104 protein-coding genes, 1 pseudogene and 1 riboswitch (2 of these 106 cut by a window edge) are annotated in these 115,343 nt (G+C 48.5%); of the genes and pseudogenes, 22 read left to right on the forward strand and 83 right to left on the reverse strand.

The annotated features are described in order from the left end of the window. Positions 1-2,816, reverse strand: the start of a protein-coding gene (locus NST83_RS13705) for an amino acid adenylation domain-containing protein (protein WP_342417955.1). 14,257 nt of this gene lie to the left of the window's left edge; 2,816 of the gene's 17,073 nt are visible here — the first part of the coding sequence; its start codon is at positions 2,814-2,816; its stop codon lies beyond the left edge, outside the window. An 856-nt stretch (positions 2,817-3,672) separates the two neighbouring features. On the opposite strand from NST83_RS13705, the gene NST83_RS13710 reads away from it, so the two are divergent. Continuing rightward, complete coding sequence (locus NST83_RS13710; RefSeq protein ID WP_342414609.1) at positions 3,673-4,536, forward strand: class I SAM-dependent methyltransferase; 864 nt, start codon at positions 3,673-3,675, stop codon at positions 4,534-4,536. Positions 4,537-4,544: 8 nt separating this feature from the next. Continuing rightward, positions 4,545-5,291 carry an RluA family pseudouridine synthase gene (locus tag NST83_RS13715; protein ID WP_342414610.1) on the forward strand — a complete coding sequence of 249 codons (747 nt, stop codon included), beginning with the start codon at positions 4,545-4,547 and terminating at the stop codon, positions 5,289-5,291. A 94-nt stretch (positions 5,292-5,385) separates the two neighbouring features. Here NST83_RS13715 and NST83_RS13720 read toward each other — a convergent pair whose 3' ends face one another. The 23 genes from NST83_RS13720 to leuC all read right to left on the reverse strand — a co-directional run bounded on the left by NST83_RS13720 (position 5,386) and on the right by leuC (position 36,036). After that, a complete protein-coding gene (locus tag NST83_RS13720) occupies positions 5,386-6,888 on the reverse strand; it encodes a DHA2 family efflux MFS transporter permease subunit (protein WP_342414611.1) in 1,503 nt (500 codons plus the stop codon). Continuing rightward, the gene (locus NST83_RS13725) at positions 6,872-7,357 is read right to left on the reverse strand and encodes a MarR family transcriptional regulator (protein ID WP_137063370.1); all 486 of its coding nucleotides are present in this window, start codon (positions 7,355-7,357) and stop codon (positions 6,872-6,874) included. The genes NST83_RS13720 and NST83_RS13725 overlap by 17 nt, the downstream gene beginning before the upstream one ends. Positions 7,358-7,663: 306 nt before the next feature. After that, the gene (locus tag NST83_RS13730) at positions 7,664-8,134 is read right to left on the reverse strand and encodes a MarR family transcriptional regulator (RefSeq protein WP_137063371.1); all 471 of its coding nucleotides are present in this window, start codon (positions 8,132-8,134) and stop codon (positions 7,664-7,666) included. Positions 8,135-8,409: 275 nt separating this feature from the next. After that, a complete protein-coding gene (gene gyrA, locus NST83_RS13735; RefSeq protein ID WP_342414612.1) occupies positions 8,410-10,872 on the reverse strand; it encodes a DNA gyrase subunit A in 2,463 nt (820 codons plus the stop codon). Between the two features lie 22 nt (positions 10,873-10,894). Continuing rightward, the gene (parE, locus tag NST83_RS13740; RefSeq protein WP_342414613.1) at positions 10,895-12,874 is read right to left on the reverse strand and encodes a DNA topoisomerase IV subunit B; all 1,980 of its coding nucleotides are present in this window, start codon (positions 12,872-12,874) and stop codon (positions 10,895-10,897) included. A gap of 98 nt (positions 12,875-12,972) precedes the next feature. Beyond that, on the reverse strand, positions 12,973-13,962 hold the full coding sequence (locus NST83_RS13745; protein WP_342414614.1) for an ABC transporter permease: 990 nt from the start codon (positions 13,960-13,962) through the stop codon (positions 12,973-12,975). Beyond that, a complete protein-coding gene (locus tag NST83_RS13750) occupies positions 13,955-15,031 on the reverse strand; it encodes an ABC transporter ATP-binding protein (RefSeq protein ID WP_342414615.1) in 1,077 nt (358 codons plus the stop codon). Before NST83_RS13750 ends, NST83_RS13745 begins: the two co-directional genes overlap by 8 nt. Then, positions 15,031-15,978, reverse strand: coding sequence for a GDSL-type esterase/lipase family protein (locus NST83_RS13755; protein WP_342414616.1), 948 nt, complete (start codon positions 15,976-15,978; stop codon positions 15,031-15,033). Before NST83_RS13755 ends, NST83_RS13750 begins: the two co-directional genes overlap by 1 nt. 266 nt (positions 15,979-16,244) lie before the next feature. Continuing rightward, positions 16,245-16,925 (reverse strand): TIGR00266 family protein, encoded by a 681-nt coding sequence (locus tag NST83_RS13760; RefSeq protein ID WP_342414617.1) that lies wholly within the window; start codon positions 16,923-16,925, stop codon positions 16,245-16,247. Between the two features lie 243 nt (positions 16,926-17,168). Then, positions 17,169-17,906 carry a CAP domain-containing protein gene (locus NST83_RS13765; RefSeq protein ID WP_342414618.1) on the reverse strand — a complete coding sequence of 246 codons (738 nt, stop codon included), beginning with the start codon at positions 17,904-17,906 and terminating at the stop codon, positions 17,169-17,171. Between the two features lie 221 nt (positions 17,907-18,127). Beyond that, complete coding sequence (locus tag NST83_RS13770) at positions 18,128-18,589, reverse strand: GNAT family N-acetyltransferase (RefSeq protein WP_342414619.1); 462 nt, start codon at positions 18,587-18,589, stop codon at positions 18,128-18,130. Then, on the reverse strand, positions 18,582-19,766 hold the full coding sequence (purT, locus tag NST83_RS13775; protein WP_342414620.1) for a formate-dependent phosphoribosylglycinamide formyltransferase: 1,185 nt from the start codon (positions 19,764-19,766) through the stop codon (positions 18,582-18,584). Before purT ends, NST83_RS13770 begins: the two co-directional genes overlap by 8 nt. A 129-nt stretch (positions 19,767-19,895) precedes the next feature. Continuing rightward, positions 19,896-21,734 carry an ABC transporter ATP-binding protein gene (locus NST83_RS13780; RefSeq protein ID WP_342414621.1) on the reverse strand — a complete coding sequence of 613 codons (1,839 nt, stop codon included), beginning with the start codon at positions 21,732-21,734 and terminating at the stop codon, positions 19,896-19,898. Continuing rightward, a complete protein-coding gene (locus NST83_RS13785) occupies positions 21,731-23,506 on the reverse strand; it encodes an ABC transporter ATP-binding protein (protein ID WP_342414622.1) in 1,776 nt (591 codons plus the stop codon). The genes NST83_RS13780 and NST83_RS13785 overlap by 4 nt, the downstream gene beginning before the upstream one ends. Positions 23,507-23,850: 344 nt before the next feature. Beyond that, positions 23,851-27,516 carry a dynamin family protein gene (locus NST83_RS13790; RefSeq protein WP_342417956.1) on the reverse strand — a complete coding sequence of 1,222 codons (3,666 nt, stop codon included), beginning with the start codon at positions 27,514-27,516 and terminating at the stop codon, positions 23,851-23,853. Between the two features lie 314 nt (positions 27,517-27,830). Continuing rightward, complete coding sequence (locus tag NST83_RS13795) at positions 27,831-28,376, reverse strand: glutathione peroxidase (protein ID WP_342414623.1); 546 nt, start codon at positions 28,374-28,376, stop codon at positions 27,831-27,833. 103 nt (positions 28,377-28,479) lie between these two features. Then, positions 28,480-28,752: an NAD/NADP transhydrogenase alpha subunit gene (locus NST83_RS13800; protein WP_137063382.1), complete on the reverse strand. Its 273-nt coding sequence runs from the start codon at positions 28,750-28,752 to the stop codon at positions 28,480-28,482. A 57-nt stretch (positions 28,753-28,809) separates the two neighbouring features. After that, positions 28,810-29,484, reverse strand: coding sequence for an endonuclease III (gene nth / locus NST83_RS13805; RefSeq protein WP_342414624.1), 675 nt, complete (start codon positions 29,482-29,484; stop codon positions 28,810-28,812). A gap of 211 nt (positions 29,485-29,695) precedes the next feature. Then, positions 29,696-30,346, reverse strand: a complete 651-nt coding sequence (locus tag NST83_RS13810; protein ID WP_137063384.1) for a GerMN domain-containing protein — start codon at positions 30,344-30,346, stop codon at positions 29,696-29,698. Positions 30,347-30,391: 45 nt separating this feature from the next. Beyond that, positions 30,392-31,891: an N-acetylmuramoyl-L-alanine amidase family protein gene (locus tag NST83_RS13815; RefSeq protein WP_342414625.1), complete on the reverse strand. Its 1,500-nt coding sequence runs from the start codon at positions 31,889-31,891 to the stop codon at positions 30,392-30,394. Positions 31,892-32,185: 294 nt separating this feature from the next. Beyond that, complete coding sequence (locus NST83_RS13820) at positions 32,186-33,763, reverse strand: N-acetylmuramoyl-L-alanine amidase family protein (RefSeq protein WP_342414626.1); 1,578 nt, start codon at positions 33,761-33,763, stop codon at positions 32,186-32,188. A 224-nt stretch (positions 33,764-33,987) separates the two neighbouring features. Beyond that, on the reverse strand, positions 33,988-34,590 hold the full coding sequence (gene leuD, locus NST83_RS13825; RefSeq protein WP_342414627.1) for a 3-isopropylmalate dehydratase small subunit: 603 nt from the start codon (positions 34,588-34,590) through the stop codon (positions 33,988-33,990). A gap of 21 nt (positions 34,591-34,611) precedes the next feature. After that, the gene (gene leuC, locus NST83_RS13830; RefSeq protein ID WP_342414628.1) at positions 34,612-36,036 is read right to left on the reverse strand and encodes a 3-isopropylmalate dehydratase large subunit; all 1,425 of its coding nucleotides are present in this window, start codon (positions 36,034-36,036) and stop codon (positions 34,612-34,614) included. 401 nt (positions 36,037-36,437) lie between these two features. On the opposite strand from leuC, the gene NST83_RS13835 reads away from it, so the two are divergent. Continuing rightward, the gene (locus NST83_RS13835) at positions 36,438-37,394 is read left to right on the forward strand and encodes a copper amine oxidase N-terminal domain-containing protein (RefSeq protein ID WP_342414629.1); all 957 of its coding nucleotides are present in this window, start codon (positions 36,438-36,440) and stop codon (positions 37,392-37,394) included. 326 nt (positions 37,395-37,720) lie between these two features. Here the strand turns inward: NST83_RS13835 and NST83_RS13840 are convergent, their stop codons facing one another. Beyond that, positions 37,721-38,092 (reverse strand): hypothetical protein, encoded by a 372-nt coding sequence (locus tag NST83_RS13840; protein WP_342414630.1) that lies wholly within the window; start codon positions 38,090-38,092, stop codon positions 37,721-37,723. Positions 38,093-38,482: 390 nt separating this feature from the next. Here NST83_RS13840 and NST83_RS13845 point away from each other — a divergent pair, with 390 nt between their 5' ends. The 10 genes from NST83_RS13845 (at position 38,483) to hydF (ending at position 49,126) form a co-directional block, all read left to right on the forward strand. Then, positions 38,483-39,463, forward strand: coding sequence for an aldo/keto reductase (locus tag NST83_RS13845; protein ID WP_342414631.1), 981 nt, complete (start codon positions 38,483-38,485; stop codon positions 39,461-39,463). A gap of 98 nt (positions 39,464-39,561) precedes the next feature. Then, on the forward strand, positions 39,562-39,948 hold the full coding sequence (locus NST83_RS13850; RefSeq protein ID WP_342414632.1) for a MerR family transcriptional regulator: 387 nt from the start codon (positions 39,562-39,564) through the stop codon (positions 39,946-39,948). A 151-nt stretch (positions 39,949-40,099) separates the two neighbouring features. Beyond that, positions 40,100-40,489, forward strand: a complete 390-nt coding sequence (locus NST83_RS13855; RefSeq protein ID WP_137063393.1) for a VOC family protein — start codon at positions 40,100-40,102, stop codon at positions 40,487-40,489. 224 nt (positions 40,490-40,713) lie between these two features. Beyond that, complete coding sequence (locus NST83_RS13860) at positions 40,714-41,205, forward strand: DUF2294 domain-containing protein (RefSeq protein ID WP_252361810.1); 492 nt, start codon at positions 40,714-40,716, stop codon at positions 41,203-41,205. A 129-nt stretch (positions 41,206-41,334) separates the two neighbouring features. Continuing rightward, complete coding sequence (fdhF, locus tag NST83_RS13865) at positions 41,335-43,497, forward strand: formate dehydrogenase subunit alpha (protein ID WP_342414633.1); 2,163 nt, start codon at positions 41,335-41,337, stop codon at positions 43,495-43,497. After that, positions 43,494-44,123, forward strand: a complete 630-nt coding sequence (locus tag NST83_RS13870; protein ID WP_342414634.1) for a 4Fe-4S dicluster domain-containing protein — start codon at positions 43,494-43,496, stop codon at positions 44,121-44,123. The genes fdhF and NST83_RS13870 overlap by 4 nt, the downstream gene beginning before the upstream one ends. Positions 44,124-44,156: 33 nt before the next feature. Further along, complete coding sequence (locus NST83_RS13875) at positions 44,157-45,662, forward strand: [FeFe] hydrogenase, group A (protein ID WP_342414635.1); 1,506 nt, start codon at positions 44,157-44,159, stop codon at positions 45,660-45,662. 183 nt (positions 45,663-45,845) lie between these two features. Beyond that, a complete protein-coding gene (locus NST83_RS13880; RefSeq protein ID WP_137063397.1) occupies positions 45,846-46,436 on the forward strand; it encodes a 4Fe-4S dicluster domain-containing protein in 591 nt (196 codons plus the stop codon). Position 46,437: 1 nt separating this feature from the next. After that, positions 46,438-47,886, forward strand: a complete 1,449-nt coding sequence (locus NST83_RS13885; protein WP_342414636.1) for an aspartate ammonia-lyase — start codon at positions 46,438-46,440, stop codon at positions 47,884-47,886. After that, on the forward strand, positions 47,873-49,126 hold the full coding sequence (gene hydF, locus NST83_RS13890) for a [FeFe] hydrogenase H-cluster maturation GTPase HydF (RefSeq protein ID WP_342417957.1): 1,254 nt from the start codon (positions 47,873-47,875) through the stop codon (positions 49,124-49,126). Before NST83_RS13885 ends, hydF begins: the two co-directional genes overlap by 14 nt. Before the next feature lie 112 nt (positions 49,127-49,238). Here the strand turns inward: hydF and hydG are convergent, their stop codons facing one another. The 10 genes and pseudogenes from hydG to NST83_RS13940 form a co-directional block, all read right to left on the reverse strand. After that, positions 49,239-50,651, reverse strand: coding sequence for a [FeFe] hydrogenase H-cluster radical SAM maturase HydG (gene hydG / locus NST83_RS13895; RefSeq protein ID WP_342414637.1), 1,413 nt, complete (start codon positions 50,649-50,651; stop codon positions 49,239-49,241). 65 nt (positions 50,652-50,716) lie between these two features. Then, entirely contained in the window at positions 50,717-51,760 is a 1,044-nt protein-coding gene (gene hydE, locus NST83_RS13900) for a [FeFe] hydrogenase H-cluster radical SAM maturase HydE (RefSeq protein ID WP_342417958.1), read from the reverse strand. Between the two features lie 246 nt (positions 51,761-52,006). Then, positions 52,007-52,229, reverse strand: a pseudogene (locus NST83_RS13905) (alkaline phosphatase); the annotation flags it as partial. Between the two features lie 40 nt (positions 52,230-52,269). Then, positions 52,270-53,409 carry an amidohydrolase family protein gene (locus NST83_RS13910; RefSeq protein WP_342414638.1) on the reverse strand — a complete coding sequence of 380 codons (1,140 nt, stop codon included), beginning with the start codon at positions 53,407-53,409 and terminating at the stop codon, positions 52,270-52,272. Continuing rightward, positions 53,399-54,469 (reverse strand): aminotransferase class V-fold PLP-dependent enzyme, encoded by a 1,071-nt coding sequence (locus tag NST83_RS13915; RefSeq protein WP_342414639.1) that lies wholly within the window; start codon positions 54,467-54,469, stop codon positions 53,399-53,401. Before NST83_RS13915 ends, NST83_RS13910 begins: the two co-directional genes overlap by 11 nt. Continuing rightward, positions 54,456-55,238, reverse strand: coding sequence for an ATP-binding cassette domain-containing protein (locus NST83_RS13920; protein ID WP_342414640.1), 783 nt, complete (start codon positions 55,236-55,238; stop codon positions 54,456-54,458). The genes NST83_RS13915 and NST83_RS13920 overlap by 14 nt, the downstream gene beginning before the upstream one ends. Beyond that, positions 55,238-56,008 carry an ABC transporter ATP-binding protein gene (locus NST83_RS13925; RefSeq protein WP_342414641.1) on the reverse strand — a complete coding sequence of 257 codons (771 nt, stop codon included), beginning with the start codon at positions 56,006-56,008 and terminating at the stop codon, positions 55,238-55,240. The genes NST83_RS13920 and NST83_RS13925 overlap by 1 nt, the downstream gene beginning before the upstream one ends. Next, positions 55,993-56,859, reverse strand: a complete 867-nt coding sequence (locus NST83_RS13930) for an ABC transporter permease (protein WP_342414642.1) — start codon at positions 56,857-56,859, stop codon at positions 55,993-55,995. Before NST83_RS13930 ends, NST83_RS13925 begins: the two co-directional genes overlap by 16 nt. Further along, positions 56,856-57,851, reverse strand: coding sequence for an ABC transporter permease (locus NST83_RS13935; protein ID WP_342414643.1), 996 nt, complete (start codon positions 57,849-57,851; stop codon positions 56,856-56,858). Before NST83_RS13935 ends, NST83_RS13930 begins: the two co-directional genes overlap by 4 nt. A gap of 4 nt (positions 57,852-57,855) precedes the next feature. After that, entirely contained in the window at positions 57,856-59,460 is a 1,605-nt protein-coding gene (locus tag NST83_RS13940; RefSeq protein ID WP_342414644.1) for an ABC transporter substrate-binding protein, read from the reverse strand. A 271-nt stretch (positions 59,461-59,731) separates the two neighbouring features. Between NST83_RS13940 and NST83_RS13945 the strand changes: the two genes are divergently transcribed. After that, entirely contained in the window at positions 59,732-60,649 is a 918-nt protein-coding gene (locus NST83_RS13945) for a LysR family transcriptional regulator (RefSeq protein WP_342414645.1), read from the forward strand. Positions 60,650-60,728: 79 nt separating this feature from the next. On the opposite strand, the gene NST83_RS13950 is transcribed toward NST83_RS13945, so the two are convergent. Beyond that, entirely contained in the window at positions 60,729-61,547 is an 819-nt protein-coding gene (locus NST83_RS13950; RefSeq protein ID WP_342414646.1) for a carbon-nitrogen family hydrolase, read from the reverse strand. 176 nt (positions 61,548-61,723) lie between these two features. Here NST83_RS13950 and NST83_RS13955 point away from each other — a divergent pair, with 176 nt between their 5' ends. The 7 genes from NST83_RS13955 (at position 61,724) to NST83_RS13985 (ending at position 69,098) form a co-directional block, all read left to right on the forward strand. Next, positions 61,724-62,905, forward strand: a complete 1,182-nt coding sequence (locus tag NST83_RS13955; RefSeq protein WP_342417959.1) for a pyridoxal phosphate-dependent aminotransferase — start codon at positions 61,724-61,726, stop codon at positions 62,903-62,905. Between the two features lie 240 nt (positions 62,906-63,145). Next, on the forward strand, positions 63,146-64,348 hold the full coding sequence (proB, locus tag NST83_RS13960) for a glutamate 5-kinase (protein ID WP_342414647.1): 1,203 nt from the start codon (positions 63,146-63,148) through the stop codon (positions 64,346-64,348). 18 nt (positions 64,349-64,366) lie between these two features. Then, a complete protein-coding gene (locus NST83_RS13965) occupies positions 64,367-65,659 on the forward strand; it encodes a glutamate-5-semialdehyde dehydrogenase (protein ID WP_342414648.1) in 1,293 nt (430 codons plus the stop codon). A 39-nt stretch (positions 65,660-65,698) separates the two neighbouring features. After that, the gene (gene proC / locus NST83_RS13970; RefSeq protein ID WP_342414649.1) at positions 65,699-66,565 is read left to right on the forward strand and encodes a pyrroline-5-carboxylate reductase; all 867 of its coding nucleotides are present in this window, start codon (positions 65,699-65,701) and stop codon (positions 66,563-66,565) included. Continuing rightward, positions 66,562-67,773, forward strand: a complete 1,212-nt coding sequence (locus NST83_RS13975; RefSeq protein ID WP_342414650.1) for a 2,3-diketo-5-methylthiopentyl-1-phosphate enolase — start codon at positions 66,562-66,564, stop codon at positions 67,771-67,773. The genes proC and NST83_RS13975 overlap by 4 nt, the downstream gene beginning before the upstream one ends. Then, entirely contained in the window at positions 67,770-68,447 is a 678-nt protein-coding gene (locus tag NST83_RS13980; RefSeq protein ID WP_342414651.1) for a 2-hydroxy-3-keto-5-methylthiopentenyl-1-phosphate phosphatase, read from the forward strand. The genes NST83_RS13975 and NST83_RS13980 overlap by 4 nt, the downstream gene beginning before the upstream one ends. Next, positions 68,448-69,098 (forward strand): methylthioribulose 1-phosphate dehydratase, encoded by a 651-nt coding sequence (locus tag NST83_RS13985; protein WP_342414652.1) that lies wholly within the window; start codon positions 68,448-68,450, stop codon positions 69,096-69,098. Positions 69,099-69,276: 178 nt separating this feature from the next. On the opposite strand, the gene thiE is transcribed toward NST83_RS13985, so the two are convergent. The 29 genes from thiE to NST83_RS14130 all read right to left on the reverse strand — a co-directional run bounded on the left by thiE (position 69,277) and on the right by NST83_RS14130 (position 97,580). Beyond that, positions 69,277-69,927: a thiamine phosphate synthase gene (gene thiE, locus NST83_RS13990; RefSeq protein ID WP_342414653.1), complete on the reverse strand. Its 651-nt coding sequence runs from the start codon at positions 69,925-69,927 to the stop codon at positions 69,277-69,279. Next, on the reverse strand, positions 69,914-70,783 hold the full coding sequence (gene thiD / locus NST83_RS13995; protein WP_342414654.1) for a bifunctional hydroxymethylpyrimidine kinase/phosphomethylpyrimidine kinase: 870 nt from the start codon (positions 70,781-70,783) through the stop codon (positions 69,914-69,916). Before thiD ends, thiE begins: the two co-directional genes overlap by 14 nt. A 212-nt stretch (positions 70,784-70,995) precedes the next feature. Then, positions 70,996-71,106: riboswitch (TPP riboswitch) on the reverse strand. Positions 71,107-71,145: 39 nt separating this feature from the next. Continuing rightward, a complete protein-coding gene (locus tag NST83_RS14000; protein ID WP_342414655.1) occupies positions 71,146-71,757 on the reverse strand; it encodes a flavin reductase family protein in 612 nt (203 codons plus the stop codon). Between the two features lie 12 nt (positions 71,758-71,769). Beyond that, positions 71,770-72,552, reverse strand: a complete 783-nt coding sequence (locus NST83_RS14005) for a hypothetical protein (RefSeq protein WP_342414656.1) — start codon at positions 72,550-72,552, stop codon at positions 71,770-71,772. 1 nt (position 72,553) lies between these two features. After that, positions 72,554-73,819: a multi-tm2 domain protein gene (locus NST83_RS14010; RefSeq protein ID WP_342414657.1), complete on the reverse strand. Its 1,266-nt coding sequence runs from the start codon at positions 73,817-73,819 to the stop codon at positions 72,554-72,556. A gap of 90 nt (positions 73,820-73,909) precedes the next feature. Next, entirely contained in the window at positions 73,910-74,380 is a 471-nt protein-coding gene (locus NST83_RS14015; protein WP_342414658.1) for a hypothetical protein, read from the reverse strand. Next, a complete protein-coding gene (locus NST83_RS14020; protein ID WP_137063423.1) occupies positions 74,377-75,012 on the reverse strand; it encodes an RNA polymerase sigma factor in 636 nt (211 codons plus the stop codon). The genes NST83_RS14015 and NST83_RS14020 overlap by 4 nt, the downstream gene beginning before the upstream one ends. 97 nt (positions 75,013-75,109) lie before the next feature. Next, the gene (locus NST83_RS14025) at positions 75,110-75,835 is read right to left on the reverse strand and encodes a DnaD domain-containing protein (protein ID WP_137063424.1); all 726 of its coding nucleotides are present in this window, start codon (positions 75,833-75,835) and stop codon (positions 75,110-75,112) included. A gap of 3 nt (positions 75,836-75,838) precedes the next feature. Further along, a complete protein-coding gene (gene asnS / locus NST83_RS14030) occupies positions 75,839-77,134 on the reverse strand; it encodes an asparagine--tRNA ligase (protein WP_137063425.1) in 1,296 nt (431 codons plus the stop codon). Between the two features lie 138 nt (positions 77,135-77,272). Beyond that, a complete protein-coding gene (locus NST83_RS14035) occupies positions 77,273-78,469 on the reverse strand; it encodes an acetate kinase (protein ID WP_137063426.1) in 1,197 nt (398 codons plus the stop codon). Continuing rightward, a complete protein-coding gene (locus tag NST83_RS14040; RefSeq protein WP_342414659.1) occupies positions 78,466-79,338 on the reverse strand; it encodes a 3-hydroxyacyl-CoA dehydrogenase NAD-binding domain-containing protein in 873 nt (290 codons plus the stop codon). Before NST83_RS14040 ends, NST83_RS14035 begins: the two co-directional genes overlap by 4 nt. 136 nt (positions 79,339-79,474) lie before the next feature. Continuing rightward, complete coding sequence (locus NST83_RS14045) at positions 79,475-80,977, reverse strand: AAA family ATPase (RefSeq protein WP_342414660.1); 1,503 nt, start codon at positions 80,975-80,977, stop codon at positions 79,475-79,477. Then, on the reverse strand, positions 80,970-81,503 hold the full coding sequence (locus tag NST83_RS14050; RefSeq protein ID WP_342414661.1) for a hypothetical protein: 534 nt from the start codon (positions 81,501-81,503) through the stop codon (positions 80,970-80,972). The genes NST83_RS14045 and NST83_RS14050 overlap by 8 nt, the downstream gene beginning before the upstream one ends. Before the next feature lie 600 nt (positions 81,504-82,103). Then, positions 82,104-82,628: a DUF5590 domain-containing protein gene (locus tag NST83_RS14055; RefSeq protein WP_137063430.1), complete on the reverse strand. Its 525-nt coding sequence runs from the start codon at positions 82,626-82,628 to the stop codon at positions 82,104-82,106. A gap of 37 nt (positions 82,629-82,665) precedes the next feature. After that, complete coding sequence (locus tag NST83_RS14060) at positions 82,666-83,967, reverse strand: amidohydrolase (protein ID WP_342414662.1); 1,302 nt, start codon at positions 83,965-83,967, stop codon at positions 82,666-82,668. After that, positions 83,954-84,607, reverse strand: coding sequence for a redox-sensing transcriptional repressor Rex (locus tag NST83_RS14065; RefSeq protein ID WP_137063432.1), 654 nt, complete (start codon positions 84,605-84,607; stop codon positions 83,954-83,956). Before NST83_RS14065 ends, NST83_RS14060 begins: the two co-directional genes overlap by 14 nt. Before the next feature lie 45 nt (positions 84,608-84,652). Beyond that, complete coding sequence (gene dinG / locus NST83_RS14070) at positions 84,653-87,520, reverse strand: ATP-dependent DNA helicase DinG (RefSeq protein WP_342414663.1); 2,868 nt, start codon at positions 87,518-87,520, stop codon at positions 84,653-84,655. 157 nt (positions 87,521-87,677) lie between these two features. After that, entirely contained in the window at positions 87,678-88,325 is a 648-nt protein-coding gene (locus NST83_RS14075; protein ID WP_342414664.1) for a tetratricopeptide repeat protein, read from the reverse strand. 82 nt (positions 88,326-88,407) lie between these two features. Next, entirely contained in the window at positions 88,408-88,791 is a 384-nt protein-coding gene (gene panD / locus NST83_RS14080) for an aspartate 1-decarboxylase (RefSeq protein WP_007430795.1), read from the reverse strand. After that, positions 88,784-89,722, reverse strand: coding sequence for a pantoate--beta-alanine ligase (gene panC, locus NST83_RS14085; RefSeq protein ID WP_342414665.1), 939 nt, complete (start codon positions 89,720-89,722; stop codon positions 88,784-88,786). The genes panD and panC overlap by 8 nt, the downstream gene beginning before the upstream one ends. Further along, positions 89,719-90,648: a 3-methyl-2-oxobutanoate hydroxymethyltransferase gene (panB, locus tag NST83_RS14090; protein ID WP_342414666.1), complete on the reverse strand. Its 930-nt coding sequence runs from the start codon at positions 90,646-90,648 to the stop codon at positions 89,719-89,721. The genes panC and panB overlap by 4 nt, the downstream gene beginning before the upstream one ends. Positions 90,649-90,987: 339 nt before the next feature. Next, a complete protein-coding gene (locus NST83_RS14095; RefSeq protein WP_342414667.1) occupies positions 90,988-91,968 on the reverse strand; it encodes a biotin--[acetyl-CoA-carboxylase] ligase in 981 nt (326 codons plus the stop codon). Beyond that, on the reverse strand, positions 91,961-93,283 hold the full coding sequence (locus NST83_RS14100) for a CCA tRNA nucleotidyltransferase (protein WP_342414668.1): 1,323 nt from the start codon (positions 93,281-93,283) through the stop codon (positions 91,961-91,963). Before NST83_RS14100 ends, NST83_RS14095 begins: the two co-directional genes overlap by 8 nt. Positions 93,284-93,367: 84 nt before the next feature. Beyond that, complete coding sequence (gene bshA, locus NST83_RS14105) at positions 93,368-94,531, reverse strand: N-acetyl-alpha-D-glucosaminyl L-malate synthase BshA (RefSeq protein WP_137063438.1); 1,164 nt, start codon at positions 94,529-94,531, stop codon at positions 93,368-93,370. A gap of 131 nt (positions 94,532-94,662) precedes the next feature. After that, positions 94,663-95,355, reverse strand: a complete 693-nt coding sequence (bshB1, locus tag NST83_RS14110; RefSeq protein ID WP_342414669.1) for a bacillithiol biosynthesis deacetylase BshB1 — start codon at positions 95,353-95,355, stop codon at positions 94,663-94,665. Beyond that, positions 95,352-95,789: a methylglyoxal synthase gene (gene mgsA, locus NST83_RS14115; RefSeq protein WP_137063440.1), complete on the reverse strand. Its 438-nt coding sequence runs from the start codon at positions 95,787-95,789 to the stop codon at positions 95,352-95,354. Before mgsA ends, bshB1 begins: the two co-directional genes overlap by 4 nt. A 58-nt stretch (positions 95,790-95,847) precedes the next feature. Next, positions 95,848-96,651: a 4-hydroxy-tetrahydrodipicolinate reductase gene (gene dapB, locus NST83_RS14120; protein ID WP_137063441.1), complete on the reverse strand. Its 804-nt coding sequence runs from the start codon at positions 96,649-96,651 to the stop codon at positions 95,848-95,850. 30 nt (positions 96,652-96,681) lie between these two features. Further along, the gene (locus NST83_RS14125; protein ID WP_025685879.1) at positions 96,682-97,200 is read right to left on the reverse strand and encodes a tetratricopeptide repeat protein; all 519 of its coding nucleotides are present in this window, start codon (positions 97,198-97,200) and stop codon (positions 96,682-96,684) included. Positions 97,201-97,250: 50 nt separating this feature from the next. After that, on the reverse strand, positions 97,251-97,580 hold the full coding sequence (locus NST83_RS14130; protein WP_137063443.1) for a nucleotide pyrophosphohydrolase: 330 nt from the start codon (positions 97,578-97,580) through the stop codon (positions 97,251-97,253). Between the two features lie 205 nt (positions 97,581-97,785). Between NST83_RS14130 and NST83_RS14135 the strand changes: the two genes are divergently transcribed. Continuing rightward, on the forward strand, positions 97,786-98,655 hold the full coding sequence (locus NST83_RS14135; protein WP_342414670.1) for a YitT family protein: 870 nt from the start codon (positions 97,786-97,788) through the stop codon (positions 98,653-98,655). Positions 98,656-98,732: 77 nt separating this feature from the next. On the opposite strand, the gene NST83_RS14140 is transcribed toward NST83_RS14135, so the two are convergent. From NST83_RS14140 to aroH, 18 genes are all read right to left on the reverse strand, one after another. Beyond that, entirely contained in the window at positions 98,733-99,578 is an 846-nt protein-coding gene (locus NST83_RS14140) for a sporulation protein YpjB (RefSeq protein WP_342414671.1), read from the reverse strand. 84 nt (positions 99,579-99,662) lie between these two features. Continuing rightward, on the reverse strand, positions 99,663-100,559 hold the full coding sequence (locus tag NST83_RS14145; protein WP_342414672.1) for a GNAT family N-acetyltransferase: 897 nt from the start codon (positions 100,557-100,559) through the stop codon (positions 99,663-99,665). A gap of 47 nt (positions 100,560-100,606) precedes the next feature. Beyond that, a complete protein-coding gene (locus NST83_RS14150; protein WP_342414673.1) occupies positions 100,607-101,266 on the reverse strand; it encodes a DUF1405 domain-containing protein in 660 nt (219 codons plus the stop codon). Between the two features lie 286 nt (positions 101,267-101,552). Further along, positions 101,553-101,732, reverse strand: coding sequence for an IDEAL domain-containing protein (locus tag NST83_RS14155; protein WP_014282074.1), 180 nt, complete (start codon positions 101,730-101,732; stop codon positions 101,553-101,555). A gap of 22 nt (positions 101,733-101,754) precedes the next feature. Continuing rightward, complete coding sequence (locus NST83_RS14160; RefSeq protein ID WP_342414674.1) at positions 101,755-102,261, reverse strand: gamma carbonic anhydrase family protein; 507 nt, start codon at positions 102,259-102,261, stop codon at positions 101,755-101,757. A gap of 53 nt (positions 102,262-102,314) precedes the next feature. After that, a complete protein-coding gene (locus NST83_RS14165) occupies positions 102,315-103,424 on the reverse strand; it encodes a hypothetical protein (RefSeq protein ID WP_342414675.1) in 1,110 nt (369 codons plus the stop codon). Between the two features lie 167 nt (positions 103,425-103,591). Beyond that, the gene (locus NST83_RS14170; RefSeq protein WP_342414676.1) at positions 103,592-104,194 is read right to left on the reverse strand and encodes a histidine phosphatase family protein; all 603 of its coding nucleotides are present in this window, start codon (positions 104,192-104,194) and stop codon (positions 103,592-103,594) included. A 70-nt stretch (positions 104,195-104,264) separates the two neighbouring features. Further along, the gene (locus tag NST83_RS14175; RefSeq protein ID WP_342414677.1) at positions 104,265-104,891 is read right to left on the reverse strand and encodes an anti-sigma factor; all 627 of its coding nucleotides are present in this window, start codon (positions 104,889-104,891) and stop codon (positions 104,265-104,267) included. After that, a complete protein-coding gene (locus tag NST83_RS14180) occupies positions 104,888-105,484 on the reverse strand; it encodes an RNA polymerase sigma factor (RefSeq protein WP_014282079.1) in 597 nt (198 codons plus the stop codon). Before NST83_RS14180 ends, NST83_RS14175 begins: the two co-directional genes overlap by 4 nt. 918 nt (positions 105,485-106,402) lie before the next feature. Further along, positions 106,403-107,491, reverse strand: a complete 1,089-nt coding sequence (locus tag NST83_RS14185) for a prephenate dehydrogenase (RefSeq protein WP_342417960.1) — start codon at positions 107,489-107,491, stop codon at positions 106,403-106,405. A 25-nt stretch (positions 107,492-107,516) separates the two neighbouring features. Continuing rightward, a complete protein-coding gene (gene hisC / locus NST83_RS14190; RefSeq protein WP_342414678.1) occupies positions 107,517-108,620 on the reverse strand; it encodes a histidinol-phosphate transaminase in 1,104 nt (367 codons plus the stop codon). A gap of 59 nt (positions 108,621-108,679) precedes the next feature. After that, positions 108,680-109,486, reverse strand: coding sequence for a tryptophan synthase subunit alpha (gene trpA, locus NST83_RS14195; RefSeq protein WP_342414679.1), 807 nt, complete (start codon positions 109,484-109,486; stop codon positions 108,680-108,682). Continuing rightward, complete coding sequence (gene trpB / locus NST83_RS14200) at positions 109,483-110,679, reverse strand: tryptophan synthase subunit beta (protein ID WP_342414680.1); 1,197 nt, start codon at positions 110,677-110,679, stop codon at positions 109,483-109,485. The genes trpA and trpB overlap by 4 nt, the downstream gene beginning before the upstream one ends. After that, on the reverse strand, positions 110,676-111,362 hold the full coding sequence (locus tag NST83_RS14205) for a phosphoribosylanthranilate isomerase (RefSeq protein ID WP_342414681.1): 687 nt from the start codon (positions 111,360-111,362) through the stop codon (positions 110,676-110,678). Before NST83_RS14205 ends, trpB begins: the two co-directional genes overlap by 4 nt. After that, a complete protein-coding gene (gene trpC / locus NST83_RS14210) occupies positions 111,359-112,153 on the reverse strand; it encodes an indole-3-glycerol phosphate synthase TrpC (RefSeq protein WP_342414682.1) in 795 nt (264 codons plus the stop codon). The genes NST83_RS14205 and trpC overlap by 4 nt, the downstream gene beginning before the upstream one ends. Beyond that, the gene (gene trpD, locus NST83_RS14215; RefSeq protein WP_137063458.1) at positions 112,143-113,189 is read right to left on the reverse strand and encodes an anthranilate phosphoribosyltransferase; all 1,047 of its coding nucleotides are present in this window, start codon (positions 113,187-113,189) and stop codon (positions 112,143-112,145) included. The genes trpC and trpD overlap by 11 nt, the downstream gene beginning before the upstream one ends. 34 nt (positions 113,190-113,223) lie before the next feature. After that, positions 113,224-114,774 (reverse strand): anthranilate synthase component I, encoded by a 1,551-nt coding sequence (trpE, locus tag NST83_RS14220; RefSeq protein WP_342414683.1) that lies wholly within the window; start codon positions 114,772-114,774, stop codon positions 113,224-113,226. 372 nt (positions 114,775-115,146) lie between these two features. Then, positions 115,147-115,343, reverse strand: partial view of a chorismate mutase gene (aroH, locus tag NST83_RS14225; protein WP_044646769.1) — the 3' portion only. The gene runs 178 nt beyond the window's last position; 197 of the gene's 375 nt are visible here — the last part of the coding sequence; its start codon lies off the right edge, out of view — the gene reads right to left on this strand; the stop codon is at positions 115,147-115,149.

The following is a 115,343-nucleotide window of genomic DNA, read 5'->3' on the forward strand; positions in this document are numbered from 1 at the left end:
TGACGGTGAACTTCGGACACATTCAAAACGTCCTTCCAAATAGTCGTCAGCTTCTCCTCAGCGGCATGTACCTCAGAACCAACATCCTTTGCTGCATTAACACTTGCATTTCCCACTTCTAGCAGCGCCTGCAGATCCGGCTCTCCATTTGCTAAGAGAGGAATACGATCCACCTTAATGCACCAACGAGGCCGCGTATAATCCGGTAGGAGTCTATTCACAGCTTGCTTCAGTTCGGATTCTTCCCAAGGCTTTGAAGCGGCAGCCACAACATAGGCAGTTAAATACAATACTTCACCGGCTTCATCCGTTTGCGGGGTAATCAAGCAATCACCTAGTTGGAAAGTTTGCAGCAGGTGTTTCTCCAATTGTTCCAAATTCACTTGATGTCCGCGGACGCAGATGCTCCGGTCCAAATGACCGATATGTAAAAGCTTCGCTCCACCTTCCACGTAAGCCCATTCCCGGGTCGTTCCCAAAATTCCGCTGACTGCCGAGGCCTGATAGACCTCCCCTGCTGTTCCGACAGGTGCTGGTTGCTTGTATGCATCAAGCACACAAGGATAATTACCGTTAGAATCGACGTAATCAGTCCATGTAGCCCGAAGTCGCTCCTGTCCCACAACATCAAGTAAAGAAATCGAGGATACACGAATTTCCTCATTCTCCACAATCAAATGCAGCAGGTGGAGGAAGTATTCTGACCACGTTTTAACGATATTTTCTTGAAAAATATCTGTATTATAGTCAAAATCAAGACGCAACTGCTTCTGTACCTCCGTAACGTTCAAAAACAGTTCATATTTACTGAAAGATATTTCGTTTTCAAGCACTTCTACATCCAATTGGTGGAAGTAAAAACGAGGAATCGGCCGATCCATATTAAACACAACGTTCATTACTGGCAAATATTTTAATCCTAGTGGGGCCAGTCCGGCAAAGCTGTATTTCTGGTAGGCCTCCAACTCATTCATCCGGTGTTTGACCGTTTGGGCAAATGAATTAAATGAAACGTCAGAACACACTTCGCTAATGACCGGAAGCATATTCACACAGTTACCAATCAGCGAAAAAGCATCCATTTGCGCTTGTCCTGCTGTCGGTATGCTTACCATCACTTCTTTTTGGCCTGTCAGGCGATGCAGAAAAAGCTGAAATGCAGATAAAAGGGTGATGAATAAACTGTTTCCGAGTTTGATACTTACGTTTCTCAGCCGTTGAACTAACGGTGCCTCCAGAATCAAAGTATGTCTGCTTCCGTGGGAAGATGGCATCAGTAGCCCACGCACCGGAGAAGGTAAATCTAGCACAGGCAGGGACCTCTTTAGTACAGCCGACCAAAACGTAACAGCCTCCTCTCCTCCAGACCTCAACTGATCATGCTGCCAAACGGCATAGTTCCGAAATGATACCGGATCGGGTAGAGTAACAGCTTCATTGCGGACTAACGCGGAATAGATGTGCTCTAACTCCCGCATGAACACTCCCATCGACCAGCCGTCCGCAATCAAATGGTGGAAAGTAAATACACCAATGTGCTCTACAACTGATATTTTCAGCAATTGAACACGGAATAATGGCTTATAAGGTATTAATGGGAACGGAATTGTGCTATCCTTGGCCAGCCAATTTTGGACGTGCTGTTCCTGTTCATCTGGCGAGTAGTCGCTAAAATCATGCAATGGAACGCTAATCTTCATTGCAGATGTAATCACTTGTGTCTCACCATCATCATTCATAAAGGTACGCAAAGCTTCGTGGCGGTTCACGATGGTATGAACTGCCTCTGTAAAAGCTTCGGACTGAAGCGGGCCACAAAAACGCAGCAAAGCGGTTTCATGTAAAGATTGTGAGTCATTTCGTTCTGAAACCGTAGCGAACCAAAGCTGCTTTTGATCCGGGGTCAGTGCAATAACAGTTTCCTGAGCGCCCAATGACTCCGTTTCCGGAAGCAAGGATACAGCTAAAGCTTGCTTTTCCAGATCTGGGCCGCTTCCGTTCGACGGCAGGTCTGGAAGGAAGGTTCCTTTACGAAGGTCGCTTACGCTGTTCTTGCTGTCCTTACTGTCCTTGACTGCTTGTATGATCTTTGCACTGTCTTCCTTGGGGCGATATACAGTGGTCGTGTTCATATGTGCTATGGTATGATCCCGCAGCACCTCAAGCTGTTGTGACATTAAATAAAGCTGTTGCTCCAAAATGCGTTCTAAGCCCACAGGCGCGGTTGCTCCTAAATCACTTTGAACCTCTGCTTTCTCTGCCGTATACACAGGCGCGGACATCGAAAGGTTCTGTTTTTCATACGTTTGTAACACATAAGGGGCCGTATGTTCTATCTCATTACCTGGGATCTCCACAGGACTTTCTACCACCTTCTGATTCGTAGACTCAATGGGGATAACTACTCTTTCGGCCACATGATGTGTCAACAATTCCAGCGTGGTCAGCGTATCAAAAAACTCATTCATAGGTATGTCAAATCCAAACGTATCTTTGATGCTATGACGGACTTGAGATAGAGTAATGGAATCCAGCCCTAGCTCTAAAAAATGCGTTTGTGGCTCTATTTCATCTTCGTTAAGTTGGGTCACATTTCCAATCATCCTGACTAGTTTTTGCCTAACATGAGCTTTGTGCTGGTTAAGGGCTGATTCTGTCGCGGAATACCTGTTCGCCATATTTATATACTCCTTTATCGCTGAGTTTTTAGAAGCTCGTCTGGCATCTCGTAAATAAATGAGACAATCTTGTATGCTCAATTGGACGTAAAAAATTTCATATCGCGAATTTTCCCCTATATTCAAAACATCCAACATACCTTCGATAAAATTCAGTAACGCACCGATCCGGCTTTCTGACAAGAAACACCCGTATTCGAGGCTTGTGCCTTGGAGAGTCCGTATATACGCCAACCTTCCAAATTGTGAACGCTCATCGGTCTATGAACACATGATAAAGCTCTAGCTAATTGAGCTCACCTCCATCCGAAATTATACGAACACTTGACAATTCATGGTTAGCTGCTGCTTAGAATTTAAAATATTCCAAAAAAAATTGTTAGACGAAGCGTTTCATTCAACAAGAAGGTGGCAAAACAAAAATGTTTTCACAATTCGAGCGTTAACGTGCATATCTACGGAAACCGTTATTACAGACAGTAGAAAAATCATTTTAATAAAAAACAAGCTTAAAAATGGAAATAGAATGATGGAATAGCATTTCGTGGTGTGAGTAAAATATTGTGTGATCTTGGAAGTGGGTAAAACTGGAAGTGTAGTGAAACCTTATATTTACAGCTAAAGATTTCAGTATCATAGATGAAATTGATAACATAACGTCAATGTAGGACAGGATGTTTTGATTATTAAATAAACGTAACATATAACTATTTATTTACATGATAAAATATAAATTCGAAAAATGTCAATGTTTTTTAAATTCCTTCAACATAAATAATTTGGAAAATAAACAATTCTGCTTCCTAACACTTTTCGCATATCAAAAGTCGCCATAAAGCGACAAAAAATGCTGGGACCTATAACGGTCAATGCCAGCTTCTCCACGGAATCATTCGATTGTTACTAAGGTTTGTTGTACAATAGACTCCATATGGGGATTTTTGCGCAGAGGACTGCCGGAATCCTGAATTGAATGCTGAAGGATGGATTGTACATGTATGTAGCACAAGAATGGAAAGATTATGAAGTAGTGGATACAGGCGGCGGCGAAAAGCTGGAGCGTTGGGGCGATATTGTCCTGCGGCGGCCTGATCCGCAAATTATATGGCCGTTGTCCCAGGAAACAGCCGAGTGGCGCGATGTTCATGGACATTACCACCGTAGTTCCTCTGGGGGGGGTAGCTGGGATATGAAAAAGCCTACTCCCGAACGCTGGACGATCAGCTACGGGCCGCTTAAATTCCACATTAAACCGACCAGCTTCAAGCATACCGGTCTTTTTCCGGAGCAAGCTGCGAACTGGAGATGGATGATGGATAAAATTAAAGGCGCTGGCAGACCGATTTCGGTACTGAACCTGTTCGCCTACACAGGGGGAGCCACTACTGCCGCAGCATATGCCGGGGCCAGTGTAGTTCACGTGGACGCCGCCAAGGGCATGGTACAGTGGGCGAAGGAGAACGTGCAATTGTCCGGCTTGGCCGACCGTCCGGTACGCTTCATTACGGACGACGTGTTCAAATTCGTGCAACGTGAACAACGCCGGGGAAACCGATATGATGCGATCATTATGGACCCTCCTTCCTACGGGCGCGGACCCAACGGAGAAACATGGAAGCTGGAAGAAAGCCTGTATCCGTTTCTGGAATCCTGCATGAGCATCATTTCCGATCAACCGTTGTTCATGCTGATTAACTCTTATACCACAGGGATTTCGCCTACCGTACTGCGCAACATGCTGAGTATGACGATGCAACAAAAGTATGGCGGTCAAATCAGCGCTGGTGAAATCGGATTGCCGATTACCCGCTCGGGGCTGAATCTGCCTTGTGGTATTCTCGGACGCTGGGAGGCTTAATTCCTCCTATGACTCCAGATGAACTTACCCGGCACGGGCATGCCCAGCTGAATATCCCTGTTCTATATGAGGACAACCATGTTCTGGCCGTTGTAAAGCCTGTCAACGTTCCGACACAAGAAGACGCCAGCGGTGATCCTGATCTGCTGTCTTTACTCAAGGAAGACCTTAAAATTAGACACGATAAGCCTGGTAATGTCTTTTTAGGACTGGTTCACAGACTGGATCGGCCTGTAGGCGGTGCCATGATCTTTGCCAAGACGTCCAAAGCCGCTTCTCGGCTGTCAGAGTCGGTTCGAGGCCGTAGTTTCCGCAAGATGTATGCAGCGGTTCTAAACGGTGTTCCCGCGGCCCCACAAGGCCGTCTGACCCATCATCTGCTAAAGGACAGTCGCACTAACACGGTCCAGGCAGTTCGTCCCGGTACGACCGGGGCCAAAGAGGCCATTTTAGAGTACCAAGTGCTTGGACAAGCAGATGGTCTCAGTCTTGTACAAATTGAGCTACACACCGGACGCTCGCATCAGATTCGTGTACAGATGCAGGCTATCGACTGTCCTCTATACGGGGATCAAAAATACGGTGGCAACCTGAGCCGCCCAGGTCAACAATTGGCGCTCTGGTCTCTGCTTGCCGGAGCACCGCATCCGGTTAGCAAGGAGAACATGAGCTTCCACTCGTTCCCTCCAGCCCAATTCCCATGGAGTGAGTGGCCCAAATCGCTTTATGAAAGTATGCTCAAAGCTGAGCATTGAGCAGGCATTTACAAAAAGAACCGGCAATGCATGTAATCAAACAAACATGCATTGCCGGTTCTTTTTTGTTAAAAATCTGATACTCCTCCCACCCTTATGACGAGGAGACCACAGACTGCCCTTTCTTGCTGTTCACCAACTGCTGACGGGGCAGAGCGTTTTGAGCATTCGTATTCTTGATGAAAAATGCCAAAATCAGGGCCGTCACACTCAACAGCGTCGCAATGATAAAGGCTGAGTTGATACCATAAATCGTAGCCTGGTTGCCTGCTGCCAGCATCTCTGCTTTATTTGTAACAGATAATCCCTCAGATACAACAATATTCGTCAGACGGTTGCTGCTTTGAGTCGACATCACCGTCACCAGAATTGCTGTTCCGATTGAACCGGAAATCATACGCAGTGTATTACTCATCGCAGTACCATGCGCATTCAATCGTTGCGGAAGCTGGTTTAACCCGGCCGTTTGGATCGGCATCATCAGCAATGACATCCCGAACATCCGAACCGTATAATTAGCCAGCAGCGTCATGTAGGTCGTTGTCTCGGTCAAGCGTGTGAACTCCCAAGTCGTCACAGCCAGGATCAATAAACCGATCACAGACAACCATCGTGCTCCGATCCGGTCAAAAATAGCCCCGGTTACAGGAGACATCACCCCCATCAGAATCGCCCCCGGCAACATCAGCATACCGGACTCAAGCGGTGAAAAGCCGCGAATATTTTGCAAATAAATCGGCAGTAATATCATACCGGCGTACAAAGCCATCGTCACAATGACATTAATGATTGTCGTCAAGCTATACACATCATATTTGAAGATACGGAACTCCAGCATAGGTTCATCAACCTTCAGCTGGCGAACAATAAACAGAATCAGCGCGATCGTCCCCACAATAAGCGTAGACAGGACCGGAATACTTCCCCAGCCCGATGTTCCTGCATCACTAAAGCCATATAACAGTCCACCGAAACCGAGCGTAGACAAAATGATGCCGGGAATGTCCAACTTAGGCTTGGACTGCTCCGTTACATTTTTCAGAAAAATAAATCCGATCACAATCGAAATCACTGAAATCGGCAGGATGATCCAGAACAGTACCCGCCAGTCGTAATGCTGGACTATATAACCAGATAAGGTTGGTCCAATGGCTGGAGCAAAACCCATCGCAATCCCCAGTGTTCCCATCGCCCGGCCACGACGCTCAATTGGGTAGATGTTCAAGATAACGACCATCATTAAAGGCATCATAATACCCGCACCCGCGGCCTGAATGAGACGTCCGATCAGCAATATGCTAAAGCTCGGCGCAATAGCGCACAACAGCGTGCCGATTGAAAAGATAATCATCGCACTAATAAACAATTTACGAGTGGAAAAACGCGCAATCAAAAATGCGGTCACTGGGATCAATACCCCGTTCACGAGCATAAAGCCCGTACTAAGCCACTGAGCCACATTGGCATCTACATTCAGATCACTCATCATTTTCGGTAAAGCCACACTTATCAACGTCTGGTTTAAAATCGCAACAAACGCGCCAATCAACAGAGCGGCCACAATGGGTGCTCTGCGTACATTACCTGGTAGTGTCATTTGAGGACTGCTCAAGTTGATTCATTCCCTTCGGTGTCAATTTCATTATCATTTGTTTATGGATATCCAGAACCATGTCCAGATGCTCCTTCGGGATGTCCAGAATGGGCAAGACGCGCTCCATCCACATGACGTCTACTTTTTGCATGATGTCTTTTCCTTCCGGGGTAAGCGTCAGCACTAAGGATCTGCGATCATGCTCATGCCGTCCGCGAGCGATATATCCTGCCTTGGTCAAGCGGTCAACCACCCCGCTCATGGAGCTACACCCCATATGGGCTATGTCTGCCAGCTCGGATAACCCGATATTGGGTCGTTTATTCAGAATCGCCAAAGCCATGTGCTGAACGGCTGTCAGTTCCAAATGCTGCTCCTCATTCCAGAAGGCATAAAATATCGTTTTGTTAACCTCCCTTACCGACTGAATAATCCGGTACACCTCAAGTCTGTCTTCCTCTCTGTCACTCACTGGAACCATCCTTCTTCCCATTACTCAATTCACATTCCATATACATAACCAAGCAACTATTCGTATACGAAATGTTATTTATGTATAACTAATTTTATCATGTTATATGTAAATGTCAACATTCACCCCTGTAACAGATATAAGTATTGAAAAGAGCAGATGAAACTTGCAGAATACAGAAAGCCATTTAAAAAAGGTGTCAACAGCTACAAAATGTGGTTTTTCAGCACAAAAACGCGGATATGTGTGACCCCTTTGGCCAGCCTTATCCGCGCATTTTTATTTAGAATATGAAAGAGGAGATGCTTACTCCGCTCGCTCCATTTGTTCCTTTACTGCCTTTGTCTCGTTTACCGATGCAGAAGTTTTCGTTTTTGTGGTGATTTTACCTAACAAATAAACCAGCAAATTTTGATTATGCTGCGAAATGCGGTTTAGTACAGAACCCAGAAAATCATCCCTTATTTGCAATCCACGCTCCGCTTCTTCTCTTCCTTGATCCGAAATGACAATCCATACGATTCTGCGATCCTTTACGTCTCTAAAGCGGGTGACCAGGCGATTCCGCTCCATCCGGTCTAGCAGCATCGTAACGGCCGCAGGTGTGGTTGCGAGGTACGGGATCAGTTGAGACGGTTTCATGCGGCCGTAATCGTTCAGAACCTCCAGCACCGTAAGCTGAGCCTCAGTTAATGATGGAGCCAACTGCTGCTCCATATGAACCTTGTAATCCTTAGCCATTCTGGACCAGATTTTCGCAAATTCGGTCGTTTGCATTTTGCCTCACTCCTTTGAATAACAGGGTCAGTAAAAGCATCATAGTTACCGTATGGGCCACCGTCCGGATTGTGTTTCATCACATTAAATTTTCGCCATTCAGCCCCGGTTTCCTGCCGTTTTTGGAGCATCAATTGAAAAGGGGAAGGAAGTCTCACTTCGGTTTTGGAGGTTGGTCAAGGTTCGACAGCATGACGGCAAAAAGGTCCTCTTTCGTGCCGGAATGGCACGAGAGGACCTCTCTTTTTCGAGCTAAAAAACGCTTGACTTTCCTGTTATTCTATGGACCGGGAAGTCTGCGACTCACTACGCAGCAGCACATTCACAATTTCGTCCTTCTTCTCCACAGGAGCCAGCAGCTTGCCTGTATCCTTGCGGTCAGTCAAAGGAGCTTTTTCCGAAAGGAAGGACATCGTCTGTCCATCTGCAGTGATCGCAAACAATTGAATAGCTTCACGGCAATAGAAGGCAGCCACAATCCGAGTTCCGTTCGAACGTACCCGTTTGCCTTCCTTGAATTCAAAGGTGGTGATTCCTTTACCGCCTCGTCCCTGAGCAGGATAATCCAGCAGAAGCGTACGCTTGCCATAACCGGATTCGGTCAGTACCAGCACTTCTCCTTCATCCTCTTCCACCCACAGCGCTGCAACAATTTCATCGCCTTCTGCCAGCTGTATACCTTTCACACCAGCCGAGACGCGGCCCATCGCATTAACCTCTTGTTCCTTGAAGCGTATGCTCATCCCCGCACGGGTAATCAACATAATATCCCGGGTGCCGTCGCTTAGCGTCACCGATAATACCTCATCATCTCCTGCTACTTTGCAGGCCGCTACAGCACTGGAGCGTTTCGTAGCATATTCTTTCAGCTCGGTTCGCTTCACTTGACCCTTCTTCGTTACAAACACCAGACTTTTGCCGATTTCCTCCATGTTTTTGATCGGAATGACACTCACGATCCGATCATCCTTGGTTAAAGGAATGACGTTAACAATCGGAGTTCCCGGCTCTTTCCACTTATACTCTGGCACCTGATGCACAGGCAATAAGAAATATTGTCCGCGCTGAGTGAAGACGAGCAGCACATCAAGTGTGTTGACATCAAGCAACTGGGTGACATAATCCCCTTCCTTAACGCCAGAAGCTGAGCGCTCCCCACCGGAACGGGTGAAGGACAGCATACCTGTACGCTTCACATAGCCGTCTTTGGAAAGAGTCAGCAATACATCCTCTGCCCCAACCATGACTTCCAGATTCACCTTAATCTCTTCAACTTCACCCTGTATGTCTGAACGGCGGTCAATGCCGTACTTTTCACGAATTTCCAACAATTCTTTGCGGATCAAGCTGATCAGTTTGCGATCACTTTCCAAGATAGAACGGTACTGTGTAATCTTTTTCTGGATTTCATTTAATTCCTTTTCCAGCGTAGTGATTTCGAGATTTGTGAGACGGTACAACTGCAAGGTCAAAATAGAATCTGCCTGACGTTCGCTAAAGCCAAACATCCATTGCAAATTATTTTGCGCGTCCTGGCGATTTTTGGAAGCTTTAATGGCCGCAATGACCTCATCCAGAATGTTAAGCGCCTTGACCAAACCTTCCAACACATGGGCACGATCCTCCGCTTTTTCCAGCTCAAACTGGATACGGTGCGTGACAACCTCACGCTGATGGGCGATATACGCTTCCAAAATCGACTTCAAACCAAGCTGATGCGGCGCTTTGTTCACAATGGCTACCATGTTGAAGTTGTATGCCACCTGAAGGTCGGTTTTTTTCAGCAGATATGCCAAAATCCCTTCCGCATCGGCTTCCTTCTTCAGTTCCACCACAATTCGCAGACCGTTCCGTCCACTCTCGTCACGAACCTCAGCAATCCCTTCCACCTTTTTCTCCAGACGGATATTCTCCATGGCGGTTACGAGCCTTGATTTAACAATCTGATATGGAATCTCCGTAATCACCAGTTGCTGCTTACCTCCGCGCAAAGACTGTATTTCCGTTTTGGAACGGATATAAATACGTCCTTTGCCTGTACGATAAGCGTCTTTAATTCCTTCGCCACCCATAATCAGCCCGCCAGTCGGGAAATCTGGGCCTTTAATAAAGGTCATAATCTCTTCCAGCTCAATATCCGGCTTTTCCATCACGGCAATGCTGGCGTCAATGACCTCGCGTAAGCTGTGCGTCGGAATTTCAGTCGCAAATCCGGCCGAAATCCCACTGGAGCCGTTTACTAGCAGATTCGGATAACGGGATGGCAATACAACCGGCTCCTTGGCCGAGTTATCAAAGTTATCCTTGAATAAAACCGTTCGTTTTTCAATGTCACGCAGCATTTCCATCGCGATAGGAGAGAGACGGGCCTCCGTGTACCGCATAGCTGCCGCCGGATCATCGTCCTGGGAACCCCAGTTGCCGTGACCGTCCACCAGTACGTGACTCATTTTCCAAGGCTGCGCCATCCGCACCATACCATCGTAAATCGACGAGTCACCGTGGGGGTGATAATTACCCATAACATCCCCGACGGTTTTGGCAGATTTCCGATAAGCTTTATCCGGTGTGTTGCCGGAATCGTACATGGAGTACAGAATCCGGCGCTGTACAGGCTTTAATCCATCTCGCACATCCGGTATCGCCCGATCCTGAATAATATATTTGGAATATCGGCCAAATCGGTCACCGACCACTTCCTCCAGAAAAGCTGGCAAAAATTGCTCCGATAAGCTCATGTATACACCTCATTTGATAGCACTACTCTACATACTCCGTAAAATCTACGTTTTCCACAATCCAGCGCTTGCGCGGATCAACCTTGTCTCCCATCAGTGTGGACACACGGCGTTCAGCCTTGGCTGCATCCTCAATCTGGACGCGAAGCAAGGTACGTGACTCGGGATTCATCGTCGTTTCCCATAGCTGATCCGGGTTCATCTCCCCGAGTCCTTTATAGCGTTGAAGCTCAAAATTCCGCCCAAATTCCTTTAAGTAATTTTCAAGCTGCTCGTCAGTCCAGGCATAGCGTACTGTTTCGAGCTTACCCGACTTACGGGTTATCTTATACAATGGGGGTTGAGCAATAAATATGCGTCCCGCATCAATCAGCTCTTTCATATACCGATAAAAGAATGTTAGCAGCAACACTTGAATGTGAGCGCCATCCGTATCCGCATCCGTCATAATGATGATTTTGGAATAATTGCTGTCTTCCAGCATAAACTCTGTTCCTACCCCCGCCCCGATTGCTGCTGTAATCGCGCGGTACTCATCATTTTTCATAACATCGACCAGCTTGGATTTCTCCGGGTTCATCGGCTTACCCTTCAATGGCAAAATAGCCTGAATTTTGGAATCCCGTCCCTGCTTCGCCGATCCTCCAGCCGAATCACCTTCCACGATAAACAGCTCATTTCGTGTAAAATCCTTGGACTGCGCAGGCGATAGCTTGCCGTTCAGATTAGAGCTTTCACTGCGTTTCTTGCCGGAACGCATTTCGTCACGGGCCTTACGTGCTGCTTCACGGGCTCTGGATGCCTGTACTGCCTTTTTGATTAACGTTTGCGCGACCTGAGGATTTTCCTCCAGAAAACGCTGCATCTGCTCTGATACAATAGCATCCACCATACTGCGTGCGGAGGCGCTGCCTAGCTGATCCTTCGTCTGACCGACGAATTCAACCTCGGCCATCTTGACACTGATTACGGCCATCATTCCCTCCCGCAAATCATTGCCTTCCAGATTCTTATCCTTTTCCTTCAGCATTACCGTGCGTCGCGCATAGTCATTCATGACACGGGTGTAAGCGGCTTTGAAGCCAGTTTCATGCGTCCCCCCGCCGCGTGTCGGAATGGAATTGACAAACGAAGCAATCGTTTCGGTATAACCTGAGTTGTACTGAATGGCGATTTCCACCTCAACGTCTTCCTTCTCCGCGTTAAAGTGGATGACGTCATGCAGCACGTCCTTGCCTTCATTCAGAAAAGCGACAAACTGGCTTGCTCCGCCCTCATAAAAATATTCATCCGATTTCCCGCTCCGTTCATCTTTAAGCTGGATACGAAGACCCGAGTTCAGAAAAGCAATTTCCTGAAGACGCTCGGCCAACGTATCGTAGTTAAAATGAATACCTGTCTGAAATACGCGAATATCCGGTTTAAATGTAATTTTTGTGCCTGTCTTGTTAGTATTGCCCAGCACTTCAAGGCCTGTGGTCGGTTCCCCGACATGCTCCACGCCCTTCTTGTCCAGCCAATATTCAAACCGCTGACGATGAATCTTGCCGTCCCGGTAAATTTCCACTTCAAGCCATTCCGAAAGAGCGTTCGTTACTGACGCGCCCACACCGTGTAGCCCCCCGGACTTTTTATATCCCGAACCGCCGAACTTACCTCCGGCGTGCAAAATGGTAAATACAACCTGAGGTGTAGGAATTCCCGTTTTGTGCATTCCCGTAGGAATACCGCGCCCGTTGTCTGTTACTGTAACGGAACCGTCCTTATGCATTGTAATGTCAATGCGGGAGCAAAACTTGGCAAGATGCTCATCCACCGCGTTGTCCACAATTTCCCATACCAAATGATGTAGTCCCGAAGAACTGGTGCTCCCAATATACATGCCCGGCCGTTTGCGAACTGCCACAAGCCCTTCGAGCACTTGAATGTCGTCCACGCCATATTCCAAAGCTCCGTTCTGAGTGCCGGACGCTCCCGCAGACAAGTCGATTTTGTCGACCATTCATGCTCCCCCTTTGTCTAATCGTAACCGTGTTTTGCCTTATTCTTGATGACTTTCACCAAAAATGCAAACAGATGTTTTCTTTTACCTTGTCCATTTTAATTCAATATATCCCGTTTCGTAAAGACGGCGAATGAAACAATTAGCGCCGCCCCCCCCCAAATACCCAGTACAGCCAAAGAAAACGGCAAGGTCATCCCCTCAATCGGGGCAGGGCTTCCTGATAAATAATCGGTCAATTCAAGGTTAACCATAAATAAATATTTGGCGCTCTGCCAGGACGAGGCCATGTTCGTTAAAATCGTGCCTGAAATGAGCGCAGCCATCATCACCACAATGCTTGCCGCCGTACTACGTACCAGCACAGAAACCATAAAAGCAAGCGTGGCTACCACGAGACTGACGAACCAGATCAATCCGGCCTGCAGCATCAGATAATACCATTGCGGGATCGAATGTACCGCAGACATATCCACCGTCGATCCAACAATTTGGAAGCCCGTAAATACCGGAACATTAAAGCCGCGAAAGCCAAAAAACAAGCCTGATATAAGATAACTGATCACAAACACAGCCAAAATGATGAGCGAAACGAACATATACAGTGTTAGCAGCTTGCTCAGCAGCACCTTCCACCGCCTGACAGGACGGGTCAGCAGCATTTTTATGGTGCCCGTCGTCCGTTCTCCTGAAACCAGATCGGAGGCAATCGCCATAATAAGCAATGGAACGAACAAATTAATGGAATTGTCCATAAACTCTCTAGTAAAGGTTACGCCACTTGGCTCATTCGGGTTCACGTCATTTTCCAGATAATATTGCATTTGTTGAACAAATACTCGTCTGTAGGTCTTCCACTCCTCTGGAACCCGGTCACTCCCCAGCGAATTTTGGTTATCCGTAATGGCCTGACGCAGCTCCAGCCGCCAGTCATTGCCGAATTTTTCGCGGTTATTTTCCGCCACCTTCATCTGAGCGTACGTAAAAATCGGCACAAGCACAAGCAAAACAAGTAAAATGACATAAAATCGTTTCTTCTTGATGATTTTGAGCGTTTCATTTTGTACGAGCGGTAAAATGTTATTCAAGAATCTCACCTTCCGTCATTTTCAGGAATAGCTGCTCCAGTGTAGGGTTGATTTTGGTTACACCTTTAACGGAAATACCGGAAGCCGTCATTTGTGCGACCAGCTCCGCGATATGCTCTTCGTCCATTTCTGTAAAAATAGCATCCGCTCCGCTGCCTGCAACAATGCTGTCATCAATCAGTTCATCGGCATTCGTAATAATTTGTACATGCGGAGAGTCTTTCAACAGGGCAAGACCCTGATCATGAGGCTCCAGTTGCCATACAGCCATACGCGAATGTGTTTCAACCAATTCCCGCACACCGCCAACAGCAAGCACCCTTCCCCGGCTAATAATCGCGACACGATCACACAGCAACTGGATTTCACTAAGCAAGTGACTGGAAACAAATACAGCCATGCCCTCTGCCGCTAGCAGACGGATAAAAGCTCTCATTTCCTTGATCCCCTTGGGGTCCAATCCGTTTGTCGGTTCATCCAGAATAAGCAGCTTGGGTCTGCCAAGCAATGCCTGAGCAATACCAAGTCGCTGGCGCATGCCGAGAGAATATGTACTTACCTTATCATGAATACGGCGATCCAGCCGCACCAGCTCCACCACTTCACGAATGCGCTGTTCATCCACGCCAGGCTGCATCCGGGCAAAATGCTCCAGATTCTCCCACCCTGTCAGGTAACTGTACACCTCCGGATTTTCCACAATAGAACCGATATGCTGCAATGCCTGCTCCGGGTCGCGGTTCACATTATGACCGCATACAGTAATGGTGCCCTCCGTAGGCTTGATCAGATCAACCAGCATACGAATGGTCGTTGTTTTTCCGGCCCCATTGGGACCGAGAAAGCCAAAAATTTCACCCGCACGTACATCGAATGTTACATCATGGATGATCATTTTGCGTCCGATACGCTTTTTGACGTGCTGAACAGAGAGAACCGTTTCGTTGTCGTTTCTGCCTCCGTCTGCACTGCCAATCTGGTTGTCGGAATGATAGCCGGATACTCCATCTGTATTTATCGAATCCTTTGCTATATCGATCCCGGTCTTGTCAGCAGATTGGATGCCCATCACTTGTTCCCTCCCTTCTTCACATCAGCGGGCTGACTGCTCGTGGACTGCTGTCCATTCCCTGTATTGTCGCCTTCCTTGGCCGCTGCTACCGCAAACCCTTGAGCGATACGCTCAGCAATTGCCTGATAGCCCTGACCGTTAGGATGAAAGTGATCAGTGGATAAATAAACCGGCAAATTTTGCTGAAATAAATCGAAGGTTGGAATTAGCGTCATATTACTGTTTTGGTTGGTAACTGCCATAGCAGCCAGGTTCCATTCCGTCACGACAAGATTTCCCGGAATTTTCATTTCCGGCAGGTCACTAAATGGATTATATAGTCCAACGTATATAATTTTAGCCTTCGGATTGATTTCTCCGACCTTAGTCAGCACTTTTTGCAAACGCTTGGCCGCATCAGGCAGAGCTTTGCGCAAGTCTTTAAGCGTAGGTGGCTCTTTGCCAGTTTGGGCAGCTTGTGCCCCCTGAAACAAATCATTCCCGCCAATGGACACAATAATAACATTAGCTTTTTTCAACACATAAGCTACGCCAGGCTCATTCAGTTTGGTCAAAAGTCCTTGAGTCGTCAGCCCGTTAATGCCCAGATTGTTAATGAGCTGAGCCTTATGGCCTTCCTGATCATTTAACAAGGTCACCGACCGTCGTACAAAACCGCTGCCTGAGTCATCGCCAGTTCCTTTTGCCAGCGAATCTCCAATGGCTGCGACCCGAAACTCCCCCGCCTGAGTTGCAGCGGCTGGCGCATTTTGTATCTGCGATGAACCCGAATTTACCGGTTTGGTGCTAACGAACGGCTCTGGAGTCGTAATGCTTCGTACTGCGGCAATAAATCCGTACAATAATAGCAGTGTGGCGGCGATGGACACGGAACCGACAGACCGCCAGATCCATTTTGATGAATTCACTCGTGTTCCCTCCTGATTACTTAGTGAAATAAACATAAAGCTTCTCATATCATTTTGCAAATAAACCGTTCTGAGTGTTATGAAGCATACATAGCATTTTGCAAACAATCTCAAAAGTGATTTCAAATCAGCAATATAGAGATCAAAACGGTTTAGTTCGTCTATCTATTGTATTTTCGAGCGTTGGGAATCAAATGATTCAAAATGCTGAAGTATGTTAAAAAGGATGGCATATCGCCATCCTTTTTATTACGCCTTTTTGGTTCGTTTAGCTCATCCTTTACCTCTGTATAGACGAAAAACTACTTGCTATCAGGTATAAAGCTTTTGATCCATTGTCCGAAGCTACCCGGATTTCGGCTTTGGATCAATACCGTTCCCTCACCGCGAAAACGGCATACAAGTGCTTCTCCGCTCGTTACACTGGACAACCAGCCTTTGGACGCTTTTTCAATTTTGTAATCCATATAGTCCGGCCATGCCACCAGATGAGCGTTATCAATAATACGCTCCTCTCCGGGTGCAACATAAATCGGATATATGGCTCCATAAGAGGACAAAAATACTGTTCCGCGACCGCTGATTTCAACGATAAAAAAACCTTCGCCCGAGAACAATCCTTTCATCAGATTCTGCATTTTAGTGCTGACCTCAATGCCCTCCGTACACGCCAGGAAGCCATCCTTTTGCACCAAGAGACTATACGTACCGTCCAGTTCCACCGCTTGTACATCACCTATACTTGCGGGAGCAAGCAGCACTTCAGCCGGCCCCCGAGATGCTCTCAGCTCCTGAAAAAAGAATTTCTCCCCGCTCAGCATCCGGCCTAAGCCGCGCAATAATCCACCATCCACAGTCCCCTTTATGTCCACGCTGGAAGACATGGAAACCATAGCTCCCATCTCCGCTTTAATCGTTTCTCCGGGGTTCATCTGTACCTTGAGCATAGCAAAAGCACCTTCATGCAAAATTTCGTAGCTCATTCGTTCACCTGACTTTCCCATAAGTTATTAGTTATCAATATAGCTTGGTGTTATCATACTATACTTGCCACACTTATGCCTGTCTTGCATATAAGCAAGAATAATAGTTAAAGCGCAGCATTAGCAGGGCAACAACGTAAAAAAGCCCGCTGAACATGTCAGCAGGCCCTTAAAACTAGCGTTAGGCTGTCAGTATAATACCTTAACATAATGACGTTTAAAACGCTTTTTTATGATCGACTTTTAGTTACGTGTAAATTCCTGAACCCAATATCCATTATAGTAAGCTACACCGATTTGTGTATATTCTGCCTTCAAAATATTTTCACGGTGTCCCTGACTGTTCATCCAGGCCTTCATCACTTCTTGTGGTGTTTGTTGTCCCATTGCAATATTTTCACCCGCATACGTATAACTTACGCCGAATTTCTTCATCATATCAAATGGTGAGCCATAGGTCGGAGATGTATGAGAAAAGTAATTATTAGTACTCATATCCTTCGCTTTAGCCAAAGCTACTTCCGTAAGCTTCGCGTCGGAAGTCAGTGGCTTCAGACCATTTTTGCTGCGCTCGTTGTTTACCAGCTTTACAACCTCTGCTGCAAATTGAGACTTGCTAGGCTGTGCATCCGATCCTGCGGACTGACCTGCACCTGCTTTGGTGTTCTGAGCTTGATTCTGCTGCTGGTTAGCAGACTGTGAAACATTTTGGTTTCCCTGTTTGGTTACTTGCTTGCCCGAAGAAGGATTCCCTGTTTGAGTTTTAGCCTTGTCCTGTCCGAAACAATCCGTATTTACGTTCTTCGTTACTGTCGTCGTCCCATTGGACAATTGAACAGAGTATCCGCTATTTTGTAGCCACTGTTGTAGCTGCGCCGACAAATCGTTAGCCGGTGCTGCTGATGCCGGAACGATGAATCCTGCGGATAAAACGGCGCTTAAACTTCCCATCACCAGTGTTTTTTTCAACATATTCTTCATTTCGTCATCTCCTTGTTGTATTAATTTCTTGGCGTGTACATGTTCGCTCCGAACATGCGTGGTTACAACTTTGTAATCTTTACTCTAGCAGTATATCATGTTTCCTAGCAGGATCAATGGTGTAAAAGTTGGTAAAAAAATAGCCCCGCTCGGCAATGGCCTAAACAGGACTGATCTATGGTAATGAGGCTCTGAATATAATCCGGGCTTATACAGGACTATTATTTAAGCTTTTTGCTAAAACGGTAGCCTTGCTTTTCAAAGCCGATTCGGTTGTAGAATGCATGTGCCTCTATTTGTTTGAGGCGGTTATTCGCTCCGGTAATGAACAAATGGAGACTTCCTTGCTCACGTCCCCACTCCTCACCACAGGCCACCAGGCGCTTGCCGATGCCCTCGCCGCGATACTCCTTGCTCACGACCAGCATGGTGATTTGTACGGCAGGATCAGGATAAGCCAAGCTTTGAGCCGTATGCATGCCGATTACGCCGACAACACGACCATCCATTTCTGCAACCATCATATTGGCTTGACAGTCCTCCTGCGTAGTTCCCATAACTTCTTTCATCACACCACAAGTCATCGGATATCCGACTTCTCTTAGCAGTCCTGTTACGGCTTCGCAATCGCCAAGCTCTACGGAACGAATTGTCAGTACTGGAATCATCACATTGTTAGACATGATTTACCTCCACTTTCAGCTTATTGGCAGCTTCTTTGGCCGTCTTCCGTGCTGTTTCCACATCTCCCGCAGCGCTAAGCGCTACAGCCATCCGGCGTCCCGGCTTGGTTTCAGGCTTCCCGAACACTCGCACCTGTGTCCGAGGTAGCAATAATGCATCATGCAGACCTCCGATTAGAAAATCCCGTGTAGCCTGTTCTGCCTTCAAGGTAGCCGAAGCCCCAGGGGTTAGCAGTGTAACCGACGGTATCGGGAATCCGAGAATGGCCCGCACATGAAGCGCAAATTCCGACAAATCCTGCGTAATCATCGTTACCATTCCCGTATCATGCGGACGGGGGGATACTTCACTGAATACGACGCCATCAGCCGTTAAAAACAGCTCTACGCCAAACAATCCGTAACCACCCAGTTCATTCGTAATCGTACGGGCAATGTCCTCCGCGTCCGAGAGCTGCTTGTCCGTCATGCCATGAGGCTGCCATGATTCGACATAATCCCCATCCTTTTGAATGTGGCCAATCGGTGGGCAAAAAGTCGTACCCGATACCGATCTGACAGTCAATAACGTAATTTCACTCTCAAACGGAACAAAGGCTTCAACAATGACACGTGTTGTTTTGGCACGTGCGCCTTCCAGCGCCGTATTCCAGCAGGATTCCGCATCTTCGGGTGTCCGGCATACAGACTGCCCTTTACCCGATGAACTCATCAAGGGCTTGACTACGCATGGCGTGCCCAACTCATGAACCGCTGACCGCAACTGCTCAAAATCATCTGCAAAGCGGTAGGCGGCGGTCGGAAGCTGCAACTTCTCAGCAGCAAGCCTGCGAATGCCTTCCCGGTCCATCGTAAGACGGGCGGCCCGGGCCGTTGGAACTACGTGAAATCCCTCTTGCTCCAATTCTTCCAAAGCACCCGTAGCAATAGCTTCGATTTCAGGTACAATTATGTCGGGCTTTTCCTTGCGAATCAGTACCTTCAACGCCTCAGCATCCTGCATATCCAAACAATAAGAACGATGAGCCACCTGCATTGCTGGAGCCAGTTCATAGCGGTCTACAGCAATACATTCCACGCCAAGCCGCTGAGCTTCAATAATGACTTCTTTTCCCAATTCGCCGCTACCCAGCAGCAGCATTTTTTTAGCCCCGGCAGAAAAAGGAGCACCCCACATCTTGAACTCTTCCCCCTCTGAAGATATTGCTCTGATCTCTTTTCATCTTTATTTTCAGGGTTTAGCTCCAAGAATGCAATAGCGCTCCGCATTTAAATTTACAAAAATCGCGATTTTTTGATCTTTTTTTTACAAAAATCTGAACTGTGCTTCCACCAGCCCCCGATAAATTCCATGTTTTTTCATCAATTGTTCATGATTCCCACCTTCTTGGATCTGCCCATGATCCAGCACGACGATATGATCGGCATTCCGAATGGTGGACAAACGGTGAGCAACCATGAAGGAGGTTCTGCCTTCCAGCAACACCTGAAGAGCCTCCTGAATTTTTAGCTCTGTTTCCGTATCTATACTGGCTGTGGCTTCATCCAAAATGAGAATTCGTGGATTAGCCAGCAAAGCGCGGGCAAAGGATAATAGCTGGCGCTGGCCCATGGACAGCATACCGCCCCGCTCCTCTACCTCTGTTTCATAGCCGCCCGGCAAATGAACGATGAATTCATGAGCATTGACTGCCCTGGCAGCGGCTTCAATCTCCTCATCCGTTGCATCCAGTCGGCCGAATCGAATATTATCGCGGATCGTACCTGAAAAAATAAATGTATCCTGTAATACGATGCTAATTTGACTACGCAAGCTCTCCACCGTTATATCACGCACATCATGGCCGTCAATCGTAAGTCGCCCTGATGTAATGTCATAAAATCGGCTGAGCAGGTTAATGATTGTGCTTTTACCAGATCCGGTATGCCCGACAAGCGCAATGGATTGACCCGCCTCGACAGAGAGATTAATGCCTTTAAGCGCCTGACGCCCCTTTTCATATTCAAAAACAACTTCTTCAAAATGGATATCGCCTCGAATGGGCGGCAGGTCTTGGGCTCCCGGCTTATTCGCAATATTCGGCTGTTCATCCATAAACTCAAAAATTCTTTCCGATGAAGCCATCGCAACCAGCAACTGATTGTACATTTGGCCCAGTCGATTAATCGGGTCCCAAAAGTTCCCGACATAGTTGGCAAATGCAACCAGCAGACCTACCGTAAGCTGATCCGTCTGAATCAGATGTGCCCCGAACCAGAACAGCACAAGCGTACCCAAGCCTCCGGTAATATCAATGAGCGGGCCGAAGACCTGATTCATGGCCGATGCTTTATCCCAAGACCGTTTGCTGGAGCTGTTCATGTTATCGAAATAAGTCATATTTTCCTGCTCCTGCGTGTATGCCTGTGTCACACGGATACCCTGAATGGACTCATTCAGATGAGAGTTGATACGGGAATTCTTCATGCGTACTTCCTGCCAAGCACGGCGGATGCGCACACGCAGCTTGGTAGAGATTAAAAACATGATTGGAACAGTCACAATGACCGCCAGACCCAGCTTCCAGTTAATCAGCAGCAAAATGACGATGATTCCAGTGAGCTGTACACAGTCAATCAGAACGTTCACCGCACCATTCGTAAATAGATCCTGAAGCGAGTTGATGTCATTCGTAACGCGTACCAATACAGATCCAGCCGGTCTTTTATCAAAAAAGTTGAAAGAAAGCTTCTGAATATGCTTGAACAGATCCTCACGCAGATCGTAAATGACACGTTGACCGATAATATTGGTGAATTTAATGCGGTACGTACTGGCTGCCCATTGAATTAAATATAGCAACAGCACTGCTCCGGTTATGAGCAGCAGTAATTTTACACTCGGCAGTGCAGGCCCTGTGGGAGCAATCGCCTTGTCAATGGCCAGACTGATCAGATAGGGAACGGTCAGCTTGGTGATGGTACCTAGAATCATCATGACCAGTAGTATCGGCAGGATCTGCCGGGCGTAAGGCTTCATGTATGCGAGCAATCGTTTGAATTCGGACCAGTTAAACGGTTTGTCTATGACATCATCATCCTGGTACACAAATCGCTCATTCATTTGTTTTTGAAGCGTTTTGGCTTTTTCAGCGGGTACATTCATGGTCTCACCTGCCTTTGGGATACACCGTCAGGAGTCTGGGGTATGTAGTCGGCGTATTGAATATGATACACATCCTGATACGGACCTGGGGTGGCAATGAGCTGTTCATGCGTCCCTCGCTGGGCTATCCACCCTTCCTCCAGCACTACAATTTCATTAGCATGACGAAGTGAAGAAATACGGTGAGCAATAATAAAGGTCGTCCGTCCCCGCATAACCTCTTGAAAACCGGTCTGGATTTCATGCTCCGTCTCCATATCGACTGCGCTGGTCGCATCATCAAGCACCAGAATTTTCGGATTTTTGAGTAATGCGCGCGCGATGGCAATCCGTTGCTTTTGCCCGCCGGACAGCCCCAGTCCCCGTTCACCGACGACTGTGTCATAACCCAATGGCAGCTCGGTAATAAATTCATGCGCCTGAGCCAGCTTGGATACGCGTATAATGTCATCCATACTGACATGGCTTAGTCCATAAGCAATGTTGTTACGGATGGAAGATGAGAACAGGAACGTCTCCTGGAACACGGAAGATATTTGAGCACGTAAATCACGGATTTTCAAATGGCGTATATCCGTTCCATCCAGCTTGATGCTGCCTGCGTTCACATTGTAAGCACGCATAAGCAGTTGAATAATGGTGGATTTACCAGATCCGGTTCCTCCCAAAATTCCGATGACTGATCCCGGGGGCGCATCCAGGTTAATGTCAACGACAGCGGGCAGCTTATTCCCGTAAGCAAAAGTGACATGCTCAAAGGTAACATGGCCCTCCACCTGATCAGCATCGAGCGTCAGAGCATCAGCTTCATCGGTAACATCCACCGGTTGATTCAGTAGCTCTAAGACCCGTTCACCGGAAGCTTTGGACTGGGTATAGTTATTGATATGGAAGCCAATGTTCCAGATGGGGCCGATAATGTACCAAATTAAGCTAAAAAAGGCGACAAGCTGCCCCAGGGTCAGCGACTTCTCAATAACCAGATAGCCCCCCATGCCCAGCAGAAGAACTACACTGACCGAAGCAATCAGCTCCATAGCGGGGAAGAAACGGCTCCACAGGGAAGCAGCTTGGATCTGATTACTTTTGTACTGCTCATTTCGTACTGAAAATTTTTCAACCTCATATGATTCGCGGGCAAAAGATTTAACAGTGCGCACACCTGTTATATTTTCCTGCACCGCTGTCGTCAAGGCGCTGAGCGCAATCCGCATTTCCTGAAAGGTGGGGTGAATTCGGGATTCGAACTTAAACGTGACGAAGAGTAGCAAAGGCATGCTGATCATCGTAATGAGGGTGAGCTGCCAGTTGATATACAGCATCATCATAGCTCCAAATACGACCATCAGTATCACATTGAGGAGTTGGGCAAAACCAAACCCGATGAAGTTGCGAATCGCCTCCAGATCACCCGTCAAACGGGACATGAGATCCCCCGTTTTGGCAGTGTCATAATATCTGAAGGACAAAAATTGCAGCTTTTCATAACAAGCATTGCGGAGTCGATACGCCAGATAGTTACCCAGCCGTCCACCAAAAAATCCGTGTAAAAATTGCATAAAGCCTTTGACGATCACGACTCCCAGTACAGTTAGAGCCAGCGCGGGAACTTTCCCGAAGTCACCGGGGATGATAGCGTTATCAATTAGCCTTTGGAGCAGGTTTGGATACACCAGTCCCAGGGCCGTCGCTATCGCAAGGCATAGAATGGAAAGAAACAGATAATGTCTCCTCTCACGAAAAAAGCCCTGCAATTGCCTGAGCACTTCCATGTCAATGTCCCTCCATTAGTTGCACGACGTTGTTATATGGCTTAGTGAAGTTTACCATTCGCATTCCAAGGCGGCAAAGAGGATAACTGACCGTTTTCAGGCAGGTTCGCAATTGGCGGGTGATTAGACAAATTAAATCGCTTTCTTATTATTGAATATGGCTAATTACTCGGTATTGCTGTCTTTTTGGAGCATGCGTAAAACACCGGATTGTCCCGCAACCCGGTGTCTAATGAAAGATATGCTTGTTCATGAAGCGACTGTAGCCCGCAATCTGGACGGAATGCTTATTAGGTGGCTGATTAGCGTATTTGAAAAAATGATCTTAGTCTACACGCAAAGAATTACGTTAGCGATTCTTCCAGCTCCAAGGCGGCGATCCGACTGGCAAGCTCTTCCCAAACCTGTGGCTGCTCACCACCCGTAAGTGCATGCTCCATACCGCGAATCGTCTCCAGCATCTGCTCCCGAAGCTGAGCCGTCTGCCACGTTTGTTCCTCCTGCACCAATGTAATGTAAAAAGAGGACATTCGTTCCCGTTGTTGCTCTACAGCTTCCCCGATTCGCTCACGCAGCACCGGCTCCAGTGTGGTTTGCAGACCCGCACGGCCAGATCCTTCAAAAAATAGCTTTGGATTTTTAAAGCTGTTCCAATATTCTTTCCAATGAACGGACTCCTGCAAGGAAATTTCAATCAGTTCGGGAACAGCCCATTCTCTGGGTTCGGGAATCGTGCAATCCAGTCCTTCCAGCTGATGGTTCATGTCCTCTACGCACCGCTGTATAGCCTTGCGTACCAAGCTTTGTCCCGTTTTTTCCAGCCTCAGCGTAGTTGCCAGCAATTCTTGTGACAGTTCCAGTTCGATCAGGCGCATCAGCTCACGGCCACAAGAAGCAAATGCTGAACGAAGATCGCCCACACCTTCCCGCAGGACAGACGGATGAAACGCCTCTGCCATAAACTCTCCAGTCCGATAAGCCAGCCGTTGACGTACGTGAAACAACAGTTCATCGGTTTCCCCAGACAACACGGCTGCACCACTGCTATTAGACAGGCTCAGTAATATTTGCTCCAGTTCCTCGCGGATATGGGTTAATCGCTCCAACCGTCCTTCGCGTTCCTCCACGCTATATCTGGCATCTGCGGCGTGCTGCACTATCCGGCTTCGCAGCCGACCCAACTCCTGCATGGCGGAAGCGATGGACAGTCCGGCCAGCTCTTCGGCTGAAAATGCTGAAAAATCATTTTCAAACGCATCAAAACGTGAAACGGCACGCAGCGAACTCTCTCCTTGCTCTGCTGCTTCCAGCGCCAGCATACTAGACAGCGGATAAATACGCGGCTTACGAATCCCGTTCGCTTGCAGTTGCTCCTGCACATGCCGCGTTACAGATTGAAGCTCTTCTTCGGACGAAGCAAGGTCCGCTGCATTGACGATAAAAAAGGTCTGATCCAGCGCTAATGTCTCTTTCACCCGGCCCAATTGGTTCAAAAATTGACGGTCTCCTTGGGTAAACGCGTGATTATAGTACGTGACAAATACAAGAGCGTCCGCATGCTTCATATAATTGAAGGTCACACCTGTGTGACGCGCATTGACTGAATCCGCTCCAGGCGTATCCACAAGTACAATCCCCTGACGGGTCAGAGGACAGTCATAATAAAGGTCAATATGCTCCACAAAGCATGACTTATGCTCAGACGCGACAAAATCCCGATATTGGTCCAGATTTACTTGAAGCTGCTGGCCCAGCAAACGTTCAGCTTCTCCCCATCCAGCGGCGGCAGCCTTCAAAAAGCTGTAGTGGGGCCGTCCGGCAGGGTGAATGCCTTCCGGGGATAACGCATGTATGGCATCCTGCCATCCCTCTACACCGGGCTCTCCCAGTCCTAACAGCCGAAACGAGTATTTAAGGTCTTCCCGCAAAGCGTCCACTGATTTCATATGGACGTCGGCGGTGGCATGGCGCTCCTGGCTTGCGGGCGCCATAATCCGGTTAATTGCCGCTGTCGTCGGATGCGGCGATACGGGCAACACCGCTTCGCCCAGCAAAGCGTTGGCGAAGCTGGACTTCCCGGCGCTGAACGCTCCGAACAGCGCCAGCGTGAACCGCCCGCCTTCCAGCGCAGCGGCGCGGGCGTGCAAATCCCGTACTGCCGCTTGCATGGCAGGGTACGGGCTCAGCAATGCAGCGGCGGCCTGCAAGCGGGACGCTGCTGCATCCAGCCGCGTGCGGCGGCCTCCGGCAGCGGGCGGCGCTGCCGCCGTGCCCGCAAGCGGCTGCGCCGCTGCGGCGTGTGCGCCAGCGGCGACAGTACGCGCAGCGCCCGCTGGCGTGGCCGAAGCCGCAGCGATGGTTTCCGCCGCAGGCGCTGGCGCAGCCGCCCGGGGCAACGCACCGGGTGCGACGGCACGCGGCAGCAGGCTGCGCAGCGCGGTGGCGTGCGCAGCCGAGGCGCTTAGGCGGGCGCGATAACGGCCTGCCGCGTCCGCCTGCGCCAGCAGCTCGGTGCGCGCGTACGCCAGCGCCGCGCGGCGTGCTTCGGCCTGCGCAGCTAGCTGCACCAGCAGGCGGTCTGCCAGCGCCAGCGCCTTGCGGCGGCAATCTGCCGTAACGGCGCTGCGCAGATCCTTGCAATAGTTCAGCGTATACCCCGGCGACAACGCGGTTTCCTTCACCGTCTGCTCAATCAGTCTCCGATCCGTCACAGGACGAATTTCGTCCAGCTCCTGCTCCATCGCAGCCGACCACAAACCATGCCCATCCCCCCAGGAACGCAGCAGCTCTCGCACATGAGGAAGCAACTGCCCCTCCACCTGATCAGCCAGCATACCAGTCAGTCGTTCTAATCGGTTTTCCTTCTCCCGCTCCGTCTTGCCTCCGGCAAACCATAGCCCGGCCTTGAAGCCCGGCTTGCGGCTCTCCAAATATTCCCCCGCCGCCTCACGCAGCTCCGCAGGTGTCAAATGAGCATGCTCCAGTACATGATCCAGCTCTTGTCGCAGCCGTTTATGCTCCTGATCTGGTAGTATATTCCAGAGTTTATCCTCTTGCTGCAAATCTTCCAGTTCCATATCCAGACGCGAAATGACTTCCTCCCCGCCTGCCTCTTCCAACAACGTATTCAGTTCCTCTTCCTCGGCAGCCTCCACATGTTGATCCGCCAAATGGCGCATGGAGGAAACCAAACTGTACGACAATAGCTCTGTTTTTCGCTCAAACAGTGCTTTGATCAGCAACGGCAGCTCTTCCCATTGGTTCCAGGGATGGCTTTCCTCTTTCAAGGAGGTGAACAGTATATCCGTGTAATGAACCTGCCAAGCATGGAAGCTGGCCTCCACCTCACTACGATAGCGTGTAAATGAAAGCTCTCGTTCTCGATGCTTATCTATTTGATTAATAATCAAATATAATGGCTTGCCCCAATCTGACAGGCTTTTGGCAAAGGACAAATTATTTTCCGATTGAACATGGTTATAATCCATCACATAAAAAACAATATCCGCCCAGTGCAAAGCAGAATGTGTCGCCAGCGCATGGCCGTGGTCCGTAGAATCGACACCAGGTGTATCCAGCAGCACCCCTCCGCCAGCTAACATCGGGACATCCTCCCATACCTGAACCGATTCATAAGCTCCGCCATTTTTACAATATTCAGCCAGTTCGGACAGAGAGGTTTCCAGCACCTCAGGCTCCGGGTTTTCTGATGTTTTGGCCGGATGAATTAGCGCTCTCGAACGTCCGTAGCGGATGGACACCACATTAGCACTCGTAGGAACTGGCCCAGAAGGCAGCACTGTTTTGCCGCACAGACTGTTAATCAAGCTCGATTTCCCTGCGGAAAAATGCCCACAAAATGCTATGGTCAGTTCCTCTGCACCCGCCTTCTCCAGCAAGTCAGCTACGGCTTTCGCTCCTTCCTCATCCCCGGCTGTGCGCAAAAAATTCCGTAGCTGTTCTATCGTATTCAATTCTTCCTGAGCATTCCCTGTAATCGTTTGCATCATAAACAATAATTCCACTCCTTGTCCCTTAGCTGCCTCAAATAGCTTTATTGTAGCATTCCTTAGACGCTGTGAGAATCATCACAGTTAAGGATTTTGCAAAAATCCACAAATCGCCGTGACATCAGTAATATATGTATCGAATTGATTTTATTCGTCTATACATTACACCTTGGAGCGGCTGAATCTAATTTTGTAAAATCCTGAATTAAAAAGATGTTAAAAAAAGGCGCTCCCCGCCATGTACATGACTTTGGGAAACCGCCTTTTTATCAATAATACCAATAAGTTCATCTCATTCTGTCCAAAACTGATCTTTACAGCAACGCTTCAATATCCTCTTCCATATCCAGAGGATCGGTCGTCGCCTCAAAGCGTTTGACCACTTTCCCGTTCCGATCAATCAGGAATTTTGTGAAATTCCATTTGATCGAATCTCCAGCCAAGTATTCAGGATGACGCTCATGAATTAAAGGAATAAGTATTTTGGCAACCGAATGCGTTTCATCAAAGCCCTCAAAGGGCAACGACGAGGCAAGATATGTAAACAACGGGTGAGCATGCTTATCACGTACATCCACCTTTTGGAACATAGGGAACGCAACACCATAATTCAGGGTACAAAATGTATGCACGTTGTCATTGGAATCCGGCTCCTGATCGGCAAACTGATTACACGGAAAGCCGAGAATCACCAAACCTCTATCCTTATAGTGATCGTACAAACGCTGCAAATCCTGATATTGAAATGTAAACCCGCACTGGCTGGCCGTATTTACAATCAACACCACTTTATCTTTAAAATCTCTAAGGGCGATTTGCTTGCCGTTCATTGCAACGGCTGAATAATCATAAATGCTCATTTAAGAATAACTCCTCTGTAAGTTATACACCATGCGCCCCCAGGCTGGTTAGACCAGCCGAGCCGCCTACGGCGGAACATGCAAGCATGTCCGCTAATTAAACTTAATTTGTTGCCGTCTCAAGCACTGGCAGCAAAATTTCGAATACTTGACCATGCTGCAAAATCGTAATTCCGCGGGATTTATCCTTCATTACGACTACTTCCGACTTTTGGGACATACGCTCCAGATAATACTCAGGTACATCACCAGAATGGCTAACCGTGATTCCTTCAAGCTCGCGCTCTTCGTTTTCAGCAAACTCCGATGTTACGATTTGCTCAAAAATATCGGAAAAAGCCTCAAAATTGTCTGTATATACCGAAATGCATTTCATACTCTTCATCCTTTTCTACATATAAATGGTTAAACCCTCGTAATCTCTGCGGGGTCTTTAAGCTCTACGTTCCTTATCTTTCCTGATCCGGGACGTTTTCATACGTTTCTTGCCTTCCCTGCATACATCGAGCAACGGACATACCTGACATTGGGGGTTTTGCGCTTTGCAGTGATAGCGGCCGAAAAAAATGAGCCTGTGATGGGTCAAGGACCATTCGTCCCTAGGTACCCTTTTCATCAGCTTTTTTTCCACCTCTAGCACTGAATCGTCCCATCCCGCAAAGCCCAGTCGTTTGGAAACACGCTCTACATGCGTATCTACCGCAATGGCTGGTACATTAAAAGCGGTGGATACAACGACATTAGCCGTCTTGCGCCCAACACCGGGTAGCTTGACCAACTCATCATGCTCAGACGGTATTTCTCCCCCGTACTGGTCTATCAATAAAAGGCACAGGTTATGAATATGCTTAGCCTTGTTCCGGTACAAGCCGATTCTACGGATATCCTGCTCCAGTTCTTCAATGGGAACAGCCAAATAATCCTCGGGTGTCTTGTATTTTTGAAACAGGTCTGCCGTTACTTTATTCACCATCTGATCGGAGCATTGAGCGGACAATAACACAGCAATCGTTAATTCAAAAGCATTGTCATGGTTCAACTCACAATGGGCATCCGGAAACATCGTACCGATGGTGTCCAATATATGACGTGCGGTTGCTGCATTCACGGAATCCTACCTCCTACCAAAAAAAACGTCTTGATACGGGATAGCCCGCATCAAGACGGTCACTCTAAATAATCATCCGGAAAGAAACGAATACTATTTGTGCATGACTGCCTGCATAGGCGAGAAATACACTCCTATATTAACATTAACTGTCACAGATTGCACGTGAAAAGTGTGTAATTCCCAAGAAATTTTCATACAGTCTGATCTGTTAACGGTTCATCGGATGATCCAGGTCTACATGTCCCATTAAGGATTCCAGGGATTGACCATCTACAAGCAAATCCAGTGTTTTGACTTCCTTGAACTGGAACATCGTTTTCTTCAAAGCGTCGATAGCCAATTCCTCGCCGCCTGCACCCAGACGAGCCTCATCAGGCAAGGAAATATCAAGCGTCAATGCTCCATTGTCCAATTTGATTTTATGCACAGAGATTTTGTCAGACCATAAAGGTATCAGTGCAGAATTCCCACTCTTTTGCAGAGCTTCAAACGCCTTTTGGAATTTTTCCAGCTCGCTTGGGTAGGTAATTTCCTTTTTCTGTTCCTTCAAGCCTGTCTCTTGTGTATCGGTGTAGTACACCGTGATCTGTTGAGTTTGGCGGTCTCCTGATTTTACCGTATCCGTCTTGGTGTTTGTAGGCTCGGTTGACGTGGATGCAGGTGTTTGACTCGCTCCGTTATTTTCAGCAGACTGAGTCGATGAATCAGGGGCCGTTTGTTCTGGTGTGCTATTTTGCGCCGCAGACGTTTTCGTTTCCTGAGATGGAGCAGCAGGAGCGGCTGTCTCCTTGGAGGCGCAGCCTGCACCTGCAATAGCAAATAGTGCCAGCAGACCTGCGATTACAATTTTCTTGTTCATATGTCCCCCTCCTTGCTTGACGTTGGCAAGCGATTTGTTGAAGATTTATTTTACACCAAGATACTCTGTGATGCCATCTGCAATCCCTTGAGCTACCCGGTTTTGGAAATCTTCATCAAACAGTGTGGCTTCCTCTTTCGCATTACTGAGATATCCTACCTCAAGCAAAACAGCAGGCATCGTCGTTTCCCGAATGACATGGAAATTTCCATAACGAATGCCCCGATCTGTCAAACCTGTCGCTGGTGCAAAGTACTTATGCATGACGTCCGCAAACGCTTTGCTTGCACTACGCTGGTAATACGTCTCTGTACCGTTGGAAGCCGAGCTGCCGCTGCTGTTAGCGTGAATGGACACGAATACGTTGGCATTGAGATTTTCAGCCACTTTAACGCGCTGTTTAAGCTCCAAAAACGTATCATCGCTGCGTGTCAACACAACCTCAAGATTAGGGTTCTGCTTCAAAATGCTTTCTACTTTCAGAGCCATAGCCAAGTTGAAGGTCTTTTCGTAATTTTTTCTCGAAATCCCAACGGCTCCGGAATCCTTCGCTCCATGACCGGCATCAATAACAACGACTTTTTTGCCATTGCTATTAACTGGTGAGGTCTGTGTATCATCCGGCTGTGAACCATCTGGTAAGGTAGCGTCAGTTGTTGTATTCACTGAATCCTCCGATGCCAGATCGACGATAACTCGATTCGAGCCGTCATTGTATGCGGTATAATTCATGGCATGCTTCAGATCAATAACAACGCGAACCGTTGAAGGTTCCTTTTGAAATAAAGCATAACGGATACCAGATACATCTGCTTCATTTTGAATATCCAGTGAACCATTCAGGCTGCTGTCCAGCTTTTGCTGAGCCCCAAAGTTGTCAGCAAACGCCGTAGCGGGCAAATCCACAACTACTCGATCAGGAGCAGTCATTGTAAATGCTTGTGGCTTCACTGCATCCGTAGTCGTAATAGTTAAGCGGTTTTGACTGAAACTGACTCCCTGTACCTGGATGACACCTGAACTGGCATTATTCGTTGGTACAGTTACACTTCCTGTACCTGTGCTGCTATTCCCGGATTTAGGAGGAGTAAATTCCCCGTTTCCCGACCCGCTACTACGGGTATATAATTTTACGGACTTGGAGCTACTGTCCCATTTTACGTCCAGTCCCATTTGCTCGCCGATAAAGCGAAGCGGTACAAGGGCATAATTGGAACGCAGCAGAGGCGAAGCATCCAGACTAATGTCGCTTCCATTGACAGTCGCCGTCTTGCTTCCGATTATCATTCGGATCGAGGTACTGTCCTTCTCAATCGTTATGGTTCGCGCCTGCTGCTTCCATGTCACGTCATAACCTAAATTTTCAGAAATTACGCGTAGCGGAACCATTGTACTTCCGCCAATCACTTGTGCCTTAGCACCGCTCGGGACACTTAACTGTTGATCATCGAGATAGATTTGTGTTCCACTCGAAGCCGCATGTCCATAACCCGGAACCGCCCACATGAAGACAAATAATAACAACAAAAAACCAAATTTCTTCATTCGTCACCCTTCCATTCATAATTTTTTTGCCACATGCTCCGGTGCGGCGACCTGATATACGCGCTTATGTAATATCAGACAACCCATTAGACGTTATTCCACACCAAAAGTTGCGAATATATTCCATCATAACAGAAATATACGTGCCAAAGAACTAGTTTTGTCGAATTTTAGCTAAAATTATAGTTCATTCGCTTTGCGGCTAAAGTCATTGCCCGATTACAAAAAAAGCTGCTTCCTCCCTAAACATAGCTAGGGACGAAAAGCAGCTTTTCTCATTTAAAATTCTCAAAATTATAAGTTGATAGAATCACTCGTGTCGTTGACCGTCACAGTCCCCAGATATTCCTTTAGACCGTCCACAATCCCTTCCGCAATCCTTTCCTGTGTTTCTTCCGAGAACATGGCTGCTTCATCAGACAGATTGCTAAGGTAGCCACATTCCAGCAACACGGCTGGCATTTGGGCCTTTCTCGTCACGATATGATTCGCCACCTTAATCCCGTTATCCTTAAATCCGGTAGCTGCTACAAGATGCTTATGCATCGTTGTTGCCAGTCCCAGACTTTCCTGACGTGCATAGTAGGTTTCAGAACCGTTGGCTTTTCCTTTATTGGAGGCCAGCATACTGTTTCCATGGATCGAAACAAACACACGCGCCTGCTGTTCGTTTGCTAGTTGGGGGCGTTCATCCAGCGTAGGATACGTATCTCCATCGCGGGTCATGACTACCTGAATATCAGGATCATTTTGCAAGAGCTGCTTGACCTTTAACCCTACAGCCAGTGCAAACTCCTTTTCGTGTCTTCCAGTGATACTGCCTGCTCCAGGGTCTTTGCCACCATGCCCTGGATCAATGACGACTATTTTCCGTCCGCCGCTGTTGGTTGGTGTCACAACCTGATCAACACTGCGCTCACGCAATTGGAGTGTGATTTTACCTGTGCCGTTAGTTGAAAGCTCGTAATCACGTACCTGGTTTAAAGCAATTACAATGCGGACGCCGCCCTTTTGTCCATCGGCGGGAGCAAACCTAACTTCCTGCACGTCTTCTCTGTCAATATTATCCAGAACTCGTAATCCATCGCTACGAAGCGGAAACTGCTGAGAAAGCTCCGACGTAAGCACAGCTTCTGCCAGATCTACAACAATACGGTCAGGTCCTGTCATCTTGGTCACTTTGGGCGTTATATCCCTGTTCAATGAAATCTGTAATGCTTCATCCTGAAAGGTAATGTTTTGCACCTGTAGGGTATTTGCTTGTAGCTGTTCTGAATCCTGCTGCTTGGATGATGCGAGTCCATCCTGTGTAAGCTTGTCTGATCCAGTCAGCTTTGTAGTCGTTGTTGTCGCCGTAGACGTTTTTTGTGTACTCGTGATCTGTGTCTGCGCTTGTGATGATTTTTGGGATTGAGACTGTTTTTCTGTCTGCTGGGCTGTCACTTTTTGACTAAGATTTACGGATTTATTTTTATTATTCCAATCTACCTTCAACCCCATTTGCTCCCCGACAAAACGTAACGGAACCATGGTGGAGTTACCACGTAGCACAGGAGGTGCATCCAAATTGACCGTTTTTCCATTCACATCAGCCGATGTACGACCCACATACATAGACATATCCGTGCTGTTTTTTTGGATTGAGATTTTATAGGCTTGTGGTTCCCATTTAAATTGATATCCAAGCTGTTCACCAACCACTCGAAGCGGAACCATGACTTTTCCATTGACCATTTCAGGCTTGGCATCTGCGGGTGCTTCTATTCTTTTTCCATCTAAAAATAAATCTGCTCCAGCAGCATTCACATGAGAAGAGAACGGCCACAACCAAATCAAGACAGCCGCCAGTATCAACCAACCATATTTCTTCATCCTCATTCCCCTAACTTAGATATGTATTTTTTGTGCTATTGCATAGGGATAGTCCTTTAGCCATTTTACATTACCATACCATGCTGAATCGAACCGTCAACCCCTTATTTACCAATTTATCTTATGAACATGACAAAAGCCCGCAGGCAAAAGAATTGCCAGTACGGGCTTTTTGTCCAACAAACCAGTTCACTTTATCCCTACAAACTCATACCGATTTGGAATTATGCGCCTTGCTTGGCAGCACGCTTCTGTTCATAAGCCAGAATTTCAGCCTCATGCTGGAGCGTCAAGCCAATGTCATCCAAACCTTGCAGCAAAAATTGACGGCGATGCTCATCCAGATCAAAATCAATATGCAGACCATAATCGTCGCTAATTGTTTTTTCATTCAGGTCTACGTTCAATTCGTAGTTATCATGCTTCGCTGTGCGTTGAAACAGCTCCTCTACTTGCTCCTCAGACAGCTTGATGGGCAAAATACCATTTTTAAAACAGTTATTATAGAAGATATCCGCATAAGACGGTGCGATTACGCAGTGAAATCCATAGTCCATGATCGCCCACGGCGCATGCTCACGGGAGGAGCCGCAGCCAAAGTTGGCGCGAGAAATCAGCACAGATGCCCCTGCATAGCGAGGCTTGTTCGGTTCAAATTCAGGATTGATATTTCCCTCTTCATCAAAACGCCACTCGTAAAACAGAAACTGTCCAAAACCTGTGCGCTCGATTCTTTTTAAAAACTGCTTGGGGATAATAGCATCTGTATCTACGTTCACCCGATCCACAGGCGCTACGATTCCTTTTAATGTTGTGAATGCTTCCATCGTAAATTCCTCCTCTGTATTCTAGTGGACTACTGCTTCCCGCTTGAATTTCCAGTCCCGTACATCGACAAAATGCCCATGAATCGCCGCAGCGGCTGCCATTGCCGGAGATACGAGGTGAGTCCGTCCTCCACGCCCCTGACGTCCTTCAAAGTTACGGTTGGAGGTCGACGCACAGCGCTGTCCCGGTTGAAGCACGTCTGGATTCATCGCAAGGCACATGCTGCATCCTGCTTCACGCCACTCAAAGCCTGCTTCCTTGAAAATGACGTCCAGTCCTTCTTCCTCGGCCTGAATTTTCACACGGCCTGAGCCTGGTACGACGATTGCTGTTACCCTGTCGGATACCTGGTAGCCCTTGGCAACCTCAGCCGCAGCACGCAGATCTTCAATCCGTCCATTTGTGCATGAACCGATAAACACATAATCAATAGCAATATCTGTGATCGGTGTGCCTGGCTTCAAATCCATATATTCAAGCGCTTTTTCAGCAGCTTTACGTTCGTTTTCTGTCGGCAATTCTGCCGGAATCGGTACGGTAGCGGAAATATCTGTACCCATGCCTGGGCTAGTCCCCCAGGTTACTTGTGGAATAAGAGAATCCACATCAAACTCCAGCACAACGTCAAACTCAGCACCCTCATCTGTTACAAGCTCTTTCCACTCGGCAACTGCCTGCTCGAAAGCAGCTCCCTGCGCTACATGCTCACGACCACGCAAGTAGCTAAAGGTTGTTTCGTCCGGTGCAATCATACCGGCTCTGGCTCCGCCTTCAATGGACATGTTGCACACGGTCATGCGCTCTTCCATGCTCAATTCGCGGATGGATTCACCTGTATACTCGATAACATAACCGGTAGCGAAATCCGTGCCGTATTTGGCGATGACACCCAAAATCATATCCTTTGCTGTCACACCCGGCTTGCGGCGACCCACAAAGCGAACTTCCATTGTTTTTGCTTTTGCTTGCTGGAGACATTGCGTTGCCATTACATGCTCTACTTCGCTGGTTCCGATACCAAAAGCGAGCGCTCCGAACGCGCCATGAGTGGAGGTGTGGCTGTCACCGCAAACAATGGTTTTACCCGGATGAGTCAGACCAAGCTCCGGCCCCATAACGTGAACGACACCTTGATCAATCGTATCCAAATCATACAGTGTGACACCGAAATCACGACAATTTTGAGTCAATGTATCAATCTGCTGTTTGGAAATCGGGTCCTTAATATTGTAACGATCCTTCGTTGGCACGTTATGGTCCATTGTCGCAAACGTAAGCTCTGGACGACGCACCTTGCGTCCGCTCAGACGAAGCCCCTCAAACGCCTGCGGCGAGGTTACCTCATGTACCAAGTGAAGGTCAATATACAAAATACTTGGCTTTCCCTCTTCTTGATAGATGACATGGTTATCCCAAATTTTCTCGAACATGGTCTTTTTGCTCATCAACATTCACCCCTATGTTTTTCGAACCTAGTGTAGAGAAGGCTGTACGGCTTTCTCTTGGATGTCAACAATATACCACGGCATGCTTGATTGATCCAAGATATGATATCTATAGAAGTGATAGGTTAAGGCTATAAGGTGGAATAAGGCCACAAGATTACTCCTCATCATATGAAACTAGGTATTTAGTTCTAGGATAAATATCTCATAAGTATTTCCCAGCGGACAGCTTCACTTTACTTCTGCTTGTGTTTTAAGGTGACAACGCTACGTACAAATTACAATAGAAACATATGTTCCGTTCAATAAATTTGCAGATAGAAAAATATTCCTAGGTCTGATAGACTACTTATAAAATGAGCATTTGCAAATTCATGAAATACCAGAAAGAGGAGATTATTATGAAGCGCCTTCTTGTCCTATTATTCATTTGTGTGGTCTATTTTGGAACGATTCCAACAATACATGCGAACTCGTCGAATTATCGTATTTTTTTGGATGGAAAGATTGTGACGCTCCAATCTGCCCCTCGCATGGAAAGTAATACCCTGATGATTCCAGCTGTTCCGCTGTTAAAAAAATTAGGCTACACAGCTGCGGTAGATCCCGATATTTCTGATCGAGTAACAATAACAAATTCAAATAACACGATTACCTTTGTCGTGGGTGATAAAAATATGTATATCAACGGAAAAGAAATTCGTATGCCTGTTAGGTCTAAATCATACAATGGAGTAACTTACCTTCCTCTGCGCGCCATTTCTCAGGCGCTTGGGAGACCGTTTGGCAGTAACGCAACAGAACAGTACGCATGGATTGGAGTTGCACCAAATAAAAACCAAAACACCCCTCCAGAATTGCAAGGGAAAGATTTTAGAAATGCTGTATGGGGTATGACAGTTCAGCAAATTAAAAGGTCTGAAACACTGCCCCTCATTAATGCAGTCACTGAATTGGATGATTATGGTATGAGTAATATGTACTATACTTATTTGGACTACAAAGGTGAATACAACGGGTACAAAGCAGTTTACACTTATATCCTATCCGGGAATAATAAAAACAGCACTAAACTGATTGACGGACAGATTTTATTTCCTGAAAAATTTAGTAACATGCAAAACTATATAGATCGTTTCTTTAAAATTAGTTCTAAAATGCAATTGGCATACGGTACGCCAGTTGAAAAGGAGCGACCACGAGGAAGAGATCAGAGTAAATGGGCCGAAGACCTGTCTTTAGGTAATCTCTCTTTAACCGATTACTACAATGTCGGTCGAAATTCTTATTATATCCGATTGTACAAAAGTATGAATTCTGAATATCCTCAATTGGATATTTTGGTGTCTCAAAGATAATATTAATTCCTGAGAATCAGCACGACAGTGTAATTGATTTTATCAAGTACTTCGAAGATCGCTATAGAACTGACTAGACAAAAAGCTCTGCCGACCCATTAAGGTTAGCAGAGCTTTTTTTGTTCCTATCCGTTTAGTATCCTCCAATGGTATCGTGAAGCTGAATACTATGGTGCTGGTTAGAAGCATGATTAGGTCCATTCACGATAAACAGAAAGCTAGCTGCGACGATCAGAAGAACCCATTTTCTCAACATTGTTTATCCAGATCTTATCAATAATATTTACGTACAGGATTTGAATTTAACATGAATAAAACAGTAGTTACTACCAATAACAAAATAATCTTTCTCTTTTTCCTTCACTCACTAAACTTTCGTACTTCACATGAGCCTTAACGTCTGCAAACTTTTTAAATTGTTCAAATAATGCTATACACCTAATAAAAAAAGTTTCTTTATTAATGGCTAATGATTTAGATAAAACGTCTAGCAAGTATTCGAAGCCTTGTGAGTATCTTCCTTTATTCAAGTAATATTTGGCCAGTTCAAATTCAAAACGCGTTGATTGTTCTGGTACTACTTGTTTAGCATACATGTCAGGAGATAGCTGTCCCTGTTGCACAAAAGAGTCAATAACCGTTTCAAAACGTTTAAGTACATCACTCACATCTAACTGATATCGGTTAGCCGCAAGCATTACGTTCAACAGCTTAGTAAAAATTAACCATATGTCAATATACTATGCAACCAATATAATATTCAATTTTTGGCATGAAACAAAACAAAAAACACTCTCCGCTAACCTTTGCTGTCAACGGAGAGTGTGATTCTCTATATTTTTTTCTCAGTTTCCTCAATACCCCGTATTTGACAAAAACATTACGCTATACACGATGATGTTAACCTCTGGGTTCGTAGACCATTTTGTCAACAGATCGACCGATTTTTAATGCACTGCATAGTAAAAAAATCGCTTGACTTGGAGTTAACTCCAAATGTAATAATATCGGATGTAAGTAGGTGAAGAGTAATCCGGAGTAAACTACATTTGAAGGAAACAATACCTAGGAAAGTGAGGAACAATCAAATGGAATATGTGAAACTTGGAAATACCGGCTTGGATGTATCCCGGCTTTGTCTTGGCTGTATGGGCTTTGGTGTTGCAGAGCGGTGGATTCATCCATGGATACTCGATGAAGAGCGCAGTCGTCCAATTATAAAAAAGGCCCTGGAGCTTGGTATCAATTTTTTTGATACTGCGAATGTATATTCAGACGGAACAAGCGAGGAAATTGTTGGGCGTGCTTTAAAGGATTATGCGAATCGAGATGAAATTGTCCTCGCGACGAAGGTTCATTTCCGTATGCATCAAGGTCCAAACGGTGCGGGACTTTCCCGAAAGGCAATCATGAGTGAAATAGATAAAAGCCTTAAGAGACTGGGAACAGATTATGTGGATCTGTACCAAATTCACCGCTGGGATTATAATACTCCCATCGAAGAGACGATGGAAGCATTACATGATGTTGTGAAGGCCGGGAAGGCAAGATATATTGGTGCTTCTGCCATGTACGCATGGCAGTTTCTGAAGGCGTTACATGTAGCTGAGAAAAATGGATGGACCCGGTTTGTATCGATGCAGAATCATTTAAACCTCTTATATCGTGAAGAGGAGCGGGAGATGCTGCCGCTTTGTAAGGAAGAAAAAATCGGTGTGGTCCCATACAGCCCTCTTGCAGGAGGAAGATTGACGCGTGATGCGCAGGAAACAACACATCGTTCCGAAACCGATCAAGTTGCGAAATCTAAATATGATGCGACTGCACATACTGATCGATTGATCGTGGATCAGGTTGCGGCAATCGCAGAACAACGTGGAGTTCCCCGTGTCCAAATCGCACTTGCCTGGTTGCTGCAGAAAGAACCGGTAACAGCTCCCATTATCGGTGCTACGAAAACGACTCATCTCGAAGATGCGGCAGCTGCGCTCTCGATTACGTTAACACCTGAAGAAATTGCGTTACTGGAGGAACCGTATGTTCCTCATCCGGTAATTGGAGCCCAGTAAATTTTGATGCGATTACAGTTTTGATATAAGAAACGACAAGAACGCCCTGTCCATTTATATGGGGCGTTCTTTTGCGGAAATTGGGAGGTGAAATCTGCATGCTGATCGCAGAAGTAAGTAAAAAATTTGATCTGTCACAGGATACACTCCGCTATTATGAACGCATCGGACTTATTCCACGTGTGAACCGCAATAAAAGCGGAATCAGGGATTATACGGAAGAAGACTGCAGGTGGGTTGAATACATCAAATGTATGCGAGCCGTAGGACTTCCAGTTGAAATTTTGATTGAGTATGTTGGGTTGTTTCAACAGGGTGATGAAACCATGGATGCTAGAAAAGAACTGCTAATCGAGCAACGTAAGCAGCTTATAACAAGAATGGAAGACATGAAGAACGTGTTGGAACGCATGGATTATAAAATTGCAAGATATGAACAGACAATAGTTGAAAAAGAAAAAAAACTAAATAGACCACAAGATTAGTTTTGTGAATGACAATAGTAAATTATTCCACAAGTCAGCTCTGTATGTAGTAGTAATATTGGCGTCTGGTTCAGTAAAGAAACTTGTACCTATAGTAAGGATTAGGATCATCGAGTTGGGTAATTACTTATACAAAGGAGTGGAAAAATCAATGATTAGTAAAGTCGGTCAAATTATGTTGTATGTAAATAACCAAAATGAGTCATTGGATTTTTGGACAGAAACAGTAGGATTTAATGTAATTTCTGAAGAAAATAACGGCCAAGAAATGAGATGGATTGAAATTGCTCCTGCAAAGGGTGCAGAAACAAGTATCGTTCTCCATAATAAGGAGTTCGTCGCTAAAATGTCGCCTGAACTAAATCTCGGTACACCCTCTTTAATGTTTTTTTCGGAAAATCTCGATAAATTACATGGCGATTTATCCAATAAAAATGTCAAAGTTGGAGAAATTGTAAATATGCCCTTCGGAAGGGTATTTAACTTTGCTGATAATGAAGAAAATTACTTTGCTGTAATGGAAAAAAGTGAATTACGATAAAAATGGGATATGGACCAATATTCCATTTTTGTAAAAAAGTAAAAACTCTCCGAAAAAGCCCTCCATTTAAGAGGGCTTTTTCATATATGCTGGCCACTAAACTAAAGTCATTCGGTTGACCTCCCTAACCGCCAATCACGTCCCCCAACCCAATCTATGTAAAATTATGGCTCAGTGTAATGAATTTCACATCTTTCCTGGTCAACCTGTTCTACCATAGAAGGGTGATACGCCGTGCTGGGCAGACCACCTTGGGCGGGACGGGTGCGTTCTGCTGCAAATCAGCTACACAGGCTGTCCGGCATGTGCGGCAAGCACGCTTTTATTTTGATTCGAAGCGGAGTGTCCAGATGTTGAATACCGAATGGGAATATCGTGAGCGCATCAGGAAGCTGGCCGTATGCATTGTCAAGCATTACCGGGGAAAAGGACCGGACAACGTCAAGGTTTCACTGGATTCGCCACTCCGGATTACGGTAGAAATTCGAGGAACATTATCCAACCTGTCCGAAATTCTCGTTCATGAAGGGGCCGAGGACAAGGTCAGGGAATATTGGAACGTCCTTCGACCTTATCTGGAAAAGGAGTTTATGAGCGAAGCGGAAAATACACTCGGCAGTCCGTTTACTTACACCTGGGAGGTCTGTCCCTCCGTCCATGGAGACGGACACATTATCATTACTCTCGAACTACAACACATACACCGGTTGGATTAGCGGGAAGGAGCTTGTCTCCTCGCCCGCCGATAAGCCAGTACAGGGTGCAGCGTAAAGCGGCATTTTTGTATTGGCTTTTTTTCATGTTACGAGCTTCATCTATTTCATAATAAAAGAGGTGCTGCACACATGACAGACAAGGTATTGACCGTATGTCCTTACTGCGGAAGCGGTTGTCAGCTTCATTTGCTGGTGGACAAGGGACAGGTAATTGGCGCGGAGCCGGCAGATGGTCGTACAAATGAAGGGACACTTTGTTTGAAAGGACATTATGGATGGGATTTTCTGAATGACCCGCAAATTCTGACCTCACGCTTGCGCAAGCCCCTGATTCGCAAAAATGGAGTCATGGAGGAAGTGGAGTGGGAAGAAGCCATTCAATATACTGCTGAACGCCTTTTAGCCATCAAGGAAAAATACGGACCCGATTCCATAATGGGAACAGGTTCCGCACGTGGTCCGGGGAACGAAGCCAACTATGTCATGCAAAAGTTCATGCGGGCGGTCATCGGTACGAACAATATTGACCATTGCGCTCGCGTATGCCACGGCCCTTCTGTGGCAGGCCTGACATACTCTCTTGGAGACGGGGCCATGTCCAATTCCATTCCTGAAATTGAACATTCCGATCTTGTTTTCGTATTCGGCTATAATGCACCCGAAACGCATCCCATCGTCGCACGGCGCATTGTAGCTGCCAAGCAAAGAGGTGCCAAAATCATCGTATGTGATCCGCGCATGACCGAAACCGCCCGTATTTCGGATTTGTGGTTGCCGCTAAAGGGCGGTTCGAATATGGCTTTGGTAAACGCTTTTGGCCATGTACTTGTGCATGAAGAACTGTATGACAAACGGTACATCGAAGCGCATACAGAAGGCTTTGCAGAATACGTAGACAGCATTAAAAAATATACGCCCGAATACGCGGAAGGCATTACGGGAGTCAAGGCAGCCGATATTCGGGCGGCGATGAGGGAATATGCAAAGGCCCCTACCGCTACAATTCTGTACGGGATGGGCGTATGCCAGTTTTCGCAGGCCGTTGATGTGGTTAAGGGTCTTGCCTCGCTTGCTCTACTGACCGGAAATCTGGGCAAGCCAAATGTGGGCATTGGACCTGTACGGGGACAAAACAATGTACAGGGCTCCTGCGACATGGGCGCATTGCCGAATGTGTATCCTGGCTACCAGGATGTAACAGACACCGCAGTTCGCAAAAAGTTTGAAAAAGCATGGGGTGTCGAGCTGCCGCGTAAAAAAGGATATTCTCTTACGGAGGTACCGCACCTCATCCTGAAGGAGAACAAGCTGAAAGCTTATTATATTTTCGGCGAGGACCCTGTGCAAAGTGATCCGAACGCCGCGGAATTACGTGAAGCGCTGGATAAAATGGAATTTATCGTCGTACAGGATATTTTCATGAACAAAACGGCGCTGCACGCCGATGTCATCCTCCCTTCTACCTCCTGGGGCGAGCATGATGGTGTGTATTCCTCGGCAGACCGCGGCTTTCAGCGTATTCGCAAAGCGGTCGAGCCGCAAGGTGACGTAAAGCCGGACTGGGCCATTATTAGCGAAGTTGCTACCGCCATGGGCTACCCTATGTCCTATGCAAACACAGAGGAAATTTGGGATGAAATGCGAAGCCTCTGCCCGTTATTCGCTGGAGCAAGCTACCAAAAAATGGAGGTGCAAGGTGGAGTACAGTGGCCCTGCCCTACAGAGGATCATCCAGGCACACCGTATTTGTACAAAGGAAATCAATTTTCCACGCCTAGTGGCAAAGGCCGATTATTCGCCTGCGAATGGCGTCCGCCGCAAGAACAGCCGGATGCAAAATACCCGCTTGTCTTGTCCACAGTCCGTGAAGTGGGGCATTATTCCGTACGCACCATGACTGGCAATTGCCGTGCTTTACGCCAGTTGTCTGATGAGCCTGGCTTTATTCAAATTAGCCCGGAAGACGGAGCAGATCTGAACATTCTGGATGGCGAAATAGTCGCCATATCCTCCCGCCGTGGACGCATCATGGCACGCGCACAAATCAGTGACCGTGTACAACACGGTGCGACCTATATGACCTATCACTGGTGGGTTGGAGCTTGTAACGAGCTGACCGCCGATTTTCTAGATCCGGTATCCAAAACCCCGGAATTAAAATACTGTGCCATCCGGCTGGAACGGATCGCAGACCAAACCCAGGCCGAACGTGATGTACACGAATCGTACCAACGGATCCGCAAACAGATGAACGTCCAGGAAGCTGTTTTGGCGGATAAGGTGACGAGATGAGCGGCGCACGAAATACGCTGAACCGTCCGACGAGTAGAATGGGAGCAGCCGATAGAACAAGCGCTGTTGCTTCTTCCTTTGTAGTCGCAGATGCCGGGCACTGTATCGGCTGCAAAGCCTGCGAGCTGGCGTGCTTCGCTGTTCACAGTCAGGCTAACGGCATAGGCGCTTCGGTCGGAACCGTCAGCGTGCCTGTCGTACCTAAGGTGTATGTTGTACGCGCCGGGGATACGTATGTGCCTGTGCAATGCCGGCATTGTGAGAATGCACCCTGCGCACATGCCTGCCCGGTTCAGGCCATTCGACAGGAGAACGGTGTGGTCATGATTGACGAGGAGCTGTGCATCGGCTGTACCTCTTGTGTTTTGGCCTGTCCCTTCGGTGCCATTGAAGTATCTACCGTCTACCGGGAAGGACGTGCCATGACGCAGCCCGGCTTGACCGACCGTGCCGCTCACAAGCCTCTCCCCCGGACTGCCGCAGGCAAATGCGACCTGTGCGCAGACACAAACGGAGGACAGCCTGCCTGTGTAGAAGCCTGTCCAAACGATGTACTACGGCTGGCTATAGTCGAGTCCGATCTGCTTCCCGAGCGTCGGCGGGAAGTCTTCTTCCCTCGCCTGTAAGGCCAAAATCAGCCGCAGAAAGGTAGAAAAAAGATGTCCATAACAACTAACAATGCCTCTTCGGCTCCTTGTAGGGAGACGACGGATTACACCAACCCCATTATTCATATTGACCCCAGTATGTGTACCGGGTGCAGACGCTGTGCAGGGGTTTGTCCGGTAGATGCCATAGAAGGCCAGCCTGGAGAGCCGCAAACCGTGAATGCAGACCGCTGCGTGATCTGTGGCCAATGTGTACAAATATGCAGCGTATACGCATCCGATTGGGCTGATTCATCCCCATGGGTAGCCGACAGCAGAAGACAGGAGCGTCTGCGTGAGCGCGATATGCCTGCTGACATCGGTGAGCCCCTATTCGCTGCCTACTATAGCTGTAGCCTGAAAAAGGTAACCGACATGATGGCGAAACCGGGACAGTTCCGGATCGTCCAATGTGCTCCAGCCATTCGCGTATCAATCGCAGAGGAATTTGGTATGCCATTTGGCACGCTCACACCAGGTAAAATGGCTGCGGCTCTGCGCCGTCTTGGCTTTGATCGGGTATATGACACCAACTTTGGAGCTGATGTCACCATTATGGAGGAAGGCACCGAGTTGATTCGTCGTGTAACCGAGGGTGGGCCGCTACCGATGTTTACCTCCTGCTGTCCGGCTTGGGTTCGGTTCGCCGAGATTGAATATCCCGATCTGTTGGACCATTTGTCCAGCTGTAAATCCCCTATGCAAATGTTAGGCTCGCTGGTCAAAACCTATGGTGCCCAACTGGACGAGGTGGAACCTGCGAGCATTTATAGCGTTGCGATCATGCCCTGTACCTGCAAGCAATTCGAATGTGATCGTCCTGAAATGGAATCCGACGGTTACCGTGACGTGGACGAGGTACTGACAACGCGTGAACTGGCATATTGGATCAAGGAGAGCGGCATTGATTTTATGGATCTGCCAGATGAAGAATTTGATTCACCGCTAGGACGTTATTCAGGAGCAGGGTCCATTTTTGGTGTGACCGGAGGCGTTATGGAAGCGGCCATCCGTACAGGCTACGAGCTGCTGACGAACGAAAAGCTGCCGAAGCTCCAACTGGATTTTGTACGCGGCGAGGAAGGCGTTCGTGTCGCGGAGGTTCAGGTGGGCGAGCTGCAGCTTAAGGTAGCGGTCGTCGCGGGGCTGCAACATGCCTATGGACTGCTGGATCGTGTGCAGGCAGGGGAATGTGATTATCATTTTATTGAGGTAATGGGCTGTCCTGCCGGATGTATTAGTGGAGGTGGTCAACCCAAGCTCATGCTGGAAAAACACCGGATTGAAGCTTACCGGGCACGCAAATCCTCTATTTATGGACATGATGCGGGGCTTCAGGTGCGAAAATCGCATGAAAACCCTCATATTATTAAGCTCTACGATGAATTTTTAGGTGAGCCGCTTGGTCATGTATCGCATCATTTGCTGCACACAACCTTCCAAAAGCGTGGACCAGGCAAGCAAAGTCGTAGCTGTAATGTTCTTTCTAAAGAGGGTACAAATAACTCCATTCAGTAGCGCGTTAAGCCAAAAGGTTGAACCATGCGACATCCCCCCTCTCCATGCTTAAAAAGAAGCTGCTGAGTCTTGCTCATGTTCATCCTGTGCCCATCATATTCTGCACCAACGAATAATGCATTTCAAAACTTTTTATACTGTATCCATTGTATTTTGTTGTTAGTTAGAAAGGAGTCGAATTGTATGAACCGCTTTGTTTTAGCTGATCCCGATCAGTGTATCGGTTGTCGTACCTGTGAAATTGCATGTGTCATCGCACATTCAGCGGGTAATCCTTTTATTTCGCCAGATGACGAGTTTCATTTTCATCCGCGTCTAAAGGTCATCAAATCCTTTGGAGTCACTGCCCCTGTCCAATGCCGTCACTGTGAGGATGCCCCCTGCGCCAACGCTTGTCCGAACGGCTCCATTACGAACGCGGACGGTTCCATTCTCATTAACAGCGAGAGCTGCATCGGCTGTAAAACCTGTATGATTGCCTGTCCATACGGCGCCATCACCATGGTACCCGAATATCGGGACGGGCGGGCTGTAGTTCAGCATGGACTATATACCAATGTATCAGGACGTTTGCAACCCAAAGAACGAATGATTGCCAGTAAATGTGATCTGTGTGAAGGCGTAGAGGGTGGTCCCGCCTGCATTGGAAAATGCCCAACACGTGCCCTCAAGCTGGTTGAGCCGGATCTGGTTCAGGCTCGTGTTGAGGAAAAACGAGCTGCGAGCGCACGTCAGTTACTGCATATGACACGCATTCCGGCAACGGGTCTATGACATGACCGAAGCCTTTCCTCTGCAAAAGGATACGCGAACCGAGCAGGATGCGCTAGGGGAAATGGAGATTCCCGCCAATGCCTGTTACGGCATTCATACGGCACGTGCGATGAACAACTTTGCGGTCAGCGGCAGACCTGTAAACCGGAAGCTGATTCACGCTTTCGTCCTGGTGAAGAAGACAGCCGCTCAGGTGAACTGTGAGCAAAATCGGCTCCCTCCCCACCGGGCGGCTGCAATGATAGACGCCTGCGATGAATTGCTCGCCGGGCGGTATCTGGATATGTTCACAGTCGATGCCCTGCAAGGCGGTGCAGGCACCAGCACCAATATGAACGTCAACGAGGTCATTGCTAATTTGGCGATTATGCGGCTTGGTGGAAAACCCGGACAGTATGAGCTAGTACATCCGCTAGACGATGTGAACTGCTGTCAGTCCACGAACGATGTATATCCAACAGCATTACGAATTGCAGCCATTCGGTTGCTTCGTCCTTTATGTGACGCGATGGCTTCGTTACAAGAGTCTTTACAGCACAAAGAAACGGAATATTCGGATCTGCTCAAGCTAGGTCGCACACAGCTAATGGATGCCCTACCCATGATGGCCGGGCAAGGCTTTGGTGCTTACGCAAAGGCCGTGGCACGTGACCGCTGGAGGCTTTACAAAGCCGAGGAACGGCTGCGGGAAATCCCTATTGGCGGTACAGCGATTGGCACAGGCATGAATGCGACTCGTGCTTACAGCTATCGGATGGTTGAGAAGCTGGCGCACGAGACTGGCTTTGGGCTATGCCGAAGTGACCACCCGATGGACCTAATTCAGAATATGGATGTCTTTGTGGAGGTATCCAGTCTGCTCAAAGCCGCCGCTGTAAACCTTTTCAAAATATCGGGCGATTTTCGCCTACTGGCCTCCGGTCCTCTCGGCGGTATTGGTGAGTTCACTCTGCCTCCAGTTCAGGCCGGATCATCCATTATGCCAGGCAAGGTTAACCCGGTGATGGCTGAACTGGCCGGACTAACGGCGTTGCGCGTGATAGCCGAAGATGCAGCGATTACGATGGCGGCTGCCTCCGGGCAGCTAGAGCTGAACGCGTTCCTGCCGCTGATTGCCGAATCGCTGCTGGAATCGCTACATATTCTGGACGACGCAGTTCGGCTGTTCGATGAACGATGTGTACGCGGTCTGATCGTATGCGAGGACCATTGTTCAGTTAATCTGCGTAACTCCGCTGTGATGGCTTCTGCGCTGGTCGCGGAGCTTGGCTATGATGAAGCTGCCTCCATTGCTTCAGTGGCCATTGCCCAGGGCCGCACACCGGAGGATATTACCGAAGAACGCGGTCTGCTGACACGCTCGCGCATTGAGCATTTGTGCCATCCCTATGCAGTAACCAAGCCCGGTATTCCGGGGCAGGAAGAAGGAATTCATGATGGGAATGAATGATACCCCCCGTAGCAATCGACCGCACATCACCCTGCTCGGTCGCCGCAATGCTGGCAAATCCAGCATTCTGAACACCCTGACCGGCCAGCCAGCTGCCGTGGTATCTCCCGTAGGAGGAACGACCACGGACCCGGTTTTCAAGCCGATGGAGCTGCTCCCTGTTGGCCCCATTGTTCTGGTGGATACCGCCGGACTGGACGACGAGGGTGAGATTGGAGCACTGCGCCGCAACAAAACACTGGAAATACTAAATAGCACGGATCTGGCACTGCTAATCATCGACGCTACTGTTGGGATCAGCGCATTTGAGCACGGCTTACTCGAAAGGCTGCGCACCAAGAAAATTCCCGTCATTGGTGTATTAAATAAAACGGATATACTTGCAGAGACAGAGAAAATAACCGCAACGCTAGGGGCTGAACTGGATTTATCCCTGATTCCTTTCAGTGCCTCTAAGCTATGGGGAGACGCGGAACTGAAAAAGGCCATCGTGGATGCCATTCCGCAAAATGAGGATCGTTTCCGCATCGTCGGTGACCTGCTGTCGCCCGGCGATTTTGTCGTGCTTGTCGTTCCAATCGATAAAGCTGCGCCAAAGGGCCGACTGATTCTGCCACAGCAGCAGACGATCCGCGATACGTTAGAGAGCGATGCCATCGCCGTAGTGACCAAAGAGCATGAGCTACGGCTGACGTTGGAGCGCCTGGGACGCAAGCCCCGCTTGGTCATTACCGATTCACAGGCTTTTATGAAGGTAGCCGCAGATACTCCCAAGGATGTGCCCCTGACCTCCTTTTCCATCCTGTTCGCCCGTCATAAAGGTGACCTTGACGAACTCGTACGAGGTGCAAGAGCCATTGACCGTCTCAAGGATGGCGACCGCGTACTCATTGCAGAAGCCTGCACGCATCAATGTCAGTCTGACGATATCGGTCGTGTGAAAATCCCCCGTTGGCTCCGTCAAACGATAGGCAAACGTCTCATCATCGAGCACGCATCCGGTTCCAGCTTTCCTACCGATCTAAGCGAATATGCGCTGGTTATTCACTGCGGGGCCTGCATGCTCAATCGACGTACCATGCTTCACCGAATGGCAGAAACGGAAGCCGCCGGTGTACCCATAGTGAACTATGGAATTTTCATCGCCTATGTTCAGGGAGTCTTCCCCCGTGCCATCGAATGCTTTCCATCCGCTATGCTGGCATGGGAGCAAGCCGTTGGAGCTGGCAGCCATTCCTGAATGAGACGAATCATTGAAGCAACAAATTCCGCCCCATACACGCAAAAGCAGCCGCGTTGACTCTCACGCGGCTGCTTTTTATTTGCCCAATTCCAAAGAGAAGGTCGATATTCTAAAAATACAAATCCCGCTCGCCCGCCTCCAAGCGTTCCAGCTTGCCCAGTGTCAAACGACGTGCAGATTCGCGCGGGATACGCTCCAAATTATCACGCAGGGCGGCAGCCCCCAGCTCACGTGCCTCTTCATCCCCATAGTCCAGCAGATATTCTTGAAAGGTCAGCAGCGAATTGGGCTGGCATACATTATGAATCTGTCCTGATTTGGCAAGCTCCATAAACCGATCCCCCGTACGTCCTTCACGGTAGCAAGCTGTACAGTAGCTGGGCATGTAGCCGCCACGGCACAGACTTTTGATGATTTCCATCGGCGAGCGATGATCCCCAACCTCGAACTGTGGCTTATCATTCGTCTCTTGTCTCGCATATGCCCCTACTCCGGTAGCAGAACCTGCACTGATTTGCGATACACCCAAACCAATGACACGGTCCCTGAATTCCGACTCCTCACGCGTAGACAGGATCATCCCCGCATAAGGTACAGCCAGCCGAAGAACCGCTACAATTTTCATGAAATCCTCGTCGCTCACCAAATACGGATAGCGCTCCGGGTCCACATTTTCAGCTGGACGAAGCCGGGGAACAGAAACGGTGTGAGGACCGCAGCCAAACACTTCCTCCAGATGCTCAGCATGCTTAAGCATGGCTATAGTCTCATAACGGAAATCGTATAAACCATACAACACACCGATACCCACATCGTCTATCCCTGCTCGCATAGCGCGGTCCATGGCAGTCGTGTGCCAGTCATAATTTCGTTTTGGCCCTTGAAGATGATATTTGCGGTAGCTTTCACGATGATACGTTTCCTGGAACAAAATATACGTACCGATCCCAACCTCCACCAGCTTCCGATAATCCTCCTCCGTCGTTGCAGCAATATTGACATTAACCCGCCGGATACTTCCATTGTCTACCTTTACATCGTAAATTTGATGTAAACAATCGACGATATAATCAATAGAACAATGGAGCGGGTCTTCCCCCGCTTCCAACGCGAGTCGCTTATGCCCCATTTGCTGAAGCACTCTGACCTCCTCGACCAGTTCCTCCGGTGTCAAACGGCTGCGGGTAAAGCTGTCATTGGTATGCTTATAGCCACAGTATTCGCAGTTATTGACACAGTGATTGCTCACATATAGGGGAGCAAACAGCACAATCCGATTGCCGTAAATCTGCTCTTTCACCGCCCGTGAGGATCTAAACATTTCCTCCAGCAGTTCAGGATCATCCACATGCAAAAGAGCCGCCGCTTCAGTCGCACTCAACCCCCGGCAAGCTCTTCCCTTCTCCAAAATGTCTAAAATACGGTTGCGATCCGTTGCTTCCTGCTTTCCCTGCTCCACCGCTGCCATAATCTCTGCCTCATTGATGAAATCCGCCGATACTTTCTCCCGTACTTCACTCACGTAGATCCATCTCCCTTATTATGGTGAGGATTTCGCAAAATCCTTATGGTTAACTACTGTTTCTTTTATTGACTCATGAGCTGTCGTTGTACCCTCAGACTATCGCCACGCCCCATATCGACTTCAAACCCCGCTCCACGGATGCGCAGCTCCAGGCAATGTCGACATTGGGCAGATTCATCACCCAAGCATATTTTATTTTCATAAATAGCATACTTCGGCCTCACCCCGAGTGGTGATAAATTAGGCATAACTACATTCGCTCCCGCCTGTAGCGCCTTCTCCCGACCTTGGGGATGAATCGTTCCCATCGCTGTCGATGCTGGAATAAGCGCATCTGGAACGACTAACCGGGACAACGAAACAATATCCAGCGCCTTTTCCATGCTTCCCTGACTGGCATCCCGGAGCGGCGTGTTGCTATGCGGTAAAAACGGGCCAATCCCGATCATATCAGGCGATAGACTGTGTAGATAGACCAAATCGTCTGCCAAATCACTGTTCGTTTGTCCTGGTAAACCAACCATACATCCAGCCCCGATCTGAAATCCGATTCGCTGCAAGGCCAGCAGACGACTCCTCCTGCTTTCTATCGTCATCGTCGGATGTAGCTTAGCGTACAAACGTGGTGAAGCCGTCTCATGCCGCAGCAAAAAGCGGTCCGCCCCCGCCTCGTATAATAGCGCATAGGTTTCATCATCCCGCTCACCAATGGACAGTGTAACGGCCACATCGGTAAAACGCCTTTTGATCTCCCGAATCAGTTTCTCCAGCCGGGCTGCTGTGAACCAGTAATCTTCGCCACTTTGCAGGACAAAGGTCCGATATCCCAGCTCATACCCCTCCGCGCAACAGGACAAAATTTCTTCCGGTCGTAAACGATAGCGATCCGCCTGTTTATTCGAGGCCCGTAGCCCGCAATACATGCAGTCCTGACGACATATGCTGGAGAACTCAATTAATCCACGTAAAAAAACACCTTTACCGTAACGCTCCATTTTGATGCGAGCTGCCAATTTTCGTAACTGCGCCCGCACCGTTGGCTCTTCCTCCAGACGTGCCAACAGCTCCATCATTTCCGTATGCGTCCATTCCTTGCCGTCAGCCAGACGCAGTAATAATTCGTCCGTGACTCATCCCTTCTTCCCTCGTCCATCTGGACTCCACGTCGTCAGCAGCTTGTACCGTACATGTATTATTCTAGCAACATCAGAGGGAATAGAACGTGACTAGCTTCACAAAAAATCCCATTTTCTGAATATAAGCTCCAACTTCTGCCGCAAAAAATACATATTTACCGCAACAAAAAAAGCTGTTTTTCCTTTAATGGAAGAAACAGCTTCTGATCAAGCTTATTATTGAATTAAATCAACCGCCTGCTGCGGTACAAAATAATCTACGCCGTTATAAACGACAACACCGTTCATTGCTGAATTTTCACCATTCAGCATGACGATATTTTTGTATACCATGACCACCTGTATTCCAGCCAATATTTGCGCGTTTGCTAATGATCGGTCCGACTGCATAGTTCATGCTGCCTTCTTTGGCATCTTTGATCGTTTTTTCTTCCTCATCCGGTCTAACTATATTAAAGATGCTCTCTGAAGTATTGGTCTCACTCTAATTGCCCCTGAATTACCGATACAATACTTTCACGCAGTGCTTTGGCGTTTTGTGACTTATATGGATCAGCATTAAAAAGGATTGCATCTGCTGTGTAGTTTTCTTTTATACGTCCCAATCTGTCCCCATATCCCAAAATTTCAGCGGCGAACTCCGTGGCAGCCTGCCAAGCCTCTTTTCGAGTTAATCCACAGTCTATGAGTATGTCTAATTCCTCAAGGTTGCGTCCATGTAACGAAGGTGTGACAAAATCTGTACCGAACGCAATTCGTACGCCTGCTCTTTTGGCATAGTTAACGGCTTTAGGGTGGGCTTCGGCGGCACGGGCGGCGCGATCACAAATTTCCCTGTCGAGTGAAAGAACTCCAGACGGGTCTGCAGCAATACGATAGATGGAAGCAGTAGGCACAAAGACTGTCCTGGATTGCGCAAGCTGGTTGGCTTGATCCTCGGTCAAATACATTCCATGCTCTATTGATTCCACGCCAGCGTCAATAGACCAGTCCACAGTAGGTCCGCCCCAGGTATGAACCATGACTTTAATGTTGCGTGCATGGGCGCTACGCACAATAAAAGAGAATTCTTCCTCAGAAAAAATCGGGTTCAGCACTGTATCTGGTGACGATCCTAGTCCCCCTGTTGCAAGAATTTTAATCCAGCTTGCCCCGGAATCAATAATTTCTGTTACCCGCCGTTCCAAATGCTTAAGACCCCGTGCATCTCCGGCTCCAAGCATATCACCACAGGTGTAAACTCTTAAAGGCTGGCTATAATGCTGACCTATATGCTTCACCGTACTTGGCAAAAGCCCCCCTGCATCACGCACTGAAGTCACTCCAGCCTGGAAGGTGGCCTCAAAGGCTTGCGCCTGCATCACTTCGATCTCCAGTTTATCCCGCTTCTCCTGGTCAGCATGATCAAAATCCGTCCATGCCAAATGCGTATGAAGGTCAATTACGCCGGGGCTAATCCATAAGTCGCCATCTGGGCTATTTTGTTGGGCGTATGGAGATACGGACTCTGCAATGGACGAAAAACGACCATTAGTGATTGTTATATCGAATCGTTTCCCAACAATCCCCGCCACAAATATATTTTTGTAGGTTAACTCTTTTTGAATGTTATTTCCCAACTTTATTCCCCCAGATTGACCTTTGGGCCGCCAGCGCATGATCAGGATCTTGATGCATAAGCTCTGCAAGCGTCAGGATGGCTTCTTCGACGCTTTGCTGATTTGCCTTCGCCCCAAAATGGTTAATTCGTAAGAGTTTGTGATGCAATTCCCCATCTCCGGGTGCGACAATGCCCAGGGGCTGTTCGATATTGAGATTTCCGCCTTGAGGAATCCGAACCGTTGTAGTCAACGTTGAGTAGCTGTCTTTGTTACGCTGCCACGGTTCAAGGCCCAAGGCCGTAATGCCAGCAATTGCAGCGGATGTAGTTAAACGATGGCGGCGATTGACCGCTTCCAGACCTTCTTCTTCAATAAGCTTTAAGGCCTCAATAAGCGCCCGGGCTTCCAAGACAGGGATGTTGGGAGAAACCCGAAAGGGAGTCGCACTATCATGAGAACGCTTTAGGTCAAGCAAAGACAGAATGGAATTGCGCGGCGCATTTTTGTTGGAGGCCAGAAACTCCCAGCCACGTGAAGAAATCCCCACAGCGCTGATCCCGTTAGGGCCGGCTAATGCTTTTTGCGCACCCACAGCTACAAAATCAATTCCCCACTCGTCCATCAGCACCGGTTCTCCCCCGATTGCTGAAACCGCATCTATCACGGTTATAATATTTGACCGACGCGCAAGCTCCAAAATTTCCTTTGTTGGATTGGAGCCTCCTGTGACCACTTCCGCCTGCACGAAAGAAAGTGCACATGGGTTATATCGCTCAATCGCTGCGGCGACTTCATCTACAGTTACCACTTCATCAAAAGATGTTTTGAGCTCGATGACCTCTGCTCCACCACGCGCAAGCCAGTTACCAAAAATCGTTCCATAGGGACCTGTCACAATGTTTAGAATTGTACGGTCAGGCGCGGCTATGCCTGCTGCTATGGCCTCGATTCCCAGGATCGCCTCGCCCGGTATGATGACTGGTGATTCTTGAGTGGACAGGAGTTTGGAGAGCAAGTTAGTTAGCGTATCAAACTCCGATATTGTAAGAGGTACAAATCCTTTATTATTTTGACTCATAAATACCTCCTGCAGAATGGGATATTGGCATCTTGGGTACAGCAGACAAAAGCTCACGGCTATAAGCCGTTTCAGGACGAGAAAAGAATTTCTCCTTGGGGTTGATCTCAACCAGCTTCCCCTGCCGCATTACAGCAACAATATCGCTTATGGCATTTATAACTCCCAGGTCATGAGAGATAAAAAGCATCGTAAGATTAAGCTCCGATTTGAGTGTGCTCAACAGTTCAAGCATACTCCGTTGTACCGATACATCCAGTGCGCTCGTTGGTTCATCTGCGATAAGTATGCTTGGCTCAACACTTAATGCGCGGGCAATCGCTATCCGCTGACGCTGACCGCCGGAAAATTCGTGAGGGAATCTGCCAAGGGCGCTTTCATCGATATGAACACGTGCAAGCAGTTCCCTACATCTCTTGTCCACTTGAGTGCGGTCAACAATCTTGTGAAAAAGCAAGGCTTCGGCAAGGATTTGCCTGATCGTATGCTTTGGATTAAGCGAGGAATCCGGGTTTTGGAAAACCATTTGTATTCTTTTATGCTGCTCCCGGCTCCGTCGCTTGCCCAGTACCTGAGAACCCAGCATGATCTGGCCCTCATCCGGGGCGATCAGCCCGGCTATTACCCGCGCGAGGGTAGACTTTCCTGAACCCGATTCTCCCACAAGACCAAGCGTGGTACGCTCCTGCAGCTCCAGGCTTACTTGATCAAGCGCGGTGAACTTACCATAAGCAACCGTTATATTTTCTATCCGCAAGGCTGTTTTCATCAATCGGCGCTCCTTTCAAGATCCGGGAGAGGAAGCACTGAGCTTATCAGCATCTGCGTATACCGATTTTGCGGGTTTTGTAAAAGGGGCAAAGTGTCTCCCCGCTCTATGATTCTTCCCTCTTTCATAACGCAAAGCTTTGAGCACATCGAAGCAGCTACGGCAAGATTGTGCGTAACAAACACCATGGCAAAACCCAACTCCTTTTGAAGACGTGAAATAACGTCAAGGATTTGCCGTTGAACCGTGACATCAAGCGCCGTTGTTGGCTCATCACACAGAAGGATGCGCGGCTTGCACGCCAAAGCCATCGCAATAACAATACGTTGACACTGGCCGCCTGAAAGCTGGCGGGGGTAACGGTCAGTATGCTTTAAGGAATCGGGAAGACCGAGCATTTCAAGCAGTTCCAAAGCTATTGTACGCGCGACCTTCCGGCTCACCTTCTGCCTGTAGTACACAACCTCGGCAAGCTGCCGGACCACCGGGCAGAGAGGGTCAAGTGCCCTTATCGGGTCTTGAAAAATCATTGCGCATCTGCCATTGCTCCTAATATTCCCGCCAACCTGTTCAATACCAGAGGGAAGCAGCCCTATGATGGAGCGCAGGGTGAGCGATTTTCCAGATCCGGATTCCCCCACAAGTCCTATGCTTTCGCCCGCTTCGACTTTAAGACTCACATCGGTGACCAATTTATGATTCGATCGCGTCGCCAGCGACAAATTTTCCACTTCTAAAATTGGATTCATAGCATTCATTTTCTTCTCCATATATCTGCTAGCCCATCGCCCACAAGGGATAAGGCTATCCCCGTATATACCACCGCAAAGCCCGGGATGGCTGAAAGCCACCACTTTGTAGATATAAAGGGCTGCCCATCAGAAATCATCGTTCCCCAATCCGGAGTTGGCGGCGCAATACCGATACCAAGATAGCCTAGCGTAACAATGGCCACCAGCAGAACAGCCATATCCGTCATAAGCACTACCACTGCTTGCGGTAGCACATTCGGCAGAAGATGGCGCAGTATGATTTTAATATTCGGGATTCCCAGTGTCTTGGCAGCGGCTATCCATTCCTGCTTGCGAAAGGATGCGCTAAGACCCTTGACCACACGAGCGTATACGATCCAGCCAACGAGAGCAAACGTAATATATATCCCCTGTTCACCTGTACCGCTTGCAAACGCCACTATAATGACAATCAAATAAAAAGGGAACGCAATCAACGTATCGGTCAAAAGCGTGATAACCGTGTCTACCCATTTACCATAATACCCGGCAAGCATTCCCAGAAACACCCCCATACAAAAAGGAATGATCTCCGCCAGCACCATAATCTTCAAATCAGTCCGTGCGGCATAGATCAGCCGTGTAAATAGATCACGCCCCAGTTGATCGGTTCCCAGCCAGTGTTCGAAGGACGGAGGTTGTAAAGTTGCCGAAATATTTGGATCAGAAGGCTGGTAGGGACTAATAACCGGTGCCAACACTGCAATGCCTATGAGTAACGCAAACATAATACTGCCCCATAGAAGAGATGGAGTATTTAGTATTTTTCCCCAAGAGCGGTTGCTATGACCCGCCTTCTGAATCTGAAGATCTAATTGCGTGCGTTTCATTGTTCTCCTTTCGTCCTGGGATCAAGATACCCAGAAGCAACCTCAATCACGAAGCCGATGATGACCACAGATAGCGCACAATAAAGAGCAATCCCCTGTATAACAGGAAAATCCCGGTTTGAAATGGCTGAAAATAACAGGCTTCCGATCCCCTTGAGACCAAAAACCTGTTCAATTACCAACGTGCCGCCCATCAGGTAGGCAATGTTTACGCCAAGCAGCATAAGAGCAGGAAGAGCGGAATTGCGCAGGACATGCTTTACCAGTATAACCCTGCCGGGGATTCCCGCTGCCTTCAAGGTCACAACAAAATCAGATTCCAGCACTTCCAGCATCTGCGCTCTTAAAGAACGAACGAGCGAGGGAATTTGCGACAATCCGACAGTTATCGCAGGAAGGGCGAGACTGTACAAGATTCCAAGCCAGCCCTCGCCGACTCCCCCAACGGGAAACCAGTGAAGCCGAACGCTAAATACCAGAATCAGTAGCAGTCCAACCCAAAAAATCGGCATACCGAGCGTTACAGCAGGCAGGATGCGTATCATATGATCAAGCAGTCCGTCTTTATGTGTTGCCGCAAGGGTGGCCAGTACCAGCGAAACGATGATGGCAAAAAGACAGGTCATTGCAACGAGCAGCAGCGTCACGGGAGCGCGCTCTGCAATCAATTCTCTTGAAGAAGTCCCAAAAACAATCGAAACGCCAGTATCACCTTGTGTAAAGAAATTGTGTACAAAGCCTATAAACTGCTCCCAAAGAGAACGATCCAGCCCCAACCTGTGACGCATGCTCTCAATAGCCTCAGCTGTGGCGTATTCACCCAGAATCATTTTGGCGGGGTCTCCCGGTACCAGCCTTATGATGAAGAAGACTGCCACCACCACACAAATGACTACGGATGCCGCTCTTATCATAGCGCGCACGAGCCATTTGTGTGGGGAAGTAAGATTTGCAGATAATCCGGCAGACTTTTTAAATAAATGGGCCGTCAAGGATCTAATTACCTTTCACACGTACATCTTCAAAACGAACGCTGTTATTGGGAAGCACGACCAGGCCATCAATGGAAGAACGAACACCTTTCAGAATATCCGGATAATAAAGCGGGATATAAGGCACCTCATCTGCAAGGATTTGTTGAAGCTTGCCGTAAATTCCCGCACGTTCTTCCCCATCAGGTGTTTTTTGCCCCTCGTGCAGGAGCTTGGTAACTTCATTGTTCGTGTAATGAGTCCAGTACGACTTGCTAAAGCCTTCCGGGTCTGTCTGGAAAGCGAGGATTGAGTTGGCTTCTGGAGAATCCGCTTGTCCGCTGTTGATCATTGCCGAAAAGTCATAGGCAAAGAAACGCTCGCGGAATGAGGCCAGCTCAACAGATTCAATTTGAATATCAATGCCGATTGTTTTGGCGGCCGCCTGAATAATCTGTGCCTCCTGAGTTCTTGAGTTGTTTCCAGAGGCAATGAGCAATTTTGTAGAAAACCCGTTAGGGAACTTTGATTTTGCAAGCTCTGCTTTGGCAGCATTCGTATCAAAGCCGAGCGCTTTAATCGTATCATTCGTGTTGTATGGAATGGCTGGCGGCAAAAGCGAATTGGCTGACTTTGCGAAACCAAAGGTAACCGCATTGGTCAATCCATTACGGTCAAGCGCCAACGCCAGCGCACGGCGAACGTGCACATCCGAAAAATGCTTGTCCAGGGTATTGAAGAACAATTGCTCTGTCACCCAGCTTCCATTGGTCGCCACCTTGGTGTCCGTACCTTGTTTTAATTCATTTACATTTTCAAGAGCTACAGACTCAATAGCATCAATCGCGCCAGCCTTCAACTGGTTAATCGCTTGGCTGTCATCTTCAATGAGCTTGTAGACAAGTTCATTGATGTAGGGCTTGCCTTTCTGCCAATAGTATTTATTTTTGCTGAAAGTAAGATCACCGGCAGAATCCCATTTCTTAACGACAAAGGGACCAGTACCGACCGGATTCTTGAAGAATTCTTTTTCCGAGACACCGCCGAAATCCTTTGGAAGAATACCATTGGAAAAGTTTGATAGTTCAGAAATAAACGGCGTATACGGCGTTTTAAGCTTAATTATGAGTGTTTTTTCATCTTTAGCCGAGAGCGAAGCCACCTGTGCCGCTATTGCAAGAGGACCTCCTACATTCAAATGACGCTGAATTGAAAAAACCGCATCCTTGGCAGTAACTCCGGTTCCGTTTGAAAATTTCAAGCCATCGCGTAAAACAAAAGTATAGGTTAAACCATCTGTGCTTATACTGTGCGACTCTGCAAGCCAATCCACAATCTTTCCATCACTGTTAAAGGCGACCAGCGGCTCAAATACTTTGTCGATAGCAAAAGCATTATTGGATGTAATCTGATTATGCAGATCAAACGAGGTTACGGAAGCCGGGCGGCCATATGTAAAGGTTCCCCCTTCCACGGGTTGATCATCGGTTTTGCTTGGGTTAGGAGTAGCATTTGTATTTTGACCTGTATCATTTTTGGAGCCGGAGCATCCTGCCACGAGAACCAATAAAAGCAATACTAAAGATCCAACCCAAAACGGCTTCCTAAAAGATACAATAAGTTTGGACATCCCATTTTCCCCTTTTCTCCAATAAAACATATTGTCTTAATATGAATAGTATTATGGGTGAACCCATTTGACATGTCAAACAGAATTAAATACCATAATTTAAAAAATTAAAGATAAAAGTAAGCATAGGGATTTTCCAGCCTGTGAACACATGGAGTTCATCGGGATTGGGATTTTGATTAAAATATTGTATAATCAATCTATGATGTAATAGGTAAATCTTATAAGCCGACAACCATTATAAAAGTGTATAAAAGGGGTCTAAAACTCGATGGAATTCAGACAGCTTCAATACACCCTGCAAATTGCAGCGGAAAAAAACTTCTCACGCGCAGCGGAAAAATTGCACATTGCCCAACCTTCCCTGAGTCAGCAATTGTCCAAACTGGAAAAAGAGCTTGGGGTGCTGTTATTTCAACGCAATACAAGTACGGTGGAATTAACGCATGCAGGAGCAAGCTTTGTGGAACAAGCGAAAAAGATCGTCGACGCCGTCGAGCAACTCCGACAGGAAATGGACGATATTTCTCAGTTGCGCAAAGGGAAGGTCGTCGTCGGCAGCATGCCTATCACGGGTTCCCATTTGCTGCCGCATGTGCTGCCTGTGTTTAAGAAGGCGCACCCGGACATTGAAATTGTTTTGGTTGAGGATTCATCCATGAATCTGGAGAAAAAAACAGCCAGCGGCGATACAGATCTCAGCCTGCTTTCTCTCCCATTAGTAGAACCGACACTTTCCTATGTGCCTATCGGTGAAGAATGGATTGATCTCGCTGTTCCCCCGGGTCACCCGCTGACTCTGCGCAAAAACGGCGACCAGCCGCAACCTGTGCATATGGAAGAGCTGAAAGACGAACCTTTTGTCGTCCTGAAAAAAGGACAGGGCTTCCGCAAGCTGACGATGGACTTGTGCCATCAAGCGGGCTTTGAGCCGAAGGTGGTATTTGAAAGCACCAATATGGAAACCCTCCAATCGCTTGTAGCGACAGGGATGGGGGTGACACTCGTGCCTCGTTTTATCGCCCGGGCTGCCAGTAGCGAATTTGTTCCGGCATTGCTGCCACTGGCTGAACCGACGCCAAGCCGCACGCTGGCTATCGCATATCGGAATGGACGTTATTTATCCAAAGCCGCCGAGGCCTTTATTGAAACCTTCCGCGAAACGGTCAAACAGCTTTCCGAAAAGTAGTCTCACGTAAAAAGACCGTCTTCCTCCCCAGCCAAAGCCAGAGAAGAAGACGTTTCCTTTCTGATTAAAGGTTGCCAAATTACAGATCATACAGCGATGTACGACGGTCCTCGAACACCGGTATGCGCCCACGCACGTCCTGCACCAAGGCTGACTCAATTGTTCCTGTGATGATATCCTCCTGCTCTCCGCCCTCGGCAATGATTTCTCCCCACGGATCAATAATGAGAGAATGCCCGAAGAAATCCGTATCTCCGCTGCGACCTACCCGGTTACAGGCGATGACGTACATTTGATTTTCAATGGCCCTTGCAGTCAGCAACGTACGCCAGTGATGAAGACGGGGATGTGGCCATTCCGCAGGTACGATAAGCAGATTTGCGCCAGACAGGGCCAAACTGCGGGCTAGTTCGGGAAAACGGATGTCGTAGCAGATCGACGCACCCGCCTGAATCCCTCCATCCAGCGTGAATAAAACCTTTTCCTCGCCAGGCTGCAAATATTTTTCTTCGTCCATAAGCCGGAACAAATGAATCTTGGAATACGAAGCAACCTCTGCACCGGATCGGTCAAAAACGAGCATCGTATTGTACACATGACCGTCGCTTTTCTTCTCCGCGATAGATCCAGCTACCACGTTCACCTGATGAGTAGAAGCGAATGCCGATATCCATTCGCGGGTTTCCGCTCCTTCCTGATCCGCCAGCTCATGAATGCGGTCCAGCGCATACCCCGTGTTCCACATTTCCGGCAGTACAATTAGGTCCGGCTTTAATTCGACTGTCACCGCTTGTTCCATTAACGTACGAATATGACTGCGGTTTTCCGGGGGATTCCCCAGCTCAATATGAGTTTGTATGAGTGCAACACTAAACGGCTGAGCTTCATGATACGTCAAAATCGTTCATCCTCCTTGTGAACCGGAGCTTCCGGTGATCGCTTGTCCGGCATTTTCTCCCATCATAGCCCGATCAGGCTCGGCCACGCAACCGCATAAGACCAATCCCCTCTATACAACTTGGTTAAATCGTGATAAATTAATCCTCAAACTATTCCAAAAGGTCGTGTGAAATGATGAGTAAGTTTTCCATCCCCTCCGCTGATGTGATGAAACAGTTGCCCACTCAATTTTTTGCCACACTCGTACAAAATGTAAACCGTGAAATTGCGGCAGGGCATGATGTCATTAATCTCGGGCAAGGGAACCCGGATACACCTACGCCACCTCATATTGTAAAAGCCTTGCAAGAATCAGCGGCTAACCCGCTGTATCATAAATATTCACCTTTTCGCGGTTACGGCTTTCTCAAGGAAGCCATCGCCCAGCGCTATCAGGAGGATTACGGTGTGACGCTCGACCCGGAAACCGAGGTCGCCATCCTGTTTGGCGGAAAAACAGGCTTGGTGCAGTTGCCGCAAGTCTTACTCAATCCCGGCGATGTGTGTCTCGTGCCTGATCCCGGCTATCCGGATTACTGGTCCGGGGTAGCCCTGGCTAAAGCGGAAATGTCCTTTCTCCCATTAAAGGAAGAGAACCGTTTTCTGCCCGATTATGAGGCTATTTCCGAGGAAGACCGCCGCCGGGCCAAGCTGATGTTCCTCAATTATCCGAATAATCCGACCTCGGTCACTGCACCTCTTTCCTTCTATGAGGAAACGGTTGAATTTGCGAAGCGTAACGGCATTGTGGTTGCCAGCGATTTTGCCTATGGTGCTATCGGCTTCGACGGCGAACGTCCGGTGAGCTTCCTTCAGGCCGAAGGTGCCAGGGACGTAGGGATTGAGTTTTATACCCTGTCCAAAACGTACAACATGGCGGGCTGGCGCGTCGGTTTCGCGCTTGGTAATGCTGAAATCATCTCGATGATTAATCTGCTACAGGATCATATTTATGTAAGCCTGTTTGGTGGCATTCAGGCAGCGGCGGCGACCGCTCTCACGTCCTCGCAGGACTGCGTGGGCGAGCTGGTTGCACGCTATGAATCGCGCCGCAACGCTTTTTATGATGCGCTTGGGCAAATTGGCTGGAAGGCGACGCGTCCAAGCGGCTCCTTTTTTAGCTGGTTGCCCGTGCCGCAGGGCTATACCTCAGCTTCCTTTGCCGATCTGCTGCTGCGGGAAGCCAAGGTGGCTGTCGCTCCAGGGATCGGCTTCGGTAACGGCGGCGAAGGATATGTGCGGGCCGGGCTGCTAAGCTCGGAAGCTCGACTGACCGAGGCGGCTGAACGAATTGGCAAGCTGAACCTGTTTGGTTAAGCCGTATTTTCCAGCTACAACTTCTTTGCCAAACCTGGCCTTTTCGTGGTATTCTGTATCCAATATCATTAAGCGCGTTGAAGGGACTATTAAGAGAGACCCGTCCTGTTCAGAGAGTAAATTCCGATAGGCTGAAAGAATTTACCTGGATTCTCTCCCAACTCCTATCCCCGAGCGCCCTGCACAGTCAGGCGGTTCCTGCCGTTAACAGGTTTCAAGTGGGATGATCATGAATCATCAATGAAGGTGGTACCGCGGAAGCACAAACTTTCGTCCTTTGCATACAAAGGATGGAAGTTTTTTTGTTTATTAAAAAGAGTACAAATTAAGGAAGTGGACGTCTTGTCAACACGAATCGTCATTAAAATCGGGAGCAGCTCCTTAACAGGAGTCGAAGGGGGCTTGAATCGGGAATCCATTGCTTATTTTACACGCGAAATCGCTGGACTTCGTTCGAAAGGCCATGAAGTGTTGCTGGTCACATCAGGTGCAGTCGCCGCCGGGTTTCGTGAGATCGGGTACCCGTTTCGCCCCAAGCTGCTGCATGAGAAACAAGCGGCGGCAGCCGTAGGTCAGGCGCTGCTTATGCAAGCCTATCAACAGGCTTTTAGGGATTATGGCTTGGTGAGCGCGCAGATCCTGCTGACACGCAGTGACTTTTTGAGCCGCAAACGGATGAACAATGCTGGAATGACCGTAGAAGAACTGCTGCGCCAGCAGGTCATTCCGATTTTTAACGAAAATGATACTGTATCGATTGACGAATTGAAATTCGGTGATAACGATATGCTGTCTGCGCTGGTCGCCAATCTGGTCAAGGCACAGCATTTGATCATTATCACAGATACCGATGGCGTATATACGGCAGACCCGCGCAAGCATCCGAACGCCGTACGTTTTGAACGCATCGACGAGATTACCGAGGAGCTTTATGCATTTGCTGGAGGTTCCGGGTCAGCCGTAGGGACTGGCGGCATGCGATCCAAGATCGAAGCAGCCAAAGTCGCCACGCGCGGTGGTGTACCTGTGTTTGTGGGACGCGCCAACGCAGACGGGGATCTGGATGCCGCCGTGGAGGGGCACGGGCCGGGGACTTATTTTGACACCCACCTCTCTTCCCTGCCGATGAAAAAACAATGGCTTGGCTTCATGTCGACGCCGCTCGGCACGGTGCATGTAGACCAGGGGGCCGAGGAAGCACTGGTGAATGGCGGTCATAGCCTGCTTCCCGTTGGCGTACGGCGCGTGGAAGGCAGCTTTCATGCCGGAGATGTTGTTGAGGTGCTGGGGCCGGAAAATAAGGTATTGGGGCGCGGCATTGTCAATTATGACGATGGACAGCTGCGAAGCGTACAAGGATTGCCAAGCGGCGAGGTTGTGGGCAAGATCGGCCCTATTCACCGGCTTGAAGTGATTCACAGGGATGAATGGATTACATTATAAATGCGGGGAGGCCGTAACATGAGTGAATTAACGACAAACACAGCCACAACAGATGAAAGCCAGTTCAGTGAGGTACGGACCAAAGCGACTCTGGCGAAAAAAAGCGCCGGGGCCATGAACCGACTGACGACAGCACAAAAAAATGAAGCATTGCTCGTTATGGCTGAGGCACTGGTGAGCCATACGGGAGAGCTGATTGCAGCGAACAAAAACGACTTGGAGCGTGGACGGGAACTGGGAACGTCGGAATCGCTGCTTGATCGCCTCAAGCTGACCGAGGAGCGTATCGGGGCCATCGCCGAAGGCTTGCGCCAAATTGTGGAGCTACCTGATCCGGTCGGTGACACGCTGGAGCATATCGAACGTCCAAACGGTTTGCGGATTGAGAAAATACGTGTACCGTTGGGTGTCATCGGCATCATCTATGAAGCGCGTCCTAATGTGACGGTAGATGCTGCGGGCCTGTGTCTGAAAACAGGAAATCCGGTTGTGCTTCGTGGTGGCTCGGCTGCCCTGTTTTCCAACCGCAAAATCATTGAAGTTCTCCAACAGGCGTTGGACACCACTGCCGTACCGCGCGATGCGCTTCAGCTCATTGAAGATTCAGACCGTGCCTCTGTCAATGAAATGCTCACGCTGAACGGTTTGCTGGATGTGATCATTCCACGCGGCGGGCGCTCGCTTATTCAAAATGTTGTTCAGAATTCCACTGTCCCTGTCATTGAAACTGGTGCTGGTGTGTGCCACACCTATTTGGACGCTACGGCCGATACACAAATGGCTGAGGCCATTACGCTGAACGCCAAGGTGCAAAGACCGTCCGTATGTAACTCCATGGAAACCCTGCTCGTTCACTCGGATTATGCACAGGCACATCTGACGAGTTTGGCAGAACGCTTCCGTGAGGCCGGGGTCGAGCTGCGCGGCTGCGCACGGACACGGAAACTGGCTCCCTGGGCTGTTCCAGCCACGGAAGAGGATTATGGCACCGAATATAATGATTACATTATGAACGTCAAGGTCGTAGACCATTTGGACGAAGTCCTGGAGCATATTGCCCGGTACGGTACGATGCACTCGGAGTGTATTGTGACCGCAGATGAAGCACATGCCGAACGTTTTCTGCAAGAAGTGGACGCGGCAGCCGTATATCACAATGCCTCCACCCGCTTCACGGATGGCTTTGAGTTTGGATTTGGTGCCGAGATTGGGATCAGTACGCAAAAATTACATGCCCGTGGTCCGATGGGACTGCCTGCGCTAACTTCAACCAAGTATCGCGTGTACGGCACTGGACAAATCAGGGAATAATATCATTTATCAATCCGTATCCTTGGAGGTTATGAAACCATGTGTGAATCACAAACAAAGGCTTTAATTCAAGAGCAAATTACGTTTTTCGGAGCAGGTTCGATGGCAGAGGCTATTATTCGCGGGATGATGGCCCGTTCCGTTGTCAAACGTGGTGGTATTACCGTCATCAACCGTAGCAATCAGGCTCGCCTGGAGGAACTTCAACAACAATATGGGGTGTTGTTCCAAACCGAGGATGCCGCCAAAACCGAGCTGCTGCGCCGTTCTCCGGTGATTGTGCTTGCCATGAAGCCCAAAGATGCTGCACAAGCCCTTGGACAGCTCGGCCCGCTCCTGTCAGATGGGCAGCTGATCATCTCGGTGATCGCCGGACTGTCCATTCGTACGATGCAGACGTTACTTGGCCGCAAGCAGCCCATCGCCCGGACGATGCCAAACACATCCAGCTCGATTGGGTTGGGAGCCACAGGCATCAGCTTTTCCAAGGAGATTAGCGAAGACCAGCGTAAAAACGTGCTTACGATATTCGAATCTGTGGGTACGGTGACGGTTATAGAAGAAGAGAAAATGGATGTTTTGACCGGGATTTCCGGAAGCGGCCCTGCCTATGTCTACTACTTGATGGAAGCCATGATTGCTGGAGGAATCCGCGGTGGCTTGACTCCTGAGCAAGCGCACGAATTGACGGTACAAACCGCGCTTGGAGCGGCACGCATGGTACAACAAACCGGGGAGGAGCCTTCTGCCCTGCGCCACAAGATCATGTCACCCAACGGCTCGACGGTAGCCGCGTTGGAAACGCTGGACAAAGGCGATTTCTACGAAACGGTCATTGCAGCGGTACAGCGTTGCGCTGAACGATCCCGTGAGATGGGAGCTGTACTGAAGGAGGGAATTGAATGAGCTATTGCTTAGCGACCTACCGGATATACGATGACAAAGCCGATTTTAACAAAAAGGCCCAATCCATTGCCATCGGCATGACGGTGGGCAGCTGGACCGAGCTTCCGCAAGCCAAGCGGGACGCGATGCAAAAGCATCTCGGCTCGGTTCAATCCGTGGACGTACACGATGGAGGGCCAGGTGAACGGTATGCCGACCTGACCATCGCTTACCCGGATGTGAATTTCAGCCGGGACATTCCTGCACTGCTGGTGACGGTCTTCGGCAAAATTTCGATGGACGGCCGTATCAAGCTGACGAAGCTGGGCTTCTCGGAAGCATTCCGTTCCGCTTTTCCGGGGCCGAAGTTCGGCATCAGCGGCTTGCGTGAGCAACTCGGCGTGTATGACCGCCCACTCCTTATGAGCATTTTCAAGTCGGTGATTGGCCTTAATCTGGACGAGCTGCGCGAGCAGTTTACCCGACAAGCCCTGGGCGGCGTCGATCTGATCAAGGATGACGAGATTTTGTTTGAAAATGCGCTGACGCCGATTGAAAAACGCGTCGACGCCTGCATCAAAGCCGCCGAAGCGGCTGAGCGTGAAACCGGCAAAAAGCTGCTGTATGCTGCTAATTTAACCGGACCCACCTCGCAGCTCAAAGAACAAGCCCTCAAGGCCATCGACGCGGGCGCAAATGCCCTGCTGTTCAACGTGCTGGCCTATGGCTACGATGTGCTGCATGAACTAAGCAGCAATCCCGCTGTCTCGGTGCCGATTGCAGCCCACCCTTCGTTGGCGGGTGCTGCTTATCCGTCACCGCATTATGGTATTTCGGCATCGGTGCTGCTTGGTCAGCTCATGCGACTGGCAGGAGCCGACCTCGTGCTCTTCCCTTCTCCTTATGGCTCGGTTACGATGCCGCGTGAGGAAAACATGGCGATCCGAGATGAGCTGATCACCCCTGAGCTGCCGCTAAAGGCCAGCATGCCTGTGCCATCCGCAGGGATTCACCCCGGCCTGGTGCCGTTAATTGTGCGTGATTTTGGCACCGATGTTGTCGTTAACGCCGGGGGCGGCATTCACGGCCATCCGCTCGGCACCGAAGCTGGCGGACGCGCCTTTGTGCAGGCGATTGAAGCTGTGCGTCAGGCTGTGCCGCTGGCGGAATACGCCCGCATGCACCCCGAGCTGCAATCCGCGCTCGACACGTGGGGAGGGGAACGATGAGTACAGCGAAGAAGCCCGTCATTTTTTGCGATTTTGACGGGACGATTACGAACAGCGACAATATTGTCGCTATTATGAAGCATTTTCAGCCTGCGGGCTGTGAGGCCATCATGCATGATATCGTGAACGGACACACGTCTATTCGTGAAGGCGTTGGTGCCATGTTCGCTCTGATGCCCTCGGCGCAAAAAGATGAAATCATCTCTTATGTACTTGGACAAGCTGGTATACGCGAGGGCTTTGCCCGTTTTTTGGATTATGTACGGGAACAGGATATTGAATTTTTTGTCACCAGCGGCGGTATTGATTTCTTTATTGATCCTCTGCTGGAGCCTTTCGACATTCCACAGGATCACGTTTACTGCAATGGTGCCCATTTCTCGGGGAATCATATTGAGATTACGTGGCCGCATGCATGTCAGGAACCGTGTACGAACGACTGCGGTATGTGCAAAACAACCGTGATTCGCCAATATCCTACCGAACAGTACGAACGAATTTTGATCGGGGACAGCCTGACGGATTTTGAAGGAGCCAAAATTGCCGACCTCGTGTACTCCCGCTCGCACCTGACTTTAAAGTGCCAAGAGTTGGGCGTGCCGCATGTGCCCTTTGAAACATTTGACGATATTATCAAGGATTTAAAGCAAAAACAGGAGCAAGGGGTGCTGTAAATGGGCTTTAGCTTGGCAGACATTACGTTGGAAGAAAAACGCCGTGCACTGGAAGAACTCGCTGATGTCAAGGAGCTATTCGCATCTCGCAACTGGTTCCCTGGCACGAGCGGTAATTTGTCGATACGGATCGGGGATTTTCATCCTGAACAATTTTATTTTGCAGTTACTGCCAGCGGCAAGGATAAAACCAAGCGGACACCAGAAGATTTTCTGTTCGTGGACCAGCAGGGAAAAGCGGCAGAAGCTACAAACCTCAAGCCGAGCGCCGAAACGCTGATTCATTGCGAAATTTACCGCCTGACAGGCTGCGGAGCCGTTTTCCATGTGCATACTGTTTTCAACAATCTGATTTCCGAATATTACGGGGAACAAGGCTCTGTACCTGTGAAAGGCATTGAACTCATTAAGGCTTTTAACATTTGGGAGGAAAATGCTGCGATTGACATTCCTGTGCTGCCGAATTACGCGGATATTGCTTCGATTGCCAAACTGGTGCCGGATGTGCTGAATGATCAGGTGCCGGGAATTTTGTTGCGTAACCACGGCATTTATGCGTGGGGGCGTGATGTGTTTGAGGCTAAAAAGCATCTGGAGGCGTTTGAATTTTTGTTTGAAGCGACGTACCGCTCCTTGCTGCTAAGACCTTAGTTATGAAGAGCGACTTGCTACATGCGCGCCTGCTTTAATTGAAAAGTGCAGTTTGAATGCGGAGAACGTAGCCCCAGCGAAAGCAGGGGAGCGTTCTCTTTTTTTTAAATACAAAGGCAGCCTTGGACGTGTATATAACGTCCCGGACTGCCTTTGTATCATTATTGAACCCATTTGATCATTTCAGAATGCTTCTCAGACTTTGTGCAGCCTCACGGGGGGCTTCTGCCCATGAGATGGCTGAAATGACCGCCACACCGTCCGCTCCAGCCTGGAGGACGCCGGCTGCGTTGTCCGCTGTGATGCCGCCAATGCCTACCAGTGGAAGGCATGCACCACCTGCACGCAGCCTGCGAACCAGATCCGGTCCCTGCACCGGATGCGCATCCGGCTTGGAACGAGTCGGGAACATCGGCCCTGCGCCCGCATAATCAGCGCCAGCGCTTACCGCCTGCTCCGCTTCCGTTAGGCTGTGTACCGATACGCCGATGATTTTGTCGCCCATTCGGGAGCGCACGCGGTCTGCAGGCTCGTCATCTTGTCCGAGATGGACGCCATCTGCATCCACAGCCAAGGCAAGCTCGACATCATCATTGACGAGAAATGGAACGTCATAACGATGGCACAGTCTCCGGGCGGCTTGAGCAAATTCGTGCAAGCGACTTCCCGTTAGACGGTCCGCACCCTTTTCACGCAATTGAAAAAGGGTCACACCTCCCTGCAACGCTTCCTCCAAAACCACCAGCGGATCACGGCTGCAATTCATACTGCCCATGACCAAATAAAGATGCAGACACTCCCGCATACGTCCTATTTCAATTCTTGGCATTGCTTCGTTCCTCCCTCATTGCTCTGCTCCACACAGATGCTCCTTCTCCTGTCCAGCGTGCGTTCCATGCCCAATGGTTCGTTGGTCCATGACCACTGCCGATACCCAAGCCCTGCTCAATCGCCGACTGTATAAAAGCCTTGGCCATCTGTGCCGCCTGGGGTACACTTCGTCCTACCGCTAATCCAGCCGCCAGCGCCGCTGAAAAGGTGCAGCCCGTTCCATGGGTATGCGGGGTATGAATTCTTGGTCCGTCCAGTTCGGTAAAATCTCGCCCGTCGAACAACAAATCCACGGACCGTTCCGTCTCTGCGCTATGCCCTCCCTTGATGATTATATAGCTGGTCCCCAAACCAGCCAGCATTCGAGCCGCTTCCTTCGCACCCTCACGACTGGAGAGGGTTAAGCCTGTCAACGCTTCCGCTTCCGGAAAGTTCGGGGTGACTACCTTCGCTAACGGCAACAGATATGATTTTAGCGTTTCCATTGCTTCATCTTGAAGTAGAGAAGCTCCGCCTTTGGCGATCATCACCGGGTCTACAACAACATTAGGCCACCGAAACTGGCAAATTTGCGAGGCCACCTGGCGAATGACCTCAGCCCCCAGGAGCATACCTGTTTTAACAGCATCGGGAGGTAAATCCGTACCTATGGACTGTAATTGAGCTTCCACCATAGGAACCGGAACGGAATGAACAGCTTGTACACCGCGTGTATTTTGGGCAGTAACTCCCGTCAGGACAGACATGCCATACACACCCAGCTCCTGGAAGGTTTTTAAATCTGCCTGTATGCCTGCGCCCCCTCCGCTGTCCGAGCCTGCAATGGTTAATGCTTTGTACACCTTATGAGTCATAGCTGCGGCCCCCTGACAACCTCTTGCCGCTTCCATTTCTGCTGCCGATCCTGAATCTGATTATTCGTATAAAGTAAAAGGAATTTCAATATCAAGCGAACCCTGCTCCTTTGATGACAGGAGCCTGCGCTTCTTTCCAGCCGAGAGATATGGTTTTCAGCATGCACATGCTCAAGTGTATAAAACAACAAAAAAACACTATGCAAAAGCAGAGTGTTCCTACACTAAGGTCCCTGCGCTGGCATTATCCAACAGGTTCATACGGTCTACGACAGATTAGTCGTACTCTCAGCTTGCTTCCGCAGGCTCCCGTGCTATTTTTTTATAATCGTAACCCTTTATGCTGTAAAAAGCAACGCCCCCTATTGAGGACGTTCCAGCCTGAATTGCTCTCCCAGCTTCGCATAATCATTCCCGGCCAAACGGCTCACCGGACGTAGCTCCTTGGCGATCACGTATGTATTTTGATACGCTTCCTCGGACAAATGATACTGCACCACGCGCCCGATCAGCAGATCGCAGGCAGGTGCACCCTCTGTGCCCCCCAGCGGTATGGCCTGCTCCAAGATACATTCCATGCGTATTTTCGCTTCAGCCACACCGGGAACCGCGATTTTTGTGCTTTTTATCGGCGTAAGTCCAGCCAGTGTGATTTCACTTTCCTCCGGCGACAGACGGGAAGCCGTCACATTCACCGCACCCACATTGTCCTCATCGGTAATATGTACAACAAAGGCTTTTTGCTCCATCGCATTACGTGCTGTATCTTTGGACACCCCATCGACACGTTGTACGGACACAGACAGCAGCGGCGGCTCGGAAGCTACGATGGAAAAATAACTGAACGGCGCACCATTCAGCACCCCTTCGCTACTCAGTGTCGTCACAAAGGCCACCGGCCTTGGGATAATGCTTCCGGTTAACAGCTTATAATTTTCACGCCCTGTAAGCGTATCAGGATTTAATGTTATCATGGTTTTTCCCTCCTATTTTTCAATTATATTTCCCTGACTATCGCGCACGGTAACCGTAATCCCCTCGGGTACAGCAATCGTAACATCGAGCTGATGCTGGGGTTGCATAAAACGTGTCGGGATTTGGCCCAGTAGCACATACAGCGTATCTCCGATATGCTTTGTCTGATACAGCTCCTGTCCTTTTAATTCATTCTCGTTGCCTGTGTAAACATAACTTCCGAACACATGCACCTCCGGTGAGGTGGTTGCGTCAATTTTGACCGCATAGGGATTCTCACCCTGCACGATCACCTTGGTCACTCCAGCAGGCGGTTTTTCATGCCACTCAGGAAGAAGTTTTGTTTCCTGAACCGAGCTCATCATATCCCTGACTTGCGGAGTAAGTCCCAGTGAACTAACCACAGCAAAACCGATACAACAAAAAACCAAGACTACTGTAATAAACATACTGAACAGATCATAACGGATGCGCTCACGTGTCCCTTTCCACGCCGTATACATTAAAATTTCGAGCCCCAGCAAAACAAAAACGACAGGCCACCACGTCAACGCCTGATCCAATATGCCCGCTCCCCAAAACTTGGAGGCAAACGTTACTCCTCCCAACAAGACCAGAAAAAGTCCCATCGACAGCCTTCCAACCTTCCATACCCCTGCCGGGGCGTTTGGTGCTTTGGAGGAGCTGCTTATCTTGGATGAAGTACCAAATATGCCTGTAGAGACTCCTGTATCATTATGAGGATGATGGGCTCCCTTAAAGGGAGCCTCACTCTTTGAAAACTCAGTATCCATCCTATTGTTTCTCCTTTATCCGTTTAGATTTGGAATTACCGATCATCATCCAAATACCACCGCCAATCAACAATAAGGATACGATAATCGTCCGTAGATACATATCAACCAAATTGTAAATATCCCCGTTTGGAAACAAACGATCCAAAGTAGGAACAAGTACGTTGATCACGATGTAGTAGGCACCCAACAATAATAGTCCCAAGCCTACCCAGCGATGATATTGAGCAAGCATACCAATCACAGGCTTGTCAATCAACGGTTCCCGACCATAGCGGCTTATCTGCTGCAACGCATCAAAAAAGCTATAGAACCAGACCACCGGAATCAGGAACAAAAAGAGAGACAATTGCAGCACATCCAGCACATAAATACCGCCTAAGAACAGAAGCATGAGCTGAAGACCCCGTTTTTGCAGACCAATATACATATGTCCCGCCCCGGGAAATACCGATAGAATGGTAGCCAGCATTTTGCTACGCCGCCCCTCGACTCTTCCATGCTCCAGTTCTTCAAACAAGGTCCGATCCTGAAGAATTTCTCCCGCTTGTTTACGGTGTACATGCTGCACCGCATCAAACATGCAATACAGCCAAATGATCGGCAGCACGCCCGCAAACGCCATAAATCCGGATTCATTTGTAATAATGGAAATAAAAACCAGAATAGCTCCAAAGCCAAAGAAGGACAGCAGGAAAGACAAACCTCGCTGCATCAGCCCTAAATGAAGGTGTCCCAGTCCAGGGATGAACGACAGCAATATGGTGAAAAAGCGTTCATTATCCGAGCCTTTTTGAAAAGCAGGCGAACCTGCCAATCCATAGTGTCCCTGCGCAAATTGATGATAGCCTGCATCAAAATCCACTCTTACTCCTGGTATATCCGTATCCCCGTTTCGCGCTCCCTTCGAAGCCTCGCCCGCCAAGCCACCATCTCCATATGGCGCACCTTGGGGGTAAAAACCATATGGATTCGGGCCCGCATGAGGGGGATATGGAGCAGCGACTGCACGAGGGTCATAACGCAACAAGCTAATAATGATATGCAGCATACTGAGCCCCCAAAAAAGAGCGGCAACAAACATACTGGCCAATAAAGGCATTTCGTCACTTGAAACCGCCGCTAGAAAAAATCCTCCAGCCAGACATCCGAAAAACAAAATGGTATATACAAACGCATTGGCTTTTCTGGTCCAGTAATAGTGTCCCACACCGGGAATCATGTTTAACAGAAATGCTAGGAGCTTGCTTCGTTCCGTATAAGGCACCGCTACACTTCCTCTCTAATCTTGAGATTTTGATAAAAACCTCATCTGAAGTTTGAATTTAAATCTTTTTATCTGCCACTTTCATTGATTTTAGGGCTTTAATTTGTCGAGCCAGCTTGTCGTAGCCCGCATGACCTCTTCACTGTAAGAGACGCGTTCTTTCGGAGGAATCGGTTTACCACTGGTTTGCGGCATCATTTTGTCAAAAGCACCGCTAGACAGTAGAATTAGCGTCAAGCTTGCCGCAACTACGTAGTGAAACGCAGGCTTTTCAAACCAACGGCGTTTTTTGACAATGGCTTGACCCGATTCTGCTTCCTTATCGGGAAGAGCAGCCATTACCTGATCTGTGAAGCGCTCCGTATCCATCCAGGCAGAACAATCTTCCAATGTCGACTCCAGCTGCTCCAGTGCAACAAGGTATAAACCCAGCGCCTGCTCATCTTCCAGCAGAAGCTTTTCCAGCCGTGCAGATTCCTCTGTCGTGCAAGTTCCTGTAATATAAGCGTGCCAGTCATTCATCTGCCCTTTAGTCCACGGTTTATCATGTTGGTTAGTCATTGCCATTCCTCCTCCTTCCAGTGATTTCGAATCCACTGCCGTGCCCGATAGAGTCTGGACTCTACTGTTTTCAAGGCTACCTGCGTCTCTTCTGCAATTTGATCGTAGGTTTTGCCCTGCATATAATAGGCTTTGATAATATCCCGATGCTGCTGGGGCAGCTGGGCGATTTTTTGCGATAATTCCACATTTCGCTCCTCGCGGATCAGACGGACCAGTACATCCTCATCCCGGGAAGGGAGCTGTACGAGGGTTTCTGTCACATCTATAAGCTCTGCAGGCCGTCTGTCCTGTTTGCGCTTGATATCCAGCGCCTTGTGGAGCGCAATTCGGGTCAGCCACGTTTTAAAACCTTCGTTCCGGTACTGGGGGAGAGATTTATACACCTGAACGAACGCTTCCTGAGCAGCATCTTCCGCTTCTTTGCTATCATGCAGCACCGAATAGGCCACATGATACACATGCTTGCTGTACAGCTCTACCATCTCACGGAACGCCTGCCGGTCACCAGACCGTATTCGTTCAATGATTCTCTCTATATCAATGACGCTCTCCCCCTTCCCAATACTATAGACGCCGGAGAATTTCCTCCCCCTGCATATTTTTCGAAAAAAATATTTAAAAAAGGACACACCCTCCTCTCGGAGTGGCGTGTCCTCTATCGCTAAAGCTGCTGTTCGCTCATATAATGTAAACCTTGCTGCTGCCTGAAAACCTCAGTCTATCGCTTTAGCTGCGTCCGCCGCCACGAAAACGCTGAGCGTATTCCTTCGCATCCTGCGCATTACGGACACGGTTTCGGCTCCATTCCAGCAAAATGCGGTCAATATACCGGAAATGTACCTTCCCTGCAAACACTGCTTCCTTCAAAGCCAGCAAAATCAGCTCCTCAAGATAACGATCCTGATCCACCCAACTGGTGATCGTCTCGTATTCCATTGGTGACAACGGTCGGCCAAATTCCTTCTCGAAAATCGTGAACAAATTCCGTTCCTCCGAAGGCGGAGACTCCAATATCCCATTCAGCACATCCGGTTTTCCGGCAAACAAAATATCATCATCGCTCTGCTCCGTCCGCTCGGGTATCATACATTCCGCCAGCTTACGGTACAGCCCCGTTAGATTGTAGCGTTCAAATTGTACGGACGAGTTGCGGTCTTCCACAGTATCAATCCGCAGAAAACCCTCCTTCATCAGCTTGCTGAAATAGAGCCCGATTTCGTTCGCTGTACATCCGATACGGGCCTGCAATTGCTCCCAGGTTGGAAATTCATTACGTTCGGCTTGTTTAAAAGCAAGCAACTGCATAAGCAGAAGCATCTCTCCATCCGTCAGTCGAAGTGTCCGGTAATGCTTGAGCAGGGCGTAGGGAATCTGGACCATTCCGGCTTCCATTGCAAAGGCTACTCCCTCCGCCCACTCTGCCGCTGATGTCTTGTCGAATGATCCGGTCATCGGTTACGGATACAGACGATACAGCATACGTGGGAACGGAATCGTTTCACGTACATGATCGAGCCCACAAATCCATGCTACCGTACGCTCCAGTCCCAGTCCAAAGCCGGAATGCGGAACGGTACCGTAGGTGCGCAGATCCATATACCATTGGTAAGCTTCACGCGCCAGGTTATGCTCGTCAAAACGTTCTTCCATCAAGGACGGATCATCTATCCGTTGGGAACCCCCAATAATTTCACCGTAGCCTTCAGGAGCGATCATATCGGCGCACAGGACAACCTCTGGACGAGTTGGATCAGGCTTCATATAAAATGCCTTAATGTGAGTCGGCCAATGTGTAATGAACACTGGCTTGTTATATCTCTCAGCAATAGCCGTTTCATGCGGGGCGCCAAAGTCCTCGCCCCAAGGAATATCGAATCCTTCTCCTTGAAGGAAAGCAATCGCCTCATCATACGTAATGCGCGGGAATTCTCCCTGAATTTGCTCCAGCTTTGAGACATCGCGTCCGATCGTTTCAAGCTCTTTTGCACAATTTTTCAGCACTGATTGTACAATATGACTCACAAATTGCTCCTGTACGCGCAAAGACTCCTCGTGATCCACAAAAGCCATCTCCGGCTCGATCATCCAGAACTCAATCAGGTGACGACGTGTTTTGGACTTTTCCGCACGGAAGGTTGGACCAAACGAGTATACTTTGCCAAGCGCCATCGCTGCCGCTTCCATATACAACTGGCCGCTTTGCGTCAGATAAGCATCCTCGTCAAAATATTTGATATGGAACAGCTCTGTTGTGCCTTCTGCGGAAGAAGGAGTCAAAATCGGCGGGTCCACCTTTGTAAAGCCATTACCGTTAAAAAATTCCTGTACCGCACGGATAATTTCCGCACGTACGATTAGAACCGCGCGTTGCTTGGCGGAACGCAACCACAGGTGACGGTGATCCATCAGGAAATCTACACCGTGTTCTTTTGGCGTGATCGGATAGTTTTCTGTCAAATGAATAATTTCAATACCCGTTACCGTCAGTTCAAAACCGGATTGGCTACGCGGTTCTTCGCGTACAACGCCAGTAACATACAAAGAGCTTTCCTGTGTCAAAGATTTGGCATCATTCCAAATGTCCTCGGACACCTCGCTTTTCACGATAACCCCTTGAATATATCCAGTACCATCACGCAGTTGAAGGAACTGGATTTTACCACTAGATCGTTTATTATTTACCCAAGCGCCAATTGTAACCGTTTCCCCTACATGGCGCCCCACTAGGGCAATCGTACTTTTATTCGTCATGACAGTCTCTCTCCTCTTAACCGAAAATCAAACAGCCCTTCCCCCTGGGTCAGGCTGTTTGCTCTCGCTGTTTGGCGCATACGGAACCTATTCTGAGTGGTAACCCGTATATGCATAAAGTTTAAACTTTGGGTCGAACTACTGAACCAGGCGGAACGTGTCGCGGGCAATAACCAGCTCTTCGTTCGTCGGAACGATCAATACATCAACCTTCGAATTTGCTGTTGTAATCCGGCGAGGCTCGCCAGAACGAATAGCGTTCAACGATTCATCCAGCTCAATACCGAGGAATGTCAGTTGCTCCAGCACTCTCTTACGCAGTACGACGGAGTTTTCGCCTACACCTGCCGTGAATACGATCACGTCCACCCCGTTCATTGCCGCGGCATACGAACCAATATATTTGCGCAGACGGTACTCATACATTTCAAATGCCAATGTAGAATTAGCTTCGCCTTTTTCCATACCTTCTGTGATTTCACGCATATCACTGCTGATACCGGAGATAGCCAAAAGTCCACTATGCTTGTTCAGCATGGAATTGACTTCATTGACCGTCAATTCTTCTTTATTCATCACATAAGGCACGATTGCCGGGTCCAAATCACCACTACGTGTCCCCATCATAAGTCCTTCCAGTGGAGTCATACCCATGGAAGTATCTACAGACAAGCCGCCTTGAACTGCTGTTACACTGCCGCCGTTACCAATGTGGCAAGTGATGATTTTCAACTCTTCCAAAGGACGACCAATGAATTTGGCAGCTTCCTTGCTTACATAATCATGGGAAGTACCATGCGCGCCGTAGCGACGAACCTTGTACTTATTGTACAACACTCTTGGAATGGCGTACATGTAAGCTTTTTCAGGCATGGTTTGATGGAACGAGGTATCAAATACAACAACCTGCGGTACATCAGGCATATTCAATTCAGCCGCTTTAATACCCATCATGGAAGCCGGGTTATGCAATGGCGCAAGGTCGAACAAGCGGCGGATTTCACTCTTCGCTTCAGGCGTTACAACTGCTGACTGCTTGAAGATTTCGCCTCCATGAACAACGCGGTGGCCCACAGCCTGAATTTCGCTAGTGCTGGAGATGACACCATGTTCCGCATCTGTGAGTGCATTCAGCACTTTACGGATCGCTGTAGTATGCTCCAGAATTTCGCTAACCTCAGTGTATTCTTCTTTATTGGTCGGCTTATGCGTCAGGATGGAAGAATCCATACCGATGCGCTCTACCAATCCTTTTGCCAGAACAGACTCGTCCGTCATATCATATAGCTGGTATTTCAGGGAAGAACTCCCTGCGTTAATTACGAGAATTTTCATATCCGGTCACCATCCTTGTCGTACTTAAAGAAGCCTTCGCCCGATTTAACGCCCAGATTACCTGCACGCACCATTTTCTTCAGGACGATGGACGGACGATATTTTAATTCGCCGAATTCACGGAACATACGCTCCAGAGCAGCCAAAACGGAATCCAGACCAAAGCGGTCAGCCATTTCCAAAGGACCGTTTTGGAAGCTGTAGCCGATTCGCATAGCATCGTCGATATCTTCAGCAGAAGCAACGCCCTCTTGAAGAACGTGAGCCGCTTCATTGATCAGCAGGCAGATGATACGGCTTGTTACGAAGCCTGGGGATTCATAAATCATAACCCCTCTTTTCTCCACTATTTCTTCAACGAACATCTTGGTGTTTTCAAATGTATCGTCGGAAGTTTTCAAACCACGAATAATTTCTACAAGATCAATGCGGGATACCGGATAGATAAAGTGCATGCCAATAACACGCTCAGGATACTTGGTCGAGCTGGCAAGCTCGGTCAGGCTCAGCGTGGATGTATTACTTGCAAGAATAATGTTGCTTGGACACACATGGTCCAGCTCTTGGAAAACAGCTTTCTTCTCGTCCAGATTTTCTGTAATGGTCTCAATGACCATGTCACAACTGCCGAGCTCAGCCAAATGGGAAACTTTCTGGATGCGGGATAAAATCAATTTTTTCTCCGCTTGTGTGATTGCCCACTTTTCCAGTTGCTTGTCCAGACTCGTTTCAATCATATTGTAGGCGTAGTCTAGTTTCTCTGGTGTCTGCTCTACCAACAGCACATCAATTCCTTTGGACGCGAGCATTTCAGAAATACCCTGTCCCATGGTGCCGCCGCCGATGACGCCGATTTTTTTAAATTGCATGGTTCTTTACTCCACCCTTTCCTGGTCACTCTCTTATATTGTATCCTTCTTTGTCGAAAAATACATGTTTATGTCCCAATAGCTAATAATATCTTAGCACGGACTAAAAGTAAAAAAAAATAACCAGCATAAAAAATTATGCTGGTAATAGAGCATTTTCACTAAATTGACATCTAAATTGATCCCCGGACAGGGTTTCTTCCTTCATAAGGATATCAAGAGAGTTGTCGAATACTGGACGATGCTTTTCAAGAAGCTCCAATGTACGGTTATGCAGGTCATCCATAATCTCACCATTTTCGCGCATGAGCTCTTCTTTTGTTACCATTTCCATGTTAATAATGCCGAGTGAAGTCAAACCTGAAGTCATCATCGTATGAACAATGTTCAGCGCCTGCTCAAAATCGTTGCTAGAGCCTGTACTGCGACCGCCATAGTACATTTCTTCCGCCGCAGCCCCTGCGAGCGAGATCATGATCTGCTCCTCCAGGAACTGCTTGGTATACAAATAATGCTCTTGCTGTGGATTATGCCGCACATAGCCGAGCGCTTTCCCACGCGGGCTGAGCGCTACCTGGCTGACACTGCCTGGACGAACGATTTCAGCCATAATAGCATGTCCCAGTTCATGAATCGCTACACGCTTTTTCTCTTCCAGCGTTGATTCACGATCCGTCTTCTCACCCATCATCACCTTGTCAATCGCCATCGACAGATGCTTTTGCGCAATCATTTCCTGTTCCTGTCTCATCGCATAGATTGCCGCTTCATTCATGACACTTTCCAACTGCGCACCGGAAAACCCGTAAGATTCCTCAGCAATTTTGTCCAGATTCGCATCTTCCTGAATCGGTTTGTTTTTGGCATGGATTTTAAGAATGTGAAGACGGCCCTTTTTGTCAGGCAAATCCACTTGAATATGACGGTCAAAACGCCCCGGGCGCGTTAAGGCGCTGTCCAGCATTTCTTTACGGTTTGTTGCCGCAATGATCAAAATGCGCGGAGTATCTGCCGAATAGATGCCGTCCATTTCTGTCAGCAACTGATTCAAGGTTTGGTCATATTCACGTTGCTGTCCACCCTCACGCTTGCCGCCAATCACGTCGATCTCGTCAATAAAAATAATGGCATTTTCCTTCTTTTCCTTGGCTGCACGAGTGCGGGCCTCCTTAAACAGCTCACGGACACGGCCTGCACCAACACCTACATACATTTCAACAAACTCACTGCCTGAAGCAGCAACAAATACAGAATTGGTATAGTGCGCTGCTGCCTTCGCCATCAGTGTTTTCCCGGTTCCCGGAGGGCCTGTAAGCAAAACACCTTTTAATGGACGAATGCCGAACTTGGAAATTTCATCATGCCGATTCAAAAAATCCAGCGCTTCGCGCAGCTCCTGCTTGGCGCTTTCTTGCCCGCCGATCTCCTCAAAAGTCAGCTTGTCGGGGCCATTCTTTTTACGCTTACGTTCTTGCCCGGCCCCTACAGCCAAGCCTCCACGTGCATGCATGAGCATTAGCAAGCCGCTGAGCATCAAGCCTGCGATAAGAAAAGGGATAATATTCACCCCGATAAAAACGAGAAATATAATGGTCACCGGCACAATGCCGATTAGTGCTTCCTTGATCCATCTAGGCATTAGGCCATACCCCCATTTGCTGAGATTGACGTGGCAAAACGATAAACTTAGTCGCTTTGCCTTCGCTGAGTCGGATATAGACGTTGCTAGAATCCATATCAGTATCGGCCTCGATACCGGATTTTTTCTTTTTCATCAGTTCGACGGTCGATGTAATTTGGGTGTATTTTTTATTTTCCATCGCTTCCGCTACCGGAAACATGGCCTCAGACCACCACTGATTCAAGGCTGGATTGGAATGATCCGCAATTTCCAGCTTAACAGTACGGCTGCCAATGATGGGCTGTCCTTTTTGCTTAACTACATTGACCAATCCGGCAATATCTGCCTGCGGTTTGAGATCCAGATTCAAAACAACCTGATCCGGTTTAATATCTATTTGAGCGCTTGTCACGCCGGGATATTGGGAAACTATTTTTTCCAAAGGACTTTGCATTGTAACCTGACGGTAAATGAACCATCCTCCGAACAGCAGCAATGCTGCCAAAACCGCCGCAACAACGATAGGAACTGCACGTAATTTCAAATAACATCCTCCTCTCAAAATGTAAAACACAGAAGAAACGGGACGAATGTCAACAAATAAACCAGACTGCATGATCTTACAGTGACCAGCAAGTCTTTATCTATCATTTTTGTCTATCACTTATAAAATATAGTATATCATAACGTATATCTAATATCGAAGGCAATGTGTGGGGGAGTTGCAATAAGGCAAAATCATTGGTTATGGTGAGGCGCTCCGTGAATGATTTGATCTTACGATCGCTGTTGCACAGTCATAAAGAATATTTCGCCTTGTGAGGAAAGTTGGGTAGGTAAATATGCTTCGCTGGCTTTTAGCCAAGCTTCGCAAGGGGTACATGCTAAAAAGACGTAAATACGAATTTTATCGTATTTACGTCTTTTTAGCATGTAAAACCCAAAACGGAGACAAGCGCAGCACGGCGTCCGTGCCCTCTTCCCCCAGCTCTCATGAAAAGAGTGGTGTTTGAAGTGACTCCACGGTGGTCAGCCAGCGGAGTGGGCCATTTGAATCTGAAGAAGCGATAGCGATCGGAAGATCAAATGGCCACGCAGCGCTCCTAAAGCTCCCAAACCACCATCATCCACTCCCCACAGCACTCTAGTAATTAGGCAAAGTATACTTTACCCCCGCCGATCCCCCATCCGAGAAGCGATAAAAGGTATAATAATGATGGCTGCCGTCATCATAAAACAACTGCCACACATATTGACCATTAAACACACTCGGCTCAAGCCTTACAATATCTATACCCGGAAGCTGCTGCTGGATCATCGCCGTCATTTTTTGCTCGTCGACTCCGTTTTTCAGTAGCTCGGTATGAACACTGCTATTATCTGCGACAGGCACATTCGGTTGGCCCTCCACTTTTTGAAAAGGGACCCACACCATAATATTTTCGTTCTGAGCATTTTTCCCTTGAACTACCCAATATACCCGATCCCACACCGACTTCCACGTCTGCGTTGTGCTAACCAGACCACCTGATTGCTTGGCCTTTACGATAGCAGCATTCCTCTCAATCACCTGGTCTTGAGTAACGTAGGAATAATACCAGAAAATGCTGACCAGAATCAGTATAACGCCCAGAATCCCGACCGCTATCCATTTTTTCTTATTTTTCAAACCTGTGCTTCCTCTCTTAGGGGATGTGACACCTGAATTAGCGCGACAGCAGCCCTTCAAAGGCGGCTTGTGCCTCATGCTTGATACGTTCCTCATCCATAGTCAGGCACTCACCGTTTTTCACAATCTGACGACCGTTTACCCATACATGGGCCACGTCTTTGGCGCTTGCAGAGTATACCGCATGGGAAATGAGATCCGTACGCGGCAAGAAATGAGCCTGATTGAGATCGAGCGCGATAAAGTCAGCTTTGTTGCCTGCTGCCAACGCCCCTACCTCATTCAAGCCAACCGACTTCGCTCCGTACTCCGTTGCCAGACGCAACGCCTCACCCGCAGGAACTGCGGTTGGGTCGCCAGATACTCCCTTGTGAATGAGTGCAGCCAGCCGCATTTCCTCAAACATGTCCAGGTTATTGTTACTGGCAGGGCCGTCTGTTCCCAGAGAGACAGTAACGCCTGCACGGAGCAGATCAGGCACTCTTGCCACACCGCTCGCCAGCTTCAAGTTGCTGCCCGGATTATGCGAAACCGCTACACCACGTTCAGCCAGCAAAGCTATTTCTTCGTCATTCAGATGAACAGCATGGGCAACAAGCGATGGACGGGAGAAAAAGCCGAGCTTATCCAAATGCGCAACCGGACGCAAGCCGTAGTCGCGTACGTTTTGCTCTACCTCGGCAATGGTTTCCGACATATGCGTATGCAACGGTAAGTCCAGATCATGCGCAGCCTGTACGAATTTTTCGATAAACTCAGGCGGACACGTATACGGCGCATGCGGAGACATCATAGTCGTAATGCGACCGTCTGCTTTCCCATGCCAATTACGTGCAAAATTCACAGCCTCAGCCAGCTTGATCCGCTGCTCTTCCTCCGAACATAGTCCAATCGCTCCACGCATCAGGCTCGCACGGATGCCGGACTCTTCAGCTACACGAGCCACCTCGTCCATATGATCATACATGTCCAAAAAGGTCGTTGTTCCGCCTTTCAGCATTTCCAGCACGGACAAGGACGTACCCCAGTACACATCCGTAGACGTAAACTTGGCTTCCATCGGCCACATTTTTTCCTGAAGCCATACTTGAAGAGCCAGATCATCCCCATACCCACGCAGCAGAGACATCGCCGCATGACCATGTGTATTAATCAGACCAGGTAAAAACAACAGTCCGTTACCATCAATCGCTTCCGTCTCTTCCTCACCCGCTGGCAAAGTCTCGCCAATATAGGTAATGCGACTGTCCTCCACGATCATATAGCCGTAGATTACCCCGGCTTCCGGTCTGTTCACGGCAAAAGAGCCATTTTTAATCATCCATTTATTCGCTGTCATGTTGCGTATCTTCCTTTCCGTCCTCCAAATAATAAGCGAGGCTTAACAAATCTGTTGTAAAATCTGTGGCATGTATTCGAATATTTGCTGGTGCCTTGAGCGTAGTCGGTGCAAAGTTCAATATCGCTCCAATCCCGCTATCTATGAGCCTGTCAGCCACGTGCTGCGCTTCAAAATCCGGTACGGTAATAATCCCGATCCGAATGTTTTGTTCCTTCACGGTCGCTTCGAGTTCATCCATTGGCTGCACGACCAGCGTATTGATCTTGGTTCCGACCTTTTCTGGGACAGCATCAAATACCGCTACAATTTTCATATTGTCTTTTAAATAAGCATTATAATTCGAAAGGGCTTGCCCCAGATTACCTGCTCCGACCAATACCACATTAATTTGCTGGTCGATTTTCAGGATATGGCGTATTTTCTCGATAAGATAAGTAACATCATAGCCGATACCCTTACGGCCAAAATCTCCAAAATACGCGAGATCCTTACGAATTTGAGCCGGATTTAAATCCAGTCTTTGTCCCAACTCCTGGGAAGAGACCGTAGCCACCTCCCTTTTGTGCAGTGCATTCAGATAACGTAAATATACGGGTAACCTCCGTACGACAGCCTCTGAAATTTTATCTGATTTCATACATGCTCCCCCTAATTGTAACGGACATGTATAGATGTCCGTCCGTTATGCCTCTGTCTCCGGGGCGGATTGGAGCCACTCGGCGATGCGGGGCACCATTTGCTCCGTCGGCATATGCTCCATTTTTGGTCCCGGTAACGAGTACAAAAAGTGCTTTCCGTAATAGGATTCGATCACACGTGTATCGTAAACGATAACGACCCCGTGATCGCTCGCCGTACGTACCAAACGTCCAAATCCCTGTTTGAAACGAATGACGGCCTGCGGAACAGACAGCTTCATAAAAGGATTTTTCTTCTGCTGCTGGAGCAGCTCACTTTTAGCCTCCAGCAGCGGGTGATTCGGCGGTTGGAACGGCAAGCGGACAATGGCCAGACACGTCAGCGCCTTGCCCGGAATATCGACGCCTTCCCAGAAGCTGCTGGTTCCCAGCAACACAGAAGCTTTGGCTTCCTGAAAACGTCGGGTCAGCTTGCTGCGGCTCCCACTGTCTACGCCCTGCCCCAGCACGGTGATGTCGCTGGATGCCAACGCCTCCTTAAGCGGCTCATACACCTGCCGGAGCATGCGGTAGGAGGTAAAGAGAACGAGCATTCTCCCCTGCGTCGCTTGGGCAGTCGCACCTAGCGAGCTGACGAGCATATCTACAAAATGCTCGTCTCCTACACTGCCCTTCACGCTCGGAAAATCCCTTGGAATGACTAGCAGCACCTGATCCCTGTAATTGAAGGGTGACGGAAGCTGCGTAGTCATCAGCCGCCCTTGATCTGCGGCCTCCTGCAAGCCGAGCTGATCGGTCATGTACTGAAACGACTTATCCACTGACAAGGTAGCAGACGTCAGAATAATGCTCCTTTTTTTGTCAAAAAACATTTCTTTCAGCTGGCGGCTCACATCGACGGGCACCGCATAAAATTGTAGCGACTTGCTGCGGAATTGCCCGCTCGCTTCGAGCCAATATACGGTCGTCTCATCATCCAGACGCATAAAAAAACGCAAGCTTTCCCTAATGCCTGCCAAATCCTTAAGCAGCCCCGTAATATCTGTAATGAGGCTGTCAGCCGCATAATCGTCATGTTCTTCTTTCACGTCGAGCACCAGCTTGTCGCCCTTGCGCAAAATTTCGCTCAACGTTACATAAATCTGATTTTCCAGCGCAGCAGCCTGATCCCACTTGGCAGGCTTGGCCGACGGCTTGAGACGGGAAGAAAACTGCCCTGTTTCGCCCGGTGTCGCATCACTTCGCTCCGGCAGCATGCCAAACAGCTTGTCGCTCAGCAGATCCCAAGTCTCCTTGACCTCCAGCACGAGCGGATACAGTTGGTCAATGGTAGCAGCCCAATCCGTCGATTTCTCATGCCCCGACTTTGCCAACTGCTGACGCAGCGAAGGCAATTGTCCGTTCTTGCTGTCCTTGAACAACCGGGTCAGCGTATGCAAGAGTGTGAAATATTTCATATGCATGCCCAGGTGCTTACCAGCGACTTCCTCCAGATGATGCGCTTCATCAATGACCAGATGCTCATAACTCGGCAACAGCTGATGACTCGCTTTTACGTCCGTGAACAGCTTGGAATGATTCGTAATGACCACATCGGCTATTCCCGCCTCATGGCGCGCACGATGATAAAAACATTTGCGGAACCATGGACAAGAACGACCAAGACAAGACTCGGAATCACTGGCCACCGTTTCCCAAAAATCTCCACCACGATTGCTTAGATTCAGTTCTTCATCATCGCCAGTTTCGGTCAACGTCAGCCAGACGATCATCTGGGCCGCTGTAATTAAATCTTCCTTCGGCGTTGCGAAGTCTCTTCTGTTTATTTTATGTTCAAACTTACGAAGACACAAATAATGTCCTCGGCCCTTAAAAATGGCAGCCCGGAACGGGAACGGGATCACCTTGGTCAGCATCGGAATATCACGCTCACGTAATTGCTCCTGTAGGTTGATCGTATGCGTACTTACCATGACTCGCTGTCCATTTTTCACACTATGGTACAGCGAAGGGAGCAAATAACCGAGGGACTTGCCTGTCCCCGTACCCGCCTCGATCAACAGGTGCTTGTCCTCACTCAGCGCCTGATTCACACCCGCAATCATTTGCGTCTGCGCCTCGCGTTCCTCATATTGGCTCAAAGATGAACGTAAATTGTCTCGGACATCATCCATGTATTCCTCAAAGGAAACACCTGCCAGCGGATTGGGGTCGTCCTCTCTGCGAGGGGCATTTAGCTCCGTCCAATCCTCCACCTTCAGTGCAAGCTGACGTAAAAACTGATGACCCTCCAAATCCTGAATAGGATCATGCTCTTTGTCTTCACGCACCCCGTCCAAAAACCATCCGAGGTCACTGTCTTCCTCTGCGAACAAATCACTGAGCCGCTGTATCGTAATCAAAGGCAGCGCGTGAAGCTCATCCAGACATTTTAAAAACACCTCAGCCGTAGCCAACGCGTCGCTGTCCGCTTGATGGGGTCGGTCATGCGCCAGCCCAAACTCAGAAGAAACAAAACCCAGCTGATAGGAAGATAGCGATGGAAACATGATTTTCAGAAAATCCATCGTATCCAAAATTCTGCCGGTAAACGGCAAGTACCCGCACCGATCCAAAGCGTTTTGCAAAAAATTAAAATCAAACGCCACATTATGGCCGACCAGCACGACATCGTCCAGCATAGGTACAAGCTCCATCATCATCTCTTCGAGGGCAGGAGCATCCTTGACGTCATCGTCTGTAATCCCGGTCAATCCGGTAATAAAAGGCGGAATGGATCTGCCAGGGTTCACATAAGAACCGTAAACACGGGAAATGCTGTTATCATGCTCTATAATTGCAAGTCCGACTTGAATGATGTCATCCGCGGACTGGGTGCCTGTCGTTTCAAAATCCAATACCGCAAATTTCATTCGGGCTTAATCCTTTCTTTTGACACATACAAAAATAATAACTTTATATAATAGCATAGCAGAAGATCGCCTGTTTGGAAATTAAGACAGCCAAAAAAGACGATACACACACCGCCTGGGAAGGTGGATATGCATCGTCTCAATCGGTGTCTGACAACTACAGCCAGGTCATTATGGAGCTGTCGTACCGAAGCATTTCGGCATCCGACAAACAAGCTTCCATATTGTGCAACGGCTCGGGCAACGCAGGATCGAACTGATGAGCGAGAGCAAAACATTTTTGCGCCTCCTCCACATCAGCCTGCTTGGCCATAAGACAGCCCAACGCATTATAGATGACCGCTTTCAGTCGGGACTGCTCTGTCAGGTGCAGCACCTTCTGAAAATGGCTCACAGCCTCCGCTGTATCCTCCAGTTGAAAATACGCCATCCCCATATACATACGGCTCTGCCAGCTGTTCGGAAAATGCTGTAGTACCTGTTCAAACTGACGGATGGCCTCAGGATACATGAGCAGTCGGTAATACCCTTGACCCCGAGTAAAGGCAGGCAGCTCCTTTTCAGGCAGTGCCTTTTCAGATAGCTCCGTGTCAGACATACCGGACTCTGCGGAAAAACCAGCAGCCCGCAGGCGAACCATTTTTTCCTCAAAGGCAAGCCATTCATCCATAATTCCGTCACTCATTCTCCGCAGCAAATTCCAGTACTGTAGCAACTCCTGCCTGCGGGAGCCCTGGGCTGATGGGTAATGCTTCACGATATCATCTAACATGCTGTTCATTTCTGCGAATACATGCTTGAACATGTGCATCCCGCCCTTACGAAAGATGGATTATTACACTCACATTTTTCGCTTAAAGGACGGGTTTCATCCGTACTCCCATTCATTACATGATCGTAGCGTGTACTTCCTTATTCGCCGTTTGGGCCGGTTTATTATGTTCATCGACGAATACCACGGTCGGTTTGTATGTTTTGGCCTCTTCATTCGACATGGAAGCGTAGGAAATTATAATGACTGTATCCCCGGGCTGCACCAGACGCGCTGCTGCGCCGTTGAGACAAATTACGCCGCTACCACGCGGTCCGGGAATAACGTAAGTTTCCAGCCGGGCTCCGTTGTTATTGTTCACAATTTGTACCTTTTCATTCTCTAGCAGATCGGAAGTCTCCATCAAATCCTCATCAATGGTAATACTACCCACATAGTTGAGGTTGGCTTCGGTAACCGTCGCCCGGTGAATTTTGGATTTCATCATTGTTCTAAACATGGGAGAGCACCTCCGCCTTCTGTATTCTTATATTGTCAATCAGTCGGGTGTTCCCAAACTTTACAGCCAGCGCTACAATGATGTCTTCTTCAACATCGCTTAGCCGCTGCTCGGGAAGAAGGGGCTCCAGACCGGGAAAGGTTAAGATTTCAATGTAGTCAATGTCCGCCAATGGTGAAGAAGTAATGGTGGACTCCACCATTTGGTATAACTGAACGATCGTAAACGTGTTCTGAGCAACATCTTCGCTCACTTCACGCACCTTGCGCAGTGACTGTGACAGCACCAATGCCTGCTCCCGCTGTTCCGCGCTCAGATACACATTACGCGAGCTAAGGGCCAAACCATCGGCCTCCCTGACGATAGGACAAGGAACGATAGTGACATTCATATTGAGGTCGGTTACCATTTGCTGGAGCACTGCTACCTGCTGAGCGTCCTTCATGCCGAAGAAGGCCAGATCAGGACCTACCATATTAAAAAGCTTGGCAACTACAGTGGTCACACCGTCAAAATGCCCTGGACGTGAAGCGCCACATAACCGATCCGTCAAAGAGGATACGCGAATTTTCGTACGGGTTGGCTGCGGATACATTTCCGCTACAGTTGGCAAAAATACGATATCCACGCCTTCACGCCGAGCCACCTCCAAATCACGCGCTTCATCACGGGGGTAGCTGTCGAGATCCTCGTTAGGCCCGAATTGAATCGGGTTGACAAAAATGCTGAGTACCACCGTATCTGCCATTTCACGCGCCTTATGCATTAAACTCGCATGGCCTTCATGCAAATACCCCATCGTCGGCACAAAGCCGACTGTATGTTGTTGCGTAGCAGCAAAACCGTATTCCGCTTTTTCTCCGTTTGCACCAAGCTGCCGACGTTCAGCAATTGCCTGTCGAAGCTGAGCCACTTCTCTTACGATCATCATGACCGGGATTCCACCTTTTCCTTAGCCTGTTCCTCTTGTTTATCTTGTTTCTGTACCTGTGCCTTTGCATGACCTTTCTTGTGGCCGTAGAGCGCCTCTACAACGCTGTCGTCGGCGCTAAACACATGCTCTTCAGCCGGGAAGGCTCGCCCCTTCACATCGCTCACATACTGCTCGATGCTACTGCGAATCAAACCGCCGACATCGGCATAGGTTTTGACAAAACGTTTGCTGTAATAAGGCGATGCATATTGAATCAGATCGTGATAAACAAGCACCTGACCGTCACATCCGCGTCCTGCTCCAATTCCAATGGTTGGAATGGATAGTTCTTTGGAAATAGCCGTTGCCACCTCCTCAGTCACCAGCTCAAGCACGATGCCAAAGGCTCCCGCCTGCTCCAGCGCCTTGGCGTCTGCCAGCAGCCGCCGTGCGTCCGCTTCGTCCTTGCCTTGAATGCGGTAGCCGCCAAGCTGGTTGACTGACTGCGGTGTAAGACCGATATGCCCCAGTACAGGTACACCTGCCTGAACAGTCGCTTTTACGACGTCGGCAATTTCTGCACCGCCCTCCAATTTGACAGCATGCGCATGTCCTTCCTGCATCAGACGACGGATGCCCTGGAGGCTTTCAGATACGCTGCCGTGATATGTCATAAACGGCATGTCAGCTATAATAAACGTATGCTCCGCGCCTCTCGCTACCGCTCGGGAATGATATACGATATCATCCAGTGTTACGGGAATGGTTGAATCATAGCCGAGAACGACATTGCCCAGCGAGTCGCCCACGAGTATCATGTCAATTCCAGCCTCCTCGGCTATTTTCGCTGATGGATAATCGTAGGCAGTCAGCATACTAAGCGGAATGCCCTCCCGCTTCATTTTTTTCATTTTCACAATATTCAGTGCTTGTTTTCCTGCCATGGTACATGGCTCCCTTCCATCTTTTTTTGGCACAAAAAATAACCTTTTATGAACGCCTGTACACTTGCGTCATCAAAAGGTCCGAACAGCCAAAAAAGACACTCATTTTGAGATCGTCCCTTCTGTCTCGGTCCTGTTCGGCTCAGAGCAGAATCCAACGTAACCTTCAAATGAAGTTATGATGGTCTAACTTGCTTGCAATAGTGGAGCATGTGCCCCGGAGTGCAGCTCGGACCGTCCGATGCCGCCTCCTGCACAGTATAACAAAAAACATCAGCTTTTTCACGTGAAGTTTTACATAGAAAAAAGAACAATTACAGTCGCTATGCTCTGCTAAGACTACCCCTGTAATTGTACATCACCGGAAACGACCTGTATTCGCTCTCCCTGCTCCGTTTCAACCACCAGCGCTCCCGAAGGGTCCAAACCGACGGCTGTACCTTCCACCGCTTTTCCTTGTCCCGTATGTGCCCGCACGAAGCGATTCATCGTTACGGATAGCACCTCCCACAGCATCGCAACAGGCTGAAAGCCCTGATCCGCATACAGCGCACATAGCTGCTCCATTTCTTCCAACACCGCGGCAATTAGTGCAGTACGGTCGATTGCTCGACCAGCCTCTATTCTCAGGGACGTCCCCACTTGTGACAGTTCTTCCGGGTAATCCTCTGTATTTAAATTTACATCAATGCCGATACCTGCAATGCAATAGCGAACCCGCTGATCCTCTGTTGAAGATTCCAGCAGAATACCGCACACTTTGCGACCATGAACAAGCAGATCGTTCGGCCATTTGATGCCCACTTCCACACCCGTCAACCGACGAATGGCTCTACATACCGCTACACCTGTAAGCAGTGTCAACTGAGGAGTAAAGCCCAAAGGCTGGTTCGGACGCAACACAATGCTCATCCAGACGCCTTTGCCCCGAGGTGAAAACCACTTTCGGCCCAAGCGCCCCCGCCCCGCTGTCTGCTCCTCCGCCAGAACTACTGTCCCCTGAGGCGCGCCCTCTTCTGCCAGACGCATAGCATCCTGCTGGGTAGAGACCGTCGAGTCCAGCACAACTATACGTTGTCCAAACGATTGGGTATTTAGCATATATGCCAGTTTGGAGACCTCCAGCCGATCGGGTCGGGACACAATCCGATAACCCTTACGCGAGGAAGCTTCAATGTTGTAGCCCAGTTCACGCAGCTTGTTGATCTGCTTCCATACGGCTGTACGGCTGACCGAGAGGCGACGGCTGATTTCCTCTCCCGATACATAATCAGATAAACCTTCCTCCAGTATGCCTAATAGTCTTTCATGATTATTCACTACTCATCACCCGTTTCGCTTCTTGAAGCAATGCTTCTGTTACATTAGGAATATCTCCGCAGGCGGTAACCAGCAAAAGTCGTTCCATCGTCTGACCCAGCCAAGGCCCCCCCGGTCGATCCATCGCCTGAACCAGTTCATTTCCTGTAATATTTAAATCTTTGATACGAACGACTGCGGTTTGCTTCGTCCACGCCTCTGCCAGTTCAGCCATTCTCGCTACATGCTTTTCTGCCTGTGACGGTAATTCGCGGAACGAAGCAGGCAGTGTCTTGTAAAGCTCAAGCCAGTCTGACGAGGTATCCCGTCCCCATTTAATTAACAGTCGAATCCAACTACGGCGTAGCACCTCATCGTTGATTCCTTCATCTTTCACTGAAGTGGAACTGTCTGCTATCCCAACAGCACTGTCCGTTAGCTCACGCTCCCATTCTAACAGATGTACCAACCGCAAACGTACAGCGTTGGAGAAAGTCCATGCTCTTAACAGCTCGTCCGCTGCCTCTGAGGTCAATCTGCAAGACAGCAGCAGCAAACCCCATCGCAGCTCTTCCGGCAGTTGTACCATCCCGCTGAGCGCCTGTGCTTCACATTGTTCCATGGGAACCGGAACCTTCGTACACGCGAGCAAGCCGCTGCGACCCAGTATTTCCAGTCCACGCAACGGGTCCGGTCCTACCAGCATCTTTTCCAGCTCAGCCCGCACACGTTCCATCGCAATGTAACGAAGTCCTTCTTTACGACGGATCATGCCTTTCCATGTGTTGTAGGCTATACGGAACCGGAATACAGAGGCAAAACGAATGCAACGCAGCATTCGCAGCCCGTCCTCTTCGAAACGTTCCTCGGCTCGTCCCACACAACGAACAAGAGCGGCGCGTAAATCGGCTTCCCCTCCGAACGGGTCCACCCTTTCCCCATGTTCATCCATTGCAATTGCGTTCATCGTGAAATCCCGCCGCATCAGATCTTCGCGGATATCCTTCACAAAAGCGACTTCTGTCGGTCGACGGTGATCGGTATAACCGCTTTCTGTTCTAAAGGTAGTCACTTCGAACGGATGCCCACCCTGCATCACCGTAACTGTCCCATGCTGAATCCCAGTCGGAATGACATGAGGGAACAATGCTATGACCTGCTCAGGTTCAGCCGATGTGGTCATATCCATATCATGAATAACGCGGCCTAATAGTTCATCCCGCACACAACCGCCGACCCAGTAAGCCTCGTAGCCAGCTTTAGTTAGTGTATGTACGACTTCCTTACCATGAAAAGCCATATCCGGATCAGCATATTGCCAAGTGTTTATTTTCACAGGGTTTCCCCCTTTACTTATAAAGTATTCAAAAGACTTTGATACAAATGACTTATTTAAAAAAACGGACGCGAGTCCGCCTTCTTAAACGCTAATCGGTTTAAGATCCGGCACCTCGCGTCCCAACACACGGTAATATATTTCCTCATATTGTCGGGTAATCAGCTTATCACAGAATACGGTACGAGCCCGCACCAGACAGGCTTCACGAAAACGCTCTGCCATCGCTTCATCCGATAATAGCTGCACCGCATATTCCGCCATCCTCTCGGTATTGCCGATTTCAGCAAGATAGCCTGTACTCCCGTGAACAACCAATTCAGGCACGCCTCCTGCCTCGGAGCCAATCGTTGGTACTCCACAAGCCATCGCTTCCAGAGCAACCAGTCCAAAGCTTTCCTTTTCCGATGGAAGCAGCAGCACATCCGCCATGGAAATCACTTCAGCGATCTGATCCTGCTTGCCCAAAAAGAACACCTTATCCTGCAAGCCTAAGCTTTCGATTTTGCAGCGGATTTTCGGAAGGTCCGGTCCTTCCCCAACTAACAGCAGCTTTGCAGATACTTTTCGTTGCACTCTTTCAAATATATCCAGCACGTCCCCCACTCTTTTGACCGGACGGAAGTTTGAAATGTGCATCATTATTTTTTCATTCGGCTGGGCAAAATCTCTCCGCAGCGCAGCTGCATCCCGCGGATAATATACTCGTTTATCCACAAAATTGTAGGTCAAATCAATCGGGCGTGTAATCTCCAGCGCATCTATCGTCTCCCGAATCAAATCCTTGGAAACCGCTGTTACCGCGTCACTTTTGTTGATCGCCAGTCGGATTAAATCCTTCAACGATTCATCCTGCGCCAACACCGTAATGTCTGTGCCGTGAAGCGTGGTTACTACTTTGAGATGGTCGCCCACCATTTCCTTTGCCAAATAAGCACATACCGCATGTGGTACAGCATAGTGAACATGGAGTACATCCAAATTTTTCATTTGTGCGACCTGAGCCATTTTGGTCGCCAGCGACAGATCATAAGGCGGATATCTGAACACGTAATAGTCGTTAACCTCGACCTCATGATAAAAAATATTTTTCTGGAATTCCCCGCCTAATCTGAACGGAATGCTGTTGGCAATAAAATGGACCTCATGCCCTTTTTCGGCAAGCAACTTGCCCAACTCTGTAGCCACTACACCAGAACCGCCTAATGACGGATAGCAGGTAATTCCAATTTTCAATTTGTCATTCAAGTTAAGCTGCCCCCTTCCGTCCATCGGTGATGACTTTTCAATGTTGGTTAACACCAAATACAGTGTGTATTTATAACCGCTACACGAACGGATTCTGTTTATCGTTTATGTGTCAGGATTTTTATAATCCCTTATGTGAATAGCTTAACCAGATGAGGCGTTTTGGACGCAAAGCCCTCTGCATACGAAATCAGCTTACGCTGACCTAACAACGAATCCCGGGCTTTTACACGCTCGACATACCCCTGGTTTAATGGCGTGGATACCGTGTCTTTACCAGGTGCAGCCTGGAATTGGGAAGCATAGCTTAGCAATGCCTGCTCCTTGGCTTCAACATGCTCCGTAATGTCTACAATCAGATCCGACCTGCCAATATCATTAATGAAATAAAAATATAACTGCTCCACCAGTACCGCAGGCTGTTCCGGCATAAATCGACGTAACTTGGCGTTAAACACCGCTTCTTCTACCAGCTTGCTGCACATGACATGATCCGGGTGTCGATCCTCCCAGTAGGGAGCAAATACGATTTTCGGCGCATGACGCCGAATTTCCTCGGTCACTGCGGCTACATTCTCAGGTGTCACGTACAAACCGCGATCAGGCAGTCCCAGATTCGTTCGCACAGCAAGGCCTAGCACTTTTGCAGCGTCCTCCGCTTCTGTCATGCGGGTATCTACATCGCCATTGGATGACATTTCCGCACGCGTCAAATCACATACGCCCACCCTTAAACCAGCAGATGTATGCTTGGCAATCGTGCCTCCCATACCAATTTCAGCATCATCAGCATGAGCTCCAAAAATCAAGATGTCCAGTGTCATTTTATATCATCCTGCTGATCAATGCCCGGTTTATATTTATGTACCAGCTCACGCCAAGCAAAGTCGCCCCGGTCCAGCGCCTTGACCAATATTTCAGCTGTCGCAACATTGGTTGCCAAAGGAATACCCTGTACGTCACACAAACGCAGCAACGCACTAATATCCGGCTCATGCGGCTGTGCCATTAACGGATCACGCAGGAATATGATCAGATCCATATCATTTTGCGCGACCATGGCCCCGATCTGCTGGTCACCTCCGAGCGGTCCTGACATGTAACGGTGAATTTGAAGCTTCGTTTGTTCCATAATGCGCAGTCCTGTCGTGCCAGTTGAATACAATTGATGTCCTGTAAAAACATGCTCATACGCGGTTATAAAGTTAACCATTTCATCTTTTTTGCGGTCATGCGCTATAAATGCAATCTTGAACATTCGAAATTCCCCCTGCCTCATTCTATAATCACCGTTCGTCCATTCATTCACGTTATTCTTAATCAATGTAATGCTCAAAACCGTATACAAGTCCGGGCTGCTCCATTACCTTTTGAATACCGATTTTGACGCCGGGCATATAGCCTGCCCGTTCGTAGGAGTCCTGACGAATTTTGAGCGATTGTCCAAATCCTCCGAAAATAACTTCCTGCTGTGCAAATACACCGGGAAGACGGACACTGTGGATACGAAACCCTTGGTAGTAGCCGCCGCGTGATCCTTCGAGCGTTTCTTCCTCCTCCGGGTTCCCTTGACGCAGCTCCTGACGCTGCTCAGCAATCAGTTCTGCGGTCTTAATTGCCGTTCCCGATGGCGCGTCCAATTTCTGGTCGCCATGATATTCGATAATCTCCAAATGAGGAAAGTATTTGGCTGCTTGAGCCGCAAACCGCATCATCAAAATAACTCCTATTGAAAAGTTAGGCGCAATCAGACCGCCAATGTGCTGTTCCCGACACTGCTTGTCCAGTTCATCAATCTGCTCCGGTGTAAATCCCGTTGTCCCGATAACAGGACGAACGCCATGCTTGATGGCAAGCGCTGTATGTGCGTAAGCAAAACGAGGACCTGTAAAATCTACCATCACATCCGGACGACTATCCAGCAGCGCCTGCTCCACATCCTCCACAAGTGCAACGCCTGCTTCCGGAAGGCCGACGAGAAGGCCGGCATCACTGCCGGCGTGCGTTCTGTTTACTGCGGCTACCAGCCGAAGTTCTTCATCCTGGAGAACCAATTTGATAACCTCACGGCCCATACGTCCGGCTGCTCCAACGACAGCCACTTTTATTTGCTCTGGCATATCTTACAACTCCTTATGCATCAATTCGTGCTAGATCTGTTCATTCATTTGCTGGCATAGCTTCTTCATGAGATTGGCAAGCTGTTCATTGTGAGGAAACAAAGCGGCCGCCTCACGAGCAGCCTGCACAGCCAGCTTATATTCATTCATTTCAGCATAAACCAATGCAAGCAGCATAAAAGCGTCACCACACAGCGGATCAAGGGCAATTGCCCGTTCCAGCAGCAGGATTGCATCTCTGCGCACCTGTGGCGTAGCTTTATCGACATCCAGCATCTTTCTGGCTTTCTCCGTCTGCTGTCTGGCCTCCAATGTATGCAAATGCAGCACATATTCATCCTGCTGTGGGGCCAGACGAACCGCATCTCCAGCATAAGCAAGCGCCTGCTCTATCCGACCGCTGCGGGCATAGGTGACCGAACAGCGGAAATAATGCTCCGCATGATCAGGCTGGGCGGAAATCGCTTTTTCAAACCATTCCACGGCCTGCTCAAAATCGTTCTGTAAAATACACTGATAAGCTTTCTGAACGTATTCCTCCGCCTTCATGACACTGCACCTCCGGGTAACCGGTTTGGTACAGCATATGTACAAAACGCCTAAACGGTGTCCTTTTTGGTCCAACGATTCGCGTCACGTGTGTTAAATTTATGCATGACCTTATCATGAGCATCGGCCAAATTAATACCCAGCGAGTTTGCAAAGCAGACCGTGATGAACAAAATGTCTCCCAGCTCCAGCTCAATCGAATTGTCGGCCTCATCCGTTTTTTTCGGTTTCTCGCCAAAGGAATGATTGACCTCTCTGGCCAGCTCCCCGACTTCCTCGGACATCCGGGCCAGCATTGCAAGTGGGCTGAAATATCCTTCTTTGAATTGGGAAATATACTGGTCCACCTCACGTTGAATTTCATCAAGCGATTTTTCCATGAAACACAATCCCCTCTAATGTGCAGGTTTATTCATATGTTATCGTAAAGCACATTTGAAAACAAATATTTTTTAATGTGAATTTACTCACATCATGCAATCATCAGTATTTTAAAGCGACCGTAAAAAGGTATACTAAACATAAGGATCTACGATCTATCCATATGAAGTCGTTCATCTCCAATTTGCTACTGCGAGGGATTATATGAAAACAACCAGGTCTATTGAACAGCTTAAAATCATTTTACCCATTGTGCTCGGCACTGCTATTTATGCATTCGGCCTGCTTTATTTCATTATACCCAGCAAGCTGATGGAAGGCGGCATCACAGGCATCACCCTCCTGCTGAACTATGCTTTCTCGATATCTCCATCCCTCTCCACATTGCTCCTGAACATTCCTCTATTTTTAATCGGATGGAAAATGCTTGGCGGCAAGCAAATTATTTATACCGGAGTCGGTATCGGGGCGCTCACTTTTTTTCTGTGGTTGTTTGAAAAAATGATTCACCTCGGGTGGATGGGCACGTTTCAGACTGAGCACGATTTTATACTTTCTTCATTATATGCCGGGGTTACCCTCGGGGCAGGATTGGGCATCGTATTCCGGTTTGGCGGTACCACCGGCGGGTCGGATATTATTGCACGTATTTTGAACCGGAAGTTTGGCTGGAGTATGGGTAGAATTTTGCTGGTGATTGATATCGTCATCATCGGCGCATCGCTACTGTACATACCCAAGGAAAAAATCCTGTATACGCTAGTCGCTGTGTTTATCGCTTCCAAGATTATTGACTTTATACAGGAAGGAGCCTATTCAGCGAGAGCCTTCATGATCATCAGTGACCATACGATGGATATTGCGAATATCATTACACGGGATATGGATCGCGGTGTTACTATCATTCCGGCTATGGGCGCATTTTCCAGGCAGACCAAGCATGTTGCTTACTGTGTCGTGTCCCGTCAGGAAATACGGCGTTTGCATCAAATTGTGAAATCGGTTGATCCGCGAGCATTCATCGTCATTCAGGATGTGCATGATGTACACGGGGAGGGCTTCAAAGAGGAATAGCCCGGAATTCCGGGCAAAATGGTCAAGCTTATATTCGTTTGATCAATGACAGCGAAGATCGTGGCAACACTTAAGCCTTAAAGGGAGAAACGGGATCGATACTTACGGTAACCCACATAAACCAAGGTAAGCAGGATCGTCAGGCCGATTGCCAGTTCTGCCCGGCGCTCACTTTCGTACGGGATGAATGGAGCCAGCGCGGTAGCGTCTTTTTCACGTCCAAACAAGGCATTAAACGTCGGGTTTCCCTGCTCTAGTGCCCCTCTAATCGCTGAAGCATCCACATTTTGCTGATTTCCCAATCCTTTAACGTAAGAAATCCATGAATCTGCTCGAACAACCTCTGTTGTTTTACCGCTGATCAACGCCGCCGTCCGGATCGTCTCGTAATGATCCTCCAGCACTGTTGCTCCAGCAGCGAAACCTTTCATATTTCCTTTAGCAAACTGGCTATTTAAGCCGCTGATATCTTCTTTTAAAATTTTATAATACTGCTGCCATAAAGGCTGGCGCGGATGTGCAATCGCATCTGCCGCAAGTCGCAAATTGGCAGCAGCCTTCACCCATTCATCCGGCGATGCTTGCACGGATTGTGTAGCTTGCTGTACCTCAAGAATGCTGCCGGATAAAACATGAATGGCCTCCACAGACAGTGCAGCCTGTACCTGACCCGTGCTGAACCATCGGCTTACCTCCGCTACATCGGAGCGTGCTTTTTCAATATTCCCATCCATTACATCCCGGTACAACATCGCAGCCGCACGATCCAGTTCCTCTATTTCCTTTGCATTACTGGTGGACTTGGGCTGATCCCGCGCTTCCGCAATGCCCGGAGGGAAACAAACGGAAAGCAACAAGACCATAGATAATACAACTCCCGAAACGACACGCAGCACACCACGAAACGCCTGACTCCAAATCATGGGACATCCCTCCTCACCTTACTGTATGGCAAGGTTACAGGGACTAGAACTTGGCTTTAGCGTGCTGCTATCTGCCAGGGCAGGTTATGCCCGTGACAAAATAGGAAACATTAGTTTATTTTCTGTACATATACTTTCATTGTCAGATCTATAAAATAGTGTGGTATCTTCTTGATTTAGAAGAGAAATTTCGCAACCGTCCATTGGCTCTGGCGTAAAGCCGAAAACAATTTTCTTCGTTTCTTTTTCCATAACTACAGATAAAATCAATTCCATAGGAATATCCCCCGTTCCAAAAATATCATAACAATTCATGATATTTTCTTCAAAATCCATAATGACAATCGTGTCATACAGAGGGATATAGAACACCTTATCTTTAAAAAAAGAGGTGCAATAGAACAATATTAGCCCTTCACTGCTTTTCATAGAAAAATATGAATAAGGATTTAAAGAGGAACATTTTCTTTTCAATAACTGTAAATCTGACGTCGCTTCCATGTTCAATTTTTTAACTGGAACGTCCATGCTTTTAATTGGTGCTTTCCGGATACATTGATACTCTTGTGCAGCAGCAAAACCAAATTTAGGATAAAACTCCTTCACATCATCATTCGCAAAAAGATACATTGCATCACAATTCCCATGCCAATCCTGTAATACACGTTCTATCAAAAAGCGACTCAGCCCTTGATTCCTGTAGTTAGGATCTGTCATTACGGTTCCGATTTGAATAAATTTCTTCTGTTCACCTGACAAACTAAAATCCATCAGACTCACAGATACATTAGCCACCACGCAATCCCCATCTAACAGTACATAAGGAATATATTTTTCATCCCAGAATCCTAATTGATGCCAAACTTCAAAATTCAGATCAAAACTTTGTTTGGCTAATTGGTTAAAGCTCTTTCTTATTTTAAGATCATCACGAATTTCCTTTTTTAAACTATATTCTTTTTTATTTATAACGATATCCATCAATAATTCTCCAATTCGTAAAAATTAATCATAAAATTAATATTAGACTATTCCAATAATTTGGCCTTATTAAGTGAGGAAGCCATTCGATCACGCATATACATGGCAAGCCATGAGGCTGCGATACTGAAAAGGGTCAGCATATAGGTAAAAGTACGCACTTGTGGTACATCATCCGTTAGCGTCCTCGGAAGATACGGATATATGCCGAATGTATAATCGACCGTATCATTTAACAGTGTCCACAAAGCTGCTACGCACAGAGCCGCCCATTTGCAGGTGAAAAAGCGAACGAACAGCAAGGCTTCAACTGCCATTGCCGTATGAGATGCTACCAGCATCCAATCCTGCCATATCATATGCCCTCCCTGCGCGACACCCCAAAAAATAATAGCTGAGGCCCAAATGCCGTATTTGACACTCGTCACCACAGCCAACGCCTCCATCAGCTGGCGAATGACCTTCAAGCCCTTCAGGCGCGGAGGATAAAGCAGGAATAATACAGAAATCGTAAAAAACAGGCTGGCCGTCGGACTATCAGGTACAAATACAATCTGCCATATCGGGTGATAGCTTAGCGTATATTCCAATTGTCTTCCATACCATATGTACCCATACACAGTTCCGACCAGGTTACACCAGAACAGCAGCCACAAAAAAGGCCGGCTCGTCAAGAACGACCGGCTCCACAAATAAGACAACGACACGTCCTCATCCTCCGTTCATACGATAGATGCCCCGTACAGGCTTCATCCCACAAAGACTATATCATATAAAAGCATATAAGAAAAACGTCTATCTACGTACTTTCACGGAGGTCAGACCGCCATTAGTGGAAGTTTTTCTTGCGATTATAGAATTGTTCAGCTCCGCTGAAAATTTATAAATTCTATAATCTTCAAAAAAACCTGGCCGCTACTACGGTCAGGCTTGATGATTATGGTCTTGTATTCACAATTCGTCTGTACCCAAGGTCAGATCTCCTGAAACGGCTCAATTGATCGCTTTCAGCTCATCCGTAAGATGACGAAAAGCTACTTCATCTCCGGAGGCCAGCGCCTCATCTATATCCTTGTAGAGCTTTTCACTCCGGCGTTTACGTAATGCCTCGTCCAAAACCATTTCAGCAGACAAACCTAACATTACTTCATAAGTAACCTTCATTTTATCCATAGGATGCACCTCCAACATGAGTTTAAGAGATCCTATATTCTTTTCCTTTCGTTACATAGCTGAGTGCCGTACGTGACATCCGCAGCAAATCTGCGTCTGTCAATTCTCGCACCACTTTGGCAGGTGTACCGAGAGAAAGAGTATAGGGTGGTATTTTGGTATTTTCCGTAACGACCGACCCTGCTCCTATTAAAGCATATTCACCAAGCTCAGCTCCGTTGAGTACAATGGCCCCCATACCGATTAAAGTGCCTTTGCCTATCGTACAGCCATGGATAATCGCAGCATGTCCCACCGAAATATCATCCGCCAGCACCAAGGGCTGGTCCGTGTTCACATGTCCCACGACACCGTCCTGGATGTTGCAGCGTTCACCGATGATGACAGGGGCCATATCCCCGCGTAGTACGGCATTGAACCAAACTGAGGAATCTTGGCCGATCGTTACCTTTCCGACAATTTTTGCTCCTTCTGCCACATAGACAGATGGATCGAGCTGTGGCATGTTTCCGTTATAGTGAATCAGCATTCAACTTCACCCTCTCATTTTGGGTGAAATTCTATCAACATGTATGCTGCTTGTCAATGGAGCCGCATACCCGGGTCATTCCGCCCAATGCGGCACTCCCCTGCCAGTTTGAGCCCCCAGGCGGTCATCTGTACAGATGGCCCCGTCGAATGCTCACCCAAACGAAGCATACCCAAGTGGAGCATCATCCGTATAATTCTCTGATCAAAGACCGAACGGGGTGTATCATAATAAAACGGTCTGATCAACGGGCCGATATGTACAAAAAGTGACTCCAAGGACGTCCAGGGCCTGGCACATTCTCCTATCCAATAGACCAGAGAAAGTAGATTGGGAACGGCTCCTTTATACAATCTTAACCAAAACCTGAATAGCTGTATCATCTCATCCTCGATCGCGTACTCCTTGCGTGCCTCCCCCTTTGCCGTCAGCACAACTCGATCCCCCTTTTCCTCAATAAACCTGGAGTGACGTGCATAATCATACAGCAGTGCCATTCGGTCGGGATAAAACTTAAAGGAGGAGCCATATCCGAAGCGCCAGCCTCCTTTACCCAGAAGTGGCTCCGCAATGTGCACATGCTCCATTAATTGCTGCTGATTGCGACGATACCAAGCCCCCTCGGGGTTAAGCGGAACTTCATGCTGCTCCATGTACTGAAGGAAAAGTCGTAAATCCTCTGCCAAAAGATGCCCTTCATCCCGGTATGACGTTGGCTCACTTACCCGGATCATTCCGTTTTGCAAGTCTTGCACCATGACACGACGGAAACGCTCCTTCATGTCCAAGGGAATTTGATACAAATACCTCGTATTGTGCGTCGAACCATTGAACAGCCAGCCACTGTTGCGTAAACGGGCCACGATGTCCCGCGGTCGCTCACCGGAATCCCCATTCTCCTCGGCAGATTGTTTGGCAACCGCAATCAATTCCTCCATACTGAAATAAGGCCGGTCATCGAATAAAAGTGCGTTCAAAAACCTTACCTCTGACAACTTCAGCTCTCTGACCTGCATCTCAAAAAAACTGCTGCTGCCGAGCTTTGTCAAAATGCCCTGTATCAGCTCATGCTTGGAATTGGGCTTACAGTCACATTCGTAATACACCGCGATTCTGTTCAAATGCACAATATCCGCAAACGTCAGCATATCTGCCAGATTCATCGTTCCATCGCCTCGTCACTGGACTGTCATCCGGAAATGATTCTTACCTGTTGTACCCACAGCTTTGACGGAATGTTCAGACTCTAAACCTCTTTTTTTTGCAAAGCTATAATTAAAAAACAAAAAGACCACGGCTTCTACACTGAGTAGAAGTTCGTGATCTTTCGTCAACCTTTTAAGTTACAACTGCTTTTTTCCTGTAAATGTCTGGTGCAATTATACAACAGCGGCGTCCAATCCGTATCCTCACGTTGGAGAACACTCAGTGACAGATTGCCAATTCGTTCCGTAAACTTTTCCTGATACAAAGCCTTATACAAATTAGCCAAAAAACCGCCATGAGAAACGACTAGCAGGTTCTTGTCCCGATTTTCTGACCAAATGGCCTCCATAAAAGCCAACCCGCGGAGTTGGAGAGCTTCATCGCTCTCCTGTCCCAGGTCCAGCAGATGCCAGTCGCTCCCCCACTTTGCCTCACGCTCGGCCTGTGTCATGCCCTCGACCTGACCATAGGCACGTTCTCTCAGCCGATCATCCGGCTCCAGCAAAGGAAGGTGAAGAGCAGATGCAATAATCTCTCCCGTCTCCTTCGCTCTCGAAAGGCTACTTGTAATAAGTCCATCCCAATGATAGGGCTCATCTTTTAAACGTTCTGCTAACAAGCGTGCCTGCTGGCGCCCTTGCGCATTCAACGGAATATCACTGTGACCCTGGATTTTACCTACCGCATTCCAATCCGTTAATCCATGTCTGATCAAGCCAATAAGCATCGTGTTGTTTCCTCCGCTATTTTGTTATTCAGGCATTGTTATGAATCCGTATTGGAGCCAAGCTGTGCTGCTAATTTCTGACCCGTCTCGCACGATGAATCCAGCCCAAAGAAAATAAGGCAAGCGCAAGTGCCAATACAGACAGCAACATCCAATATTGCGGGTAAGTAGGAACAATTCTTGCAACCAGCGGGTCCATAATGCCACTATTCACATCTTTAATGTGGTATTGATATTGTGGAGATGTACTTGTAGTTTCCAGCAAGCCTGTCGGTAAAATACCCGTATCCATGACAGGTGCCGCTTGAGGAGGATTTTCTTGAGAGGAGCTTCCATTCCAGTTCAAAAACAAAAAGCTACACAAAAATACCGCCAAAAAGCCGGCGATCCATACGGACATATACTTACGGGATGCCGGGTTCACACGCGCACGCCGATGCTCGCCGGGAACAAGCCATGGTGACTCTTCATAAATCCGATCCATGACCCTGCGATTCATAGCTTCCGCCTGCTCATCTGTTATCTCAAAGGAAATATTGCGAATAGCGGATCGACTTTCTTTAGACAAATTCCACTCATTTTCTTCCGAACCATGCTCCCATCCGGCAGACGAGCTTTTAGCTCGTCTGCGCTCCGAGTCTTGTTTCGATACATTTTTGCCTGTAGCGAACAAATCCTCAGCGTCCCTGGATTTCATTGGCTGCTCATCCCTTCGTTTTCCTCATAGAGAGGCTCAAAAAAATAAGGCTCCAACTGCGTCTTCACACTGGTTCTGGCCCGGAAAAGCAGCGATTTCACCGCACTGACTGTCTGCCCCAAAATCGTAGCAATCTCCTGATAGTCCAATTGCTCGTATTCGCGCAAAATCAGCGCAGACCGCTGCTTCTCTGGCAATCTGTTGATCGCTTCACGAACCATCTCTACCTTCTCGCCGCGAAGGACGGCCTGCTCTGGAATCACATCCAATGGAGCAACCGGCACATAGCCGCTCTCCTCCAATGGAACCTGACCGCTACGATGCTTGCGAAGCTCGCTCAGCACCGTATTACGTGCAATCGTATATAACCATGTGGAGAACGATGCATCTACCTCGCGAAAAGAGTGAAGGCTCCGGTACGCTTTATAAAACGTCTCCGAGCATAAGTCCTCAGCAATCATTTCCAGGTTCGAACTTTTCAGCATATGATAAACAAAAGCTAAAATTTTACGTTGGTGCCGCCTCATTAATTCTGAATAAACCTCAACATTACCTTGTTTGATTTCCTGAATCATCTGGGAATCTGTCATCATCCGAGTGAGACCCTCCTCGCCCATACATGTGCTGTTCTCCCATCCGATTCTGTCTATATATACCGAACAGGCCAAAAAAAGTTGCGCACTCTGCGCAAATGATGAAACAGCATCATGGAACATTTGTTTTTTTTCATACCCTATGTAGTGCCAACAATAACGGTGCTATCCCCAACATTTCTCAATATCCAAAATGGACTTATCCATTGTACCACAAAATAGTCGTCAGTAAAAAAGTCCAAAATCCCCATGATTTCCATCACAGGCTACGTAACGCTAGCAACTGTTTCCGATATACGGCATTTACAACCTATTTTAAGTTTTTTCAAGTTAAAGTGCCATAACCTTGAATCTGTCCCTTTTGAATATGTTGGTAAGAATAATTACTCAAAAGAAAACGCTTTAAAAAATTATTGACAAAATGAAAACGTATACATATAATAAAAGTACAGTATGGTTTCTCTCCACTCCTATCCTACTCAGCTACTCTACAAGAGCAGCTACCACCCGGGGCTTTACCCGGGTGGTCTTTTTTTGTTTTTTTAAAAGCCTTGATCGGCTTTAATTTCTTGGATCATTATCTCCATTTTTCGTCTAACAACAAAACTCATTTATCAAACGCTATCTATACCCACTAAACTGGCTCATAGAACTTCGAATAACGTAACAAACGGGCGAAAAGAATCTCCGCCCGCCTGTTTTAAATCTTTTCCTACTACTTTACTCCCAGAAAATGTGGTGATTATAAGGCGGTCAGTAGCGGAGCGGTCCATTTGAATCTGGAGAAGCATAGCGTTCGCCTTTGCCTTCGGATTTTCCTCTTTGAACATATCTTCAGAAAAATCCGGCGGCAACAGCGATCGTAAGATCAAATGAATCGCGGAGCGGTGCCCCCTTAACCAACACACACTTTCCTTTCTATACCACCACTTTATAGCTCATCGAATCCAGCAATGCCTTAGCCCGCTCCCAATCCTGCTCCTGACGGAAAGAAAGACGCATAATACCGGGAACATCCTCCCGACTTTCAATGATTTGCATATTGCTCAGGTTAATGCTGTGATCCCCCAGCTCTGTTGCAATTCGACCGATAATCCCCGGGGTATCCGGTACATCAATATACAGATCAAACGTTGAGACGATGACACCTTTGCGGCGCTCCGGCAGCTCACTGCGGAAATGCCCCGCCGTCAAAAACTCGTCAGCGATTCCCTCTCCGTCTTGTATTCTCAGTAAATGGGTAAAACGCTCAATCTGCCCGTTCCATTCTTCCAGCAGATCTAGCAAAACGTCACGATTGCTCAGCAAAATGTCCCGCCACACAATCGGATCACTGGAAGCAATTCGCGTAATATCGCGGAAGCCGCCAGCCGCCAACGTACGGTACAACGGATTTTCGTCATTGTGCTTGCGCACCTGATTCACCAGCGCCGCTGCAATAATATGCGGAAGATGGCTGATCGCCCCGACAATGTCATCGTGCATATCAGGCTGGACACGTACAACCTGAGCTCCTGTATACTTCAACAGACGCTCCAGCGAACTGTAAGCTTCCTCAGGCACACCCTCTGCCGGGGAAAGTACATAGTAGGCATTCTCAAACAGTAACCCAGAAGCAGCCTTCACACCGGAACGCTCTGAGCCGGCCATCGGATGGCCACCGATAAAATAAGCATGACGTAAAGAGATTTCTGACGCTTTTTTGGCAATCGACGATTTTGTGCTGCCTACATCGGTAATAATGCAACCCTCTTTAAGCGGCAGCCTGCTTAACAGCTCCAGATAATGCTCCAGTAAGCCGACAGGTACACATAAAAAAATAAAATCAGCATCCTCTGCCGCCTCTTCAACCGAAAGAGTCGCGGTATCCACGACACCACGGCTCAACATCGGCTCCAACAGCTCGGGAAGATGAGCATGACCAACAACGGTAATGCCCGGCTTCCCTTTAAAACAAAGCGCAAGGGACCCACCGATCAGTCCCACGCCGAAAATGGCAATCTTCATCATTATCAAATCCCATCTGCGGAAATTATAGACGCGCTTTCGCCGCTTCCGCCCCCAGGACCTGTTCCAGCGCATGGATAAACCACTCATTTTGCGGCTGTGATCCAACTGACACTCTAATGTATGTCGGATATTTGTGATGACCAGCACGAATAATCACGCCTCTACGAAGCAACTCCTGAAATACCTCACCCGACGGGCGATGTACATTCAGCATAATAAAATTACCATGAGCCGGGAAAGATTCCAGTCCAAGGCGCTTCAACTCTTTTTGCAAATAGGCTCTGCCCTCTGCGTTGCGGTCACGGCATTCTTGCACAAAATCCTGATCTTCCAACGCCGCAATCGCCGCAGCCTGTGCTACCCGCGAAGTATTGAACGGCTCACGAACCTGATTAATCATACGGATCGTTGCCGCAGTCCCCATTCCGTATCCGATGCGAAGCGATGCTAGGCCATAGATTTTGGAGAAGGTGCGCAATACAACCAGATTTTCATAAGCTGGCAATAAACGAATACCGTCTGGATACGTGCTATCCGTCACAAACTCGGAATACGCCTCATCCAGCACGACCATAACATGCTTCGGCACCCGATCCAAAAATGCGACCAGCTCTGCTTCAGGTACAATCGTGCCTGTCGGGTTATTCGGATTACAGATCCAGATTATTTTCGTACGGTCGTTAATCTGAGACAACATGGCTTCCAAATCATGCACCCCGTCACGCAAAGGCACCTCAACAGCAACCGCTCCCTCTATTTCCACATTGCTCTTGTATACGGAGAAGGTCTGATCGGCCATGATACTTTCTTCCCCGGGAAGAAGAAAAGCACGCGTAATCAACGCAATAATCTCGTCAGAGCCACAGCCATAAATAAACTGATCCTCTTTCAAGCCCGTATGTTTAGCCAGCGCCTGTGTTAAAGCTACCGCGCTGCCGTCAGGATATACACTAATATTCGCAAATTCCTCCTGAATGGCCTGCAATACTTTAGGAGAGCTGCCATACGGATTTTCATTCGAGGCGAGCTTGATCACTTCATCAAGTCCCAGCTCGCGCTTCACATCTTCAATCGGTTTACCGGGCTGATATACCGGCAAATGTACAATATGCGGTTTAGGTTGCATGCCCCTACCTCCTCTATTCCATTCAAAACTACATTTGCTTCTTTCTATATTGACGCCAGTTACTGCTTTAATTGTGCCACAAAATTATGAATTTGCAAAAGTCCCTCTTCTCTGCGGGCAGAATCGTCCAGCAATGGGATGGCTTCCTCCACCTGACGAACAATGGCACTTCCGACGACAACTCCATCACAGATGGCTGAAAAACGGGTTACCTGCTCCCTAGTAGAGATACCGAACCCAACCGCTACCGGAATATCCGTATACCGCTTGACCTGCGCGATGAAGCCCTCTATACCCTCAAAAAAGGAAGCTCTTTCCCCGGTCACCCCAAGGGAGGATACGCAGTATACAAACCCGCGCGCTTGACGAACAATTCGTTCAATCCGCTGTTCAGAAGTTGGAGCCACCAACGGAATCAGATGCACACCAACCTCTGCTGCCCGTCCTCCCAGCTCTTCTGCTTCCTCAAGCGGAAGATCGGGAATAATCAGGCCGCTGATGCCATGCTCCTGCAAGCCTGTAAAGAAAGCATCCATACCCATCTGCAACACAGGATTATAATATGTGAACAAAATAAAAGGCAGGCTTGATCCCGCCGACCGGGCCAGAGAAGCCGTCTCCATACACGTGCGGATCGAGATTTGCCGCTTCAACGCACGCTCAGACGCACGCTGAATGACAGGTCCGTCAGCCAGCGGGTCCGAATATGGAACGCCCAGCTCTAATATATCAGCTCCGGCCGACTCCAGTTGCCGAATGATTTCTACCGTCGTGTCCACATCCGGATCGCCTACCGTCAAGAAAGGAATTAATGCCGTTTTGCCTTCATTTTTGAGGCGTCCAAACACCTGATCAATTAAATTCATGACGGATTTCCTCCCAAATGCTTAATAATGGAGTCCACATCTTTGTCACCGCGACCCGATAAACAGATAACAATAATATCATCCGCCGTCAAGGTAGGTGCCAGTTTAATGACCTGCGCGACTGCATGTGCCGACTCCAATGCCGGAAGAATACCTTCCGTGCGGCATAACAATTGGAGAGCATCCAGCGCTTCCTGATCGGTAATCGGAACATACTTGGCCCGCTCGATATCCTTCAAATACGAATGCTCCGGCCCAACCCCCGGATAGTCCAATCCCGCCGAGATGGAATGCGCAGGCTGTACCTGTCCGTATTCATCCTGAAGCAGATAACTCATAGAGCCTTGGAAGACACCTTGCGTTCCCTTGCTCATCGTTGCTGCATGAAATTCCGTTTCCACGCCTTTTCCAGCCGCCTCGACGCCAAGCAAAGCAACCTCATGATCCTCGATAAATGGATAGAACATACCGATGGCATTACTTCCGCCACCGATCGCCGCTACTACGACATCTGGAAGCCTGCCTTCTTTTTCGAGAATTTGACGGCGGGTTTCGTCGCCAATGACACGCTGGAAGTTGCGCACCATCATTGGATACGGATGTGGTCCGACCGCCGAGCCCAAAATATAGAACGTATCATGGACATGGCTCACCCAATACCGCAGAGCTTCATTCCCGGCATCCTTGAGTGTACGTGTGCCCGATGTAACCGGAATGACCTCTGCACCCAACAGTTGCATACGGAATACATTTAGCTGCTGACGTACGGTATCCTCTTCTCCCATGAACACCTTACACTCTAGTCCGAGCAATGCCGCGACGGTCGCCGTTGCAACGCCATGCTGACCTGCGCCTGTTTCTGCAATGACCTTCTGCTTACCCATACGCTTCGCCAGCAGTCCCTGCGCCAGCGCATTATTAATTTTGTGGGCTCCGGTATGGTTCAGGTCTTCACGTTTCAAGTAAATTTTAGCCTTGCCCAAGTGCTGACTCAGACGCTCTGCATAATAGAGAGGCGTTTCCCGGCCCGAATAATCCTTTAGCAGTCCGTTCAGCTCCGCGTTAAAATCAGGATCATCCGCATACTTCCGGTAGGATTCCTCCAATTCAATCAGTGCGTTCATCAACGTTTCCGGTACAAAACGTCCGCCAAATGTTCCAAAACGTCCGTTGATATCAGGTAATTGTGTCATGCCTGCTTCACCCTTTCTACGAATGCCGTGATTTTTGCAATGTCCTTGACTCCATCCGTCTCTACACCGCTGGACACATCCAGCCCTTCGGGATGATACTCGGTAACCAACTTTTCCGCATTATCGGCAGTCAGCCCGCCGGCTACAAACAAAGGAATTCCATGTTGTTGGGTCCAGGTCTGATAGGCAGGAATCCGATCCCACGCAAACGTTTTGCCGGAACCGCCACCATACAGGGGATCATATGTATCCAGCAATAAAGCGTCAATCGTCCCGACATAGGCATCCAATTCGTCCGTCGGGCGTTCTGTCTGGCCCTTCACCGTCTGCCCTTTACGATCCACAGACCATACCTTGAATACCTGTACGCCAAAACGCTCCCTGATCTCCCAGCAGCGCTGCGGACTCTCCTGCCCGTGCAGTTGAATGACATCTAATGGTGCTTTCTCCATGACATCATTTAACAGTGCATCATCAGGGTTCACAAATACGCCCACGCTGCGCGGTCTACTGCCTGGGGTCCATTCATCCAATACGCGAAGCAGCTCTCCAGCCTGCGCGCCGTCAATCCGGCGCTTGCTGTCGGCAAACACAAAACCTATATAATCGATCGGTAAGTTTACCATAGATTTTAGCACTTCAACGCTTTGAAGTCCACAAATTTTTACGCCCGTTTTATTCATGCTCTAACCCCGTCCATCAGATCGACTACAGCCTGTCCTACATCATCCTTGCGCATCAGATGCTCTCCTACCAGGATGCCGTGTGCGCCTACTGAATGTAAATACTTCACATCTTTGGGTCCGGCAATGCCGCTTTCGCTGATAAACGTGACCCCTTTAGGAATCAGTGAGATCAGCTCCTCTGTCGTCTGGAGACGGGTCTCAAATGTCCGCAGATTTCGATTGTTCACACCAATCAAGGTTGCTGTCCCCAGATCCAGCACAGCTTTAAGCTCCTCACTGTCATGCACCTCTATCAATGCGTCCAGGCCCAATTCTTTGGCAATCTGTAAAAAAGACCCCAAAACACGTGGCTCCAGTATAGCCGCAATCAATAGCACCGCATCCGCTCCCAGCAGACGAGCTTCATAAATTTGCCGTTCATCAATGATAAAATCCTTGCGCAGCAACGGAATCTTTACCTGTTCACGAATTTGGTGCAAATATTCAGGACTCCCCTGAAAATACGTCACATCCGTCAGGACAGAAATGCAATCGGCTCCAGCTTCCTCATATGCTCGTGCAATGTCCACCGGATGAAAATCCGGCCGGATCAACCCTTTGGAGGGCGAAGCCTTCTTCACTTCGGCAATCAGTCCGAGCGGACGGTTGCGGCGCAGAGCTATAGCATCTTCGAATCCTCTCGTCGCAGGTAAATTGGCAACCAATCGTTCGGCTTCACTGATTTGAAAATGCCCCTTAAGCTGCTCTACTTCCTGTCGCTTCGTCACTACAATTCGATCAAGATACATATTGATATTCCCCCGTTGCCTGAATTAATTGATCCAGCTTGGACAGGGCCAGCCCCGAGTCAATCGCTTCCGCTGCCCGTGCTACTCCGTCTGTTAAGGTAGCTGCTGCGCCCGATACATAGATGCACGCGCCGGCATTCGCTAACACGACATCCCGATAAGCTCCGCGCTCCCCGTTCAAAATCCGACCGATAATGTCGGCGTTAACCTGCGCGTCTCCACCCAGCACTTCATCGAGACGGTGCGTCTGTAAACCCAGATCCGACGGGTTAAGTTCAAACGTATGAACCTGACCATCCTTTAGCTCAGATACCCGTGTCGGTGCCGAAATGCTGATTTCATCCAATCCGTCCAGACTGCTGACGACCATGGCCCGCTTGGAGCCGAGTCGATTCAGCACCTCAGCGATCACTTCCGTTTTTCCCGCGTCATAAATGCCCAACAACTGCCGATCCGCACCTGCCGGATTCGTCAAGGGACCGAGCATGTTAAACACCGTTCGTACTCCAAGCTCCCGACGTGGAGCGGCAGCATGCTTCATAGACGGATGGTACAACTGCGCAAATAAAAAGCAGATGCCGATACGATCCAGACATGACCGCGCCTGATCACTCGTCAAATGGATATTGACCCCTAGGGCCTCCAGCACATCGGCGCTTCCGGCACGCCCACTTGCAGAGCGATTGCCATGCTTCGCTACCCGTACAGATACCGAAGCCGCAATAATAGCGGATATCGTGGAAATATTAAACTTGTGAATACCCGAGCCTCCGGTTCCGCAGGTGTCCAGCAAATGGGTATCACCTTCTCCGGTTTGCACCGGACTGGCATAGCTGCGCATAGCTTCGGCAAATCCGGTGATTTCATCCACCGTCTCCCCCTTAATGCGCAGAGCCGTCAGCAACCCGCCAATTTGCGCCTGCGTGGCACTCCCACTCATAATCTGTTCCATCACGCTGCGGGCCTCCGTACGTGAAAGATGCTGTCCCTCAATGACCCGGCTTAACCCCACTTGCATCATGTCATGTCGTTCCATCGTCGTCTCCTCCTCAAAATCAGATTTTTGTATGTTACGGAGTGTACAAATAATCCTGGTTGATGACGCTGTTGTATGGCTGTACCGTCGCCGGGAACATCGCTTCAGCCGTGCGGATCGCTTTCAGCATCGCCTTGGCCTTGTTCACCGTTTCCTGATACTCGCTTTCCGGAACCGAGTCCCACACAATCCCTGCACCCGCCTGAACATAAGCCCGGTTCTTTTTAAACACAATCGTACGAATCGTGATACAAGCATCCATATTGCCCGAGAAGCCCAGGTATCCGATGGCTCCTGCATAAGGCCCACGCGCTTCCCGCTCCAGCTCGGCAATAATCTCCATCGCCCTCAGCTTCGGAGCCCCTGATACTGTACCAGCGGGCAAGCAGGACAGGAAAGCATCGAAGAAATCTTTATCCTCCCGTAGCTCACCCGATACATTGGATACAATGTGCATCACGTGGGAATAGCGTTCAATTTCCATAAACGTATCGCATTTGACCGTACCGAACTGAGATACACGTCCCAGATCATTTCTTCCCAAATCAACCAGCATCAGATGCTCGGCACGTTCTTTTTCATCCTTCAGCAGCTCTTCAGCGAGCGCTATATCTTCTGCTTCTGTCACTCCACGAGGCCTCGTTCCGGCAATAGGGCGAGTTTCCACCTGACCGTTTTCCACCTTGACAAGTGCCTCCGGCGAAGTGCCCACGATGATCTCGTCATCCATTTTCAAATAATACATATAAGGAGACGGGTTCATCGTGCGCAACACGCGGTATACCTGTAAAGGAGATGCATCTGTGTCAATGTGAAAGCGCTGGGACAGCACGACCTGAAAAATATCACCTGAGCGAATATATTCCTTCGCCTGCTCCACGTTTGAAATAAACTGCTCCTTCGTTACATTCGACTGAATCTCACCCAACTCCACATCGTCAGGAATAGAGGCTGCTCCCATCGTCTCTGGAGGTGTCTGCTTACGCAGGTACTGCGCTGTCGCCTCCAGCTTGCGCTCCACCTCGGCATAAGCAGCACGGATGTCCTCATCGTTGAAGCCTTCTCCTACATGAACATTGCCCACCAGCAAAATTTGCTGCTTCACATGATCAAAAACGATAACTTGATCGCAGAACATAAAACGAATATCATCCATATTCAAATCATCTACTGCATGCTCTGGCAGTTTTTCATAGTACTGCAGCAGATCATATCCAAAAAATCCGATAGCCCCGCCTGTAAATGGAGGCATTTCTTTCAGCTTCGGGCTACGGTACTTTCGAAGCAACGCCTTGAGCGCTTCAAGCGGCTTGTCGTTTAATATTTGTCGCTTACCATGCTGCTCCAGGACCAAACGGCCTTTTTTGCCGGAAACCATTAGGAACGGGTCCGTTCCGATGAATGAATGTCGCGCCCACTGCTCGCCTCCTTCTACACTCTCCAGCAGAAAGGCCCGGTCCCGCTCAGCGTACCGACGGAAAATCCGAATCGGCGTCTCCATATCGGCCAGCACTTTTTTGTACACAGGAATCAGGTTAAATTCATTCGCCATCGTTATCACTTGCTCCACATGCGGCGTTAACATGAGATCACTTCCTTTCCAAATTGGCGCAGAACCCAAAGGAGAGAATATAAAAAGCCTCCACCGGAAGGTAGAGGCTGTCAGTTATTGAAATTATAAGAATGCTACCATATGCAAAATGACTACAACAAATATACAAAGTATACACTCATCCCTTTGTATAACCTGGGTTACTTCAAATAAGCCTCTTCGCCTAGGAAGGTTCTCCGTGGACAAAAGCTTACCCGCTACCGCCGGTCTCTGTAATCAATCATATGGAATTGGCTCAACTGCACTCTTCTCATCTCAGCTCTGGCTAACTCTACTCAACTCTGCTACACACACTATATCTCATACGATGTTACTTTGGCAACCATCAACTTTAAAAACAGGCGATTACTTCCCTTGGGATGCCAAATCCGGTCTCAGTGCCTGCGCTCCGTTCAAATATACATGTTTGATTTCTCGCTGTGTTTTAACCGTATTCACCTGTACCATCAAACGGATGCATTTCGGCAAGCTGCCCTCTACGGGAATTTCTAACGAACACATAAGCGGAACCATATCCCAGCCGTCAAGCTGGCGGATCGCCT

This window comes from Paenibacillus sp. FSL R10-2782 (assembly GCF_038592985.1).
GTDB classification, from domain to species: domain Bacteria; phylum Bacillota; class Bacilli; order Paenibacillales; family Paenibacillaceae; genus Paenibacillus; species Paenibacillus terrae_C.

Coding starts and splice junctions, on each gene's coding strand:
- NST83_RS13710 (WP_342414609.1), top strand. CDS start 3,673: ATGTATGTAGCACAAGAATGGAAAGATTATGAAGTAGTGGATACAGGC.
- NST83_RS13715 (WP_342414610.1), top strand. CDS start 4,545: ATGACTCCAGATGAACTTACCCGGCACGGGCATGCCCAGCTGAATATC.
- NST83_RS13720 (WP_342414611.1), bottom strand. CDS start 6,888: ATGACACTACCAGGTAATGTACGCAGAGCACCCATTGTGGCCGCTCTG.
- NST83_RS13730 (WP_137063371.1), bottom strand. CDS start 8,134: ATGCAAACGACCGAATTTGCGAAAATCTGGTCCAGAATGGCTAAGGAT.
- gyrA (WP_342414612.1), bottom strand. CDS start 10,872: ATGAGCTTATCGGAGCAATTTTTGCCAGCTTTTCTGGAGGAAGTGGTC.
- parE (WP_342414613.1), bottom strand. CDS start 12,874: ATGGTCGACAAAATCGACTTGTCTGCGGGAGCGTCCGGCACTCAGAAC.
- NST83_RS13750 (WP_342414615.1), bottom strand. CDS start 15,031: ATGGGCATCCAATCTGCTGACAAGACCGGGATCGATATAGCAAAGGAT.
- NST83_RS13755 (WP_342414616.1), bottom strand. CDS start 15,978: ATGTTTATTTCACTAAGTAATCAGGAGGGAACACGAGTGAATTCATCA.
- NST83_RS13760 (WP_342414617.1), bottom strand. CDS start 16,925: ATGAGCTACGAAATTTTGCATGAAGGTGCTTTTGCTATGCTCAAGGTA.
- NST83_RS13765 (WP_342414618.1), bottom strand. CDS start 17,906: ATGAAGAATATGTTGAAAAAAACACTGGTGATGGGAAGTTTAAGCGCC.
- NST83_RS13770 (WP_342414619.1), bottom strand. CDS start 18,589: ATGTCTAACAATGTGATGATTCCAGTACTGACAATTCGTTCCGTAGAG.
- purT (WP_342414620.1), bottom strand. CDS start 19,766: ATGTGGGGTGCTCCTTTTTCTGCCGGGGCTAAAAAAATGCTGCTGCTG.
- NST83_RS13780 (WP_342414621.1), bottom strand. CDS start 21,734: ATGAATGTACCCGCTGAAAAAGCCAAAACGCTTCAAAAACAAATGAAT.
- NST83_RS13785 (WP_342414622.1), bottom strand. CDS start 23,506: ATGGAAGTGCTCAGGCAATTGCAGGGCTTTTTTCGTGAGAGGAGACAT.
- NST83_RS13790 (WP_342417956.1), bottom strand. CDS start 27,516: ATGATGCAAACGATTACAGGGAATGCTCAGGAAGAATTGAATACGATA.
- NST83_RS13795 (WP_342414623.1), bottom strand. CDS start 28,376: ATGAGCATTTATGATTATTCAGCCGTTGCAATGAACGGCAAGCAAATC.
- NST83_RS13800 (WP_137063382.1), bottom strand. CDS start 28,752: ATGAAATGCATTTCGGTATATACAGACAATTTTGAGGCTTTTTCCGAT.
- NST83_RS13810 (WP_137063384.1), bottom strand. CDS start 30,346: ATGAACAAGAAAATTGTAATCGCAGGTCTGCTGGCACTATTTGCTATT.
- NST83_RS13815 (WP_342414625.1), bottom strand. CDS start 31,891: ATGAAGAAATTTGGTTTTTTGTTGTTATTATTTGTCTTCATGTGGGCG.
- NST83_RS13820 (WP_342414626.1), bottom strand. CDS start 33,763: ATGAAGAAATATGGTTGGTTGATACTGGCGGCTGTCTTGATTTGGTTG.
- leuD (WP_342414627.1), bottom strand. CDS start 34,590: ATGGAAGCATTCACAACATTAAAAGGAATCGTAGCGCCTGTGGATCGG.
- leuC (WP_342414628.1), bottom strand. CDS start 36,036: ATGAGCAAAAAGACCATGTTCGAGAAAATTTGGGATAACCATGTCATC.
- NST83_RS13835 (WP_342414629.1), top strand. CDS start 36,438: ATGAAGCGCCTTCTTGTCCTATTATTCATTTGTGTGGTCTATTTTGGA.
- NST83_RS13840 (WP_342414630.1), bottom strand. CDS start 38,092: ATGCTTGCGGCTAACCGATATCAGTTAGATGTGAGTGATGTACTTAAA.
- NST83_RS13845 (WP_342414631.1), top strand. CDS start 38,483: ATGGAATATGTGAAACTTGGAAATACCGGCTTGGATGTATCCCGGCTT.
- NST83_RS13850 (WP_342414632.1), top strand. CDS start 39,562: ATGCTGATCGCAGAAGTAAGTAAAAAATTTGATCTGTCACAGGATACA.
- NST83_RS13855 (WP_137063393.1), top strand. CDS start 40,100: ATGATTAGTAAAGTCGGTCAAATTATGTTGTATGTAAATAACCAAAAT.
- fdhF (WP_342414633.1), top strand. CDS start 41,335: ATGACAGACAAGGTATTGACCGTATGTCCTTACTGCGGAAGCGGTTGT.
- NST83_RS13870 (WP_342414634.1), top strand. CDS start 43,494: ATGAGCGGCGCACGAAATACGCTGAACCGTCCGACGAGTAGAATGGGA.
- NST83_RS13875 (WP_342414635.1), top strand. CDS start 44,157: ATGTCCATAACAACTAACAATGCCTCTTCGGCTCCTTGTAGGGAGACG.
- NST83_RS13880 (WP_137063397.1), top strand. CDS start 45,846: ATGAACCGCTTTGTTTTAGCTGATCCCGATCAGTGTATCGGTTGTCGT.
- NST83_RS13885 (WP_342414636.1), top strand. CDS start 46,438: ATGACCGAAGCCTTTCCTCTGCAAAAGGATACGCGAACCGAGCAGGAT.
- hydF (WP_342417957.1), top strand. CDS start 47,873: ATGGGAATGAATGATACCCCCCGTAGCAATCGACCGCACATCACCCTG.
- NST83_RS13915 (WP_342414639.1), bottom strand. CDS start 54,469: ATGAGTCAAAATAATAAAGGATTTGTACCTCTTACAATATCGGAGTTT.
- NST83_RS13920 (WP_342414640.1), bottom strand. CDS start 55,238: ATGAAAACAGCCTTGCGGATAGAAAATATAACGGTTGCTTATGGTAAG.
- NST83_RS13925 (WP_342414641.1), bottom strand. CDS start 56,008: ATGGAGAAGAAAATGAATGCTATGAATCCAATTTTAGAAGTGGAAAAT.
- NST83_RS13930 (WP_342414642.1), bottom strand. CDS start 56,859: ATGAAACGCACGCAATTAGATCTTCAGATTCAGAAGGCGGGTCATAGC.
- NST83_RS13940 (WP_342414644.1), bottom strand. CDS start 59,460: ATGTCCAAACTTATTGTATCTTTTAGGAAGCCGTTTTGGGTTGGATCT.
- NST83_RS13945 (WP_342414645.1), top strand. CDS start 59,732: ATGGAATTCAGACAGCTTCAATACACCCTGCAAATTGCAGCGGAAAAA.
- NST83_RS13955 (WP_342417959.1), top strand. CDS start 61,724: ATGAGTAAGTTTTCCATCCCCTCCGCTGATGTGATGAAACAGTTGCCC.
- proB (WP_342414647.1), top strand. CDS start 63,146: ATGAAGGTGGTACCGCGGAAGCACAAACTTTCGTCCTTTGCATACAAA.
- NST83_RS13965 (WP_342414648.1), top strand. CDS start 64,367: ATGAGTGAATTAACGACAAACACAGCCACAACAGATGAAAGCCAGTTC.
- proC (WP_342414649.1), top strand. CDS start 65,699: ATGTGTGAATCACAAACAAAGGCTTTAATTCAAGAGCAAATTACGTTT.
- NST83_RS13975 (WP_342414650.1), top strand. CDS start 66,562: ATGAGCTATTGCTTAGCGACCTACCGGATATACGATGACAAAGCCGAT.
- NST83_RS13980 (WP_342414651.1), top strand. CDS start 67,770: ATGAGTACAGCGAAGAAGCCCGTCATTTTTTGCGATTTTGACGGGACG.
- NST83_RS13985 (WP_342414652.1), top strand. CDS start 68,448: ATGGGCTTTAGCTTGGCAGACATTACGTTGGAAGAAAAACGCCGTGCA.
- thiE (WP_342414653.1), bottom strand. CDS start 69,927: ATGCCAAGAATTGAAATAGGACGTATGCGGGAGTGTCTGCATCTTTAT.
- thiD (WP_342414654.1), bottom strand. CDS start 70,783: ATGACTCATAAGGTGTACAAAGCATTAACCATTGCAGGCTCGGACAGC.
- NST83_RS14000 (WP_342414655.1), bottom strand. CDS start 71,757: ATGATAACATTAAATCCTGATACGCTTACAGGGCGTGAAAATTATAAG.
- NST83_RS14005 (WP_342414656.1), bottom strand. CDS start 72,552: ATGGATACTGAGTTTTCAAAGAGTGAGGCTCCCTTTAAGGGAGCCCAT.
- NST83_RS14015 (WP_342414658.1), bottom strand. CDS start 74,380: ATGACTAACCAACATGATAAACCGTGGACTAAAGGGCAGATGAATGAC.
- NST83_RS14025 (WP_137063424.1), bottom strand. CDS start 75,835: ATGACCGGATCATTCGACAAGACATCAGCGGCAGAGTGGGCGGAGGGA.
- asnS (WP_137063425.1), bottom strand. CDS start 77,134: ATGACGAATAAAAGTACGATTGCCCTAGTGGGGCGCCATGTAGGGGAA.
- NST83_RS14035 (WP_137063426.1), bottom strand. CDS start 78,469: ATGAAAATTCTCGTAATTAACGCAGGGAGTTCTTCCCTGAAATACCAG.
- NST83_RS14040 (WP_342414659.1), bottom strand. CDS start 79,338: ATGCAATTTAAAAAAATCGGCGTCATCGGCGGCGGCACCATGGGACAG.
- NST83_RS14045 (WP_342414660.1), bottom strand. CDS start 80,977: ATGCCTAGATGGATCAAGGAAGCACTAATCGGCATTGTGCCGGTGACC.
- NST83_RS14060 (WP_342414662.1), bottom strand. CDS start 83,967: ATGACAGCGAATAAATGGATGATTAAAAATGGCTCTTTTGCCGTGAAC.
- NST83_RS14065 (WP_137063432.1), bottom strand. CDS start 84,607: ATGAAATCAGATAAAATTTCAGAGGCTGTCGTACGGAGGTTACCCGTA.
- dinG (WP_342414663.1), bottom strand. CDS start 87,520: ATGAAATTTGCGGTATTGGATTTTGAAACGACAGGCACCCAGTCCGCG.
- NST83_RS14075 (WP_342414664.1), bottom strand. CDS start 88,325: ATGTTCAAGCATGTATTCGCAGAAATGAACAGCATGTTAGATGATATC.
- panD (WP_007430795.1), bottom strand. CDS start 88,791: ATGTTTAGAACAATGATGAAATCCAAAATTCACCGGGCGACGGTTACC.
- panC (WP_342414665.1), bottom strand. CDS start 89,722: ATGATGATCGTAAGAGAAGTGGCTCAGCTTCGACAGGCAATTGCTGAA.
- panB (WP_342414666.1), bottom strand. CDS start 90,648: ATGGCAGGAAAACAAGCACTGAATATTGTGAAAATGAAAAAAATGAAG.
- bshB1 (WP_342414669.1), bottom strand. CDS start 95,355: ATGACACTGGACATCTTGATTTTTGGAGCTCATGCTGATGATGCTGAA.
- mgsA (WP_137063440.1), bottom strand. CDS start 95,789: ATGTTCAAGATTGCATTTATAGCGCATGACCGCAAAAAAGATGAAATG.
- dapB (WP_137063441.1), bottom strand. CDS start 96,651: ATGCCAGAGCAAATAAAAGTGGCTGTCGTTGGAGCAGCCGGACGTATG.
- NST83_RS14125 (WP_025685879.1), bottom strand. CDS start 97,200: ATGAAGGCGGAGGAATACGTTCAGAAAGCTTATCAGTGTATTTTACAG.
- NST83_RS14130 (WP_137063443.1), bottom strand. CDS start 97,580: ATGGAAAAATCGCTTGATGAAATTCAACGTGAGGTGGACCAGTATATT.
- NST83_RS14135 (WP_342414670.1), top strand. CDS start 97,786: ATGAAAACAACCAGGTCTATTGAACAGCTTAAAATCATTTTACCCATT.
- NST83_RS14140 (WP_342414671.1), bottom strand. CDS start 99,578: ATGATTTGGAGTCAGGCGTTTCGTGGTGTGCTGCGTGTCGTTTCGGGA.
- NST83_RS14145 (WP_342414672.1), bottom strand. CDS start 100,559: ATGGATATCGTTATAAATAAAAAAGAATATAGTTTAAAAAAGGAAATT.
- NST83_RS14155 (WP_014282074.1), bottom strand. CDS start 101,732: ATGGATAAAATGAAGGTTACTTATGAAGTAATGTTAGGTTTGTCTGCT.
- NST83_RS14160 (WP_342414674.1), bottom strand. CDS start 102,261: ATGCTGATTCACTATAACGGAAACATGCCACAGCTCGATCCATCTGTC.
- NST83_RS14165 (WP_342414675.1), bottom strand. CDS start 103,424: ATGAATCTGGCAGATATGCTGACGTTTGCGGATATTGTGCATTTGAAC.
- NST83_RS14170 (WP_342414676.1), bottom strand. CDS start 104,194: ATGCTTATTGGCTTGATCAGACATGGATTAACGGATTGGAATGCGGTA.
- NST83_RS14175 (WP_342414677.1), bottom strand. CDS start 104,891: ATGAAATCCAGGGACGCTGAGGATTTGTTCGCTACAGGCAAAAATGTA.
- NST83_RS14180 (WP_014282079.1), bottom strand. CDS start 105,484: ATGATGACAGATTCCCAGATGATTCAGGAAATCAAACAAGGTAATGTT.
- NST83_RS14185 (WP_342417960.1), bottom strand. CDS start 107,491: ATGAAGATTGCCATTTTCGGCGTGGGACTGATCGGTGGGTCCCTTGCG.
- hisC (WP_342414678.1), bottom strand. CDS start 108,620: ATGCAACCTAAACCGCATATTGTACATTTGCCGGTATATCAGCCCGGT.
- trpA (WP_342414679.1), bottom strand. CDS start 109,486: ATGAATTTAATTGATCAGGTGTTTGGACGCCTCAAAAATGAAGGCAAA.
- trpB (WP_342414680.1), bottom strand. CDS start 110,679: ATGACACAATTACCTGATATCAACGGACGTTTTGGAACATTTGGCGGA.
- NST83_RS14205 (WP_342414681.1), bottom strand. CDS start 111,362: ATGAATAAAACGGGCGTAAAAATTTGTGGACTTCAAAGCGTTGAAGTG.
- trpC (WP_342414682.1), bottom strand. CDS start 112,153: ATGTATCTTGATCGAATTGTAGTGACGAAGCGACAGGAAGTAGAGCAG.
- trpD (WP_137063458.1), bottom strand. CDS start 113,189: ATGGAACGACATGACATGATGCAAGTGGGGTTAAGCCGGGTCATTGAG.
- trpE (WP_342414683.1), bottom strand. CDS start 114,774: ATGTTAACGCCGCATGTGGAGCAAGTGATAACGATGGCGAATGAATTT.